The organism is Mammaliicoccus sp. J-M40, assembly GCF_022386395.1.
Classification (GTDB): domain Bacteria; phylum Bacillota; class Bacilli; order Staphylococcales; family Staphylococcaceae; genus Mammaliicoccus; species Mammaliicoccus lentus.
This window is the reverse complement of the sequence record NZ_JAJNIQ010000001.1, coordinates 403,700-493,682: the sequence shown is the minus strand read 5'-3', so window position 1 is coordinate 493,682 and position 89,983 is coordinate 403,700. Positions and strand designations below refer to the sequence as shown.

Below are 89,983 nucleotides of genomic sequence, written 5' to 3'. Positions count from 1 at the left end.
TACTTATTTTTGAAAAATAAGTAGAGATTAACAAAATGAATCTGCTAAAAATCAAACAGATTTATTTTGTTAATACATTCTAAAAAACCAATGGTTGATTACTTCTAAAGATATTACACATAAATATGGACTTGACTATAAAAAGCTTTGATTTTTTTAATTGTCATTAAATTTTGTGCGAAATCAACGGCTAACGTGCAAGAAACTTAAGACAAGCTCGTTACATTTTCTAACGAGCTAGTGGTAGCAAACAAGCACGTTAGCGCTATAAAAAGCTTTGATTTTTATTAATTGCCATTAAATTTTGTGCGAAATCAACGGCTAACGTGCAAGAAACTTAAGACAAGCCTGTTACATTTTCTAACGAGCTAGTGGTAATAAACAAGCCCGTTAGCGCTATAAAAAGCTTTGATTTTTATTAATTCCACTTAAATTTTATACGAAATCAACGGCTAACGTGCACGAAACTTCAGACAAGCCCGTTACATTTTCTAACGAGCTAGTGGTAATAAACAGGCACGTTAGCGCTATGTTCCCTACGATTTTGTAAAGTGCTGAAGCCTAAGGGAATATTATGAGTGAGAGACTACAGGCTCGAACCATACCCTAGTCAAGCATGCACGAACAAAATCAGAGATTATTTATTTTGAGTTATGATTTATCTCCCAACCTATTCTTTGTTTCTACATTAATTTATACATTTTATTCATCTTAAATTTGTTGAATTGTTGTGACTTTTTGAAATAATCTGTTTTCTCTCTTTACATAAATATTCTTTCTATGTATAATGAATGCATATCAATTGAATATGTTTTTGATGAGGCGCATCAATCATTAGTAACTCCCCTATAGGACTGCAATCTTCAAGGAGTGAAAGGGTGCGATGCCGAAACATAATATTTTTGCAGAACTATTATGTTGGACGTATAGGTTAACAGCTTATTGTCTGTCATTATCTTAATGATAAATGGAGTGCATCACTTGTATATATAAATTAAAACAAGTTCGGATGCCGAACTTGTTTTTTTATTTATATTACGGCGTTGACTTCCCGATTTTAATTGGAGGAATAATCTTGACACAAAGTGTATTGAAATTTGGCGGAACATCCGTAAGTGATTTTAACAAAATTAAAAATATAGCCTATATGTTAAAATCTCGCGTTGATAATGGCGAACAACTAGTAGTTGTTGTAAGTGCTATGGGCAAAACGACTGATACTTTAATGCAAAATATTGATACGTTAACATCGCAGCCTAAAGATGAACATTTAGCAATGTTGCTAACTACAGGTGAACAACAAACAATATCTTACCTTTCAATGGTGTTGAATGATATAGGTGTTCAAACGAAGGCGATGACGGGGTATCAAGCTGGTATTAAAACAATTGGTCATCATTTAAAGAGTAAAATAGCTGAAATTGATGCTCCTAGGTTTGAAGAAGCTTTTAAAACAAACGATATTCTAGTAGTAGCTGGCTTCCAAGGTGTTAATGATGAAATGGAAATCACTACTTTAGGACGCGGTGGTTCAGATACAAGCGCTGTAGCAATAGCATCAAGTATAAATTCCACTTGTGAAATATACACTGATGTTGATGGTGTTTATGGAACAGATCCTAGAATTTATAAAGATGCAAAATTACTTTCTGAAGTTTCTTATGAAGAAATGATGGAAATGAGTGCTTTAGGAGCTGGTGTATTAGAATCAAGGAGTGTTGAAATAGCTAGAAATTACAACATACCTCTTTATTTAGGTAGAACATTATCAAACGTGAAAGGAACATGGATTATGCCACAAACAGAAATTTTAGAGAAAAAAGCAGTCACTGGAGTCGCGTTAGATACGCATATGATTCATGTAACATTAACGTATCCAATGCAAAACTTTAAATTACTGCAAAAAATGTTTGATTCTTTAGAACACGAGTCAATGAATGTAGATATGATTTCACAAATTGAAAATCAGAGAGGTCTACAATTGTCATTTACAATAAAAGATTCTGAAGTACAACAAATTGAAAGAATTATAGAAGATTTAATGCTAGATTACCCTCACCTTCGCTACATAATGAAAGAAAATTATGCAAAGCTATCCGTAATTGGAACTGGCATGAGAGACATGTCTGGTATTGCTTCTAAAGCATTCAGAACTTTAATTAGTAACGACATACCTTTTTATCAAACAACAACATCAGAAATTAGTATTTCTTATGTCGTTGATCGAGATTTAGGTGAAGAAGCAGTACGTATTTTGTGTGAAACATTTAATATATAATGAATGATGGAGTGAACAAAATGACAAAATTAGCAGTTGTAGGTGCAACAGGTTTAGTAGGAGAAAAAGTATTAGAAGTATTAGACAGAAAGAATATCCAATTTGATGAATTAGTATTATTTTCATCACCACGTTCAGCAGGTAAAGAAGTAGAATTCCAAGGTAAAACATATACTGTTGAAGCTTTAACAGACGATAAAACAGATGGACAATTTGATTATGTCATCATGAGTGCTGGTGGCAGCACGAGTGAACATTTCGCTCCACTTTTTGAAGAGAATGGCGCAATTGTTATAGATAATTCTAGTCACTGGAGAATGCACGAAGGTATCGATTTAATCGTTCCTGAAGTAAACGAACCAAAATTAAATCGAAAAATTATTGCAAATCCAAACTGTTCTACAATTCAATCTGTAGTTCCTTTGAAACCTTTACAAGATAAGTTCGGCCTTAAGCGTGTAGCTTATACTACTTATCAAGCTGTATCAGGTTCAGGTTTAGCTGGTAAAGAAGACTTATTAAAAGGAGAACAAGGTGAAGAACCAACTAACTACCCTCACCCAATCTATAATAACGTCTTACCACATATCGATTCATTTTTAGAAGATGGTTATACAAAAGAAGAACAAAAAATGATCGACGAAACACGTAAAATCTTAAACGATAACACTTTAAATGTTACAGCAACTTGTGTTCGTGTTCCTGTACAAGACAGCCATAGCGTGCATATGAACGTAACATTAGATAAAGAAGCTACAGTTGAAGATATTAAAAAATTATTCGATGAAGATGACAGAGTTGTACTCGTTGATAATGTAGAAAATAATGAATATCCATTAGCAATTCATTCTACGGGTAAAGATGAAGTATTCGTAGGAAGAATTAGAAAGGATGAATCATTAGATAACACATTCCATATTTGGTGTACTTCTGATAATTTATTAAAAGGTGCAAGTTTAAATGCAGTACAAGTTTTAGAACAAGTTATGAATTTAAATAAATAAAAAATTGAGGAGTGTTAAGTATGTCACATATATTTACAGGTGTAGGTGTTGCGTTAACGACACCATTCACAGAAGAGAATGTAGACTACGAAGCATTTGAAAACCATATAGAATTTTTAATTGAAAACGGTGTACAAAGTATCGTGATTAACGGTACTACTGCAGAAAATCCAACTTTAACAAATGACGAAAAAAATCAATTATTAGAAATAGGTATAAAAAAAGTCAATGGTCGTGTGCCAGTTATAGCAGGTACAGGTACTAACAACACACAAGCTTCTATTGAAGCATCATTGAAAGCAAAAGAATTAGGTGCAGATGCAATTATGCTTATCACACCATATTATAATAAAACAAGCCAACGTGGTTTAATAGCCCACTTTACTAAAATTGCAAACACAGTTGAATTGCCAGTAGTTCTATATAATGTACCTTCTAGAACAAATATGACAATTGATGTAGAAACAATGATTAAATTAAGTGAAAATCCGTATATTGTAGCATTAAAAGATGCTACTGGAGATTTAGAATATGCACAAACATTAAAAGAGAAATTACCTTCTGATTTTGCCTTATACAGTGGTAATGACGATAATATGTATGACTATTACAAGCTTGGCGGAGAAGGATTAATTTCAGTTGTGGCAAATGCAATACCACAAGAAACTCAAAAATTATTCGACCTTGTTCAAAAAGATGATACGAAAACTGCTGAAAACTTAAGAGATCAAATTCTAAGTTTACTTAATGATTTAGGTGTAGATGTTAACCCTATTCCTATTAAGTTATTAACAAGTGAACTAGGTTTCGGTCAGTATGAAGTAAGGTTACCTTTAGTAACATTAAATGAACAAGAACAACAAACATTAAGCAATGCATTTGCTAACTTTAAAGATGGTGTAAAACAATGAAAATTTTATTAATTGGTTATGGCGCAATGAACGAACGTGTAGCAAGACTAGCAGAAGAAAATAACAATGAAATTGTAGGTGTTGTAGTTAAAGATCCAGCTAAACAATACCCCTACCCTGCCTTTGATACAATTTCATCAGCACCTGAAGCGGATGTAGCAATCGATTTTTCTAACCCTGAATTATTGATTCCGCTATTAGAAGAAGACTTTAAACTACCATTAGTTATTGCGACTACAGGTGAAAAAGAAACAATCATTGAAAAATTAAAAGAAAAATCTAAAGATATGCCGGTATTCTTCAGTGCAAACATGAGTTATGGTGTGCATATTCTAAAAGAAATTATTCAATATGCTGTACCATTACTTGAAGACTTTGATATTGAGATGTTGGAAAAACATCATAATAAAAAAGTGGATGCACCAAGTGGTACGTTAGTACAACTATATGATGCTATTAAAGAAAAGCGTGAAGAAACTGTTCCTGTTTACAATAGACATGAAACTAACACGAAGCGTGAACCTTCTGAAATTGGAATTAGTTCTCAACGTGGTGGTACAATAGTTGGAGAGCACCAAGTATTGTTTGCTGGACATGATGAAACGATTGAAATTACGCATCGTGCACAGTCTAAGGATATATTTGCCAACGGTGCTCTAAGTGTGGCAAATATATTAGTAAATAAAGAAAACGGATATTACACATACAATAATTTAAATGAGGAGAGAATTTAACATGGTTAAAGATTTTACTGCAGAAGAGATTATACAATATATTAGTGAGGCTGAGAAGGTAACACCTTTAAAAGTCTACGTTAACGGTCAATTTGAAAATGTTGAGTTCCCTGAGTCATTTAAAGTTTTTGGTTCAGAAACATCTAAAACAATTTTCTGTGATGCTAAAGATTGGAAAGCATTTAATGAAAAATATGCAGATCAATTTACAGATGTCGAAATAGAAATGGATCGTCGCAATTCAGCGATACCATTAAAAGATTTAACAAATACAAATGCTCGTATTGAGCCTGGTGCTTTCATTAGAGAACATGCAGTTATTGAAGATGGCGCTGTTGTAATGATGGGCGCTACAATTAACATTGGCGCTGTAGTTGGCGAAGGTACTATGGTTGATATGAACGCTTCACTTGGAGGTCGTGCTACTACAGGTAAAAATGTGCACGTTGGTGCAGGTGCAGTATTAGCAGGCGTTATTGAGCCACCTAGTGCTTCTCCAGTAGTTGTTGAAGACGATGTACTAATTGGAGCTAATGCAGTAATACTTGAAGGTGTTCGCATTGGTAAAGGTGCTATAGTTGCTGCTGGTGCAATTGTAACGAAAGATGTTCCAGAAGGAGCAGTTGTTGCTGGTACCCCTGCTAAAGTTATTAAACAATCAGCAGATGTACAAGATGGTAAAAAAGAAATCGTATCTGCTTTACGTAACTTAAACCAATAACTCATCATATAAAAGATTAGGCTGAGACATAAATAAATGCCTCAGCCTAAATTATTAGATTGGCAATATATATCTAGTTTGAAATAGATTATATTAAAATTTTCAATGCTATTTATATTTGCTTGGGTGGGATAATGAAATCTTATTAAAAATATTGGATTGATGTCCCACTCTCTTTCTATACATACTATAAAGGGACTGATTTTTAAATGTCTGAATTAAATTTTGTTAAAGAAACAAGAAGATATTTGCATCAACATCCAGAATTAAGCATGCAAGAATTTGAAACAACAACATATATTGAAAATTTTCTTAAATCATTGGAAATACCATATGAACGCCCTATTACTACAGGGATTATTGGTTATTTAGAAGGTAATTCAAACAGGACAATTGCTTATAGAGCAGATATTGATGCCTTACCTATTCATGAAGAAAATGAAGTACCTTATAAAAGTAAAAATGACAATGTGATGCATGCTTGTGGACACGATGGTCATACGACAGCGTTAATGTTATTTACGAAAAGGTGTAAAGCATTATACGACAAAGGCGAATTACCACATAACGTTGTATTCATTTTTCAACCTTCAGAAGAAACGGAAGCGGGCGCAAATCAACTTATAAAATCTAAAGTATTTGATCAATTTCAAATAGAAGAAATTTATGGTGTACATATCATGCCTTTTGAAGATTTAGGTACAGTAGCATTTAAAAATGATGAAATAACTGCAAGTGCTACAGAGTATCGTTTCTATTTAAATGGCTTATCTAGTCATGTAGCGAGTAAAGAAGAAGGAAAAGCTGCATCAGAAGCATTAATGCATGTATTAAGCCAAGTGAGTCAAATTCAACAATTTCATTTAAATGGTCTTAATAGAAACATTGTACACATAGGTCAATTTAATGTTGGAGAAGCAATTAACACGGTCCCACAAAATGGCTATTTAGAAGGTACAATTCGAACTTATGATGTACAAGATTTAGAAACCGTGAAACAACAAATGATAAAAATTGCTCAAAGTGTTGAATTGTTATTTGATGTTGAATGTCGTGTTGATTTTGCTGAGGGATACCCACCTACTACAAATGATTCGACACTATACGAAAATGTAAAGTCAGCATTAAATACAACTGGTGTGGAATTACATGAACTAGAAAAACCATATTTATTCGGCGAAGATTTTAGTTTCTATGGACAATTGGCGCCAAGTTATTTTGTATTTTTCGGAACTAAAAATATCGAAAAAGATTTTGTGTATGGTCTACATACAAACAAATTAAATTTTGATGAAGAAGTGCTTATTTTAGTAGCTGATTATTATATGGCATTGTTAAATCAAGGAAGGGATAAATAATGGTTGCAAGTATCACAATATATGAACAAGACTTTATAAATAACGCTAAACAGTTTACAGATGGACAAGAAGTTATGGCTGTTGTGAAAAATGATGCTTATCATTTTGGTTTAGAATTTGCAGTGCAATCATTTATCGCTGCTGGTATACAGACATTTAGTACGACATCTTTACATGAAGCTGTGAGAATTAGAAATTTAAACAGTGATGTAAATATCTTTTTAATGAATCCATCTACAGAGTTTGAAACTTTAAAACAATATAATATCGCAATGACTTTACCCTCTTTAGAATTTTATTATGAATTTAAAGACGATTTAAGTGGTATTAAGTTACATTTAGAATTAGAAAACTTGCTACACCGTTCAGGATTGAAAAATGCTCAAGAAATGCAAGAAGTATTAAAATTCAATACTAACCTACCCCATGATGAACAAGCTAAAATAGAAGGAATATGGACGCATTTCGGATACGCAGATGAATTTGGTGGAGATGAGTATGAAATAGAACGAGCAGCTTGGTTAAGTTGTTTAGACGAAATCTTAAGTTTAGGTTATACGTTTAAATTTATTCATGCTCAGAATAGTGCGAGTTTTGTAAGAGAAGATGGCTTGCTTGATCAACATACACATGCGCGATTAGGTATTATTCTATATGGTTCAAGACCTTATAGTAGTCTCCCTACTTCAACTACTCATCAAAATTTTACTGTTACTGCGAATGTGATTCAAGTACGCCCTATTAAACAAGGCGAAACTTGTGGTTATAGTTTCCAATATACAGCAGATAAAGATTGTAACCTTGCAGTAGTTGATATCGGTTATGGAGACGGTATACTTAAAACACGTGCTAAACATGATGCGCTAATCAATGGTAAAAGGTATCCTATACGTGGATTAATGATGAGTCATATGTTTGTAGAAGTGGATGAATCAGTAAAACGTGGAGATATGGTAACAATGTATAGCAATGACATAAGAATAGACGAATTTACATTTAAAGGTGTAGGTGCTAATTCAGAACAAATTAGTGCACTAAACCATCATTCATTAATAAAGGAGATTAAATCATGACTGTTAAATATAATGATCAAGGCGTATTAACGATGGGGAATATCTCATTAAAGACAATTGCAGCTAGTTATGGTACCCCTACTATTGTTTATGATGAAGAACAAATCAGATCACAGTGTAGAAGATTTCATGAAGCATTTAGTAACAGTGGTCTAAAATATAATATTTCATACGCATCTAAAGCCTTTAGTAGCATTCAATTATTTAAACTAATGGCAGAGGAAAATATGGGCTTAGACGTAGTATCTGAAGGAGAACTATTTACAGCTTTAGCGAGTGATTTTGATCCGAGTAAAATACACTTTCACGGTAACAACAAGACGAATGATGAAATAGAATATGCAATTGAAAGTGGCGTTGAGTATTTCGTTATTGATTCATTAGATGAAATTACACGTATTAACCGAATTGCATCTAAACCAATCAAAGCAGTTTTAAGAGTTAATCCAGGTGTTGAAGCACATACACATGAATTTATACAAACAGGACAAGAAGATAGTAAGTTTGGATTATCGATAAAACATGGTACTGCTTTAGAAGGTGTACGAGCATTACAAGCATCAGACAAAATAGACTTTAAAGGTATCCACTTCCATATTGGGTCACAAATTTTTGAAGCGGATGGTACGATTAATACGATACAAATTGTATTTGAATGGTTAAAAGAAAATAATATCGATATTGAAATTCTCAATTTGGGTGGCGGTTTCAGTATTAAATATACAAACGAAGATAAGAGCTATCCAATTGAAGAAAGTATTAAGCGCATTACTGATGCTATTAAAGAAAATAGTGAAAAATATAGCATGGATATACCTGAGATATCTATAGAGCCAGGACGCTCTATCGTAGGAGAAGCGGGTGTAACTTTATATAGAGTTGGTACTATTAAAGAAATACCTAATGTTAATACTTACGTTTCAATTGATGGTGGTATGAGTGATCATATTAGAACAGCTTTATATAATGCGAAATATGAGGCACTATTAGTAGATAGACAAGAAGATGATTTACAAGAAGTAACAATAGCAGGTAAATTATGTGAATCAGGAGATTTAATCGGTAAAGATATGAAATTACCTAAATCAACAAAAATTGGTGATTATATAGCTGTATTATCGACAGGAGCGTATCACTACTCTATGAGTTCTAACTATAACCAAATGCCAAAACCGGCAGTGTTATTTGTCAGAGATGGAAAAGCAAGAGAAGTTATTAAGCGACAAACATTAAAACAACTCATTTTGAACGATGTGAAATAAATAATTATTTATTTTTTTGAATAAAAAAGCGCTACCCAATCAGATAGAAATCTGCGGGTAGCGCTTTTAAATAATTAAAGATATCATTATATAAACTTAAACTTTATTATTATTTAATAGTATTATAGTTTTGCAGAAAGAAACCCTAACATTGTTAGGGTTTCTTTCTAGTCTTTCAAATTCATATATTTTATAGTTTTACAACGTTTGCAGCTTGTGGGCCGCGGTCGCCTTCAACTACTTCGAATTCTACTGCTTGACCTTCTTCTAAAGATTTGTAACCTTCTTGGTTAATTGCTGAGAAATGTACGAATACGTCATTTTCTCCTTCGATTTCGATAAAACCAAATCCTTTTTCTGCATTAAACCATTTTACTGTACCTTGTTTCATAATTGAGAAACCTCCAAGACTAAAATTCAATATGCGATATTCGCATATTACAAAAAACACCAAATATATAATGTCATTTGCAATATGGAATAACGATATTGCTATTACTTATTATACGTCACTAAATATTCAAATGCAATACCAATTCAGATATTTTCAGAATTTATTAATTTGGTAAAGGTGTATAAATAGAATTGTCATTTAATATAAGAATACTATAAAAAATTTGTAAATCTTCTTCACAATCTTCACAAAAAGCAATATCGCAATTATTATAAAAAGCATGAATATTATATTTACCAACTATCTCATTTGCATATTTTTCTTGGTACGATTTCAGTAAGTCATTATAAGTTATTAGCATCTCATCAAAATCATTGCAAATGATTTCATGAATAATATGATCTGTCCAATCATCGAATAGCCACCAGCCCTCATAATCTGCCCGCATAGTAACAACTTTCCACATTTATAACGCCCCTATTCAGAATATTACCTTAAAACAAATTTAAATCTATTTGAAGATGAAATCAAGAAAAGCGCTTAGTATTTATGTTTCTAATTATTAGTTTTTTTGTAAGAAACCCTTTATAATGGATATATGAGGTGATTAATATGAACGGAAAACACATTAAAGTTTATGGACGCGTACAAGGCGTTGGTTTTAGATTTTTCACAGCACAACTGGCTAAGAAATATAATATAGTTGGCTCAGTTGAAAATGTTAACGATTATGTTGAAGTTTATGCTAGCGGGAAAACAGATGACTTAGAAAGTTTTACTAAAGGAATAATTGAAGGTGTTGCACCTGCTTCTCAAGTAGATGATTACAACATAGAAGATGTAACATTAGATGAAAATACAAAGCATTTCAAAACGTTATAATTTAGGAAGATGAAAATGAAATATAATTTATCGTATATATTAGGTGCACTATTAGCTGTACCAATATCGTCTGTTGTTTTTTTATTTAGTGTATTTCAATTGGATTTACATTTCATGTTAGATACTGGTATGTTTATCGGATCATATATATTGAGTTTTATTCCTATTCAATGGTATAGCTCTAGACGTTTTTTAAAGGAAATGGGATTAACTCGTAGAGAATATCATTTCATTAGAAAACAATTAAATGATGCGAGCCCAAAACTTAAACGGTTATATAAAAATTATATGCGTGTACGTTCATATAATGAATTTAAAAATTTAAATGAAGTTGCTAAATTAACAAGAACAATTTACAACACTGTTAAACAATCTCCAGAAAAGTTTTATACAGTCGAAAGCTTTTTCTATTCGCATTTAGATAATACAGTTAATTTAATTGATAACTACACTCTATTACAACGCATGCCGAATAAAACTAAAGAAGAAAAAGCTAAATTGAAACAAACTAAACTTACGATTGATGAGAATAAAAGGACTTTAGTTGCTGATTTAAAGCAATTGAATGAATCGAATTATAATCAATTGGATATTGAGATGGAATTAGCTGACATGGCTAAAAACAGAAATGATTTTACTAAAGAAATACCTGAAACAACTAAAGAAAAAGTAAATTTGAAGACTAATCAAGAAAAATACGAATATGAAACGGAGCGTAATTATGACAGAAACTAATAAAAATTTATTTGATGACTTAATTGATGACCCGTTTAAGGATTCATCGAATGAAATTGCACCACAGGAAGCTCAAGAAAATGAGCAATCTGGTCAATCAGATGTAACTTCAACTTATGAAAAGAATTTCTCAGATGAAGATCAACAAAAAATAAACGAAATAGCTAAACAGATTAAACCGTTAGATAATGATGGTCTGTTACTGTATGGTCAACAAGCTCAAAACAAATTATCACATTTTTCTCATCAAATGCTCAACCAAGTTCAATCTAAAGATGTCGGGCCAATCGGTTCTTCACTTAGAAACTTGATGAACAAATTAAAAGAAGTAAATCCTGATGAATTACAAAAACAAAATCAATCGCGTTTAAAACGTATTTTTAAGCGTGCTGAGCGCTCAGTTAATGAAATGTTTAGCAAATACCAATCAGTTGGTGCGCAAGTCGACCGCATATCTGTAGAGCTGCAAAAATCACAAAATATGCTGATGAAAGATGTTGGTCTATTAGATCAATTGTATGAAGAAAATAAAGCGTATTTTGATGCTTTAAATATTTATATCGCAGCAGCTGAACAAAAGCGTGATGAACTTAAACAAAATGATTTAGTGGAGCTTGAGAAAAAAGTTAAAGCATCTAATAACCAAATGGATGTACAAGATTTGGCTGATTTACAACAATATATAAACAGATTAGAAAAGCGAATCTATGATTTACAATTATCTCGCCAAATTACTTTACAATCAGCACCACAAATTAGAATGATACAAAATATTAACCAAACATTGGCTGAAAAGATTCAAAGCTCGATTTTAACGAGTATTCCATTATGGAAGAACCAAATGGCTATCGCGTTAACTTTATTGAGGCAACAAGGTGCTTCAGAAGCACAGAAGAAAGTTACAGATACGACAAATGAACTGTTGCTTAAAAACTCAGAAATGTTGAAACAAAATGCGATAAGAACAGCAGAAGAAAATGAACGTGGTATTGTTGATATTGAGACACTTAAGACGACACAAACAAATATCGTGGATACAATTCAAGAAACATTAAGAATACAAGAAGACGGTACACGTAAACGTCAACAAGCTGAACAAGAACTACAATCTTTAGAACAAGATTTAAAAACTAAACTATTACAACTTAAAGATGAACAACAACAACTTAGAAATACATTTAAATCATAAATAAAAAGCACTATCCCCTATTTTAATAAAAGGAGATAGTGCTTTTTCTACATAAATTGGCTAAGTACATAGAACATTAAAGTGCCAACATAGTTACCAATTACATAACCTAATGTACCTATAATTAGTATAGGACCTACGAGGCTTTGCCACCCTTTAGATATAGCTAGCGCAGTGGCAGTTGTCGGACCACCAGCATTAGCATTACTAGCTAACAACATTTCTTCAATATTAAATTTGAATAACTTACCGAATGATAAAGTAACAGCTAAATTAAATATTAATATAATAGCTACAAAAATAAATAATAAAGGCGCAGTTTTAATAATAATCGGTATTGATGCTGGTACACCTATTACAACAAAGAAAATATAAATTAAAAATGTTCCAAGTTCATCAGATGCATTTAACTTTTCAAAGAAATTGCTAAATACTGCAACTACTATTAAAGATAAAGTCGTCAATAATAAGAATTGATCCCCTATAATGCCAACTACAACTTCTAAAAAAGGATTTGATTTCGGAACGGCCGACTGTATCCACTCTGATAGTTTAAAGCTAACTGCTACTAGTGAAAAAGCAATAGCAATTGAATATGCAATATCCTTTAAACTAATTTCATTTCTTTTCCAATATGCTTCTGCATTGTTTTCATTAGATTCAGCATCACTATTATACAACCTTCTAAAATACTTTTTCACAAATTTTAAATTTGGAATTGTAATCAAGACAATAAAATAAAATGCCATAACACTGTTATCAGCAACAACTGTTGCCGATACAAGTTCCCCAGGTGTTTCGAACTTGGTGCTTAATGCAGCAAAGTTTACACCACCACCTATATAGCTTCCAGTCATCATAGCAGCAATTTTATTAAGCTGTGGTATAAATTGATGCAATAGTAAAAAGCTGACAGCAACCCCTACTACTGTCCCTACAGAACTAATTAAAAATATAAATAATAACCTTCTACTTTCGTTCCATATTTTAAAAATATTAGATCTGAATAATAATAATGGTATAGCAAGTGGAATAACGTAATCCCAAACTTGGTCATACACTGGAGATTCAATCGGAATAATGTTTAAATTAGATAAAATCATAGCACCAATTAACGCGATTATAGCGCCAGTAATTTTAGAAGCAAAATCATATTTTTGTTCTAAAAAGATACTTAAAGCAGCTATACTTACTAAAATAGCCCATAAAATCCATGTTTCATCTTTATTAATAAAAGCAAAGACCATCATATTCCCCACCCCTTTAATTATATGTATACTTATTATGACATAAATAAAAAGAGAGTGAGACTGAGAAATCTCTTTTTCTAAAAAGTTTTCGCAGTTCTGCTACGCTGTAAAACGTAACTAGTATTTAAAAAAGGATTATTATAGTGGTAACGTGCTTGTTTTTGAACACTTGCCCGTTAGAAAATGTAACGAGCTTGTTTAAAATTTCTAGCACGTTAGCTGTTGATTTCATATAAAAATTAAGTGGAATTAATGATAATTAAAGTATTTTATAGCGCTAACGTGCTTGTCTATGAAGTCTTGCCCGTTAGAAAATGCAACGAGCTTGTTTAAAATTTCTAGCACGTTAGTCGTTGGTTTCACATAAAAATTAAGTGGAATTAATGATAATTAAAGTATTTTATAGCGCTAACGTGCTTGTTTTTGAAGTCTTGCCCGCTAGAAAATGTAACGAGCTTGTCTATGAAGTCTAGCACGTTAGCTGTTAAGCCTCACATATAAATTAAAGTATTACATAAGCTCATCTAATATAAAAAATCCGAGACAAGTTTATGTCTCGGATTTTTTTCTTTAACTATATTCAATTGGAGCTTGATTTTTAACTTTACCTATAATGAATCCAATGATATAACCTACTATTGCAAAAGGAATCCATTCCATCTGATATTGAGCTAGAGGCAATTCTTGCATAAATGCGATATTGATAACCCCATTACTATTAAATACAGAAATGAATGAAATAATTGTTACTAAAGCAACAGCCAATTGTTGTGCAATTGGTGGTGTCTTAACGTATTTACCTAATAGTATTAATAATACAGATGTAATAGCTATTGGATATAATACTAACAATACTGGTAATGAACCTTGGATAACTGTAGTTAAACCTTGGTTTGAAATAATGAAACTGACTAAAGTGAAAATAGTAACAAACCATTTGTATGAAATTTTTGGTAAAATTTCATGGAAGAATTCACTAACAGATACAATCAATCCTGTAGCTGTTGTTAAACAAGCTAATGCTACAATAATACCAATTAAATACTTACCGAATTCGCCAAATGATACTTGAGCGGCAGTTGTTAATAGATACGTACCAATATTTTGACCATTATCATTTAATTCTTTCAATGTTGCATCTGAAATGTTCATATGATTTCCGATCCAACCTAAAGAAATATAGATAAATCCTAGTGCAATTGCAGCAATTACACCTGCCAAAATAGTTTGTTTAAATAATCCCGTTTCTCTTGTAACACCTTTACTCTTAATTGCTGTAATAACAATCATAGAGAATGCAATAGCAGCGATCGCGTCCATCGTTAAGTAGCCTTCAACGAACCCTTTACCAAAACTAGTAGCACCACTACTGTAAACTTCCATTTCTCCAGGAACGACAGGTTCTCCACCTATGCTGAAGAAAGCTTTAATGATTAGTAAAACAATTGAAATAAGTAGTACTGGTGTTAAAACAGCACCTACTTTATCTACCATTTTACTTGAGTTGAAACTTAAGTAAAATACGATAGCAAAGTAAACTAATGAGAAAATAAATAATGCCATTGAACTATTTGTGTCGAAAATTGGCGTGATACCCATTTCAAAAGATGTTGCTGCTGTACGCGGTATAGCGAACAACGGCCCAATAGTTAATGAAATAGCAACAAGCAATACGACAGCAAATACTGGATGAATTTTACCTAAAGACGCTCTATATCCTTTATCTTCAATAGAACCGGCAATTACACCGATAAGTGGTAAGCCGATCCCTGTAATTACAAATCCAAAAATAGCTGGCCAGAAAAATTGACCACTCGATAAACCTAGCGCAGGAGGAAAGATTAAATTACCTGCTCCAAAAAATATCGCAAATAACATAAAGCCTACTACAAAAATATTCTTATTCATATGTTAAACTCCTTTTACAACTTACAATAATTTATATTTTATCATTGGAATTAGGTTTCGTCCATATGAAATTTCTGAAAATTATAAATATATTTTAACTTATTACAACGTTTATTAAATAGACTGCAATAGTAATTTTTTTAGTAGTGGTGATAATTGAGCAGGTAAATTCTCAACACCTTCTACAAATAAACTTTGTCTACCATAAATATTATGAACTGTATTTCTTATACTCTCATCAATAGTGTCTTGATTTAAAAATACATTAAATACGTAAACGCCTTGCTTATCTGCTTCTATAACAGCTTCGTGAGTATCAATAATACCATCCTCTGCATAATCAAATGCAGAAGGTTCACCGTCAGAAAATACAATTAAAAACTTCTGTTCTTCTGATCTTTGTAGTAATTGTTGTGTTGCAACCCGTAAAGCTACCCCATCTCTATTATCATCTTGAGGTTCAAGTGTCATAATTCGTGCATCATTTTGTTTCATTGTAGATTCGTTATATAAAATGATTTCATCAATTGTGTTCGGTTGGTTAAATTTATCTGCTTCGAAAGCATCTTCACTAAAGCCAAGTATTTCATGTTTAATATCTAGATTTTTTAATGTTTCATGGAATAGTACTACACCTTTTTTAGTTTCTTCCATTTTGTCATGCATACTAGCTGAAGCATCAACTAAAAGTGTAAATGTAGCATCTAATTTTCTACTAAATGCATCTTTTTTGAAGAATAATTTGTATTGGTCATCTATAAACCAATTAAGTAAATTCTTTTGTAATCTACCTTTAGTTAAATTTTCTCTAACGTCACTATATTGATGATTCATTGATTTTTGGATAATACTTGTTAAATCTTTAATTTCAAATTGAACACTTTCAACTGCTCTTTTATATGCTTCAACATCTTCAGGAGAAATTTCTGGTTTGTTAAATGTTAATGAAACATTCTTGTTTACACCTTTTAATTGGTAAGGATTATTATTGCCTTGAGACCCACCTTCTTCGTCATCAATCGTATCGTTAGATCCTTTACCTTTTTTCTCCATCATATTAGTCATATCATCTGAAGCATCGCCTTCTCGCTCATTATCTGTCAGCACATCGCTATTTTCACCTTCATGAAGCTCCATTTCTAAATAATGATCGCTATCAGATTGACTATCGGCTGTTTTAGTTTCAGCATCTTCAGTTACGATGTCCTCTTCGTCATGCTCAGTTTCGCTACTATCGTCCGTTTGTGCAGCATCTTGACGCTTAATATCCTCAAGTGTCCATTTTTCCTCGTAAGACGCGTATATGCGCTCAGGAAGATGATAGTATTGGTTCAGCATATCTTCTTTTAATAAATAATCAACGAGCACCATTATGCTTACTGCTAAGTCGTAACTGTCTTCTGAAGTTTTTAAATTGAAAATTTGCGTTAAGCGATTGAAAACTTGAACGAGGGCATCATCAAATTCTTCAGTAATACTAATGTTATTAATGAAGTTTTCGTTTAAGATAGCATGTTCAATCGTTAGAAATAGCAAATCAGTATATGTTGTTTTCGTTTGATAAACTTGTATTTGGCTATTGTTTTGTCTTTTCTTAACGTTTAAGCGTTTATTAAACAGCTTTTTAGTAACTGGTCTAGTGTCCATGATGATACTAGATAATCTATATTCTTCAATTAGCATAAATAATTGCTTGAAAAAATCCATATGGTCAAACGTTTCATCTAATACTTCTTGGTAAATAGAGGGGTCTGTATGTTTGAAGCCAATCGTATCTAACATAATATCAGATTTTAATCCTGCATTTGTGATATCTTCTGGTCGATGTAACCAGTTGAAACTCACATTGCATATATTATGAATGGGATCATAATGTTGGAATTTTTGGAATGCAACTTTTACATTTGGATCTTCAAGTAATAATTTTGCTAAGTCAGTTAACATCATGATTTGTTGTGCATCGATTTGTTCATCATTGAATAATATAAAACGATCACTCATGTTATTCTCCTTACTCGAAAATTAATTCTATTGCATTTTGTATTGCTTGTTGTTCTCTTTCGTCATCAATTTTATCTATAATAGCGCGTTTAATCGCTCTTCTAACTGGTATAACGGTAGCTAAGTCTGCAAGGTCTAACAACGCTCTTATACTCGCTGATTCTTCTGAGATTTGTCCTTGGCTAGACATGACTCTCAAATCTTTATTGAATTGGATAATTGAATCGATAAGTTCTTCATCGTTTAATTGACTTTGTTCTTTGATGATAGTCTTAAGTGTTTCTCCATCAATGTAGTCTATATCTAATACGACAAATCTATTTTTTAAAGCTTCGTTCATTGGTAATGTTCCAATATAACCTACGTTAATTGCAGCAATAACAGAAAAACCTTCTTTAGCTACGATAACTTCTCCTGTAAATGGATTAGTTAATGCTCTTCTGAAGTCTAATACTCCGTTTAAAATTGGTAACGTCTCAGGCTTCGCCATATTGATTTCATCAATGTATAATAATTCGCCATTCTTCATTGCTTTAATAACTGGTCCATCAATAAATACAATTTCTTGGTGACCTTGTTCATTTGTTTCGATTGTTTTAAAACCAAGTAAACTTTCAGCATCTAAATCTACAGAACAGTTTACAGAATGCATCGGTTTATTAATGTCTTGTGCGATTGTTTCAGCTAACTTCGTTTTACCAGAACCTGTTGGCCCTTTTAGTAAAATATTTTTATTTAATTTAATCATTGATAAAGCATCTTCATATATTGTTTCATCATTGTTAATGTATTTGTTTAATTTGCTCATTGTGTACTCCTTTATATACTAATAATAAACTTAAAAAGGGAGTGGAACAGGAATCATCTCATTTTTGAAAGGATTTCATTGTACCACCCCAGCATGGAGGACTAGGATAGAAGCGTGATTTCAATCCTAGTCAACTATTGCTAATATAGTCAATGAGGTTGAGACAATTAAATTGCCCCAACCTCTGGTTTGTTTTTAATTCAATCTTTATAGTTCTTTAAAATAAGTTTTGAAATATCCACCAACATGCCCAGAATTATCTATAATTTGATAATATTCTTCTGTTTCATTCACGACATCATAAACTTTTCCTACTGTTAACATATCGGATACTTTAAATTTTTCAGCATCAGTATGAACGACTTCTACCCTTTTTATAACGTGATTTTCTTTCCAAGTTTCATGTAACATAAATAAACGCTCCTTTAATTCACTGTGTCTAATGTAATTGTATAAATCATGCCTGTTATATCGCGAATAAATAATGAAATCATACCTTCTTCATGTTGTATGATTTGGTGTTGCATATCAATATCTTTAACATGTTCAACTATTTTATCGAAATGTTCGACATTATCAATTGTGATTGCGACTCTATCGACAGGTGGATGTGAAGATTTAAGAGGATGTGGATAATCTATTAAATGTAATTCTCCTCCATTACCACCTGGACCAATTTTGAAGACGATAGCAGATTCATCATCTATTGTCTTGTATTCAGCATATAATTGCAACTCAAAAATACTTTTTAATAATGAACCTGTTATTTGAGTTTCTGGCGATTTAACCATGATTGGACCGATTCCTTGTATTTGATGAAGAGGACTTATAGGACCATCATCATAAGCAGTACCAAGAGGCACTCCAGCGTTCTTTTCATCTGAAATTAAATAAAATGAATGACCATTATTATCGTAAAACCTAAACATATGTTTACCATTTAGTTGTTGAACCGATTCATATTCTACTTTGTGGTCATCAAATTGTTGTTTATATTCATATAACGCAAAGTCTGTAGGAACACGTAAAGCAACACCATAAAAATGCGTGTCCGGCTCTTGATCCTCACCTTTATATTGTTTATAAATAATTCTAGTACCGGGAGCTAAATGTGCATCACCGATATGTAAGATATTCGTTTCTTTGTTTAATAGAGTATTTAAACCTAATATATTTTTATAAAATGATTCAGTCTCTAAAAGATTGTGGGTCCATAATGTCACACTTCTTAATCCATTCATGAATATCTCTCCTATAATTGAATTCCTATAAATTATACCAAATTAATTATAAATATGACAAATTAATCAGTTTAACAGTTAGAATTAAATTTTGATGAGAGGGTGAGTTGGTCGAATGTTGCAAGACGAGGTGCACGTGCAACATAAAGCCTCCGAATGTTGCAAGACGAAGTGCACGTGCAACATAAAGCCTCCGAATGTTGCAAGACGAGACGCAAGTGCAACATAAAGCCTCCGAATGTTGCAAGATAATGCCCACGTGCAACATTCCACATCCCTCCACTACAATTAACACAAATAAAAAACCACAACGGCTTCAACAGCCGTTGTGGTCACTATATTACAGTAAATTAAGATTCTAATAATAAATCTTCTGGATTTTCAATTAGGTCTTTGATTGTTTTTAGGAAACCTACTGCTTGTTTACCATCGATAATTCTGTGGTCATAACTTAAAGCAATATACATCATTGGTCTGTTTTCCATACGTTCTTTATCAATTGCAATTGGTCTTGTAACAATTGAGTGCATACCTAAAATAGCAGCTTGTGTTCCGTTAATAATCGGTGTTGACATTAATGAACCGAAGACACCGCCATTAGTGATTGTGAATGATCCGCCCATCATGTCATCTAATCCTAATTTTTTGTTATTAGCTTTAACTGCTAAGTCATGAATATCTTGTTCGATTTCTGCGAAGTTCTTCTTATCACAGTCTCTAACGTTAGGTACAACTAGACCTTCTTCTGTAGATACAGCAATACCGATATCGTAGTATTGTTTTAATAGTAAATCAGTACCGTCAATTTCAGCGTTCACATCTGGATATTTCTTCAATGCTGCTACTGATGCTTTAGTGAAGAATGACATAAAGCCTAATCTTGTACCGTTATGATCTTCTTGGAATTTATCTTTTTTACGTTTACGTAATTCCATAACGTTAGTCATGTCTACTTCGTTAAACGTTGTTAACATTGCTGTATTATTTGATACTTCTAATAATTTCTTAGCAATTGTTTGACGTCTACGAGATAATTTTTCACGTACAACCGGTTTAGATGGGTTTTCATTTTTCTGTGCTGCTGGTTGACTTTGTTTTTCTTGTTGAGCTGGTTTAGAAGGTTGAGAGGCTTTTTCTACGTCTTCTGGTCTAACAACATCTCCAGCTTGTGTTTTCACTTTGTTTAAATCAATGCCTTTTTCACGTGCAAGTTTACGAGCTGATGGCGTTGCTTGTACGCGGTCGTTTGAACTAGCTTCTTCTTTGCTAGTATCTTCAGTTTGTTTAGTATCTTCAGATTTAGCAGCGCTTTCTTTAGGTGCTTCTGTTTGTTTTTCTTTATCTTTAGAATCTTTAGACTCGCTGTCATCACTTTCTTTTTGTTCACTTGAAGTTGAACCTGATTCACCTTCAGAAACAATCGCGATTACTGATCCAACTTCAACAGTGTCGCCTTCTTCTGCTTTAATTTCAGAAAGTACACCTGATACTTCAGAAATAACTTCAACGTTTACTTTATCTGTTTCAAGTTCAACAATATTTTCACCTTGTTCTACTTGATCTCCAACAGATTTCAACCATTCTGAAATCGTTCCTTCTGAAATTGACTCTGCTAACTCTGGTACTTTTACCTCTGACATTATTTATTTCCCCCTAATTATGTTTTAAAGCTTCTTCGATAACTTTACTTTGTATAAGTTTATAAATTTCTGCATCACCTTCTGCAGTTGCAGAACGAACTTTACGTCCGTGATATTCTAGGTTAACATTTCTATCTTTTAGAATACTTTGCAATTGTAAGCTCACAAAGCTCCAAGCACCTTGGTTTTTAGCTTCTTCTTGTGCCCAGCCTACAGTTTCTAAGTTTCTAAATTCTGAAAGAACATTTTTTATCTCTTCTTTAGGGAATGGATAAAGTTGTTCTAATGCAATTAAACAAAGCTCATCGTTAGGATTTTTTTCTAATTCAGCTTTTAAATCAATGAACATTTTTCCTGAAGCGATAATCACTTTTTTAATTTTAGTTTTTTTGTACGGTTCAACTAAAATAGGTTCGAATTGACCTGTAGTAAATTCATCAATTGGTCTAGAAACAGTTTTGTTTCTTAGTAAACTTTTTGGTGACATTAATACTAACGGTCTCATCTTATCAGTGTTTAAATATTTAGCGTGTCTTCTTAACAAATGATAATAGTTTGAAGAACTAGTTAAATTAGCAATTGTCATATTATTTTCACCAGCTAATTGTAAGAAGCGCTCTAATCTCGCTGAAGAGTGTTCTGGACCTTGTCCTTCGTTACTATGTGGTAAGAATAACGCTAAACCACTTTTCTCTCCCCATTTAGCATTGCTGTTAGCCATGAAGTTATCAAAAATCATTTGTGCCATATTCGCAAAGTCACCATATTGTGCTTCCCAAATATTAAATGATTCTGGATTATCTACGTTATAACCATATTCGAACCCAACAACAGCTGCTTCTGATAATGGAGAATTATATATATCAAATGATGCTTTACCATTTGGAACATGATGTAAAGGAACAAATAGTTTTCCATCTTTTTCATCATGTAAAACAGCATGTCTTTGAGCGAATGTTCCGCGTTCAGAGTCTTGTCCTGTTAAACGAATTGGCGTACCATTTTGTAAAATTGTTGCAAATGCTAATTGTTCTGCATGAGCCCAATCCACAAGACCATCTTTTTCGAAAGGTTCACGTCTTCTATCTAAGACTTTATTAAGCTTTTTAAATACTGTAAAGTCTTCAGGATAGTCAAACATAGCATCATTTATAGCTTTCAAATCATCATAGCTCGCATTTGTTATTTCATAATCTTGCCCTTGGCTAATCTTATCAGGCATTGTCATTTCTGGATTATCCATTTCAGCATCTTTATCAATTTTATCGTGAGCTGTTCTTAGTCTTTTAGTAACATCATCAAAGATTTCATTCATTTCTTCTTTAGTAATTAAACCTTGATCTACTAATTCTTGCCCATATTTTAATTCGATTGAAGGATGTTCTTTAATAGCTTTGTACATCATTGGATTCGTGATTGAAGGTTCATCCATCTCGTTATGTCCATAACGTCTATAACCAACTAAATCTATGACAAAATCTTTATTAAATCTTTCTCTAAAGTCCATAGCCATTTCAATAGCTTTAACAGTTGCTTCTACGTCATCAGCGTTAACATGGATAATTGGTAAGTCATAACCTTTTGCAACATCAGTAGAATAAGTAGTTGAACGTCCATCTTCAGCTTCTGTTGTAAAACCAATTCTGTTGTTTGTAATAATGTGTAATGAACCACCTGTTGTATATCCATCTAAATTGCTTAAGTTCATGGCTTCAAAGTTAATACCTTGTCCAGGGAACGCAGCATCTCCATGAATTAATACAGCTAGTGATTTATTTAAATCTTGGCTTGGTCTACCAGGATCAGCTGTTGTATCTTGGTTAGAACGCGTCTTACCTAATACGACAGGAGAAACGATTTCTAAGTGACTTGGGTTGTTTGCTAAAGTTATAGTTTGTTCTATTCCATATTTGCTTGTCGTTTTTGTTCCACCAAGATGATATTTTACATCTCCAGTCCAACCTGCTGTGATTTCTAATGATCCATCTTTAGGTAAAAAGATTAAAGGATTTTTATGCATAAATTCTGAAATCATCATTTCATAAGGTTTTTCTAGTACATGTGTTAAAACGTTTAATCTACCTCTATGTGCCATCCCAATTTGAATGTTTGGAATTTTAGCAGCATTTGTACGCTTTAAGATACGTTGTAACATAGGTACTAAAGTATCAACGCCCTCAATTGAGAAACGCTTTGCACCTACAAAGTTTTTATGAATATATTTTTCAAAGCCTTCAACTTCTGCTAAGCTTTTAAGTAATTCAATTTTTTCATCTTTAGATATTTCAATAGTGTTTGTTGATTCTATATATCTCTTAAGCCATACACGTTCTTCATTATTATTAATGTGTGTATACTCAAAAGCTATAGGACCTTGGTAACATGAAGTCATATATTCTATTGCTTCATATGCATTATCAAATTCACCATCAAAATGGTCAGATACTATACCAGCTGGTAATTTTTCTAATGTTTCTTTAGATAGCCCAAAGTCTTGATGTGTTAGCTTAGGTACATTTTTTCTTTCTGGACGGTATACTGGATAGATATCAGCAGTTAAATGTCCATATTGTCTGATATTGTCTATTAAACGCATAACACGTTTAACACTTGAATTGTCCACCCCTGTACCTATTTTTTGGCCAGTGCCTGTATTATTACTCGTTATTTCATCGAATAACACTTGCAAGTCTTCTGGGACTGACTCCGGATCATTAACGTAATTATCATACATTTCTAACATTAACCCTAAGTTAGTTCCAAATCTTACAGGTGCTTCGACATGATTATCATTCTTCATGTTCCACCCTCCAAGAAAATTATAAACCGTTTACATTCCCATTTTAGCACTTAACCGATTTATATTAAAGGCTAATTTACCATTTATGGCAGTTTATTTCCTATTTTACTTATTGATGAAAGTATCCTTGAAAATTACTGATATTTTAGTATATTCATCGACTACACTATCAACTTTCACAATACCGTCATACGAGTTGACTAATTTCTTAGCAATAGATAATCCTAAGCCATTTCCACCTTCTTTTCTTGAACGTGATTTATCGACTCTATAGAAGCGATCAAAAATAAATTCTAGGTCTTTTTTAGGTATACCCATTCCGTGGTCAATTATATCAATTGTGATGGTTCTATTTTTTAAATTTGTTTGTATTTCGATATTTTTATTCTTTTTGTCATATTTCATGGCATTATCCATAAAAATAAGTAACATTTGTTCAAAATGGAATCGATTAATATTCATTCTGATCGCGTCATAATTAGATTTAAAAGCAAAAGAATAGTCAGGGTGTAATTTACGTAATGATTTGATTCGTGATTGTATTTCATAATTAATATCCACGATATCATTATCATCACTTGCGCTTGTTCTTGAATCTTTAGATAGTAATAATAATTCTTCCACTAATTTCGTAATTCTTTCCATTTCTTCAATGGAAATATCCAATGATTCTTCCAATACTTCTGGGTTGTTTTTTCCCCATCTTTGAATTAAGTTCAAATGCCCTTGAATAATCTGTAATGGTGTTCTTAATTCATGAGAAGCATCTTCCACAAATTGTTTTTGTTGATCAAATGAAACTTCTAGCTGTTCCATCATGTTATTGAATGTTTGGATCATATCGTCTGTTTCTTCATAATTAGTTGGTACTTCTAATTTTTCTTGGAAACCATCTCGACGAATTTGTTTCATCTTATCTGAAAGTATCGTAATTGGTTTCGTAATTTGTGATGAGAAAATATAACTTATTATTGCGATAAGGAATAAAGCAGTTAATCCAAATATACTGGCTAAAATAATCATGAATTTAATAATGGCGTCATAGCTATCTAAAGGATGAACGATTGCTTCATAACCATTAAAGTAGCTTGTATTAATTGGACTATAAACGACTAAATAAGATTTGTTATCGACATGCATTTCATATATTTCTACTGATTTAACACGTTTAAATTCAGGAGTATATTTCAATTTGTCATTATGTGTTTCTTCAAACATAGGCTTACCAAATTTATCAAAAAGTATCATTTTTTGATTGTCTGTTATCGTCGCGTTTATATCAGTTGAAGTAATTTGTCCTAATGTCTTAGATTGAAGCAAATTAACGGTATCTTGCGCGCTTCTCGTTGCAGTTCCAGTTTCTTGGTCCTTTAAATATAAGCTAATAAAATAAATGATAAACATACTAAACAATGCGAAAATGATAAATGTAATCGTGGTTGTAAGCATCATCCATTTTGTCTTTAAAGATTGTTGTTTCATGAACGTATCACGTACCCCACTCCTCTAACCGTTTCGATGATGTTTTCCTTTTTGAACGGTTTCAATTTATTTCTTAAATAACGTATGTAAACATCTACTACATTTGTTTCCACTTCTGACTCGTAGCCCCAAACATGATTTAAAATTTGTTCTCTCTGTAATACATAATTTTGATTTTCAGCGAGCAATAATAATAATTCATACTCTGTTTTAGTTAAATCAACTGATTCTCCACCTATATAAACAGAAAAAGCATTTTTATCGATTTTAATATCATTAATTTCAATAGTACTAGTGTCAGATTCTAATGTTACATTTCTACGTATAATAACTCGGATTCTAGCTAACAATTCTTCAATATCAAAAGGTTTAACTATGTAGTCATCAGCACCATAATCTAAACCGATAACTTTATCATAAGTGTCACCTTTAGCAGTAATCATAATGATAGGCGTATTTTTTTCTCGACGTATACGTCTACATACTTCTAGACCGTTCATTTTAGGCAACATTAAGTCCAATAGTATACAATCATAATCGTCAGTTAAAGCTTGATTTAGACCGCTCTCACCGTCATAACATATCTCTACTTCATAATCTTCATGTTTTAATTCTAATTCTATAAACCTTGCTAAATTTTGTTCATCTTCAATGATGAGTATCTTTTTCATGATGACACCTCAAATTTTTTAATTTTTTTCACTTTATAATTGACAATCGTTCTCAGTTAGTTATAATAGTAATTGAAAATGATTATCAATGAAAGAGTTCCCCCTCTAGTAAAAGATAACATTTTCAAGTTTCACATGCTCATTATATATGAGCAAAACTATTTTATCATTTAAAATAGTAAAAATTTAAAAAACTAATTGACATTCATTCTCAATTAGTTATAATAGTAATTGAAAATGATTCTCAATCAAATAAAAGAGTTCCCCCTCTAAGTATGGATTGAACATTTTCTATAACCCCCTTTTATGCCCATAAAAGTAAAACGTCCTAGTGATTCTGTCCAAATCACTAGGATGTTTTTTTAATATCTAATTTATTTTTAAGCATTAATTGAGCTAAAAGAATACAAACAATACCTCCAATAATACCTGCGATAATATCAGTTGGATAATGGACTCCTAAATAAACTCTAGAAGTAGATATCATTAATATAAAAATGACACATATTCCTGTTAAATAAGGTTTCATTGAACGTTTTGAAGCTCTAAAAACAATGTACATAATCGAGCCGAAAAATGCTGTTGAACCCATTGCATGTCCACTCGGAAAACTAAATCCTGAAATATCAATTAATCTCAGTAATGTTGGACGTTCTCTATCGAAAACATTTTTCAATAGTGGATTTAAAGTACCTGATAGAATCATTGTTAATGCAAAAAATAATGTTTCGATATTTAATCTTTTTAATTTAAGATAACAAATAATTAACAGTGATAAAGCAATCATTGCCCATACTTCTCCAACTTTAGTGAAACCAAGCATAATAGAAGTTGTAATAAAACTTTCTGTAGAATATATAAAGTTATAAACTTCGTTGTCTATCCACTTTCCTAAACGTGATTCATGAAAGAAAGCTATAACCCCGAAAATCAGGCTAAATATTAGTATTAATAACGTTCGATTAGCTTGGCTCATATAATACCTCCAATATTATTGAATATCAGATTCAATTTTGTTGAATAATGATTCTTTTGTATAACTTTCTTTAAATTTAGACATATTTTCAATCAACGTTTCACGTTCATTTTCAAGTTGATCTAAATTTCTAACTAATGTATTTTGATTCACTTCTTTTTCTTGTATAACTTTAGCATAACCATTTTTTTCGAAAATTTTAGCATTATCAATTTGGTCACCACGAGATTGGTCTAATCCTAAAGGAATTAGCAACATAGGTATTTTTAAAGTTGCAAACTCATAAATAGCATTTGCTCCTGCTCGACTGATTACTGTGTCAGAAATAGCGTAAAAATGCATAAGTTCTGATGAGACAAATTCGTATTGAACATAGTGATCATTTTGAATGCTTTCATCTTTATGACCTTTACCTGTTAAATGTATAATTTGATATTTTTTAGTTAAGTAATCTAAATTGTCACGAACAGCTTCGTTTAATATTTTAGAGCCTAAACTACCACCCATAACCAATAGAACAGGTAATTTATCATTAAATCCCGTTATTTTGTATCCTTCTTCTTTCTTACCATCTCTTAAGTCTTCTCTAATAATTGCTCCAATGAAATCTGATTTTTCTTTAGGAACGTATTTTAATGTTTCTTCAAATGTTGTATACATTTTATTAGCAAACTTCATTGATATTTTATTAGCTAAACCTGGTGTTACGTCAGATTCATGAATAATAGTTGGTATTTTTAATGATTTCGCGGCGATGATTACCGGCACACTTACGAAACCACCTTTAGAGAATACTAGATCTGGTTTTTCTTTTTTTAATGCTTTGCGAGCATCTAATACACCTTTTAATACTTTGAATACATCTTTTAAGTTTTCAAATGATAAATATCTTCGCAATTTACCACTAGATATCGAAATATATTTAGTAGTTTTTGCTGAATCAGTTATCATATCTTTTTCAATACCATTCTTTGAACCGATATAAACAGTTTCGATGCCACGTTGTTCAGCTTCTGGAATGAGTGCTAAGTTAACAGCGACGTGTCCAATTGTTCCGCCACCTGTAAATGCTATTTTTTTCATTTTAAATCTCCTTCTAATCTATCAATTTATAATACGCATAAAATGGTGCGTTTTTATCAAATGGAAATTCGTTCGATTCATGTTCTCCAATAAATCTAAAATCAAATCTACTGAATAAATTTTGAGCACGTTTGTTTTTTGAGAATGTATCAGTCAATATAACTTTTACATTATTTTTGTTAGCTACGTCAATAGCAAATTGCATCATTTTATCGGCTACACCTTTAAAATCTGGGTTAGTAGCCATTCTGTGAATGACTACAGCATTATCAATTGGTACAGGCCAGTTAAATTGCTTATACCAATCTGCTTGTGATTGGTTGATACAAACATAACCTACCACTTCATTATTTAACTCATACAAATATAAATGACCATTTTCTATATCGGTATAAAAATCTTTTTCTAAAGGATATGCTTCATCCCATTGTGGATTATCATCTGACTTCATGATGGATTTTGCCATATTTGTTAGTTCATTAATGATTTCTATATCTGAATGTGTTGCTTTTCTCATTGTTGATCCCTCACTTATTGATGAATGTATTTAATCGTATCATCTAGTTGAATGTCTTCTTTTTGAATTTTATTGCGCATTAAGTCAATAAATTTTTCTGTTGTTTTATCTGTAAATATACCATCATCGTTAAGATTATGATCTTGTTGGAAACTTTTAACTGCGCTTTCTAATTCACTATCATAGTTTTCATTTTCATTGCTTACATTATACCCTAACGCATCTAGCCCAATCTTAATTGATTTCACTTCTTTTGCTTTATCACCGTTTTGGAATGATTTTTTAGGACTTATAATTTCAATTTCTTCATATTTAGGTGCCTTGATTTCTTTATTAGGTTTAATTCCTTTTTTATGAATATAAGATTTATTTGGCGTCAACCATCTCATATTTGTATATTTTAATATAGATGAATCATCAAATGATTGATGACTTTGTCCAATGCCTTTACCGAACGTTGTCGTTCCAACTACATCAGCAATTTTATAATCTTGTAATGCCCCGGCGAATATTTCAGAAGCACTAGCTGAACCTTTATTTACTAATACTGAATAATCCATATCATCGATACCTGACATTTTATCTTTTTCAGTTTTTACTGCTTCAGGTTTGTCTCCTTTTGTCTCTAGATAAATGACTGGTTTGCCTTTATCAACGAAAAGGTTAACACTCGTGATTACTTCATCTAAAAGACCACCAGGATTGTTTCTTAAATCTAATACGACATGTTTAACATTGTCTTTTTTAGCTTTTTTAATAGCTGATTTAAGTTCTTCTGTTGTCTTTTCCTGGAATTTAGAAATAGAAATGATACCAGTATCATCTTTTTTCTTATAATCTACACTCGTAACATGTATTTTATCTCGTTTAATTTCTACATCAAAAGGTTCTTTACCTTCTCTTTTGATTGTGAGTGTAACTGTTGTGCCTTTTTTACCTCTTACTTGGTTAACAATTTCATTCAACGATTTATTCTTAATAGATTTGTTATTAACTTTAGTGATAACATCTAATGACTTAACTCCAGCTTTTTCAGCAGGAGAATCTTTCATAGGGCTTGTAATACGTACATAATTATTATGAGATTCCATCTCTGCACCTATACCTACAAAGTCTCCAGAAATTTCTTGATTATAACTTTCAGTATCTTCAGCAGATATGTATTCACTGTACGGATCATTTAAAGATTTGACCATTCCATCAATTGCACCTTTAGTCAACTTATCCTCATCAACATCCTTATAATAATCACCTTCAATTTGTTCATATACTTTTTCAATTTTATTAATGTTCTTTTGTTTATCGTTGCCATAATTTAAGCCGAATTTATATGAAGCAAATGTAACAACAGATGTTAAAAATACTGTTATAAATAAAAGTATGAGTAATTTATACAGTGGCATTGTTATTTGCTTATCATTTTTGTCATTTGATAATTTCATGATCTCACAACTTTCTTGTCAAATATAATTTATTTTAACAGTTTATCCAATCAAATAAAAACACTTTGGTGCTCAAAACACCAAAGTGTAAACTTTTAGAACTTTAACCATTCTTCATACGATTCGTATAAATCATCAAATACGCTCATTGGTTGAGTAAACATTACTTCTGTTTCTAAATAGTCTGAGAGTGTATGATAATCATTTGAAAACTTCGGAAAAGATAAATCTTGAAAAATTAAGTCTGCTAATTTTCCCATTTCGCTGTTTTCATTACGTTTTGTTAGTGCGTATTGATAAAATGAATACTGTTTCATTTATTTCATTTTCACATCTATTGCTTTAGTTTCGCCTTTTTGAAGACTAGTTAAAGATTCGATATTAATTTCTTCAGCATCATCAGTATTAGTAATAATAACTGGGCTGATAGTAGATTTTACTTTTGAATCGATCGTATCGATATCAAATTTTAATAATTCTTGTCCTTTTGTAACTTTATCACCAGTATTTACAAGTGCCTCAAATCCTTCTCCACCTAGTTGAACTGTTTCTAATCCAACGTGAACTAAAACTTCAAGTCCATTTGCTGCTTTAACACCTACAGCGTGGTTTGAAGGTTTGAATACATTAACAACTTCACCGTCAAAAGGAGCTACTACAATACCTTCTGCAGGTTTGATACCAAACCCTTCACCCATCATTTTTTGAGCGAATACCGGATCAGGTATATCTTCTATTGCTACATACTCACCTGAAATTGGTGCAAATACTTCTACATTTACGTCTTTTGTCTTGTTACCGCCAAATAATTTTTTAAACATGTTAATCGTCTCCCCTGTTATTTAAAATGATGTACTAAATCTCCGTATCCTAATTCTTCTAACTTTTCATACGGGATAAATTGAACTGCTGCAGAATTGATGCAATATCTTAATCCACCAGCTTCTTTAGGTCCATCGTTGAACACGTGACCTAAATGACTGTTAGAATCTTCTGAGCGTACTTCAGTTCTAACCATGCCATGTGTTTTATCCACTAGCTCAATAACTTCTTCGTCATTTAACGCTTTAGAAAAGCTAGGCCAACCGCAATCTGATTCAAATTTTTCTTCAGATGTAAACAATGGTTTTCCGGATAACTTATCTACATATATACCTTTATCAAAATGATTCCAATATTCATTTTGAAAAGGTGGTTCAGTACCATCTTGTTGTGTTACAAGGTATTCCATTTCATTTAATTCGTCTTTTGATTTTTTTAACACTTTAATTCCCCCAATGTTTTTCTATAAAAGCTTTACGACCAGAACCTTGTTGATAACCTTGATAATGAGCCGGGTTCTTCAAATAATAATCTTGATGATGTTCTTCGGCTGGATAGAAATTCTTATAAGGTTTCACTGGTGTAATTACGGGTTTATCAAAAATTTGTCTTTCATTTAGTTCGTCTATTTTATTTAAAGCTACTTTCTTTTGATTTTCATCATGATAGAAAATTACAGGTTCATAACTCTCTCCTCTATCGAAGAATTGCCCTTTATTATCAGTAGGATCAAAAGTTTTGAAATATATATCAAGAATAGCTTCGAAATCAGTTATATTCTCATCATATTCAATTTGAACAGCTTCAACATGTCCAGTTTGATTTGTACATACCTCTTCATAAGTAGGATTTTCAACATGACCACCGCTATAACCAGAAGTCACTTCTTTAATGCCAGGGTATTCGTTGAATGGTTTAACTAAACACCAAAAACATCCACCCGCTAAAGTTGCATATGCCATTGTTGCGCCTCCCTTGTTGATTTACTTTAACTTAATATCAAAATACCATTTTTTTGCCGAAATATCTAACGTTTGAATTTGGATTGCGTCAACATTATCGATATCTATCTTATCTAAAGATAAATATATAGTTTCTTCTTTTGGATCAATATTTATATATTCTGGTAAATCACTATACTTTTTAATTTGAGATAATACAAAAGGATTTGAAATATTTAATTTACCAATATCTATTGATTGTATTTTAAATTTAATAGTATCTTTATTTACTTTTGTAGGTATTGTATCTAACTTAATGTTAATATCCCTATTTAAAACTTGAGTCGTCGTATTAAAAATTAAGTCATTCTCCGTTATTTCTGTTTCGATGTCATAATCTTTTAAAGTCGCATTCATAAGAGATTGTAATTCTGCATTATTAAAAGAAACAGTGAAATCTTTGGACGTCTGTTCATTTGATTCATTTACAGGTTTAGATGAATCAGTTATTGAAGTGAACACATAAATAATCGCTATAAGTATTAGAACAATAAGAATAGTAAAAGCATAAAACCAAAAGCGATTATTCATCCAATTTTTATTTTCCATAATAAAACACGCCTATAGCACCTTCACCTGTATGTGTAGAAACAACTGGTGTCGTAATTGCTGTATCAAAGTTATGAATATCTTTTTTTTCTTTAATTGAATTCATTAATTTATTCACCAAATCTTCTGCATTTGCATCAGCTATACCGACTTTGATGATTTCTTTAGTTTCTAAGAATACATCTAACTCTTTAAGTAAAAATTTAACGACAGCGTTTTGAGTGCGAGCATTATGAATCATTTCTATCTTTCCATTAATGAGTTCGCCAATAGGTTTAATGTTCATCAATGAACCTAATAAAGCTTTAGCTTTACCTATTCTTCCACCTTTAACTAAATTATCTATATTACCGATAACAACAAATAAACGCATGTTAGATTTCATATTTTCATGTTCTTTAACAATTTCTTCTGATGAATAGCCTTCGCTAATTAATTTAACAATCTCTTCTACTTGAAATCCATATGCTAAAGAAATGAATTTACTATCGATAACAGTAACTTTTGTTTCTGTCATTTGGCTAGCTTGTTGAGCTGCGCTAAAAGTACCAGATAATTCAGATGTCATATGAATGCTGATGACTTCTGAACCGTCTTCTCCTAATTTATCGTAAGTTTCAACTAACTTACCTATTGCTGGTTGGCTCGTTTTAGGTAAGTTTTCAGCTTCTCTCATTTTCAATAAGAACTCTTCAGAACTGATTTCTGTTTGGTCTTCGTAAGTAACACCGTCAATTACTATATTTAAAGGTACAACACTAATATCGTGTTCTTCTAAATAATCTTTTGGTAAATCCGTAGTTGAATCAATAACTAATTTAATTTTATTCATTGCTTTTCTCCTTTAACGATTGAACAGAAAGGCTAATTTGATTTTGAACAAAGTGACTAACTTCCTGCATCGTTTTATCTTCAAATATTGATGGGTCAATAGGGTCTAGTATATGTACATAGACATCACCAGGCACCATTTTTCTTGATTGATATTTCTCCATTATTTGAGATGTACCGTATATTGCTATTGGCACAATTTTAACTTGAGCAGATTTAGCTAATTTCAATGAACCAGCCTTGAACTCTTGCATCTCTTGGCCTTTACTTCTACTACCTTGAGGAAAAATCAATAAAGAATGTTTTTCTTTTAATTTTTTAATACCATCTTTAATCATTTGTAAACTTGCTCGTCGATTAGAACGATCTAAGTAAATACAATTTAATTCTTCCATCCATGGTTTTAAAAAAGGGATTTTTTCAACTTCTTTTTTTGAAATAAAACCAAAAGGTTGTGGTAATTGATTAATCAAAACGGGGATATCAAAATTACCTTCATGATTCGATACATAAAGCACTGGGTCATCTAGAGGTTCTGTACGACCAGATAAATGTACCTTTACGCCTGCAGATTTTAATATTTTTTGAGACCATCTCTGTGCGTATAGAAATGTCATTTCATCTTGACTTCTAATATCGTCTATTTGGTTTTTCTTTTCTTTAAGTTTAGGTAATTGAGTTGATACAAGTGCAGCATAACCGATAATACAACCAACTGTTCTAGCCATTCTTAACATATTATTTTATCCTTTCCAAGTGCATAAAAGTATGTGGAAGTATGTTTTTTTCATCTAATTCTCCTGCTTCAGATGAAATTACATTCCATTCATTAAAGGTATAAGGTGGAAAGAATGCATCTCCTTGAAATTTATCTTCTATTACAGTTACATACATATCGTCCACACGTGACATCATTTGTTCATATAAACCTTGCCCACCAAATATAAATATATGGCCTTCTAATTGGTCTATTTCATCGATTGAATGAATCACGTCTACTCCTTCGTGATAAAAAGATTCATTAGAAGTTAAAACAACATTTCTTCTATTCGGTAATGGTTTACCAATTGATTCGAATGTTTTTCTACCCATCACAATTGTATTACCCGATGTTAAATTTTTCACTCTTTTTAAATCGTTTGGTAAATGCCAAGGCATTTTATTGTCTAATCCTATTACTCTATTTTGATCATGACATACAATAATTGATTTCATTTAAATTCTCCTTTAAACCGCTATAGGTGCTTTTATACTTGGATGTGATTGATAATCTTGAATTTCTAAATCTTCATAATCTATATCGAATAGTGATTTTTCTGTATTGATATTTAGTTTAGGTGGATTGTATGAAGACCTTGATAATTGTTCTTCAACAGCATCTATATGATTTTTATAAATATGAGCATCACCGAATGTGTGTACAAATTCTCCTACTTCAAGATTACACTCTTTAGCTATTAAATGTGTTAAAAGACTATAACTTGCTATATTAAAAGGTACTCCTAAAAATATATCAGCACTTCTTTGATAAAGTTGGCAACTTAATTTACCATCTTTTACGTAAAATTGGAATAATGTATGACAAGGTGGTAAAGCCATTGTATCTATCTCAGTTGGGTTCCATGCTGAGATTATATGCCTTCTAGAATTCGGATTATTTTTAATATTATCAATTAAAGTTTGAAGTTGATCGAAGCTTTGTCCGTTTTGATCTTTCCAATCTCTCCATTGTTTACCGTAAACATTACCTAAATCACCATATTTACGCATAAATTCATCATCATTTAAAATTTTATCCTTAAAGATTGCGAGTTGTTCTTTATATTGTTCATTAAATTCATCATTAACTAATGATCTTCTACCGAAGTCTGTCATATCTGGGCCAGTATATTCATCACTTTCTATCCATTTCTTAAATGCCCACTCGTTCCAGATATTATTCTTATATTGCAATAAATATCTAATATTAGTATCGCCTTTAATAAACCATAATAATTCAGTGGCAATTAATTTGAATGAAACTTTTTTAGTTGTAAGTAGTGGAAACCCTTCTGACAAGTCAAATCTCATTTGATGACCAAATATTGAAATTGTACCTGTACCAGTTCTATCGTCTTTATTTTCGCCTTCATTTAATACTTTGCGGCATAAATCGTGATATGCTTCATCAAAGTTATTCATACGAGCACCTCTTTTTAATCTTTATTCTTCTTTTCTATATTAACGAAAATACTTATAATTTACTACTGATATAATATAGAAACTCCTTTGATATTTATGTATAATAGAGATAAATATAATAACCATTACTTTAAAGGGGGCCATCTCAATGAATGAAATATTTGCTACTTTGGGATTATTTTTATTATTATGTTATATGATTAGTATGTGTATCACTGAATAAGTAATGATACGCACGCATATTTAATGTGTCATTTCATTTAAAGTTAAAAAACAGAGAAAATCCTTTATTCATTTTAGGGTTTTCTCTGTTTTTTGCTATAAGGCTTGTTTACTATTGTTTACGCGTAAGCCGTAATGCGTTTTCGAACTTTTTCGTAAGCATTGTATAACATTTAACTCTTTAAATAATAAACTGTCAAAGCGCGCCTTTAAAATTAAGTATTTATAGTGTTTTATCGGTTTATATTCTTGTATTTTAAGAATATTATTAGAAAGTTCACCCATTCTATCACTTTCTATTAAAGTTTTTTCGAACATGAGATCTAAATATAATATATCAACTTTTTCTTCATTCAACTTAACCCAATTATTATAATCTTCATTTATAAAATGAATTCTTTTTAATTCGTTATTGTTGAGTTGTAGTTTCATACCTTCAGAAATTACGAAATGAATTAAAGGGTGTTGTTCAATAGAAAATACGTTAGCTTTTGGAAATTGCTTTAATACTAAATAGCTATCTCTACCAAAACCCATTGTTCCATCAACAAAATTAAATGAAGTTTCTTTACTCGTTATATGATTTATCATTTCACTTAATATGGGTTGTTGCTGATTTTTTACCATATTTAATTTTACTTTCGCGGTATCTAAATGAAAATAAATTGGTATTTCTGAAGTGAAATATAGTTTTGGACCAGTATTTTCAAATACGATAACTGGTGAGTCATTAGATTTAAAAATCTGTTTTATCGTTAATTTTTTACGTTTTATAATAGAAATATTTTGTATGTATTTATTTTTATTCAGCAAATGAAATGCATCTTCTACCTGTTTGTAGAGAGATGCATTTGTTTTTACTGAAGTTGTTATGCGTAAATTAGTCACAATATTCATCGAATGCGTCTTTTATATCCATACAAATTTCTTGGATATCTCTTCCTTCAATATGTTCACGTGGCATAAAGTATTTTAGTTCATTTCCTTTAAATAAAGCCATTGAAGGGCTTGAAGGAACTTGCGCAATGTATTCTCTCATCGTTTCTGTTGCTTCTTTATCTTGACCAGCAAATACAGTGGCAGTTCGAGAAGGTTTTTTATCATTTTGTAAAGCGACTGTTACAGCTGCAGGTCTTGCTAATCCAGCAGCACAACCACATACAGAGTTAACAACTACAAATGTTGTTTCATTTTGCTCTGCGTCTTCCATATAACCTTTAACTTGGTCAGGTGTTTCTAAGCTTTCAAAACCTTGCTCAGTCAATTCGCTTCGCATTGGTTGAGCTAATTCTTTCATGTATTGTTCATATGCATTCATATTAATTCTCCTCTCTTTTTCTGTTAGCCATTTGTTTCCAAACAGAACCTAAAGCAGCTTCGCCATTTTCAATTCTTTCAATAGCCATTTGAACTTGTAATTTAACATCAAACGCTGGATCATCTTGTCTATTCTTAAGCGCTGGTAAAGCAGTTTCGTCACCTTCATCAAAAATAAACATCGCTGCACGCCATCTTACGATTTTTTGTGGGTCTTCTAAAGCTTCAATCATAACAGGTAAAGCTTCTTTAAAGCCTAAATCACTAAAGCAATCTCCAGCTGTTCTTCTTACTGCTACATTTTTATCTTTCATAGCTTCATATAAATAAGGTAATGTTTCTTTCGTCTCAATCATACCTAATAATACAACAGCCATACGTCTAATTTGTGGCTTTTCGTCATTAAGTGCGACTTCCAGTAATGGATAGTCATCTTCAGTTGGCGTTGGAAAATCATTTAACATTCTTAGACGTGTTTTCCAATCTTGTTCTTGTTCGAATTCTTCCTTACTAACATGGATGAATTGTTTTTCTGGAATTGTAATATCTTTAGTTAAAGCTTCTTCAACTAAATTTTCAAGTATTGATTCTGGATATAATGCAAGAATTTCTTCTTGTACAGTTTCCATTACATCATCTAATTCGCCATAACGGATACCTAAATCATCCCATTTTCTTAAAAATACAACGTTGTCCTCATCTTTAGTTGCTTTTAACATACTATCAATATAAATCTCAGGTAGCTGTTTTCTTTTTTCTTCATTCTCTGTTGTTAATTTTATTTGATAAGGAATACCTTTAAATCTTAATACTTCAGCTTTAACTTCCCCGTAATGTTCATTGACTTTAGCTTCTTGTTCTTCGTTATCATCTTCTGTACCAGAAATAGCAGCTGTCACGTCTTTTAATAAAGTATCCCAGTTTTCTTTACCTTTTTTGTCGACTGCAATGAAATCCATAACATGAAAGACTGATCTTATACCGTCTAACTGTAAAATACGATTGATAAATTCAGGGTTGTGATCGTTGACTTCTGTATATGTTTGAGAAGTTCTATCCTCTTTCTTGAATGATAATACGATTTTCATCGTGTTTGGACTTGGTGTTGGTTCTACTCTTACGATTTCCATAATATCCTCCTTATTGAAGTTTGTTTCCCAATTGTTTTATGCGTATACCTATAGAACATTCAGATATACAATATTGATGAGCTTGATGTTTGCCTTGCGTCTCTCTATAATGCGTTTTTAATAAACATCCTTTGCAATATGTCTCCATTAATTGATCTATTTTTTTAATAGCTATTTTTTCATCTTCAACTAAAATAAGCGTCACTCCTTACTTAGACCGTAATTATATCATTAGTATTATAAATTGTGGATTATAAAGCTTATTGCATTTTATAACTTTGGCCTTTATAATTGTTAAGTTCGAATATCGCGGTTTCTAAACACCCGCTATATCAAAATTTAGGAGGAACAAAGTTATGTATAATGAATTATTTGGTATTATTACCTTTTTAATCACATTTATATTAATGTTGATTCTATACCGTATATTTGGAAAAACAGGTCTATTTGTTTGGGTTGCCGTAGGTACTATTATAGCAAATATACAAGTTATTAAAACAGTAGAGTTATTTTCAGTGAGCGCAACACTCGGAAATGTAATGTTCGCTTCAATTTATCTTGCAACGGATATTTTAAATGATATATATGGTAGAAAACAAGCTAAGAAAGCAGTTTGGCTAGGTTTTTCTTCCGTCATTGTAATGGTTATATTATTACAATGTTCATTAACATTTATACCAGCACAAGAAGATGTATCACAAGATGCATTAAAAACTATTTTTGGTATCGTGCCAAGAATAGCACTAGGTTCAATTTTCGCATATATTATTGGTCAACATTTAGATGTACTATTATTTAATATCATTAAAAAGAAATTTTCTTCTGACAGTACATTCTACATAAGAGCATATGGTAGTACAGCTATTAGTTCTATTGTTGACACAGCGATATTCGTGCTAATCGCATTCTATGGCAATATGCCTGGAACTGTATTATTTGAAATATTTATAACTACTTACTTCCTAAAACTACTAACAACAATCACAAATGTGCCTTTTGGTTATATAGCTAAATCTATGTATCGTAAAGGGAAAATTGTAGAGTAACATTATAAATAGAAGTAAATTAAAATCGCTAATCCTTATAAGGGTTAGCGATTTTTTATTGAAATAAGGAAACAGCCTGGGACATATATAAATGTCTCAGGCTGTTTCTTTATATAGGCAGTGGCTGACTGGATTGAAAATATGCTTATAGTAAGCTTTTTTCAATCCTAGCCACCCTTGCCGGAGGAGCGGGCCTACGAAATCTTTTTAACAAAATGAGATTTCTGTTACACTCCCTTCTCTTATAAATTCAAGCAATAAACTTACTTAAATCATCGAGAATATTATTCTTTATCTTCAGATTTTTTACGTCTGAATAATAATGCTAGGCCACCAAATAATGAAGTGATACCTAATAAACCAGCTTGTTTGCTTTCTTCTTCACCAGTGTTTGGTAATACTTTTGCACCTTTATGGTCTTTATTTGAATCAGATTTAGATGGTTGATCTTTACTATTCATATTGCTAGTTGCATTTTGACCATTAGAACTTGTAGTACCTTGTTGTTTCATTGAAGAATTGTGTTTTTCGTGCATTGAACTATCAGCTTTATCGTCAGTATTTACTTTGCTGTTACTGTTGTTATTACTGTTAGTCATACCGTTATCATCTGCTTTATTGCCATCTTTTCCAGCTGGTTTAGTAGTATTGTCTTTACCAGGTTTGTCATCTGCACCAGTGCTTGGCTTGTTAGAGTCATTGTCTTTACCTGGTTTGTCGTCTCCACCAGTAGTTGGCTTTTCAGTACCATCATCTTTACCTGGTTTATCATCTCCACCAGTATTTGGTTTGTCAGAACCATCATCTTTACCTGGTTTGTCGTTTCCACCAGTGTTTGGCTTATCAGAACCATCGTCTTTACATGGTTTATCGTCTCCACCAGTATTTGGTTTGTCAGAACCATCGTCTTTACCTGGTTTGTCGTTTCCACCAGTGTTTGGCTTATCAGAACCATCGTCTTTACCTGGTTTATCGTCTCCACCAGTATTTGGTTTGTCAGAACCATCGTCTTTACCTGGTTTGTCGTCTCCGCCAGTACTTGGTTTGTCAGAACCATCGTCTTTACCTGGTTTATCGTCTCCACCAGTGTTTGGTTTATCAGAACCATCGTCTTTACCTGGTTTATCATCTCCACCAGTATTTGGTTTATCAGTACCGTTGTTGTTAGAATCTTTAGCTGGCGTTGTGATATCAGGTTTACCATCGTTGTCTTTATCCGTAACAGTTGTGCCATTCGGATCAGACTCATCTTTATTCGGAATACCATCTTTATCAGCGTCTTCGTCGCCATCAGGTGTGCCATTCCCATCAGAATCAGGGTTTGTAGGATCAGTACCTGCGGCTTCTTCATCTTTATTATTCACACCATCACCGTCGATGTCAGGATCTTGGTTATCTGGTGTACCATCACCATCTGTATCTTTCGGAGTCGTAATATCTGGCTTACCATCTTTGTCTTTATCCGTAACAGTTGTGCCGTTTGGATCAGATTCATCTTTATTCGGAATACCATCTTTATCAGCGTCTTCATCGCCATCCGGTGTACCATTTCCATCAGAATCAGGATTCTTCGGATCAGTGCCTGCAGCTTCTTCGTCTTTATTGTTCACACCATCACCATCAATATCTGGGTCTTGATTATCCGGTGTACCGTCTCCATCTGTATCTTTCGGTGTTGTGATATCAGGTTTACCATCGTTGTCTTTATCTGTAACAGTTGTGCCGTTTGGATCAGATTCATCTTTATTCGGAATACCATCTTTATCGGCATCTTCATCACCGTCTGGTGTGCCATTACCATCAGAATCAGGATTAGTTGGGTCAGTACCCGCAGCTTCTTCATCTTTGTTGTTTACGCCATCACCGTCGATATCTGGGTCTTGGTTATCCGGTGTACCATCGCCGTCCGTATCTTTCGGTGTTGTGATGTCTGGCTTACCATCACCATCTTTGTCCGTTGGTGTAGTTCCATTCGGATCAGACTCATCTTTATTCGGAATACCATCTTTATCAGCGTCTTCGTCGCCATCAGGTGTTCCGTTACCATCAGAATCAGGGTTCTTCGGATCAGTGCCTGCAGCTTCCTCATCTTTATTATTCACACCATCACCGTCGATATCTGGGTCTTGGTTATCAGGTGTACCATCACCATCTGTGTCTTTTGGCGTTGTGATATCAGGTTTACCATCGTTATCTTTATCCGTAACAGTTGTACCGTTTGGATCAGACTCGTCTTTGTTTGGAATACCATCTTTATCAGCGTCTTCATCGCCATCAGGTGTTCCGTTACCATCAGAATCAGGATTAGTTGGGTCAGTACCTACAGCTTCCTCATCTTTATTATTCACACCGTCACCGTCGATATCTGGATCTTGGTTATCCGGTGTACCGTCACCATCTGTATCTTTCGGCGTTGTGATATCTGGTTTACCATCGTTATCTTTATCCGTAACAGTTGTACCGTTTGGATCAGATTCATCTTTGTTTGGAATACCATCTTTATCAGCGTCTTCATCACCGTCTGGTATACCATTTCCATCAGAATCAGGATTTGTAGGATCAGTGCCCGCAGCTTCTTCATCTTTATTATTCACGCCATCACCGTCGATGTCAGGATCTTGGTTATCTGGTGTACCGTCCCCATCTGTATCTTTCGGTGTTGTGATGTCTGGCTTACCATCTTTGTCTTTATCCGTAACAGTTGTACCGTTTGGATCAGACTCGTCTTTGTTTGGAATACCATCTTTGTCAGCATCTTCGTCACCATCAGGTGTACCATTTCCATCAGAATCAGGATTAGTTGGATCAGTACCCGCAGCTTCTTCGTCTTTATTATTTACGCCATCACCGTCGATGTCTGGGTCTTGGTTATCCGGTGTACCGTCTCCATCTGTATCTTTCGGTGTTGTGATATCTGGCTTACCATCACCATCTTTGTCCGTTGGTGTAGTTCCATTCGGATCAGACTCATCTTTATTCGGAATACCATCTTTATCAGCGTCTTCGTCGCCATCAGGTGTTCCGTTACCATCAGAATCAGGGTTTGTAGGATCAGTACCTGCAGCTCCTTCGTCTTTGTTGTTCACACCATCACCATCGACGTCTGGGTCTTGGTCATCTGGAATACCATCATTGTCAGTATCCTTAGGATTTGTTACTACAACTGGATCAGAAGGTAACGAAGTATTCGGTGTTTCAGCTTTATCTGTTGCTTTTGCTGTTATTTCACCTTCAGGTAAAGGTTTTGTCGGTGTAATCACGACATTACCTTGATCATCAGCCGTACCTTCACCAATTTTGTTACCGTCTTTATCGAATAATTCAACTTTAGTGCCCGGTTCAGCTTTGACTGTTATTGGTTCTTTTGTACCACCTTTACCAGTTAAATCAGTTTCGATCACAGGTTTACCAGGTGGCGTAGTATCCGTTGCTTTTATCGGATCAGAAGCTTCAGAAGTATTAGGTGTTTCAGCTGTATCTGTCGCTTTCGCTGTTACATTACCTTCTGGTATTGGTTTTGTCGGCGTAATCACGACATTACCTTGATCATTCGCTGTGCCTTCACCAATCTTATTACCGTTTTTATCGAATAGTTCAACTTTAGATTTTGGTTCAGCTTGAACCGTAACTGGTTCTTTTGTACCAGCTTTACCTCTTAAGTCTGTTTGAATGACAGGTTTCGCAGGCGCTGTAGTATCTGTTGCTTTCTTCGGATTAGAAGCTTCAGAAGTATTTGGTGTTTCAGCTGTATCTGTCGCTTTCGCTGTCACATTACCTTCCGGTATTGGTTTAGTCGGTGTAATCACGACATTACCTTGATCATCAGCTGTGCCTTCACCAATCTTATTACCATCTTTATCGAATAGTTCAACTTTAGATTTTGGTTCTGCTTGAACCGTAACTGGTTCTTTTGTACCAGCTTTACCTCTTAAGTCTGTTTGAATGACAGGTTTCGCAGGCGCTGTAGTATCTGTTGCTTTCTTCGGATTAGAAGCTTCAGAAGTATTTGGTGTTTCAGCTGTATCTGTCGCTGTAGCCGTGATTTCACCTGCCGGTATCGCACTCGTAGGTGTAATTGTCACATTACCTTGAGCGTTCGCCGTGCCTTCCCCGATTAATACTTTATTATTTGTGCCAGTATAAATTCGTACTGTTGAACCTGGCTCTGCAGTTACACTAATCGGTGTCGTTGTACCAGCTTTTCCAGTTAAATCAGTTTGGATCACAGGTTTTGCTGGTGCAGTTCTATCTAGAACAAAATAATTAGCATTTACGTTAGTAGTATTGCCACTTTGATCTCTATAAGTAACTGTAATCGTGCTCATGCTTTCAGTCGTTGGGTTACCAGTAATTTCTCTAGTTTGACTATTATAAGTTAAACCTGCCGGTAATCCTGTTACACTTGTTGGTACAATATCACCACTATTGTCTGTCGCAGTTGGAAGGGTGATTGTTTGAATTGTCGCACCTTTTTCAAATAATTAGTTCTGTATTTGTGGAGCAGTTGGAGCAACTGTATCATTTACCTTTACAACAACTGGTACGTCATCATGACTTCCATCTGGATATGTTACACGAACTGTCGCATTTTTATCACCAGTCGTTCTTGTATCAACAGGTGATGTGTACTCGTAACGCGTACCAGTAGGCAAGCCAGTTGTATTGATAGATTGTTCAGCGTTAGGTGTACCTTTTAACTCAACTGTTTGATTTTTACCAGTTGGATTAAATCTTTCAGCATCCGTTAGGTTTGCTGTAGCTACTTTAGGGTCACTAGGTGATAATTCTCTTAATTTAGTTACTATTCTTGCAGTAATATTACCTGATGGAATATTTACTGTAGGTGTGATTCTAGCATTACCGTTTGCGTCAGTAACACCTTCCCCAATTACATTATGTTGCTCATCAAATAATTTTACTGTAAGACCTGAAACACCTTGAACAGTGGATACATCTATAGGTGTTTTCGTATTGGCTTTATTTGTTAAATCCGTATGGATTTCTGTTGGAATATCAACCTTATAAATACCTCTAAATCTTATTACATTATATGAGTTTGACCAAGCACCAGCTGCTATCTGGAAAGCTCTATGTTCTGTTGTTGCATCATCATAGGGCTGTTCGTATGTTGTTAGTAATTTACTAAGTGGTACTCTTACTTCAAAATCAATTGTAAATCTATCAGTAAATCTTCCATCTATTGTTTTAACAGTACTATGGATTGGTGTATGAAAATCGTATGCCAAGCTATCATAGTTACCTGGGTTTCTTTGTTTAAATGTTTGTTCAACCGTACTATCACTCATACTATTCACATTGATAGCTCCACCATTTTTCGTTATGTGTAGGACTTTAATTTCTCCTTCACTAGCCCCAAAGTAGTACCTTGTATGACCTCGTCGAGCAAAACTGCTGTTTTCTCTAGGAGTGTCATTGAATCTCACTTGAAATCTAATAACGGCGATGTTACCTTCATGTGTTACTTGTTGTAAGTCCATACCAGCTACCCAATGGTATTTATCACCAGATGGAAAACCACCACTATCTCTATCACCTAAATTACCATAGTCTTTTTCTTCAGCTATACCTTTTAAAAGCGTCCAACCTGGACCATTACCAAATATTGAATTATCCACACTTCTTAAAGATCTTCGTGTTCTAACGCGTCTTTCTTCTCTTGGTTGTTCTGTTACTACACCAGCTTTATCAGGAGTGTCCGATTTGACTGGTTTCTCTTCAGTCTCTGTAGTTTTGTTTTCAGACTGTGTATTTTCTTTAATTTCTGGTTGTACTACTTCATCTGAAACTTGTTTGTTTTCTGTAGTTGCAGGTTGTTCTACTACTACATCATCTTTATTTGTATTTACTTTTTCTACTGATTTGTCTTCAGATTTTTCTGTTTCTTTTTGAGATTTTTCATCTGGCTTATCTTCAGATTTTACAGTCTCATTTTTTGGTTGTTCTTCTTTAGTTGCAGGATTTTCTGTTTTTGTTTCTTTTTCTGCTACTTCATTAGTTTTAGGTTTCTCTACTTCTTCAACCTTTTCTTCTTTGACAATAGATTCTTGTTTATCTACTGCGTCTTCATTGTTAACTGATTCTTCGGGTTTTACAGTTTCTTCTGTAACTACCGATTTCTTTACTTCTACTTGTTGCTTATCAGTTTCTTCAGATTTACTCTGTTCTGCTGTCTCTTCAGTTGTTGGTTGATTAATTGAAGTTTCTTCATTTTGTTGTTTATTTTCTTCTGAAGATTTATCAGCTTCTTCATCTGTTTTATTAATTTCTTTCTCTTCTTTTTCTTTTGCTGATTCTTCTTGTTTAGCTACATCTAAAGTATTTTCAGATGCAAAAGCATGGTCTGCTGGTGAGCCTAGGAATATGAGTGTTCCGATTAATATCGAGCATGTTCCAACAGCATACTTTCGAATACTAAACTTTTGTAATCGCCGTTGCTTATCCATTAGCAATCCCCTTTACAAATTATTTTTTGGAGAGCAACTTAACTCATAAGACGATTCATTTTTACTATTTAGTTTTATTTATTAGTCATGAGTTAATTATCTACTCTTAATTGAATCGTTGTTATATGAGTGAAGTGGCACAAACATATGTGAATTGAATAAATAAAATATAAGTTCTCCTTTCTTTTAAATTATTCACATATAAGATATGGAACAAAATGTAATTTGTTCTAAGTTAGTATACCACTTTTATTATGTATGTAAAATACTATTCTTTTAAAACTCTATAAAATATTTATATAAATTTTGTAAAATGTAATAAAAACTTTTATTTTGAAGAATGAGATTTTTCATTTTAAGAATACATATTTGAGATTGACTATGTACTTAAGAAGTATTAATAAATAGAGTTTATATTTAATTGAATTAAAATAGAGAGTGCACGTGTGCACTCTCCTCTACTTATATATTATTAAGAAGCGTATTATTCTTTGTCTTCAGATTTTTTACGTCTGAATAATAATGTTAATCCACCAAATAATGAAGTGATACCTAATAAACCAGCCAGTTTACTTTCTTCTTCTCCAGTGTCAGGCAATACTTTTGCATCTTCATGGTCAATATTTGAATGAGCTTCAGATGATTGATCATTATTGCTCATGTCATTAGTTGCATTTTGATCATTTAAATTTGTATTGCTATTCTGTTGACTAATTGAACTAACATTATTTAATTCATAATTAATGTTAGTCACGCCATTACCCTCTGACGAAATGTCGTCTTTAGCAGCTAATTTAATAATATCGTTGTTACTATTTAATTTATCATATCCATTGTTAGAAATATTGTTATTATTTTTCATGACATTTTCATCAATGTTTGGTTGTATAGAGCCCTTACTATCGACTGATTTTTCCTCGTCACTAAGCGCACCATTTTCTTTAGTATCAGAGTTCATTGGATTAGTACCTGAGATTTCTTTGTTTATATTGTTTATGCCGTCGCCATCAATATCTGTGTCTTGGTTATCTGGAGTAACTTCATCATCTGTATCTTTAGATTGGTCAGCATTATTTGGATTGTCATCACCAGTATTAGATTGACCAGAATCATTGTTGTTAGTTGGCGTTGAAGCGTTTGGATTAGATTCATTTTTATTATTTACACTGTTACCTTCAATATCTGAGTCTTGGTTATTTGGTGTGTTATCGTTATTTGTATCTTTATATTGATCGGTATTATTCGGATTGTTGTTACCAGTATTAGATTGACCATTAACGTCTTTGTCAGTTGGTATTGTACTGTTTGAATCAGATTCATCTTTATTCGAGATACCATCTTTATCAGAATCTTCATCACCGTTTGAAATACCACAGTCATTAGAATTAGATTCCGTTGGATCAGTAGCTTCAGTTTCTTCATCTTTATTATTTATACCGTCGCCATCTGTGTCTTTATATTGTTCGATTCCACCTGTATTTGGTTGATCAGAACCAATGTTATTACCTGGATTCTCATTTTCACCATTATTGTTTGAATCTTTTGCTGGTGTTGTATCTTTATATTGATTATTACCATCTTTATCAGCATCTTCACCGCCATCTGAAATTCCATTACCGTTAGAGTCTGAATTCGTTGGATCCGTGCTTGTAACATCTTCATCTTTATTATTTACACCGTTACCTTCATTATCTGAGTCTTGGTTATTTGGTGTGTTATCGCTATTTGTATCATTATGTTGGTCGGTATTGTTCAGATTGTTGTTACCAGTATTAGTTTGATTAGAACCATTGTTGTTTGAATCTTGCGATGGTTTTGTTACGTCAGATTGACCATTAACGTCTTTGTCAGTTGGTATTGTACTGTTTGAATCAGATTCCTCTTTATTCGAGATACCATCTTTATCAGAATCTTCATCACCGTTTGAAATACCGTTGTCATTAGAATTAGATTCCGTTGAATCAGTAGCTTCAGTTTCTTCATCTTTATTATTTATACCGTCGCTATCTGTGTCTTTATATTGTTCGATTCCACCTGTATTTGGTTGATCAGAACCATTGTTATTACCTGGATTCTCATTTTCACCATTATTGTTTGAATCTTTTGCTGGTGTTGTTACTTTAGATTGATTATTACCTTCTTTGTCAGCATCTTCACCGCCATCTGAAATTCCATTACCGTTAGAGTCTGAATTCGTTGAATCCGTGCTTGCAACTTCTTCATCTTTATTATTTACACCGTCGCCATTATTAGTTTGTTCATTTCCACCAGTATTTGGTTGATCAGAACCATTGTTATTACCTGGTTTCTCATCTACACCATTGTTGCTTGGATTTTGCAATGGTGTTGTTGCGTCAGGTTGTACGTCACCATCATTATTAGTTGGTGTTGAGGCGCTTGGATTAGATTCATCTTTATTATTTTTGTCATCACCGTTTATATCTGAATCTTGGTTATCCGTTGTATCATCAGTATCTTTTGGATTTGTTACCATAATTGAATCAGAAGCTTCAGAAGTATTAGGGTTCTCAGCTTTATCTGTCGCTTTCGCTGTCACATTACCTTCTGGTAAAGGTTTAGTTGGTGTAATAGTAGCAACGCCATCACCATCTGTTTCGCCTTCTCCAATTTTGTTTCCATCTATATCGAATAATTCTACTTTTGAACCTGGTTCAGATTGAACTGTAATTGGTTCAGTCGTACCGCCTTTACCTATTAAGTCTGTTTCAATTACAGGTTTAGCTGGTGGTGTTGTATCTGTAACTTTCATTGAATCAGAAGCTTCAGAAGTATTTGGATTTTCAGCTTTATCTGTCGCTTTCGCTGTTACATTACCTTCAGGTAAAGGTCTTGTAGGTGTAATAGTAGCTATACCATTACTATCTGTTTCGCCTTCTCCAATTTTGTTTCCATCTTTATCGAATAATTCTACTTTACTTCCTGGTTCTGCTTGAACTGTAATTGGTTCAGTCGTACCGCCTTTGCCAGTTAGGTCTGTTTGAATTACAGGTTTAGCTGGTGGAGTTGTATCTGTAACTTTTATCGGTTCAGAAGCTTCAGACGTATTTGGTGTTTCAGCTTTGTCAGTCGCTTTCGCTGTTACATTACCTTCAGGTAAAGGTTTTGTCGGTGTAATAGTAGCTATACCGTTACTATCTGTTTCACTTTCACCAATCTTATTACCATCTTTATCGAATAGTTCTACTTTTGAACCTGGTTCAGATTGAACTGTAATTGGTTCAGTAGTACCACCTTTGCCAGTTAGATTTGTTTGGATTACAGGTTTAGATGGAGCTGTTGTATCAGTAACTTTTATTGGTTCAGAAGCTTCAGACGTATTTGGATTTTCAGCTTTATCTGTCGCTTTCGCTGTGATGTTACCTTCAGGTAAAGGTTTAGTTGGTGTAATAGTAGCAACGCCATCACCATCTGTTTCACTTTCACCAATCTTGTTTCCATCTTTATCGAATAATTCTACTTTTGAACCTGGTTCAGCTTGTACTGTGATTGGTTCAGTCGTACCGCCTTTACCATTAAGGTCTGTTTGAATTACAGGTTTTGCTGGTGCCGTTGTATCTGTAACTTTTATTGGTTCAGAAGCTTCAGACGTATTTGGATTTTCAGCTTTATCTGTCGCTTTCGCTGTTACATTACCTTCAGGTAAAGGTTTTGTTGGTGTAATTACTGCATTACCTTGATTATCCGTAATAGCTTCACCAATCTTATTACCATCTTTATCGAATAAATCTACTTTACTTCCAGGCTCAGCTTGAACTGTAATTGGATCAGTCGTACCGCCTTTTCCTGTTAAATCAGTTTGAATTACAGGCTTAGTTGGTGGAGTTGTGTCCGTAACTTTTATTGGTTCAGAAGCTTCAGAAGTATTAGGTGTTTCAGCTTTGTCAGTCGCTTTCGCTGTGATGTTACCTTCTGATAAAGGTTTTATCGGTGTAATCATAGCGACACCGTTACTATCTGTTTCACCCTCACCAATCTTGTTTCCATCTTTATCGAACAACTCTACTTTACTTCCTGGTTCAGCTTGAACTGTAATTGGATCAGTCGTACCGCCTTTACCTGTTAAGTCTGTTTGAATTACAGGTTTAGCTGGTGGAGTTGTATCTGTAACTTTTATCGGTTCAGAAGCATCAGATGTATTAGGTGTTTCTGCTTTATCTGTAGCCTTCGCTGTTACATTACCTTCTGGTAAAGGTTTTGTCGCTATAATTACCGCATTACCTTGATCGTCAGCAGTACCTTCACCTATTTTCTTCCCATCTTTATCGAATAATTCTACTTTGCTTCCTGGTTCAGCTTGAACCGTAATTGGTTCAGTAGTACCACCTTTGCCAGTTAGATTTGTTTGGATTACAGGTTTAGATGGAGCTGTTGTATCAGTAACTTTTATTGGCTCAGAAGCTTCAGAAGTATTAGGATTTTCAGCTTTGTCTGTCGCTTTCGCTGTTATGTTGCCTTCTGGTAAAGGTTTTGTAGGTGTAATAGTAGCTATACCGTTACCATCTGTTTCACCTTTTCCAATTTTGTTCCCATCTTTATCGAATAATTCTACTTTACTTCCTGGTTCTGCTTGAACTGTAATTGGTTCAATTTCACCGCCTTTTCCTGTTAAATCAGTTTGAATTACAGGCTTAGTTGGTGGAGTTGTGTCCGTAACTTTTATCGGCTCAGAAGCTTCAGAAGTATTAGGATTTTCAGCTTTGTCTGTCGCTTTCGCTGTTATGTTGCCTTCTGGTAAAGGTTTAGTTGGTGTAATAGTAGCTATACCGTTACTATCTGTTTCACTTTCACCAATCTTATTACCATCTTTATCGAATAGTTCTACTTTTGAACCTGGTTCAGATTGAACTGTAATTGGTTCAGTTGTGCCACCTTTACCTGTTAAGTCTGTTTGAATTACAGGTTTAGCTGGTGGAGTTGTATCTGTAATATTAAGTTGGAATACTTTTGTAACTGTATTACCACTTGTATCTGTATAAGTAACCGTTACATCATTTGTACCTTCAACAGTTGGTGTGCCTGTAATTTGGTTAGTTTGATTATTATAGTTTAAACCTGTTGGTAATCCAGTTACGCTTGTAGGTTTGATTTCTCCACTATTATCTGTCGCATTTGGAATCGTAATAGGATCAATAGCTTTATCTTTTTCAATTGATTGATTCTCAATTGTCGGACCTACTGGAGCTACTGTGTCATTGACTACTAACACAACGGGCACATCGTCATGAGTACCATCTGGGTAACTAACACGTACAGTTGTGTTTTTATTTCCTATAGTGCTTGTATCTATAGGTGATGTGTAAACATATTTTGTACCATTTGGTAATCCGTATGTGTTAATAGATTGTTCGGCATTAGGAATTTCATTTAGTTCAACTGTTTGCTCTTTGCCTTTAGGATTAAATTTATCTGCGTCTGATACATTAGCTCTGTTTTCTATAAAATTAACATGGTTAGTTCTATTTGCTCTTGCTATATTTTCAGTCGCAACCCCTATTGCAACATAGAATTTACCGTTGTTTTTTCTTAGAATATCTTTAGAAACTGTTGCCGTCATCTTAGCTATATAAGAATTACGTCTATAGTTAAGTTCTTCATGTATATAGTAGAAGTTATCTTCATCTGTTATTTTAGTTAAATTTTTATAATAATCTCTATCAACAGGAATCATCGCTTGATATACCATAGAATTAAGCTTGCTACCACCAGTAACTAGAGCTTTATTTTTCCAATTATTAAAAGTTCCGCTACCAGTTACTCTTTGTATAGAACCTGGTGTGAGTTTTACAAATGATGGTGCATAAACATAAAAACGTCCTCGTGCTTTATTAGATTCAGCTTTATTGAAATGGATAACATAATGAAACTCAACGTTATCTCCATTTTCTTTTACGTAACTATGTGCTATATGAGCATAGTCTGATACCTCTTGATCATTTGCTTTTTTGCCAAAAGCTTTACCAGTTATAACAAAATTGTCAGAGCTAGTGTCATTATTTACATTTTCTCTAGGTGCTGAATCATCAGCACTTCTTAACTCTCTTCTTGTTCTAATACTTCTCTCTTCTCTTGGTTGTTTTACTGCAACAGCAGTTTTATTAGGCGTTTCAGTTTTGTCTAGTTTTTGTTCAGATTCAGTAGTTTTCTTCTCAGTTTGTGAAACTTCTTTAATTTCTGGTGGTACTACTTCTTTTTGAACTTGTTCATTTTCTTTTGCTACTGTTTTAACTTCTGATTTTACAGCGTCATTATGATTTTTATTTTCTTTAACTTCTGGTGTTACTGTTGCTGGTTGAGAAGCTTCGTCAACTTTAGGTATCTCCATTTCTTCAACCGTATCTTGTTTGACAGGAGCTTCTTGTTTATTGTCTATTTCGTTCTTAACTTCTAATTTATTGATTGATTCTTCAGGTTTCGAAGACTCTGCTATAGAGCCAACTTTCTCTTGTTCTACTTGTTGCTTACCTATTTCTTCAAATTTAGATTGTTCTGTTGATTCATCAGTTGCTGACTGATTTGTAGAAGTTACTTCAGTCGTGTTAACTGCTTCTTCAACTTCCTTTTCAGCTTTTGTTACTTCATTTTCTTTCTCTTTTTCTGTTACTTCAAGTTTAGTCGCATCTACAGTATTTTCAGATGCAAAAGCATGGTGTGTTGGAGAGCTTAGGAATATGAGAGTCCCGACTAATATCGAGCACGCTCCAACAGTATACTTTCTAATACTAAACTTCTGTAATCGCCGTTGCTTATCCATCAGTAAACTCCTTTATATTTTTATTTTTGGAGAGCAACTTAACTCATAAGGCGATTCATTTTTACTATTCAGTTTTGATATTAATCACAAGATGTACATTTTATTTAATTGAATCATTAATATGAGTCAAGTGCACAATCATTTTATGCAAATTCAATTATTTAATCATAGAATAAAAAATTATTTCAAGTTCTGTTCAATAAGAAATGGAACTAATTGTAATTTGCACCAAATTAGTATTCCACCTTATTTTTGTATGTAAATACTATTTTTATAAAAATCTATGTTTTATTTATTTAAATTCACAAAAATGTAAAAAACTTTTGTTTTGAAAATGTAATTTTATTTTTGTTGAAGACTAATTATAAATCTTTGTTTTGTTTGAAGTATGGCCGGTGTTCGTGTAAGTTTAAAATATTGAACATTTAAATTGAAAGAGTTGAATATCATGCCACAAATATATTTTGATGCTGCTACTAAAGGTAATCCTGGAGAAAGTACTTGTGCTTCTGTCATCATTATTGATAATGAAAGATATCACTTTACGGAGTACATCGGATCATTAGATAACCATAGTGCTGAATGGGTAGCTTTTATAAAGTCTTTAGAGAAAGCTCATGAATTAGATGTAAAGACAGCATTAGTGTATACAGATTCTAAGTTAATCGAAGATAGTTTAAATAAGAGATTTACTAAAAACGCTTTGTTTAAACCGTATTTTGAAGCTTTTAAAAAATTAGAAACAAAATTTGATTTAGTATTCGTAAAGTGGATACCACGTGCCAAGAATAAAGAAGCGAACCAACTTGCTCAAACTGCTTTAAGAAAGCATTTGAAAAAATCTAAATAAATTAAAAAACGAGTCTGGGAGATAAGTAAATGTCTCAGACTCGTTTTTTTACATTGATCGTATTAGTTGTTATTAAGGTAATTTCTAAATCATAATTTACTTTGGATTTTCTGCCTTATTAATCCAATAAGAAGTATTCTAGTTGGATTATTGCCTTAGTTAATCCAATAAAACGTGGTCTACTTAGATTTTCTACCTCATTAATCCAATAAAACGTGACCTAGTTGGATTTTCTACCTTATTAATCCAATAAAACGTGGTCTATTTGGATTATCGCCTTAGTTAATCCAACAAAGCGTGGTTTAGTTGGATTTTCTACCTCATTAATCCAATAAAACGTGGTCTATTTGGATTATCGCCTTAGTTAATCCAATAAAATGTGGTTTAGTTGGATTTTCTACCTCATTAATCCAATAAAACGTGGTCTACCTGGATTTTCTGCCTTATTAATCCAATAAAACGTGGTCTACCTGGATTTTCTACCTCATTAATCCAATAAAAGCCGCTCTACTTGGATTATCGCCTTAGTTAATCCAATAAAAAGGATCTAGTTGGATTATCGTCTTAGTTAATCCAATAAAACGTGGTCTACCTGGATTTTCTACCTCATTAATCCAATATCAACACTTGCTTCTTAATTAATCCCACCCCGGCAAGGATGACTAGGATTGGAAAAAGCTTGATATAAGCGCATTTTCAATCCAATCTGCTACTGCCGTTATAATTAAAGAGGCTGAGACATGTATTTATGTCCCAGCCTCGTCTGTTATTATGAAAAGTTACTCATCAAGTATTTACTTGAAACGAATAATTCATGTTCATTACAAATAGTAATTGAATTTTCTATATGATGATTGTATTCCATTTTTGCCAATAATTCTTCTGTTTCAAGTGGTACATTTGTATGAATTGCTGCTAAACGTTTAGACATTTCTAAGTCAGCTTGATAAGTTGTAATTTTATTTTGTTGGCCTGGTGTTAATGTTTCTAGATTAGCCATAACATTTTCTACAGATTGATGTTCTTGTATTAATTTAATAGCAGTTTTCTCGCCTATTCCTTTAACACCTGGATAACCATCTGCTGTATCACCCATAAATGCTTTTACATCTACTAATTGCGATGGCTCTAAACCGTATTCTTCTCTAAATCTGTTTAAATCATATTTATTATATAGGTTAAATCCTTTTTTAGTTAACCATACATGTACATCAGTATCTATACATTGTAATAAATCTCTGTCACCGCTCACGATATACGTTTCATGTCCCTTTGCTTGTGCTTTTTTACTAATAGTACCAATTACATCATCTGCTTCGTAATTAGTAATACCTAAGTTACAGAAACCTAATTTTGAAGCTATATCTTTAGCTTTATCAAATTGAGGTACCATTTCTTCTGGTGGTGCAACACGATTTGATTTGTATGCTTCAAACATATCATTTCTAAATGTTTTTGAACCCATATCCCAACATATTGCCACATGGGTAGGTTTTATGTCGTTAACAGCTGTAAATGCGTGTCTTACAAATCCTTGAATTGCATTTGTTGGTGTACCAGCTGAATCTCTCATAAATTGTTTGTGTACACTCGTCGCATAAAAGTGTCTAAATAATAAAGCCATTCCATCTATTAATAAAATTCTATTTGCCATTTATTTCGCCTCTATATTTCTTTTAAGATTTTTTCAATTCTTTCTATTAAATCATTATTAATATTAATAGATAAGTAAGAATCGATAAGTTTATTTGTTTCTATATTGTATTCTTCAATGTATTGTTCTGCTTGTTCATCATAACCGTTTAAATTTTGTTTAATTTCATCATCAAAAGTTACTATTGGAGAATCAATTAATTCCATTGTATCATTTAGAATCCTTTTTTGAATCTCTTTAGCTTTAGATGTTTTTAATAGATCTTTTTTAGATATTGTTCGAACAGTTTTATCAGCTAAATCATTTAAATGGATACTGATTGCATGAACTGAAACTTTATTTTCAAAGTCGTGCTTGAATTTAGAAATTAAAATTGATGCTTCATTTAATTCTACTATTGTAGGTGTTAATAATTCATCAAAAGTTTTATTATAAAAATTCTTCAGTCTTTCAGTAATTAATGAACTTTCCAAACTTAACTTTTGGTTAATATCATCTATATATTGTTTCGTGCTCGTTTGTAATGAAGTTTTGAAATCATTTGTAACGGTTGAAGTATTAAAATGTTTTTTCACGATATCATTTAACTGAATCATGAGTCTATCTTTTAAATAATATAGTTGGTCATCTATTTCTTTATCTAATTGATGATGTGACTTCACGACAATTTGATTGTTAAAGTTTGTTTGATTTTTATATTTAAGTAAAGTATCTTTTCTTTTTTCGAATTGATCTTTATCTTGTCTATACGTAGTAACCATTTGTTCTAGTTCATTTTCTAATTGATTAATTCTAGATTCTACTTGTGACTGTAGAACTTGTTTACTTTCAACTTTTACAAAATGATCAAGCGCGTTCATAAATTTTGTGAAGTATTCGTCATATTCTTTAATAGCATTTTTACTTGAGACTGGGTAACACTCAGGTTTAATATTTAATGCATCTAACGATGATTCTACATATGAAATAACAGCTTCTTTATCTTCTTCGGATTCAGCTAAGTCAATCGCGTTTATTACGAATTTTAAACCTTGAGATTGCTGCAAATTATTCATGTCGCGCATATATGATAGAAATTCTCCATCTTTATCTGTAAATGCATGATTATAGTAGCTGACATAAATGATAAGGTCACTAGATGCAATGATTTGTTCAGTTTCTCTTGTATGACGTTGGTTGTTTGAGTTCAAACCTGGAGAGTCTATTATAACTTTATCTTTTAACCAATCCTCTTCTAATCTTAAATGAATCTTATGAACAAATGCAGCGTGTGTATCATTAGCTGTTAATTTTTCAAGTTCTTCTAGTTCAAATTGTACAGGTTTATTATTATTTAAGGCTTCTACGTATTCATAAAAGTTTGTTTCTATCGCCTCAAAAAATGCTAAGTGATTACTTGATAAGGATGGATGACTTTTAATGTTCTTGTCTTTAATAAATGATTCTATCGATTCATATGATTGATTAGCGAATTCCGTAATATGATTTATTTCTTCTAATAACTGATTATATGTCTTAAACAACACTTCTTGTGTATTACCATAGCTAATTTCTGTAATACTAGCTGTAGTTGGATTTGGTGAACTTAATAGTATCGGCCGTTTTAAGATAGCATTGATTAAACTACTTTTACCAGCACTAAATGTACCGAAAACAGCAATTTTTGTTATGTTTTCATCCATTCGCTCTATTTGATTTTTAATGTTTGTTACTTCACTTTGATATATCGGTAAATCAGATAAAGTTTGAACTTTTTCTTTCAATAATGCCATGTTACTTTCTTTGTGTTCAATTATGTTCTCAGATGTCTTTTTAACTTTTGCTTCGTTGTTGTTAATGTTTAAGTCTTCTATTTTTACATATGTACGATCAATCAATTTATCTATAGATTCATCTAAGTGTATATAATAATGCTGGAAATTATTTGTTACGAGCGAAGTTAATAATTCGTTATATTCTATATATTCTTCATATAAGCTTAGTTGATCCGTATTTTCATTTGATTTTACTTTTACTTCACTATTTTGAACGATTTCATCTATTATACTATTCGTTTCATTTCGAATTTGTCTTGTGATGATATCCGTAATACCTTTTGTATATATTAAGACATAGTCATTAGTAATGTTCGGTTGTTCTTGTACATGTTCAGCTAAAGCTTCTTTAGAAATTGTATATTTTTGATTAATTATTTTTTCAAACAGATTTGAGTCATTAATATATTTATTTAAATTTTCTAATGACTTAATCCATACTTTAGTTATTTCATCATGAATTTTTAAATCTAATTGTTCTTTAACTAAATCTAATTTTTCATTTTGTATGGCTTCTTTTTTCTTTTCTTTATTAAATAAGCCTTTAACCTTATATTCCTTCGCTGTTGTTTCTAAATATTTTCTAATTGTTTCTCTCATTTCATAAGGCATTAAATAAGCATTATCTAATATTTCTTTTCTCGTGTCTTTTAAGTTTTGTCTGAATTCATCTTTATTTTGTATAAGTGAATGCTCATTTTGTACGTTGTACTTTTCTTTGTAAGCTTTGTAATCTTCATCAAAAGTTTCTTCAGTAGAATCGATTTCAGATAGAATGTCTTCCATATTATTCTTAATATATTCTAGTTGATCGTTTTTAATATAATTTGTCACGCGTTCAATAAAATGTTGATGTTCTGTTCTATTTTTATCTAATTCGTGAATAAAATGATTAAACTTTTCTTTCTCGTTATATTTTGTTTCAAATTTAGAAACATAAAATACTTCTTCTACGTTTAAATTCCAATCTTTTAGTGCTTTATTCACACGATTTTTATAAATTTCAAATGAAATTTCTTCATCATCATGTTTGTCAATTTGATTTACGACTAGAATGACTGGTATATCAAGTTTGTTTAATGACTTTATAAAGTTAAAATTCATGTCTGATTGAACATGATTATAATCGACAGTATAAAATACGTAATTTGATGTTAATAAATATTGAAAAGCACTTTCTCTATGATTATCACTCATTGAGTCTACGCCCGGTGTATCTTGGAAAGTAAATCCTTTATTAAATTTATCAGACGTAAATTCAATTTCTATCGACTCTACTTCCCTATCCTCAGTATTTAACTTCTTTACGTCTTCTTGTTCTTGTACGACTGTATATTGATTATCATTTAAATTTACCGAAATGCTATTTTGATTAGATGCTATTAATTGTGCAGTGTTACTTGTCGTCGGTACTGGTGAACTCGGTAAAATAATCTGTCCAATGACATTGTTTATTAATGTTGATTTACCTGCAGAAAAGTGGCCGACAAAACTTACAGTATATTGTTTGTTATAAACTTTTTTTATCATTTCATTAATTTGCTTAATCAATGAAATGTTCGAAGATTTTTCGATTTCTTTTTTCAATTTATATAATAAGTCTAATGATTCTTGATTGCTTTTCATTATTAATCCCCTTTAAATAAGCGCAAATAATTTTGATAATGTGATTTAAATCACATATTTTTCTCAATCTCTACTCTATTATAAGTAATGAAGAGAATATAAGAAAGGATGAATCATATGACAAGGCAAAATAATCAAACGATTAAAGAAGCTGAACACCATTCACATGACGATTTAGACTTAAGTGGAACATTGTATTCAGTTTTTACAATAGGAGGTATTTTTGCAGTATTATGGGTAATTTGTTTCATTTTATATCTTGTAAGAATTTAAGGGGGGATTTACGTGCATAAGTATGAAAAAATCTGGCTGACAACTGGAATCAGTTCCTTAATTCTATTTTTAGCGATATTAATCATTACGGCGTTACATAACGGACACACGCCAGCAGCATCAGGCAGAGAATACATTAACCCTGATAGAGTTGATGAAATTGAACCATTTAATAAACCAGGTTTGCACAAAGTTAGCGGGAAAGACTATGACTATGAACTTGTATTCGTAGCTTCAGCATTTAGCTATCAACCAGCAAAGGTTGAAATACCGAAAGGATCTAAAGTAAAAATCATTGCTACAAGCAAAGATACGTTACATGGCTTTAGTTTACCAGGTACGAACGTAAACATGATGTTAGAACCTGGACATATAAGTCAGTATGAAAAAAAGTTTGACGAAAAACGTGAATACCTCATTTTATGTAATGAATATTGTGGTATTGGACATGCCGATATGAAGTCGATGATAAAGGTTGTGGATAAGAAATGATAGAACGTTTAAGCAAAAAAGATAGTAAACTTGTTATGGCACATATGTACGTAGCAATTTGTTGTTTAATCCTAGGGGGACTCGCAGGTTTACTACAAACTTTTGTTAGATCAGGTTTATTACAACTACCTAAATCAATTTCATACTATCAAATACTTACTGTACACGGTATTGTATTAGCGTTAGTATTAACGACTTTCTTTATTATTGGATTTCAATATTCAGCAGTAGCGAAGACGGCAGGAAATCTGTCACCACTACAAAGAAAGTTAGGTTGGATTGGATTTTGGGTAATGGTTGTAGGTACAGCAATGGCTGCAACTATGGTCCTTTTAAATAAGGCAACTGTTTTATATACATTTTATGCACCTTTGAAAGCACACGTTATATTTTATGTTGGAATGGCTTTAGTCGTAGTTGGTAGTTGGATTTCTGTAAGCGGACAAATTTTAAAATATGCAGAATTTAAGAAAAAGAATCCTGGTAAGAAATCACCATTATTAAGTTATATGGTTACGATTAACGATGTAATGTGGATTGTCTGCTCTTTAGGGGTAGCATCAACAGTTCTTTTCCAACTTATACCTTGGTCTTTAGGTTTAGTTGAAAGAGTCGACGTCTCATTAAGTAGAACACTCTTCTGGTATTTTGGACATGCACTTGTTTACTTTTGGCTTTTGCCTGCTTATATGTGTTGGTATGCTATTGTTCCAAAAATTATTGGTGCAAAAGCTTTCTCTGACAATTTAGCTAGAATGTCATTCATGTTATTCTTATTCTTCAGTATTCCAGTTGGGATTCATCATCAATTAGTTGAACCAGGTATTGATGATATATGGAAATACTTCCAAGTTATTTTAACATTCATGGTTGTCGTACCATCATTTATGACAGCGTTTAGCCTTTTTGCAACTTTTGAAAATTATGGGCGTTCATTAGGATATAAAGGTTTATTCGGTTGGTTTAAATCTCTACCATGGAATGATGCAAGATTTGTATTACCGTTTTTAGGAATGCTAGCGTTTATACCAGGTGGTGCTGGTGGTTTAGTAAACGCTTCGGCACAAATGAATGGATTAATTCATAATACAATTTGGGTTACTGGACACTTCCATTTAACAGTTGCTTCAGCAGTAATACTAACGTTCTTTGGTATGATGTATTGGTTAATACCACATTGTACAGGTAGAAAATTAACTAAGTTTACAAATAAATTAGCGATTATTCAAGGTTATACATGGGCAATTGGGATGACGGTTATGAGTGGCGCAATGCATTATATCGGTTTAGTTAAAGGGGCACCTAGAAGATCTGCATTTTCAACATACGGTGGATCTAAACAAGCAGCTGAATGGGTTCCATATCAAATACTGCAAGCAGTTGGCGGAACGATACTATTTATATCAATTATCTTAGTAGTAATGGTATTTATACATTTAGTTTTCCTTTCACCTAAAGGAGACGAAGAATACCCAGTAGCTGAAGCTTTAGATCAAGACGCACCAGTTATTAAATTCGCAGAGAATTGGAGATTCTTAATCATTGTTACAGTATTATTAATCTTAATCGCTTATACCTTCCCTATCGGACAAATGTTTACCGACCCACCACCAGGAGCAAAAGGAATGGGCGAAGGTAAACTTTGGTAATATTATAATTAGAACAGGAGCGGGACAGTTATGATGTTCCTTCCTGACAACAAAATAAATCATAGCATCTCATTTCACTGATTTACTCAGTTATAAATGAGATGCTATTTTAAGTTAAGACGCATGTTCCATACTATTTTTGTAAGGAGAGAAAAATGAACGAACGAGATTATAAATTATATATCCAGTCTTTAGAAGGAAGAGTTATACTCAATAACGACCATCGTAAAGATTTATTATTTATGCAATCAGGAAATGATGGTGAAAAATATTTCAAAGCATTATTAGATGCAACTGGCAATGTATGTTATTTTAGAAATTTAGAAATAGGAAATAATAATCATACACAAATAGATTTTCTAGTAATTTCTCAAAATAAATTAATCATATTTGAAATAAAAAACTTTAGCGGAGAATGGTATTTTGAAGAAAATTTTATGAAAAGTAAATTAGGTGCACAAATTCAATCCCCTTTTATACAAATGAAAAAAATTGAGCACGAATTAAGATATTTATGTAATAAGCTTGATATTAATGTAAATATTGAATCATATGTCGTATTTACAAACTCCGGCTTTATTTTAAGGAACCATTTACAATTACCTTATCACAATTTTATACTACCCCATCAGTTAAATAGCCTATATAAAATTATTCCCATAAAAAGTCCTAATAATGATTTTTTGATTTTAAATAAAATTAAACAACACGAAAAAACACATTCAAAATATTATCAACGAGAAAACTTTGTCGAATTTAATACCATTGAAAAAGGAATAAGGTGTCCAGTCTGTAAAAAATTAAACACTATCATTGTTAAAGATTTACAAAAATATAATTATTGTACTTATTGTGAGACGGATGTATTAAATAAAGAAATTTTGATAAATAATTTAAGAGAATTATATTGTCTAAAAAGAGCTCCATTTACAATTAAAGAAGCTATAGATTGGTGCAGTCCATTCAAAGAGAGAACAGTTAGAAGAATTTGTACTAAGTATTTTTTGCCAGAACAAAAAAGAAATATAAAATTTAGCTATAATATGAACCATGAATTTCATAAAGATAACAAATAGTATGAATTTTGGGCAGTATCATATTGGCTAACGAGCTTGTTTAATGTAACTTGCACGTTAGCCAGTGATTTTACAATATGTTATTGACACGTTTGATGAGAAGTGTCAACAAGGGTACTGTTATTGACACGTTTGATGAGAAGTGTCAACAAGACTATCGTTATTGACACGTTTAGTGAGAAGTGTCAATAACTACCCCACCTACTACAAAAAATAGACAAATCAGCACGCATCTTCGCGTTTGATTTGTCTATAACAATAATATTTATTTTCTTTTACCCCAATATTGATAATAAGTACATTCAATATAACCGTTAAAGAGTTTTCTTCGTTTTGTTGCTTTACGACCTATTAAATGTTCGAATTCTTTATAGCTTGTTAACATATAAAGTGAAACTTGATTGTTTTTATTTATAATTTCGCCTAAATGTTTATACATAGCTTCTACTTCGTTTCGCTCACCTATACGCTCTCCATATGGAGGGTTACCAATTATAGATACTGGACCTTCTGGTACTGAAACATCGTGAACGTCTTGTACTTTAAATTTGATAACGTCTCCTAAACCTACTTCATCAGCGTTGGCTTTAGCTATTTCTACCATTTTAGGATCTATATCACTTGCCACAAGATTAATTTCTTTATCATAGTCAGCAGCTTCATCAGCTTCTTGTCTTAATTGTTCAAATAAACCTTCTGGTATAATATCCCAATCTTCACTTGCAAAACTTCGATTAAATCCTGGTGCTATATTTTGGGCGATTAAACAAGCTTCTATAGCAATTGTTCCAGAACCACAGAATGGATCGATAAATGGTGTTTCACCTTTCCAATTAGTTAAGCGAACAAGTGCTGCTGCTAATGTTTCTTTCATTGGTGCTTCACCTTGTGCTAATCTATAGCCTCTTTTATGCAATCCTGAACCAGAAGTATCAATAGTAAGGAATGCTTCATCTTTCAACATTGAAACTTCTACTTGATACTTACTACCTGTTTCATCAATCCAACCTTTTATGTTATATACATGTTTAAGTCTTTCAACAATTGCTTTTTTAACAATTGCTTGGCAGTCAGAAACACTGAAGAGTTTAGATTTTACACTTTTACCTTGAACAGGGAACATACCTTTAGCTCCGATAACACTTTCCCATGGTAATGATTTTGTCTTTTCAAAAAGTTCATCAAAAGTGGTAGCATGAAAGCGTCCGACTACGATTTTGACTCTGTCAGCTGTTCGTAACCATAAGTTTGCTTTCACTATTGCAGTTTCGTCACCTTCAAATAATACGCGACCGTTTTCTACTGTTGTTTCATAGCCAAGTTCTTGAACTTCTTTAGCAACAATTGATTCTAATCCCATTGGACTAGTAGCGAGTAATTGATACATGTATATACTCCTTTATATTAAATTTAATATTATTTCCAAATAAAAAGCTCTCCTACGTGGGAGAGCGACACTAGTAAGTGATAAATCTGTAAGCCATGTTCTGTCCTTTAGTACTTCAAACGTGTACTAGTTACACTCGTACGCCAGTGATAATCATCTGTCTGTATGTTTAACATACCTTCTTATTCCGTTCATTTCCGTCAAAGAAGTGCTCCTACCAATTTTGGATTGCTCACTCGAGGGGTTTACCGCGTTCCACCTTCTACATTTCTGTAGAAGCTACGTCACTGTGGCACTTTCAAACTACACTAACCATATTTAAAATAAACTTAGGTTATTTCGTTGCCGTCAATAATTGCCCTGGCTTATTGTTTCACCAAGCACGAACACTACATTCATCTCAGAATGTGTGAGCATGGACTTTCCTCTACTTTACGTAGCGATTACCCGAAATATCACTCAAAGAAGAATTATATCATAAAATATGATTAATAACTATCTTTTATTCACCAAATACAGCTTTTTCAAGATTTGAAATTCTCTTTAAAATATCTACATTATTAGAGCTGTATTGTTGAGAGCCTTGTGGTCTACCTGAGGCAACTCTAATCCTTAATTGTTCGATTTCTTTATTTAATTTACTATTTTCTTCAGTTAATTTAATGACTTCATTATTTAAGTCTGCCATTTTTTGATAATCAGAAATAATGTCATCTAAAAATGCATCGACTTCTTCAGTCTTGAAACCTCTTAGACCTCTTTCAAATTCTTTCTCGTAAATATCTTTAGCAGATAACTTCAAAGTTACATCAGCCATTTTTACACCTCATTTAATAAGATTCATTTCCATTATTATAATTAAATTCCATAAAATCCTGTAAATCCATGAATGTTATAACATTATAAGTATAATTTGTCTTTTCCGCAAAATCAACTAACTTAGTCTTAAAGTACTTTGGTGAAGCTTCTTGTTCGTCGTCATAAAATAAAATGGTCTTGTCAGTATTATCTAAAATGAAATCATTAGCTTGTTGAAATTGAAACGCACCTTGATATTCACTTTGATGTATAGCGTTGACGTAGTCAGCATTCATGACGATGTTTTGATACTTTTGCTGGTTTGTTTCATTCCATTTATTAAAATGATTTAGAAAAGGAGTCAAAACTGCAAGCTTTAAATCTGGGTATTTATTTTTTAAATCAATCGTAACTTCAGCGGACCATAATTCAAAACCAAGCTGTCCTGAAATAATAACCCATTCAAGCCCCTCTTCTATTTCATTTTCTATCAATTCTTTAATATAAGCTTTAATGACTTTTACTTCTGGTTGGTCATCTTTAAAAATATTTAACTCAAAAGGCTTATACCCTGTAAAATAAATAGAACTCATGACAAATCACCTAAATGTGTTTGTATATATTTTAAATCATGTTGAACAGCTTTATGTTTTTCTAGAAATAGTTTTTTACTTGTACGTTTATAATGGCATTCTACTGATAATTCTTTATAGTTATCTATTAATAATTCGAACTTTTGTTCATTCATATATTGTAATTGTAATATTGTATTTTTATGTTGTATAAATTGTTCTAGACATTCATCGACATATTCAACAAAAGGTACAACATCTTTATAGAAATCATATTCATGATCATTTTTAGCGTTACTAAAAATTTCTTGCATTTCAGTAAGTTTATTTAAAAGTGTTTCAATCATTTTTATCCCTACTATCAATCAGTTTGTAATTTATAATACCTCACGATAAAATGATAACATAACTAGGTATGTTCTAGAATATATATGTTTCATAAAAAACTTTTGTAACTTATAATGAAATAAGGTATAATATGTAGAGTTTTTATGAAGTAAAGCTAGGTGATGTATTTGAATTATCCAAATGGTAAAAAAGTTTCAAAAAATACTTCTAAAGTCTCACGGCAAACCCAGACAAATTATAGTAAAATACAATATGGTAAACGTGGGATGAATTTAGAAGAGGAAATTGATAAATCTAATCAATTTTATAGATTAGAAGAAATCGCAGTTATTCATAAAAAACCGACACCAGTGCAAATTGTTGATGTAGATTATCCGAAGAGACAAAAAGCTGTTATTAAGGAAGCTTATTTTAGAAAGCCTTCTACTACAGATTATAATGGTATTTACCAAGGATATTATATTGACTTTGAAGCCAAAGAAACTAAAAACAAAACGAGTTTCCCTTTAAATAACATTCATGATCATCAAGTTTCTCACATGAACCAAATTTTAAAACAAAAAGGCATATGTTTTTTATTGATAAAATTCAGCTACCATGATAGCGTATTTTTATTGCCTTTTAGGAAATTCATGGTATATTGGGACAGATATAAATCAGGAGGCAAAAAATCAATCACTAAACAAGAAATCGAAAGAGATGGTTATTTAATTCCTTACCAATATAGACCTAGAATAGACTACATAAAAATAGTTGATCAATTGATAAAAATAGAAAGTGAGGCGCTCAAATGAGTAAATCAAAAGCTTCTAATAGTAAAAATAACAAAGAACAACCTAAGAAGAAGAGGAATATCAAAAGAACTATAATCAAGGTATTTGGTATCCTTGTTCTAGCATTTTTGGCAATGGTCATAGTAGGTGTTCTATTATTTGCATACTATGCTTGGAAAGCTCCTGCTTTCAATGAAAGTGCTTTGAAAGACCAATTACCAACTAAGATTTACGATAAGAACGACAACCTCGTAACAACCTTATACATGGGACAAAAACGTGAACACGTAAAATTTGATGATGTTCCTGACAAAATGAAAGATGCAGTATTAGCAACAGAAGATAATCGATTTTATGAACATGGTGCTTTAGACTACAAACGTTTATCTGGAGCTGTTATGAAAAACTTTACAGGCGGATTTGGCTCACAAGGTGCTTCAACATTAACACAACAAGTTGTTAAACGCTCATTCTTAACAGATAAGAAATCAGTAGAGAGAAAAGCACAAGAAGCTTATCTTTCATACAGATTAGAACAAGAATACTCTAAAGATGAAATCTTTGAAATGTATTTAAATAAAATCTACTATTCAGATGGTATTTACGGTTCTCAAACAGCTGCTAAATATTATTTTGATAAGAAGCTAAAAGATCTTAATTTAGCCGAAACTGCTTATTTAGCTGGTTTACCTCAAGTACCTAACCAATATAATATATATGATAATCCTGAAGGTGCTGAAAAGCGTAAAGATACTGTACTCTATTTAATGGAAAGACATGGTAGAATTTCTAAGAAAGAAATGAAAGAAGCACAAGATACACCAATAGATAAAAACTTAATCAAACGTACTGTAGAAGAAAGAAACGATGCAATGACTGAAACACCAGACAATGAATATGCATCATATGTTAACTACGTTAAACAAGAACTTAAAGAAAACAAAGCATTCAAGAAACAGTCATTAAACGATATTATGACAAGCGGACTTAAGATTTACACAAATATGGACAAAGATGTACAAAAAACATTACAAGATTCAATCGACAATGGTACATTCTATAAAAACGATGACCAAATTGCTGGTTCTTCAATAGTAGATACGAAGACTGGTAAACTTGTAGGTATTAGTGGTGGTAAGAATTATAAAGATGTTGTAGATAGAAACCAAGCAACAGATGCCCACCCTACTGGTTCATCATTAAAACCATTACTTGCTTATGGTCCAGCTATTGAAAATATGCAGTATGCTACAAACCATAAGTTCCAAGATGAAAATGAATATAATATTAACGGTAGCATATTTAAGAACTATGATGGTAAAGGACATGGCTCAGTAACAATGGCTGATGCACTTGCAAGATCTTATAACATACCAGCATTAAAAGCTTGGCAAGAAACAAACCAAAACGCTGGTGAGAAAGCTGTTAGAGACTTCGCATCTAAAGTAAACTTAAATTATAAAGATACAATCGGTCCATCAGAAGTACTTGGTGGTTCACAATCTGAATTCTCCACTACTCAATTAGCATCAGCATTTGCTTCTATGGGTAACGGCGGAACATACAACGAAGCTAAATCAATAAGAAAAGTTGTAACACAAGATGATGAAACAATTAAGTTCTCTAAAGAAAGCCATAAAGCTATGGAAGATTACACTGCTTATATGTTAACTGAAATGCTTAAAGGAACATTCGATCCTTATGGTTCAGCTTACGGAATGGGTATTAGCGGACTTAACGTAGCTGCTAAGACAGGTACAGGTACTTATGGTGACGAAGTTTACACTGAATATAACTTACCTGAAAATGCAGCTAAAGACGTTTGGATTACTGGTTATACACCACAGTACACAATGTCAGTATGGATGGGCTTCACTAAAGTTAAAGAATACGGTGAAAACTCATTCTTAGGACATGACGAACAAGTAAAACCACAAACGTTATTCAAAGATGTAATGAGTCAAATTTCAAGTTACGATGGCACTGACTTTGAAAAACCAGATTCAGTATCAGGTAGCGGCAAGAGCTTAAGTGTTGCTGGTAATGAGGATAATCAAACAACAACTAGTTCATCACCAGACACTGGCAACGAACAAGAAAACAATGACAGTTACAATTTCTCAAACAACAATAACAACGTAAATACAAATGAACCACAAACAACACAAAGAAACTCAACACAGAATTCAACACAATCTAATACATCTCCACAACAAGCACGTAATGAAGATGTAACAACGGAACAACCTACAACTGAAGAATCCTCTGACTCCGACTCTGATGGTGATGAAGATGATTCCTCAAGTGATAGTTCCACTAATAGCTCATCCAGCTCTAGTTCAGCAGAACAAGCTGCAGAACAAGCAAAAGATGAAAATTAAAGAAAAATGGTAGCTCATATGAGCTACCATTTTTTTGTTTGATACAAAATAGTGTTGTTTAGGGCGCGGTTGTTGTCATTTCTTATCAAACGTGACAATAATAAATGTAAAATCACCTGCTCTAACTTGCAAGTCCATTCAAACAAGCTCTTTAGCCCCCATAAATATAAATTCCTCGTCCAATAAAAAGGTCTTTTCATTAGAATAATTTATCTAATGAAAAGACCTTTTATTTTTGTGAGTTTCGTATTCTTTTTAGTTGCAATTGATATCTCGCATTCATCTTAATCAATTCATCTTTAAGTGTCACCATTTGTCTATATCCCATAAAGTGATAGATTCGCTGATTAATATATTGATATCTTTCTGAAAAGTTCATAGGTACTACTGGATATTGTTCTATATTACCTATATCAAACTCTTCTATTTCATTGATTTGTTTAAAATAGTCCATAATCAGTTTGTAATATTGATCTAGAAGTTGTCGCGCTTTATCAGTTTTTAATTGCTTTTGCTTTACTAACGGTTCTATTTGTTCTTCTAGTTCTATAAAGTCATTTTTATCTATCATGCGCCATCAACCTTTACTAATCCTGCTCTTAATCGTTTTTGCCCTTCTCTACAATCATCTAATAAAGGACATACTTCACATTTTGGTTTACGACTTACACAATGGTATCTTCCGAAGAATATAAGTTGATGATGACTTTTCGTCCAACGTTCTCTAGGGATAATGCTACATAGTCTATCTTCTACTTGTCGAACATTATCTTTAATTCTACATATTCCTAATCGTTTTGAAACACGTTCTACATGTGTATCCACTGCTAGTGATGGTTCTCCAAAAGCAACACTCATGACTACGTTAGCTGTTTTTCTACCTACTCCAGCTAATGATTCTAGTTCTTTATGTGTTTGTGGAACGATACCATCATAGTTATCTAATAATGATTGGCATAGTTTCTGTATGTTTTTAGCTTTATTGCGGTATAAACCTATCGATCTAATATCATCTTGTAATTCTTCTAAACTTACATTTAAATAATCTTCAGGTGTTTTGTACTTTTCAAATAAAGATTTTGTAACTTTATTGACTAAGACGTCTGTACATTGGGCAGATAGTAATACTGCAATTGTAAGTTCGAAAGGATTATCATGTCTAAGTTCGCATTCAGCATCAGGAAACATCCCGTCAATTACATCAACCATTTCTAATGCTTTCTTTTTACTTATCATAAGGATTCTCCCCATTCACCCAATCAAAAGTTGGGATTAAATTAACATTATGTTTTACTTTTTTACTTTGATTAAATTTTTCACTTTCTTGTTTAGAAGAAGAAACTGTTGTGATATTTTTCTTTTTCCAATTTAATAAAATTCTATCTATATATTTAAAACTCAATTTTTCTAAACTGTGTGCTTCGTTTAGAGCACTCATAATCAGCTCGTTAGAATGTTTGTCACTATCAATCCAGTGATTGAGTGTTTGTACTTCTAGAGGTGTTAAAGGTCTACCAAAAGTAGATTCAAATTCTTGGAACAAATTTTTGAATTGAATATTTAATTTTTCATTTTCATTTTCTTGAGTACTTTCGTTTAAAACTAAAGCAAGTTGTTCATACAATGGTTCGAATGATATAAACTCATTATATTTATGCTGTTCGTCTTTTTCGATTTTAATATCTATACATTTCAGCAAAGATAATTGGTTAACTATGTGACTAACTTCTTGTATAGATAAACTCGTTCCTTGTTGAACTTCTTCTAAAGGTGGTTGTAGACCACTGTTATTTTCTTTATCCAATAGTTTAATTAAAATAACAAATTGTTTTTCATTTAAACCTAAATCTGCATAATGATTAAATAAAGATCTTTGTATTACAACCGGTTTTTCTTTTAACATTTGGCTCGTGTACATGTTTATTTCACCTACTTTGTAATAGAAGAGTCTGAGACATAAATAAATGTCCCAGACTCATTCATTATATTAGCCATAACTGACAGGATTGATAATACGCTCATATCAAGCTTTTCAAATCTAGTTATCCTGTCGAGGTGGGGTTTAAATGAGATTTCTGTCCCACTTCCTATGGATATAAGCGATTTAATAATCTTGGGAATGGTGATGTTTCTCTTACATGTTCTACGCCACTTAACCAAGCTACTGTTCTTTCAAGGCCTAATCCAAAACCACTATGAGGAACACTACCGTATTTTCTTAAGTCAGTGTAGTATTCGTAAGCTTCTGGATCAAAACCGTATTCTTTAATACGTTGATTTAATAATTCTAAATCATTAATTCTTTCTGAACCACCAATAATCTCACCATATCCCTCGGGTGCAATTAAGTCAGCACATAATACTGTATCAGGGTTTTCTGGATTTGGTTCCATATAGAATGGTTTAATTTTAGTTGGGTAGTTCACGATGAATACTGGTTTATCGTAGTGGTTAGCGATAGCCGTTTCATGTGGCGCTCCAAAGTCGTCTCCCCATTCAATATCAGTAAAGCCTTCCTCAATTAAGAACTCAACTGCTTCGTCGTAAGTAATACGAGGGAAAGGCGTTGTAACTTGTTCTAATTTAGAAGTATCTCTTTCTAATAGTTCTAATTCTAATTGACAGTTTTTAAGTACAGATTTAATTATGTGATGTACATAGTTTTCTTGTACTTCTAAACTTTGATCGTGGTTCATGAAAGCCACTTCGCCTTCGATCATCCAGAATTCAATTAGATGACGTCTAGTTTTTGATTTTTCTGCTCTGAAAGTTGGTCCGAAACTGAATACTCTTCCGTGTGCCATTGCAGCAGCTTCTAAGTATAACTGGCCACTTTGTGATAAGAATGCATCTTCATCAAAGTATTTAGTATGGAATAACTCACTCGTACCTTCTGGTGCAGTTCCCGTTAATATAGGTGGATCTATTTTTGTAAATCCATTGTCATTAAAGAATTCATATGTCGCACGAATAATTTCGTTTCTAATTTTCATAACAGCATGTTGACGTTTAGAACGTAACCATAAATGTCTGTGGTCCATCAAGAATTCTGTACCATGATTTTTTGGTGTGATCGGATAATCATGTGATTCTGAAATAACTTCAATATCACTTACTTGTATTTCATATCCAAATTTAGAACGGTCATCTTCTGTAATTGTTCCTGTGATATATACAGACGACTCTTGGTTTATAGATTTTGCAGTTTGGAATACTTCTTCCGAAACTTCAGCTTTAACTACAACACCTTGCATAAAGCCTGTCCCGTCTCTTAATTGTAAAAACGCTATTTTACCACTTGATCGCTTGTTAGCAATCCAAGCACCGATTGTCACTTCTTGATTGACATAATCTTTAGCTTGTTTAATCGTTATGTTCATTATTATTTCTCCTATTCAAATAAATTACCTATTGTTATTTTATCAAATAATACATGGAACTGCTATCTGTTTGAATATTTTCTTAGCTTATCTGTAAATTTATTTATGTCGCCTTCTATAACAGGTATTTCTCCTAAAGCATTAATGAAAAATTTACTATAAGTACTATCTAAAATTCTTCTGTCAAAGCACACAAGTAAGCCTTGATCATGTTTGTTACGAATTAATCTGCCAATACCTTGTCTGAATTTTGTTACTGCATCAGGCAAAACAAAATCTTTAAAAGGATTTTCAAATTCATCTTTCATCAGATGATATCTTGGGTCGTCTTGATGTATAAACGGTAATTTTGTCATCATGACACATTTTATTCCGGCTGATTGATAATCGAAGCCTTCAAAGAATGACAAAGTACCTAACAATATCGTTTTATCAAACTGATTAAATTGTTGTACTAATTTATAGACGTGCGAATGTTGTTGCTGCATTAAAATGACATAATCACTAAACATTTCTAGTTCTTCCATATATCGATAAGCTTGATACAACATTGAATAATTGGTAAATAAAACTAAACATTTTTGATTGGTTTCAGTTACAAAAGCTGATAAATAATGCACGATTGTTTCAATGTATTCATCTTGGTCTTGGTATTGATATTGTGGCATGTTTTCTGGAACGAAACATGATGCTTGATTTTTTAAATCGTATATATCATTTAGGAAATAGCTTTTAAATGCTATATCATCTGGAAACATTGATTTAAACGAGTTAAATGATTCATTAACTGTTAAAGTCCCTGAAATAAATATATTACTATTAAACTGTTCTATGAATACTTCATTTAATAAATCTTTCACTTCTTCTTTTTTTACAAATAAAGAAAGTGTTGATTTCTGGGATAATTTTTTTATAGAAACAAACGGCACTTGCCCTGCTTTTATCATATTATAAATTTTAGTATATTGATGATAAATATAAATAAGCTCTTTTCTAAATGCTTTTATATGAGCATGTGTATAAGATTTGAATCTTGATAATATTTGATTTATTGTACTAATTTGCTTCTTGAAAATTTCGGAAATCTCATCAATTTCTAAATCATAAAAGTAATGGATTTGATTGTCATATTGTTGCTGATTATGATGTTTTTCGTTAATTTGATCCATTAAATTATCAAATAAATTTTCATTTTGTTCATGCAATAAATCTATATCTCGTTTTAGTTGATAAATATCAATCGGTTCAATTGGATATTGTTCTATAACTCTTCTGTTTTCTAACTTATCCAACCTCTTAAATAATTTCTCTTGTTCATTTTTACCTAATAAACCAAGGTGATATTTAATGTGTTGATAGCTTAATACATCAGTTACTTGATTTAAAGCGTAGTCTTGTATTCTGTGCGCTTCATCTACAATTATGTGTTTGAATAATTGGTATACAGTGTCTTCTGTACTATGTTGAAGTAAGTGTGCATGATTAGTTATCCCTATTTCTACATGATTCGCACTTTCCTTAACAAATTGATAGTAATGTATATCATTTTTAAAAGGTACATAAGTAGTTCTTTTTTGTTCGAAAAATACTTTTTGTCCACCTTTTAAGTGCAATTGTTCGATGTCCCCGGTTTCAGTTTCAAGTATCCATACTAAAAGCTGCATTTTAAGAATGGTAGCTTCATAATTATCAGTGTCATCTTGTAAAATATTCAAAATTAAACCTAAAGATATATAATGATCTTTACTTTTAATAATCATAGCTTTCAAATCAAGATTGAGCACATCTAATACTTTGTTAAATTCTTGTTCTAATAGTTGATTTTGTAATAATTTAGTATGCGTCGAAACGAGAATATGTTCGCCAGTTTCTAAATAATATAATAAAGATGCAAGAACGAAACTCATAGATTTGCCACTACCTAGTGGCGCTTCAATCAACGCATTTTCATTATGCAGTAACGAATCAAATAACTGTTGAACAAGTTGATATTGTTCTTTACGATAATCAAATCCGAACTTTTCTAAAATTCTTTCATACGCTTCATCAATAGAAATCGTATCTTTACTACTAGATTTCTTTATAGGTTTTTGCTTTAAATAATATATATTTTGATATTTTTTAAAATTATGCAGTGATTCTTCTTTACCTTGAGAAGTTCTTACGATTTCGAAAAGCACGTCACTTAAGTTATATTTTAAAGATTTCGATAAATAATATAATTGTTTAATTGTGTCTATCGGTAATGATTCTATTTTTTTAATAGCTTTAATAAATAATAAGGCTGTTGCTTTCGCATCTTCATCTGCACTATGTGCTTGATTTAAATCTACTTCTAAAGATTGGCTTAATTCACTTAATTGATAACTTTCTTCTTGTGGGAAAGCAATTTTAAATAACTCCATCGTGTCTATCGCTAATTTTGGTTCAAATTCAATTTGATGTTTTTCAAAGTGAGATTTTAAGAAATTTAAATCAAATAAAACATTATGCGCAACAAATACACAATCTTTTAGCTGTGCGTAAAGGGATTTGCTAACTTCTTCAAAATAAGGTGCTTCAAATAAGTCTTGTTCTGTTATGTTCGTTAAAGCTTGTATAAAAGATGGGATTTCTAAATCTGTTTTTACATATGTATGATATGTATCCACGACTTTGAAACCTTCTACAAAAGTTATACCAATTTGTATAATCTCGTCATATTGTATTTGATTACCAGTTGTTTCTAAATCTACAACCGCGTATCTTTGTGCCATATTATCTCTCCTATATTTCGATATCTGCACTCATAAATTGATAAAGTTCACCATCTTGAGATATCACTGTTAAAAACCCATTATCTTGGATATCAATTGCTCGCCCTTTTATTCTTTTCTTGCATTCAGTATATGTCAGCTCACGATTCCAAATCATACTTTTACTTTTATATACCTCTTTTATATCGGTAAATTCCCCATTTAAAAATTGTTCATATTTATCTTCGATGGAAAGTAATAAGTTCTCTAAAAATTGATATGGCTCAATATGACTTTCTTTTTCAATATGTAAACTTGTTGCACGATCCTGCTTTGCCTTTTTAAAATCTTCTTCGGTTTGATTTAAATTTAAGCCTATTCCACATATAATTGCATTTACGCCATCAGTATCAGCTATCATTTCTGTTAAAAATCCACATGCTTTTTTTTCATTGATATATATATCATTCGGCCATTTGATTTTACTTGGCAACTGGTAATGCTCTTCGATAACTTCTTGAATTGCTAGACTAATAAATAAATTAAATGTCGACATTTTTTGAATTGGTATGTCTGGTCGTAATACGACTGACATCCATAATCCTTTGCCTTTTAATGATGACCATGGTCGATTGAAACGACCTCTTCCTTTCGTCTGCTCATCGCTCAATACTATGAAAGAACCATCATCTTTATTGAGTATCGACTTAGCTAAGATTTGAGTAGAATCAACTTGTGGTTCTACGTATGCTTTATTTAATATTTTGTTATTTTGAATATCTATATTAACAATATCTTCTTGCCAGTTATCAGGAAGTTGATTGAGCTTATAACCTTTATTAGATATAGATTCTATTTCATATCCGTCATTACGTAATTGATCCATCACTTTTTTTACCGTTACTCTTGAACAGTCTAAAGCTTCAGCTATATGTTGACCAGATAAATATTCATTTTGTTTGTATAAATAACGAATTATTTCATGCTTATATTTCGACATGTTCTCTCATCCATTCTATTAATTCATACCGTTTATTGTTCACTTTATTTAATACAACAGCCTCTTCCAGCTGGTTTAAAGCATGTTTAATCCACGGTCCACCAGTTTTATTAAATTCGGTCATTAATATTTGGCCATTAATATTTAATTCCGATTTATTGTATATAGGTAGTTTACCATATATTTCATCTATTAATATGTTATTCATAATAACTGGTTGATATTCAATATTTAAAATTTCATGATATTCTTTAATAAGATTTAAAATATTTTTGACTTGAACATCTCCATATTTATAAATGATTAAAGTTAATTGTTGTTTGCTAATATTCTTTTTGGAAAATGATTTAAGTAACTCTACATAAGCTATGATTTGTTTTCGTTCTAAATTACTAATTTTGAGTGTATTTAGTGAAGTTGTGTCGACTTTATAAATGAAACATAAGGCTCCAATCCATAAGTCAAAGTCTGCGTCAGTAGGCATAAAAATTTCATCATTCTTAATTTGTTCAAAAAATGGTATATGTTGAAAAATTGATAAATAATCAATTGTTTTCTTTGATTCTTTTATATAACTGCCAGAGATAAGCTTTTTTAACTCTACTATTATGCGTTCTATTGAAATGTTACTTAATAAATGAACAGTGTCTTTCATAGCATTTTGAGTGTCGATTTCAATATCAAAACCAGTTTGTGCTTGAAAACGAATACCTCTCATTATGCGTAATGCATCTTCATTCATTCTATCTAATGGTGTACCTACAGCTTTAATAATGTGATTTTCGATATCTTCTTTACCGTTAAAATAGTCATGTATACCATAATTTTTATCCATGGCTAAAGCGTTCATTGTAAAATCACGTCTAGCAACATCTTCGTATAAATCCGTTACAAATTGAACTGATGTCGGTCTACGATGATCTACATAATCTCCATCTTTTCTAAAAGTTGTAACTTCAAATTGTTGTTCATTACTTATAACCATAATCGTTCCATGTTCTTTACCGATTGGTAGTGTTTTGTCAAAAATAGACTCTACTTCATCTGGTAAGGCACTCGTCGTTATATCAACATCTGAAATTGCTTTATTCATTAAAAAATCACGTACAGACCCTCCAACAAAAAAAGCTTTATGGCCATAATTCTCAAGTTGTTCGATTATCCATTTAGACTGTTCGAAAATTTTTGTGTCATTCATATTAATCTCCTAACATGTTAATATAACAATTTTCATATTGATCAGCGATAACTTTAGATGAAAATCGCTCTTTAACATCTTGTATCATAGCTTGTTGCATTTTGTTATACAATTCGCTATCAGTTAATAAATCAATCGCTCGTTTACTTGCTAAGTCAGTATCACCAACATCTACAGTATATCCTGTAATACCATCTTTGATTACTTCTTTTATACCACCAGCGTTTGTCCCTATAGGTAAAACACCAGTAAGCATAGCTTCTAGAAGTACGAGACCAAAACTTTCTTTTTCACTTAATAGAAGTGTAATATCAGACATTTGATAGAATGTGTTCACTTTATCTTGTTTACCTAAAAACAGTACATTATCTTCTATGCCCATTGATTTTATTTGCTCTTTAGCATCCTGAAGTTCCGGACCGTCACCGATTAAAAGTAACTTTGATTTAATTTCTTTATTTATTTTAGAAAATGTTTCTACGACATCATGCACTCGTTTTACTTTTCTAAAGTTTGATACGAATGTAATCACTTTTTCATCTTCTTTAATGCCATATCTAGATTTTAATTCTTTATTGTAAACTTGGGGGAAACTGTCTTCTTGAACGAAATTATAAATTGTTTTGATTTCTTTATCTGGTTGTATAATTTCATAAGTTTCCTTTTTCAAGCTGTTACTAACACTTGTAACGACATCACTTTTCTCAATGCCAAATCGGATCGCGCTTTGTAAAGAAGTGTCATATCCTAATACAGTTATATCAGTACCATGTAATGTCGTCATAATCTTAACATCTTTACCAGAAATTTGTCTTGCTAATATTCCACATATAGCGTGTGGTACAGCGTAATGCATATGTAAAATGTCTAAATCATAATCATTGATAACGTCTGCAATTTTAGCGCTTAATGTTATGTCATATGGAGGATATTGAAATACTGAATACTGATTAACATCAACTTGGTGAAAAGTCACGTTTGGCACAGGTTCTTTCATCCTAAAGGGCATATTAGAAGTGATAAAATGTATTTCGTGTCCTCTTTTAGCCATTTCTAACCCTAATTCTGTGGCTACTATGCCAGAACCACCCATAGAAGGATAGCAAGTTATCCCTATTTTCATGTTAATCCTCCTTACTATTTTCATCTATGCGTTCAAAACGATCTTTATCTCTCGTATTAAATTTTTGCATTGTATTTTCAAAACTTTGATTTAAATCTATATCTAGAGAGTTAGCAAGACAAATTAAAACAAATAAATTATCTCCTAATTCTGCTTCTATTGTATTATCTTCTTCAGTAGATTTTTTCTTTTTCTCACCATGAGAATGATTAATTTCTCTAGCAAGTTCACCCACTTCTTCAGTCAAACGAGCTAAATTCGCTAATGGAGAAAAATAACCAGTCTTAAACTGAGAAATATATGCATCTACTTCCTTTTGCATTTCATGCATATCCATTGTACTTCCCCCTAATATTTATATTTTGTTTTTTTGAGCCCACTTAATAAAATTATAAAGGATTTATATACATAATGACAATGTAATAAACTTGGCATAGTAGAGTTTACCGCAAAATAGCACCGTATAAAGGTATAGAAAAACTTAGATTGAGAAGTGATTTGGATCGTGGATGAATTAAATTACGATTGGGTTCTGTTATTGGATTAAGAATGTCGTAAACTCACGAATTGTACTTTTGTTGGATTAACTAAGACAATAATCCAATTAGAACACCTTTTGTTGGATCAACTATGACAATAATCCAATTAGAACATCTTTTGTTGGATTAACTAAGACAATAATCCAATTAGAACACCTTTTGTTGGATTAACTAAGGCAATAATCCAACTAGATCACCTTTTGTTGGATTTACTAAGACAATAATCCAACTAGAGCACCTTTTGTTGGATTAACTAAGACAATAATCCAACTAGAGCATCTTTTGTTGGATTACCTAAGGCAATAATCCAATTAGAGCACCTTTTGTGAAGTGCACCCCAAAAGTTGAACCAAAATAAATTTTTATGGTGCGCTACATTATCAGATTAAATACTGTTTTTACCTGGGCAATACCGAAATTTATTATAATCCTCCATATAAAAAAGCTAAGACATCACAATGTCTCAGCTTCTTGTTAATTAGTCACCACTACGTGCTATTAGTATAAATCTAGCAAGTTCTGCTACTGCTACTGCAGTTGCTGCTACATATGTCATAGCTGCTGCTGATAATACTTTCTTAGCATGTTTGTATTCTTGTTGATTGACCATATTTAATTTCTCAATTTGTCGCATTGCTCGTTTACTCGCATCAAATTCAACTGGTAATGTAAGAATTGTAAATAGTACAGCGAATGACATGAATACGATACCTACCCATAATAGAGTTGTACCAAATGTATTGCTTAATGCCGTTAATACAATACCTGCTAAAATAATGATATACGATAATGAACTTCCAAGGTTTGCAAGTGGTAATAATGCTGTTCTAAATTTTAAGAATGCATATCCATGTGCATGTTGGATTGCGTGTCCTACTTCGTGGGCAGCGATTGCTGTACCAGCTACAGTAGGCTTGTTAAAGTTATCAGGTGATAATACTACTCTCTTCTTAACCGGATCAAAGTGATCTGATAAGAACCCTTCACCTTGCAATACTTGTACATCATGAATACCATTTGCTGCTAAAATTTCTTCAGCAACTTCTCTTCCCGTCTTGCCACTAGTTGAGCGTACTCTAGAATATTTGTTGTAAGTTGATTTTACTTTATATTGGAAGTACATAGGGACAATCATAATGATTATGAAATATATAATAAATGAAAACAAATAACTTCCTCCTTTTTATCCCTCTTAAATTATATATTACGGAGTGAAGACCTTCACGTCAAATGTTTTGACCCTAATTTAAATGTTTTTTGTAAATATATTAATAGTAAGAATGGAATAATACTTAACCAGAAAGCTAAATATCCTATGTGTGCCTCGTATTGGCTCAACATACTATAAACTGGATATTGATGATATACATAATCTATCACATCATTATGGAAAACCCATATCATTGTAACGACAATATGCCATGTTTTTATTTCAAATAATGGATAGAACATAACTGCTTGTAGAACCATAATGCCATGAGAAACCATTAACATGAGCGCCATTGGAACAAGTTGCTCATAATGTATCATCACAAATAAATTCATAAGTACTGCCCATGCTCCGTATTTAATTAAAGTAATAAATGCTAAACATTCAAAAAGTCCTAAATGACGACTAAAATATATGGCTGCTATAGCTATTATTAGGAAGAATGTTGCTGTTGGGCTGTCTGGTACAAATGGCCAAAAGTACCATTTTGTCTCAGCAAGTTGACCACCATACCATATGTATCCGTAAACAGTGCCTAGTAGATTGGCTATAAAAAATGTGGCAAGCATTGGTTTTTGGCCCATTACGTATTTCCAAAATGCCATTTAAATTCTCCTTTGAAAAAAGAGGCTGGGACATAATAATGTCTCAGCCTGATTTATTATATTGGCAGTAGCTGACTGGTCTGAAAATATGCTTTTATTAAGCTTTATTTCAATTAGAGTCATACTTGCCGGGGTGGGACTAAGAAATCTTTTTAGTAAAATAAGATTTTTATCCCTATCCCTTTAAATTATTATTTTTTCAATTCTTTACCATTAGAGTCTGTTTCATGTAAATCTGCAACATATTTTGAAACTTTATCTATTTCTTCTTTAGAAAGGGTATCTTTAAAGCTAGGCATTTTACCAGCCCCTTTTTCGACGAAACCTTTTACGCCCTCTTCAGGTAGTTTAGATTCGACTAGGTTTGGACCTTGCCCACCGGTCAACTCACCACCATGACAACTTGTACAGTTTGACTTGATGATGTCCGTATATACAGGGTCAGATTTATCTAAGTTTGAGAATACAATTTGACCTTGCTTAGCTTGTTGTTTCCAGTCATGGTAATAACTAGATTCCCAAGTAGTGTAGAACAAAATAGCAACTGCTAATAACATAAATCCAGATGCAAATGGTCTCTTTGTCCATTTACGTTCAGGGCCTCTATCTAACCATGGTGCTAATAGTAATGCACCAAATGCGATACCTGGTAAGACGATAGCACCAAAAGTATTATATGGACCAGATGCAAATGAATATTTAAGTATTTGATATAAGAATAAGAAATACCAGTCTGGTAATGGTGTATAACCAGTATCAGATGGATCCGCCACACGTTCAAGTGGCGATGGATGTGCAACTGTTAAACATAAATAAGCAATTAAGAAAACTGCTCCAGTCATCCATTCTTTAAGTAGAAAGTCAGGCCAGAAACTTTCAGTACGACCTGGAAATTCTGAATAATCTCTATTTAACTTTGGTTTGTCGTATGACTTAATTCTTGAGTCACCAACAAACTTCATCCCTTTACCGCGATGCATGTCGCATGACCTCCTTTTTCATTTATTCACGTTAATTTTATAGTGGACCTGAAATACCTTGTTTTCTGATCATTATAAAGTGTGCTGCCAGTAACGCGAATAGTGCAGCAGGAAGGAAGAATACATGAATCGCAAAGAAACGAGTCAGAGTTTGTGCACCAACTATTTCTGCATCCCCTGCCAGTAATGTTTTAACCCAAGGCCCTATAATAGGGACGGATTCTGCAATTTGTAAACCAACTTTAGTTGCGAATAGTGCTTTCATATCCCATGGTAATAAATAACCAGTAAAACTTAAACCAAGCATTACAAAGAATATTAAGACACCTACAACCCAGTTTAATTCTCTAGGCTGTTTATATGAGCCTGTAAAGAATACACGAAGTGTATGTAAAAACATCATTACTACTACTAGACTAGCCCCCCAATGGTGCATACCACGAACGATAACACCTGCAGCAACATCGTGTTGTAAATAGTAAACTGATTTCCAAGCGTTTACGATATCTGGTACGTAATACATAGTTAAAAACATACCTGATAAAACTTGGATAACTGTAATGAAAAACGTTAATCCACCAAAACAATATACGAAAGCTGAAAAGTGATAAGCAGGGTTAACATGCTCTGGCACTTCATGATCAGCAATATCTCGCCAAATTGGTGTAATATCAAGTCTGTCATCGACCCAATCATAGATTTTATCTATCATTGTTAATCCCTCCTTATTTAGCTAATTCGTTCTCATGTTTATTACCGATTTGAATAATGCCATCTTTCACTTTTACTTCATATTGATCTAATGGTGCTAATGGCGGCGTTCCAGGTACATTCTTACCATTTTTCTCATAACGTCCGTTATGACATGGACAGAAAAATTGATTTGGATTTGAATTGTCACCATTCCACTGAACTGTACATCCTAAATGTTTACAGACTGGTGATAATGCGACAATGTCTTTACCATCCTTGTATACCCAAGCGAATTCGGTAACTTCACTCGTGTACCAAGCATCTTCTTGCTCAAATTTAAAGTCAACTTTAATTGGCTCTTTACCAAGTTCAGACTCTTTTACGCCTGTAGCGATCATATCGCCTTTGCCCTCTGCTTTAAAAACAGGATCAAGCGCAAATCTACCCATAGGTAAAATCATACCAGCAGCCATAAATGACCCAACACCCATTAATGAATAGTTTAAAAATTGGCGTCGTGTGACACGTTGGCTCATTTAGATTCCCCCCTCTATTAATCGTTCTTTTATAACTAGGACAATTTAATTTTAGCCTATTATCTCAAGACGGTCAACGCTTTGTCACAATTTATATTTTTATTTCTTGTGGTTTTATTCACTATTTTTGAGCAAAAAGAAAATAGGCTTAGACAAATTTAATTGCCTAAGCCTAATTCGTTATAATAGTAGGAGTTAAGTGGATTGAAAATGCATTTAAATCAAGCTTTTCACTCCTAGCTATTCTTAGAGGGAAAATTTCTTTCCCAATTGTTTCTATCTATTTCTTATTCCAAGTTTTTATTATAAATTTCATGAAGTTTTTAACTTCGTCTTCTATAAGTGTGCGTTTCATTTCCTCATCTAAGTCGGCCATCGGAATAGTATTAACAGTATATATTTCTTCAGTTTCAATATTTTCTAATTTATCACTTGTTAAAATAATGATATTAGTTAAACCATATTCTTTAAGACTTTGAATGAATGATTGTATATGCTCAGTATGAAAATCACTAGTAAAGAAAGCTGGAGTTAATAATAATCTACCTTTGAATTGCTTTTCAGTTAACATACCGACTAATTGAATCGTTTCACTTTGATCACAAGATGTAATTAATTGATTAGTCATATCTATATTTGAAACAGGGATAATCGCTGTGTCGATATATTCTAAATTATTTTTTAAATCCTTTAAATCTGCATGATTGAATAACATTACCAATTTTCCTCCAACTCATTAATGAATTGTAATATTTTAGTCATTTCCAAAAATGTTTCCTGATCGTTATTATCTAATGCTCGATCAATTTCATTCCTAATTAATTGTTCCCAATGATAAATGCTATATTCTTTTGGGTTATCTTTAGAAAAATTAACATTTTCGTTATCGCTAAATTGATCAAATAACATTTGCAGTAACATTATTCTATTTAGACGATCATCTCTTTGATTTAAATAGAGAATCACATTTAAATGAGACTGATCTAATCTAATATCATGAAAAATCTGTCTGCCATCATCAATGCAAAATTTTTCTTTACAATACATTAGAGATAATTGATTAGATTGTTTAGTACTTATTGATAGAAATCGATCGTCTGTCATTTCTTTCGCAAATGAAATATTTGATAAGTATTTAGGGTTACTCTTAATTAAATTTAAAATCCATACACTTTCAGCATTTTTAAACTCATATTGATATAGAATATATTCAATAAAACGTTGCTTTTCATAAATGAGCCATGTATGTTCCATTGGAATAACCTACTTATTGTAATCTTTCTAATTCTTGGTCCCAGTAAGGATTTTCTGGGTCAATTTTACGAATAGATTCTAGAATGTTTTTAGCAGTGGCAATTTGGCCAATTTCAATTAAGTAATGATAGTAGTCATTTAAGAAATCAATGTTTTGAGTTAAATCCGGATATGCTAAATCATAAAAATGTTGAGCTTCTTTATCACGCTCTTCAATGCCAAATGCATAAGCAATATGCCATGCTACTATTGGATCAATGTCATCTTCATCAATATAAGTTAGTAAGTTAATTAAACCTGTAGTATTATCTTTCTCTCGATAATAGTCCGCTAATAAAATAGCAGCTTCTGTATATGATGGATCAACAGTTAGAGCATCTTGTAATAGTAAAGCACCATATTCATCATTTGTCGTCAACATTAAGCGTGCTGTGTCAGTCATTAATTCTTTGTAATAAGCGTTTAAACGTAGACCTTCTTTACCAATCTCAATCGCTTTTTCATAATCTTTTTCGGATTCATAAATTTGCAGTAGATAATGATAAGCTTGCATGAAGTCAGGATCTTTGTGTAATAGTTTTTCAAGTTGCTTAATCGCTTCTTGTGTCAGTTCATTCTTCTGATAACTAATCGCTTGTTTGAAATAATCTTCCACAGTCATATCCATTTCAGATACATATTCATAATATTTAACTGCTTCTTCATAAGCGCCACTTTGTAAACTGGAATCTGCCATTCTAGCGTAAATAGATATACCGTTTATAATATCTTCGCCTGTTTGAACAATTGATTCATAGTTTCTAATTGCTTTTAAATACTGACCATCATAATAATACATTTCAGCCAGAGCAAATGTAATAACCATATCATCTGGTTCGATTTCTTTTGCTTCTATTAATTTTTCTATACCTACTTCAAATAATCCTTGTTGTTGATATAAGTCAGCTTCAAGCATTAATTTTTCAGTAGAGGTTGGGCTATTAAATAATACTTCATGTGCTCTATCTAACTCATTTTGGTCAATTAGACCTTCTACGTAATATACAAGCACTTCATTTTCATCAGGGTATAGCATATATAATTCTTCAAATATTTTTACACCTTGATCCACAATTCCATATTTGTATAATGTTTCACCAAGCATAAATAGCGCATCGTGATCATCAGATTGTAATACTCTATCTATCTTTTCGTCTAATTGGTTAATATTTTGCATATGAATATCATCTATAACTTTATATACATCTTCCATTTTGTAGGACTCCTTCTAATCATTTATTAGCTGCTTAAGCTTTATAAATGAATCTAATACTTCTTCTTTAGAAACGGCTTCAATTGTAAACGAACCATCGCCCGTTTGTAAAACCATTTGAATAGATTGTCCAATATTTTTTTTGTCTTTTTTCATATATTCAAATATTTTCTCAATATCAACTTGATTTAAAATATTTAATGGATAGCCAAGTTCTTTTAAATAATTTATAAATTTAAAAATACTATCTTCGTTATCGTAAGCAGTAATCTTTTGATTGATAATTTTTTGGAATAGTATACCTATCATGACAGCTTCACCGTGAGCTATTTTAGTCAAATATTCTAAACCATGTCCAAAAGTATGACCTAAGTTTAAATGTTTTCTTACATTGCCTTCAAACTCATCTTGTATAACAATATCTAATTTAGTTTGAATACCCATTTTTAAAAATGCTTCTATGTCTTCTAAGTGTGTTAACTCTTTAATTGAGGGATAAGTAGCCATTAACTTATTAGCTTCTTCTTCGTTATTTAATATAGCGTGTTTAAATATTTCACCATAACCACTTCTAATCTCGGTGTTTGGAAGCGTGTTTAAAAAGTGCAAATCGAATATAACAGCTTTGGGACGATGAAATGCACCGATTAAATTTTTACCAACAGAAGCATTAATACCTACTTTCCCACCGATAGCAGAATCATGTGCGAGCAATGTTGTTGGCACTTGTATAAAATCAATACCTCTTAGTAGTGTTGCTGCAAGAAAACCTACAAAGTCACCTGTAGCTCCTCCACCAATAGCTATTAATTGAGACTGTCTATTAATATTCATTGAAAGCAACTTTTCACTGATAGATTCAAAATAAGACATTTGTTTACACATTTCTCCACTTATAATCGTTAAATACTTAAGGTTTAGTGAATCTAAATGGTCTTTTAAATAATCTTTATGAAGTTTGTACACATCTTGATCAATCAAAACGATATTTTGTTCATTTGGTTTTAAATATGATAAGAGTTCAGATAATGCATTATCTTTTAGTATGATTGGATAATTATCTTTAGTATAAGTTGTTTCAAATATCATGACATCACCTAGAAATTTAAATTCCAATCACGGTGTTGCTTAATAGCATCTTGTAATTGGTCGATATGATTAGATTGATACTCTTCTGTAATAGCTTTAGCAATTTCGAATGCAATAACATGTTCACAAACAACACTTGCTGCTGGAACGGCACAGCTATCAGAACGTTCGATTGTAGCTTTATAATCTTCTTTAGTTTCAATGTCTACCGAGTTTAATGGTTTGTATAGTGTAGGAATTGGTTTCATAACACCATTTATAACAATAGGCATACCATTAGACATGCCACCTTCTAAACCACCTAAATGATTTGAAAGTCGGTAATATCCCTTTTCTGAATCGTATGCTATTTCATCTTGGATTTCACTACCTGGTTTTTCAGCAGCTTTAAAGCCTTCACCAAAACTTACACCTTTGAAAGCATTTATACTTACAACAGCTTGAGCCAATCTGCCGTCTAGTTTTCTATCGTATTGTACGTAACTACCGATGCCAGCTGGTAAGTTTTCCACTACAACTTCAACTATACCGCCAATAGAATCGCCTTCTTTTTTAGCTGCGTCAATTCTCTCACGCATTTTTTCTGCTACATCATCACTAATACAACGTACATCATTATGATCTATGTTTGCTTTTACTTCATCAAGTGTATATTCATAGTCATCTTTAATGCCGCCAATTTCTATAACGCGTGAATAAATATCAATATCTAATTGTTTTAATAATATTTTAGAAACAGCACCAACAGCAACTCTAGCAGCTGTTTCACGTGCAGATGAACGTTCAAGAACATTTCTTAAATCTCTATGGTTATATTTCATACCACCTACTAAATCTGCATGTCCGGGTCTAGGTTTTGTAATAACACGTTTCATATTTTGAGCTTCTTCTTCAGTTAAAGCGTCTGCTCCCATGATTTTTCTCCAATGTTTAAAGTCATCGTTTGTTACGATAAGTGTAATAGGACTACCTAAAGTATAACCATGTCTTACACCAGAAACAATTTCTACTGAATCTTTCTCAATTTGCATACGACGTCCACGGCCATAACCGCCTTGACGCTTAAACATTTCTTCATTTATTTCATTTACATCGATTTTAAGATTAGCTGGGACACCTTCAATAATGATAGTTAATTGTGGGCCATGTGATTCGCCTGATGTTAAGTAACGCATATTATCTCTCCCTACTGTTAATTAAATATAAAATTAATCATATCATATTTAACGCGTTAAATTAACAAAAAGAAAGGATTAGTTTAACAAAAATTCGTTAAACTAATCCATATATTAATTATTCTTCATAAACCCAATTTTCATTGTTTAATTTATAGTCATTAAGTTCAGACTCATTAAACCATAAGTTAATCTCACGTTCTGCAGATTCATTTGAATCTGAGCCATGTATAATATTTCTACCTAAATCTAAACCGTAATCTCCTCTAATTGTACCTGGAGCAGCTTTAGATGGGTTAGTTTCACCTACAAGTGTTCTTGTAACTTCTACAACATTGTTTCCTTCAACAACCATGGCAAAAACAGGTCCTGAAGTAATAAAGCTAACCAATGCGTTAAAGAATGGTTTATCTGTATGTTCTGAATAATGTTCTTTAGCTAATGCTTCATCAGCTTGAAATAACTTTGCAGCAACAAGCTTTAAACCTTTTCTTTCTAATCTAGTAACGATTTCCCCTATAAGATTTCTTTGCACCGCATCTGGTTTAATCATTAAAAAAGTTCTGTCCATATGTAATCCCTACCTTTGTTTTATGTAAATCCAAGATAAGTTTATCACTGTGGGACTCCACTTGCAACCGCTTTCTAGTGGTTTCTGTTACCTATTTTTTTAATAATTTCAGCTAGCATTTTTTGGCCGGATTCATTTTCGAGAGAACTGATTAGTTTTTCCGCTTTTTTCAAGTAGTTATTACTCACTTCTTTAGACTTTTGTAATTCTTCAGATTCAATAACTTCTTGTATAACAGCGTTAAATACTTCATCAGAACTATCTATACTTAGTTGCTGTATTTTATCTTTGAACTGTTTAGAATTTTTCATTCTAAGTAATACTGGTAAAGTTAAATGTCCATTTCTTAAATCTGAACCTACTGGCTTACCAAGCTTCTTTTCAGTGCTTGTGAAATCTAGAATATCATCTATAATTTGATAACTCATACCAATATAATACCCAATTTTACCAAGCTTTTGAGCTGTCTCGTCACTTGTTCGAGCACTATAAGCACCTAGTTCAGTTGATAATGAAATTAAAAGTGCCGTTTTTCGTTTTATTCGCCTTAAATAGTTTGTAATAGATTGATCAGCAACAAATTGGTCTTCAAATTGGAATAACTCGCCACGGCATACTTCTATTATACCTTTAGCTAATTGCTCGTGTAATTTGTCGTGTTCTATTGTACTCACAACGTTTAAGGACTGAGATAATAAATAATTTCCTGTAAGGACAGCGGTCTGGGTATCCCACTTCTTTGCAATGGTATATTTACCTCTCCGTTTATCGCTTTTATCAATTACATCATCATGAACTAAACTAGCCATATGTATTAATTCAAGTGTCGTAGCGACTGCTCTAACATCTTTTGACCCACTATCACCAAATTGACTAGCAATAAGCGTGAAAAGTGGTCTAATACGTTTACCCCCAGAAGATAATAAATATTGGCAAGCTTCATTAACAGTACTTTGCTCACTATTAATATAACTGTTAAGAAGCTTTTCTACTTCTTTTACTTCTTTATTTAAGTTTATCTTTGTTTTGTCATACATGTGATCACCTTTTTATTTAGGTTTATAAGCTAAATGCATAGCCGCTACGCCACCAGTAAATCCTTTATATTTAATTCTTTCATAACCAACATCTGCAAACATTTGAGCAAGTTCTTTTTTACCTGGGAAGTTTTGAGTTGATTCTTGAAGCCAATTGTACTCTTGTAAAGATTTTGCAAATAATTTGCCGAATAATGGCATGATGTTTTTGAAATAAAAACTATATAATTGTTTGAATACTGGTATAGTTGGTTGACTCGTTTCTAAACATACTACCATACCGCCTGGTTTAACAACACGTTTTAATTCGTTTAATACATGCTTGTAGTCTGGTACATTTCGCAAACCAAAACCAATTGTCACATAATCGAATTCATCGTCTTCAAAAGGTAGATTCATTGCATCGCCATGTATTAAATGGATATTAGCCATATTTTCGGTTTTCTTTTTACCTACTTCTAACATGTTTTCGCTGAAATCTAATCCTACTACTTCTCCATATGGGCCAACTGCGTGACTTAATTGAATTGACCAATCAGCAGTTCCACAACAAACATCTAGAGCTTTACTGCCAGGTTTAACGTTCATTTCTTTCATAACGTATTTACGCCATCTTTTATGTTGTTCAAAGCTTATAATATTATTTAAAGTATCATATTTTCCAGATATATTTTGAAAAACGTGATGTACGTGTTCTGATTTAGATTTATTGTCCACTATTTATTCAGTCCTTTGGTTTCTTTTATAATAGTATGCATATATCTCTTCTTTTATAGATTCTCTATCTAATTCAATATCAAAGTAGTCTAATAAAGTTAAAATAAATATAGATTCAATTTCTTTTAGAGAATCAATATTATTTTGAGACTTGCTATCTATAAGAGTTTGTTTTAGTTCGTTTTGTTTACTAATTGCTTTAGTCATAATATCTAAAAATTGCAAATCTCTATGTAATGTAGCACATTTGTAAAAGTACGCACTTACAAGATCTCCGATTAGAATATCTTGATTGGATACACCAGGCTCTCCAATTCTATTTAAAAAGCGCATTGAGGCATCTATAGATATTGTAGCAAGCTTAGCATTTATATCAATATTAATATCATTTAATATATTTGCTATTATTGGATTGACTACTGGTATACGACTATTATTAACGCCTTTTAACAATTCAGCAACTTCTTTATTATAAATTTTTTCTATATTATCCATCTTATC

80 protein-coding genes, 1 other RNA gene and 1 riboswitch are annotated in these 89,983 nt (G+C 32.3%); of the genes, 19 read left to right on the top strand and 62 right to left on the bottom strand.

Annotation, left to right across the window (positions count from 1 at the left end):
• Nucleotides 1–809 precede the first annotated feature (809 nt).
• Nucleotides 810–986, top strand: a riboswitch (Lysine riboswitch).
• Between the two features lie 89 nt (nt 987–1,075).
• From LQ688_RS02565 to lysA, 8 genes are all read left to right on the top strand, one after another.
• On the top strand, nt 1,076–2,278 hold the full coding sequence (locus tag LQ688_RS02565; RefSeq protein WP_016999773.1) for an aspartate kinase: 1,203 nt from the start codon (nt 1,076–1,078) through the stop codon (nt 2,276–2,278).
• Nucleotides 2,279–2,298: 20 nt separating this feature from the next.
• A complete protein-coding gene (locus tag LQ688_RS02560) occupies nt 2,299–3,282 on the top strand; it encodes an aspartate-semialdehyde dehydrogenase (RefSeq protein ID WP_016999774.1) in 984 nt (327 codons plus the stop codon).
• 20 nt (nt 3,283–3,302) lie between these two features.
• On the top strand, nt 3,303–4,193 hold the full coding sequence (gene dapA / locus LQ688_RS02555; protein ID WP_064205140.1) for a 4-hydroxy-tetrahydrodipicolinate synthase: 891 nt from the start codon (nt 3,303–3,305) through the stop codon (nt 4,191–4,193).
• Complete coding sequence (gene dapB, locus LQ688_RS02550; protein WP_239725089.1) at nt 4,190–4,927, top strand: 4-hydroxy-tetrahydrodipicolinate reductase; 738 nt, start codon at nt 4,190–4,192, stop codon at nt 4,925–4,927. The genes dapA and dapB overlap by 4 nt, the downstream gene beginning before the upstream one ends.
• A 1-nt stretch (nt 4,928) precedes the next feature.
• The gene (gene dapD, locus LQ688_RS02545; RefSeq protein WP_064205142.1) at nt 4,929–5,648 is read left to right on the top strand and encodes a 2,3,4,5-tetrahydropyridine-2,6-dicarboxylate N-acetyltransferase; all 720 of its coding nucleotides are present in this window, start codon (nt 4,929–4,931) and stop codon (nt 5,646–5,648) included.
• A 209-nt stretch (nt 5,649–5,857) separates the two neighbouring features.
• A complete protein-coding gene (locus LQ688_RS02540) occupies nt 5,858–7,006 on the top strand; it encodes a M20 metallopeptidase family protein (protein ID WP_064205143.1) in 1,149 nt (382 codons plus the stop codon).
• Entirely contained in the window at nt 7,006–8,079 is a 1,074-nt protein-coding gene (gene alr, locus LQ688_RS02535; RefSeq protein ID WP_239725087.1) for an alanine racemase, read from the top strand. The genes LQ688_RS02540 and alr overlap by 1 nt, the downstream gene beginning before the upstream one ends.
• Nucleotides 8,076–9,341, top strand: coding sequence for a diaminopimelate decarboxylase (lysA, locus tag LQ688_RS02530; RefSeq protein ID WP_016999780.1), 1,266 nt, complete (start codon nt 8,076–8,078; stop codon nt 9,339–9,341). The genes alr and lysA overlap by 4 nt, the downstream gene beginning before the upstream one ends.
• A gap of 190 nt (nt 9,342–9,531) precedes the next feature.
• Here lysA and cspA read toward each other — a convergent pair whose 3' ends face one another.
• Nucleotides 9,532–9,732: a cold shock protein CspA gene (gene cspA / locus LQ688_RS02525; RefSeq protein WP_016912585.1), complete on the bottom strand. Its 201-nt coding sequence runs from the start codon at nt 9,730–9,732 to the stop codon at nt 9,532–9,534.
• A gap of 166 nt (nt 9,733–9,898) precedes the next feature.
• Complete coding sequence (locus LQ688_RS02520) at nt 9,899–10,201, bottom strand: DUF1033 family protein (RefSeq protein WP_064205146.1); 303 nt, start codon at nt 10,199–10,201, stop codon at nt 9,899–9,901.
• A 146-nt stretch (nt 10,202–10,347) separates the two neighbouring features.
• On the opposite strand from LQ688_RS02520, the gene LQ688_RS02515 reads away from it, so the two are divergent.
• The 3 genes from LQ688_RS02515 to LQ688_RS02505 are packed head-to-tail and all read left to right on the top strand — an operon-like array spanning nt 10,348 to nt 12,541.
• Complete coding sequence (locus LQ688_RS02515) at nt 10,348–10,617, top strand: acylphosphatase (protein ID WP_070045767.1); 270 nt, start codon at nt 10,348–10,350, stop codon at nt 10,615–10,617.
• A 15-nt stretch (nt 10,618–10,632) separates the two neighbouring features.
• Nucleotides 10,633–11,352, top strand: coding sequence for a 5-bromo-4-chloroindolyl phosphate hydrolysis family protein (locus LQ688_RS02510; protein WP_016999783.1), 720 nt, complete (start codon nt 10,633–10,635; stop codon nt 11,350–11,352).
• Nucleotides 11,339–12,541: a toxic anion resistance protein gene (locus LQ688_RS02505; protein ID WP_239725086.1), complete on the top strand. Its 1,203-nt coding sequence runs from the start codon at nt 11,339–11,341 to the stop codon at nt 12,539–12,541. Before LQ688_RS02510 ends, LQ688_RS02505 begins: the two co-directional genes overlap by 14 nt.
• A gap of 47 nt (nt 12,542–12,588) precedes the next feature.
• On the opposite strand, the gene LQ688_RS02500 is transcribed toward LQ688_RS02505, so the two are convergent.
• The 27 genes from LQ688_RS02500 to LQ688_RS02370 all read right to left on the bottom strand — a co-directional run bounded on the left by LQ688_RS02500 (nt 12,589) and on the right by LQ688_RS02370 (nt 38,618).
• Entirely contained in the window at nt 12,589–13,791 is a 1,203-nt protein-coding gene (locus tag LQ688_RS02500; protein WP_239752586.1) for a DUF819 family protein, read from the bottom strand.
• Nucleotides 13,792–14,361: 570 nt separating this feature from the next.
• On the bottom strand, nt 14,362–15,699 hold the full coding sequence (gene brnQ / locus LQ688_RS02495) for a branched-chain amino acid transport system II carrier protein (RefSeq protein ID WP_016999786.1): 1,338 nt from the start codon (nt 15,697–15,699) through the stop codon (nt 14,362–14,364).
• 114 nt (nt 15,700–15,813) lie between these two features.
• Nucleotides 15,814–17,700, bottom strand: coding sequence for a vWA domain-containing protein (locus LQ688_RS02490; RefSeq protein ID WP_239725085.1), 1,887 nt, complete (start codon nt 17,698–17,700; stop codon nt 15,814–15,816).
• A 10-nt stretch (nt 17,701–17,710) separates the two neighbouring features.
• On the bottom strand, nt 17,711–18,508 hold the full coding sequence (locus LQ688_RS02485) for an ATP-binding protein (RefSeq protein WP_016999788.1): 798 nt from the start codon (nt 18,506–18,508) through the stop codon (nt 17,711–17,713).
• A 207-nt stretch (nt 18,509–18,715) separates the two neighbouring features.
• On the bottom strand, nt 18,716–18,919 hold the full coding sequence (locus tag LQ688_RS02480; protein ID WP_135020234.1) for a DUF6501 family protein: 204 nt from the start codon (nt 18,917–18,919) through the stop codon (nt 18,716–18,718).
• Between the two features lie 14 nt (nt 18,920–18,933).
• Nucleotides 18,934–19,749 carry a VOC family protein gene (locus LQ688_RS02475; RefSeq protein ID WP_016999790.1) on the bottom strand — a complete coding sequence of 272 codons (816 nt, stop codon included), beginning with the start codon at nt 19,747–19,749 and terminating at the stop codon, nt 18,934–18,936.
• Nucleotides 19,750–20,099: 350 nt separating this feature from the next.
• Nucleotides 20,100–21,389, bottom strand: coding sequence for a 2-oxoglutarate dehydrogenase complex dihydrolipoyllysine-residue succinyltransferase (odhB, locus tag LQ688_RS02470; RefSeq protein ID WP_064205152.1), 1,290 nt, complete (start codon nt 21,387–21,389; stop codon nt 20,100–20,102).
• A 13-nt stretch (nt 21,390–21,402) separates the two neighbouring features.
• Nucleotides 21,403–24,189 (bottom strand): 2-oxoglutarate dehydrogenase E1 component, encoded by a 2,787-nt coding sequence (locus tag LQ688_RS02465; RefSeq protein ID WP_064205153.1) that lies wholly within the window; start codon nt 24,187–24,189, stop codon nt 21,403–21,405.
• 105 nt (nt 24,190–24,294) lie between these two features.
• Nucleotides 24,295–25,671 carry a HAMP domain-containing sensor histidine kinase gene (locus LQ688_RS02460; RefSeq protein WP_017000183.1) on the bottom strand — a complete coding sequence of 459 codons (1,377 nt, stop codon included), beginning with the start codon at nt 25,669–25,671 and terminating at the stop codon, nt 24,295–24,297.
• Entirely contained in the window at nt 25,668–26,342 is a 675-nt protein-coding gene (locus tag LQ688_RS02455) for a response regulator transcription factor (protein ID WP_017000182.1), read from the bottom strand. Before LQ688_RS02455 ends, LQ688_RS02460 begins: the two co-directional genes overlap by 4 nt.
• A 349-nt stretch (nt 26,343–26,691) precedes the next feature.
• The gene (locus tag LQ688_RS02450) at nt 26,692–27,318 is read right to left on the bottom strand and encodes a phosphatase PAP2 family protein (RefSeq protein WP_017000181.1); all 627 of its coding nucleotides are present in this window, start codon (nt 27,316–27,318) and stop codon (nt 26,692–26,694) included.
• Between the two features lie 15 nt (nt 27,319–27,333).
• Nucleotides 27,334–28,401, bottom strand: coding sequence for an undecaprenyldiphospho-muramoylpentapeptide beta-N-acetylglucosaminyltransferase (locus LQ688_RS02445; protein WP_239725084.1), 1,068 nt, complete (start codon nt 28,399–28,401; stop codon nt 27,334–27,336).
• Between the two features lie 13 nt (nt 28,402–28,414).
• Nucleotides 28,415–28,918: a GNAT family N-acetyltransferase gene (locus tag LQ688_RS02440; protein ID WP_239725083.1), complete on the bottom strand. Its 504-nt coding sequence runs from the start codon at nt 28,916–28,918 to the stop codon at nt 28,415–28,417.
• A gap of 14 nt (nt 28,919–28,932) precedes the next feature.
• A complete protein-coding gene (locus tag LQ688_RS02435) occupies nt 28,933–30,360 on the bottom strand; it encodes a S41 family peptidase (protein WP_135020242.1) in 1,428 nt (475 codons plus the stop codon).
• A 95-nt stretch (nt 30,361–30,455) separates the two neighbouring features.
• Nucleotides 30,456–30,677 (bottom strand): YozE family protein, encoded by a 222-nt coding sequence (locus LQ688_RS02430; RefSeq protein WP_017000177.1) that lies wholly within the window; start codon nt 30,675–30,677, stop codon nt 30,456–30,458.
• Nucleotides 30,678–31,181 carry a PTS sugar transporter subunit IIA gene (locus LQ688_RS02425; protein WP_017000176.1) on the bottom strand — a complete coding sequence of 168 codons (504 nt, stop codon included), beginning with the start codon at nt 31,179–31,181 and terminating at the stop codon, nt 30,678–30,680.
• Nucleotides 31,182–31,198: 17 nt separating this feature from the next.
• Nucleotides 31,199–31,624, bottom strand: a complete 426-nt coding sequence (msrB, locus tag LQ688_RS02420; protein WP_017000175.1) for a peptide-methionine (R)-S-oxide reductase MsrB — start codon at nt 31,622–31,624, stop codon at nt 31,199–31,201.
• Nucleotide 31,625: 1 nt separating this feature from the next.
• Nucleotides 31,626–32,144, bottom strand: a complete 519-nt coding sequence (gene msrA / locus LQ688_RS02415) for a peptide-methionine (S)-S-oxide reductase MsrA (protein ID WP_064205157.1) — start codon at nt 32,142–32,144, stop codon at nt 31,626–31,628.
• Nucleotides 32,145–32,165: 21 nt separating this feature from the next.
• Complete coding sequence (locus tag LQ688_RS02410; RefSeq protein WP_064205158.1) at nt 32,166–32,732, bottom strand: DUF2140 family protein; 567 nt, start codon at nt 32,730–32,732, stop codon at nt 32,166–32,168.
• Nucleotides 32,722–33,564 carry a DegV family protein gene (locus LQ688_RS02405; protein ID WP_064205159.1) on the bottom strand — a complete coding sequence of 281 codons (843 nt, stop codon included), beginning with the start codon at nt 33,562–33,564 and terminating at the stop codon, nt 32,722–32,724. Before LQ688_RS02405 ends, LQ688_RS02410 begins: the two co-directional genes overlap by 11 nt.
• Nucleotides 33,557–34,300, bottom strand: coding sequence for a lysophospholipid acyltransferase family protein (locus LQ688_RS02400; RefSeq protein ID WP_017000171.1), 744 nt, complete (start codon nt 34,298–34,300; stop codon nt 33,557–33,559). Before LQ688_RS02400 ends, LQ688_RS02405 begins: the two co-directional genes overlap by 8 nt.
• Before the next feature lies 1 nt (nt 34,301).
• Nucleotides 34,302–34,778: a dihydrofolate reductase gene (locus LQ688_RS02395; protein ID WP_017000170.1), complete on the bottom strand. Its 477-nt coding sequence runs from the start codon at nt 34,776–34,778 to the stop codon at nt 34,302–34,304.
• Between the two features lie 12 nt (nt 34,779–34,790).
• Nucleotides 34,791–35,744: a thymidylate synthase gene (locus LQ688_RS02390; protein WP_064205161.1), complete on the bottom strand. Its 954-nt coding sequence runs from the start codon at nt 35,742–35,744 to the stop codon at nt 34,791–34,793.
• Between the two features lie 318 nt (nt 35,745–36,062).
• Entirely contained in the window at nt 36,063–36,863 is an 801-nt protein-coding gene (locus LQ688_RS02385; protein ID WP_239706406.1) for a class I SAM-dependent methyltransferase, read from the bottom strand.
• Nucleotides 36,847–37,284 (bottom strand): BrxA/BrxB family bacilliredoxin, encoded by a 438-nt coding sequence (locus LQ688_RS02380; protein WP_017000167.1) that lies wholly within the window; start codon nt 37,282–37,284, stop codon nt 36,847–36,849. Before LQ688_RS02380 ends, LQ688_RS02385 begins: the two co-directional genes overlap by 17 nt.
• Before the next feature lies 1 nt (nt 37,285).
• Nucleotides 37,286–38,413 carry a conserved virulence factor C family protein gene (locus tag LQ688_RS02375; RefSeq protein WP_017000166.1) on the bottom strand — a complete coding sequence of 376 codons (1,128 nt, stop codon included), beginning with the start codon at nt 38,411–38,413 and terminating at the stop codon, nt 37,286–37,288.
• A gap of 10 nt (nt 38,414–38,423) precedes the next feature.
• A complete protein-coding gene (locus LQ688_RS02370; protein ID WP_081501341.1) occupies nt 38,424–38,618 on the bottom strand; it encodes a zinc-finger domain-containing protein in 195 nt (64 codons plus the stop codon).
• 151 nt (nt 38,619–38,769) lie between these two features.
• Here LQ688_RS02370 and LQ688_RS02365 point away from each other — a divergent pair, with 151 nt between their 5' ends.
• Nucleotides 38,770–39,459: a queuosine precursor transporter gene (locus LQ688_RS02365; RefSeq protein WP_064205164.1), complete on the top strand. Its 690-nt coding sequence runs from the start codon at nt 38,770–38,772 to the stop codon at nt 39,457–39,459.
• Nucleotides 39,460–39,743: 284 nt separating this feature from the next.
• Here the strand turns inward: LQ688_RS02365 and LQ688_RS02360 are convergent, their stop codons facing one another.
• The 3 genes from LQ688_RS02360 to LQ688_RS02350 all read right to left on the bottom strand — a co-directional run bounded on the left by LQ688_RS02360 (nt 39,744) and on the right by LQ688_RS02350 (nt 52,695).
• A complete protein-coding gene (locus tag LQ688_RS02360) occupies nt 39,744–43,910 on the bottom strand; it encodes an Ig-like domain-containing protein (RefSeq protein ID WP_345773181.1) in 4,167 nt (1,388 codons plus the stop codon).
• Nucleotides 43,911–43,940: 30 nt separating this feature from the next.
• Nucleotides 43,941–45,923: a Rib/alpha-like domain-containing protein gene (locus tag LQ688_RS02355; RefSeq protein ID WP_239724588.1), complete on the bottom strand. Its 1,983-nt coding sequence runs from the start codon at nt 45,921–45,923 to the stop codon at nt 43,941–43,943.
• A gap of 484 nt (nt 45,924–46,407) precedes the next feature.
• Nucleotides 46,408–52,695 carry a Rib/alpha-like domain-containing protein gene (locus tag LQ688_RS02350; protein WP_239752584.1) on the bottom strand — a complete coding sequence of 2,096 codons (6,288 nt, stop codon included), beginning with the start codon at nt 52,693–52,695 and terminating at the stop codon, nt 46,408–46,410.
• 448 nt (nt 52,696–53,143) lie between these two features.
• Here LQ688_RS02350 and LQ688_RS02345 point away from each other — a divergent pair, with 448 nt between their 5' ends.
• On the top strand, nt 53,144–53,545 hold the full coding sequence (locus tag LQ688_RS02345) for a ribonuclease HI family protein (protein WP_064205410.1): 402 nt from the start codon (nt 53,144–53,146) through the stop codon (nt 53,543–53,545).
• Nucleotides 53,546–54,314: 769 nt separating this feature from the next.
• On the opposite strand, the gene LQ688_RS02340 is transcribed toward LQ688_RS02345, so the two are convergent.
• Both LQ688_RS02340 and LQ688_RS02335 read right to left on the bottom strand, forming a co-directional pair.
• A complete protein-coding gene (locus LQ688_RS02340; protein ID WP_064205416.1) occupies nt 54,315–55,199 on the bottom strand; it encodes a 5'-3' exonuclease in 885 nt (294 codons plus the stop codon).
• Between the two features lie 11 nt (nt 55,200–55,210).
• Nucleotides 55,211–58,639 (bottom strand): dynamin family protein, encoded by a 3,429-nt coding sequence (locus LQ688_RS02335; RefSeq protein WP_239724590.1) that lies wholly within the window; start codon nt 58,637–58,639, stop codon nt 55,211–55,213.
• Nucleotides 58,640–58,756: 117 nt separating this feature from the next.
• On the opposite strand from LQ688_RS02335, the gene LQ688_RS02330 reads away from it, so the two are divergent.
• From LQ688_RS02330 to LQ688_RS02315, 4 genes are all read left to right on the top strand, one after another.
• A complete protein-coding gene (locus LQ688_RS02330; RefSeq protein ID WP_167751224.1) occupies nt 58,757–58,912 on the top strand; it encodes a hypothetical protein in 156 nt (51 codons plus the stop codon).
• 12 nt (nt 58,913–58,924) lie between these two features.
• Nucleotides 58,925–59,404 carry a cytochrome c oxidase subunit II gene (locus LQ688_RS02325; protein WP_239703842.1) on the top strand — a complete coding sequence of 160 codons (480 nt, stop codon included), beginning with the start codon at nt 58,925–58,927 and terminating at the stop codon, nt 59,402–59,404.
• A complete protein-coding gene (locus LQ688_RS02320; RefSeq protein ID WP_135031035.1) occupies nt 59,401–61,053 on the top strand; it encodes a b(o/a)3-type cytochrome-c oxidase subunit 1 in 1,653 nt (550 codons plus the stop codon). Before LQ688_RS02325 ends, LQ688_RS02320 begins: the two co-directional genes overlap by 4 nt.
• Before the next feature lie 155 nt (nt 61,054–61,208).
• Nucleotides 61,209–62,129 carry a nuclease-related domain-containing protein gene (locus LQ688_RS02315; RefSeq protein ID WP_239752583.1) on the top strand — a complete coding sequence of 307 codons (921 nt, stop codon included), beginning with the start codon at nt 61,209–61,211 and terminating at the stop codon, nt 62,127–62,129.
• A gap of 265 nt (nt 62,130–62,394) precedes the next feature.
• On the opposite strand, the gene LQ688_RS02310 is transcribed toward LQ688_RS02315, so the two are convergent.
• The 5 genes from LQ688_RS02310 to LQ688_RS02290 all read right to left on the bottom strand — a co-directional run bounded on the left by LQ688_RS02310 (nt 62,395) and on the right by LQ688_RS02290 (nt 65,233).
• Nucleotides 62,395–63,516 carry a THUMP domain-containing class I SAM-dependent RNA methyltransferase gene (locus LQ688_RS02310; RefSeq protein ID WP_070045591.1) on the bottom strand — a complete coding sequence of 374 codons (1,122 nt, stop codon included), beginning with the start codon at nt 63,514–63,516 and terminating at the stop codon, nt 62,395–62,397.
• An 84-nt stretch (nt 63,517–63,600) separates the two neighbouring features.
• Nucleotides 63,601–63,971: RNase P RNA component class B (gene rnpB / locus LQ688_RS02305), an RNA gene on the bottom strand.
• Between the two features lie 47 nt (nt 63,972–64,018).
• Nucleotides 64,019–64,333 carry a cell division regulator GpsB gene (gpsB, locus tag LQ688_RS02300; RefSeq protein ID WP_017000954.1) on the bottom strand — a complete coding sequence of 105 codons (315 nt, stop codon included), beginning with the start codon at nt 64,331–64,333 and terminating at the stop codon, nt 64,019–64,021.
• Nucleotides 64,334–64,346: 13 nt separating this feature from the next.
• Nucleotides 64,347–64,907, bottom strand: a complete 561-nt coding sequence (locus tag LQ688_RS02295; RefSeq protein WP_103269585.1) for an SLOG family protein — start codon at nt 64,905–64,907, stop codon at nt 64,347–64,349.
• Nucleotides 64,904–65,233: a DUF1798 family protein gene (locus LQ688_RS02290; protein ID WP_017000952.1), complete on the bottom strand. Its 330-nt coding sequence runs from the start codon at nt 65,231–65,233 to the stop codon at nt 64,904–64,906. Before LQ688_RS02290 ends, LQ688_RS02295 begins: the two co-directional genes overlap by 4 nt.
• 168 nt (nt 65,234–65,401) lie before the next feature.
• Between LQ688_RS02290 and recU the strand changes: the two genes are divergently transcribed.
• On the top strand, nt 65,402–66,028 hold the full coding sequence (gene recU, locus LQ688_RS02285) for a Holliday junction resolvase RecU (RefSeq protein WP_017000951.1): 627 nt from the start codon (nt 65,402–65,404) through the stop codon (nt 66,026–66,028).
• Entirely contained in the window at nt 66,025–68,388 is a 2,364-nt protein-coding gene (locus tag LQ688_RS02280) for a transglycosylase domain-containing protein (RefSeq protein ID WP_017000950.1), read from the top strand. The genes recU and LQ688_RS02280 overlap by 4 nt, the downstream gene beginning before the upstream one ends.
• 229 nt (nt 68,389–68,617) lie before the next feature.
• On the opposite strand, the gene LQ688_RS02275 is transcribed toward LQ688_RS02280, so the two are convergent.
• The 23 genes from LQ688_RS02275 to LQ688_RS02165 form a co-directional block, all read right to left on the bottom strand.
• Nucleotides 68,618–68,959, bottom strand: coding sequence for a YpoC family protein (locus LQ688_RS02275; RefSeq protein WP_239724593.1), 342 nt, complete (start codon nt 68,957–68,959; stop codon nt 68,618–68,620).
• On the bottom strand, nt 68,956–69,624 hold the full coding sequence (gene nth / locus LQ688_RS02270) for an endonuclease III (protein ID WP_016999965.1): 669 nt from the start codon (nt 69,622–69,624) through the stop codon (nt 68,956–68,958). The genes LQ688_RS02275 and nth overlap by 4 nt, the downstream gene beginning before the upstream one ends.
• Entirely contained in the window at nt 69,614–70,306 is a 693-nt protein-coding gene (locus LQ688_RS02265) for a DnaD domain-containing protein (protein WP_016999966.1), read from the bottom strand. The genes nth and LQ688_RS02265 overlap by 11 nt, the downstream gene beginning before the upstream one ends.
• Nucleotides 70,307–70,475: 169 nt before the next feature.
• Nucleotides 70,476–71,768: an asparagine--tRNA ligase gene (gene asnS / locus LQ688_RS02260; protein WP_239752582.1), complete on the bottom strand. Its 1,293-nt coding sequence runs from the start codon at nt 71,766–71,768 to the stop codon at nt 70,476–70,478.
• A gap of 62 nt (nt 71,769–71,830) precedes the next feature.
• A complete protein-coding gene (locus LQ688_RS02255) occupies nt 71,831–74,524 on the bottom strand; it encodes a helicase C-terminal domain-containing protein (protein ID WP_239724594.1) in 2,694 nt (897 codons plus the stop codon).
• Between the two features lie 10 nt (nt 74,525–74,534).
• Entirely contained in the window at nt 74,535–75,503 is a 969-nt protein-coding gene (locus LQ688_RS02250; protein WP_239724595.1) for a biotin--[acetyl-CoA-carboxylase] ligase, read from the bottom strand.
• Nucleotides 75,490–76,701 (bottom strand): CCA tRNA nucleotidyltransferase, encoded by a 1,212-nt coding sequence (locus LQ688_RS02245; protein ID WP_239724596.1) that lies wholly within the window; start codon nt 76,699–76,701, stop codon nt 75,490–75,492. Before LQ688_RS02245 ends, LQ688_RS02250 begins: the two co-directional genes overlap by 14 nt.
• Nucleotide 76,702: 1 nt before the next feature.
• Nucleotides 76,703–77,824: an N-acetyl-alpha-D-glucosaminyl L-malate synthase BshA gene (gene bshA / locus LQ688_RS02240; RefSeq protein WP_239703846.1), complete on the bottom strand. Its 1,122-nt coding sequence runs from the start codon at nt 77,822–77,824 to the stop codon at nt 76,703–76,705.
• Nucleotide 77,825: 1 nt separating this feature from the next.
• Nucleotides 77,826–78,161: a nucleotide pyrophosphohydrolase gene (locus tag LQ688_RS02235; RefSeq protein WP_016999972.1), complete on the bottom strand. Its 336-nt coding sequence runs from the start codon at nt 78,159–78,161 to the stop codon at nt 77,826–77,828.
• A 680-nt stretch (nt 78,162–78,841) separates the two neighbouring features.
• Complete coding sequence (locus LQ688_RS02230) at nt 78,842–79,531, bottom strand: zinc metallopeptidase (RefSeq protein ID WP_275589606.1); 690 nt, start codon at nt 79,529–79,531, stop codon at nt 78,842–78,844.
• Between the two features lie 53 nt (nt 79,532–79,584).
• Nucleotides 79,585–80,178 carry a DUF1405 domain-containing protein gene (locus tag LQ688_RS02225; RefSeq protein ID WP_239724598.1) on the bottom strand — a complete coding sequence of 198 codons (594 nt, stop codon included), beginning with the start codon at nt 80,176–80,178 and terminating at the stop codon, nt 79,585–79,587.
• Between the two features lie 191 nt (nt 80,179–80,369).
• Complete coding sequence (locus LQ688_RS02220; RefSeq protein WP_064204570.1) at nt 80,370–81,158, bottom strand: menaquinol-cytochrome c reductase cytochrome b/c subunit; 789 nt, start codon at nt 81,156–81,158, stop codon at nt 80,370–80,372.
• 37 nt (nt 81,159–81,195) lie between these two features.
• Nucleotides 81,196–81,870 carry a menaquinol-cytochrome c reductase cytochrome b subunit gene (gene qcrB, locus LQ688_RS02215; protein ID WP_016912349.1) on the bottom strand — a complete coding sequence of 225 codons (675 nt, stop codon included), beginning with the start codon at nt 81,868–81,870 and terminating at the stop codon, nt 81,196–81,198.
• A 13-nt stretch (nt 81,871–81,883) separates the two neighbouring features.
• Complete coding sequence (locus LQ688_RS02210) at nt 81,884–82,387, bottom strand: Rieske (2Fe-2S) protein (protein WP_016999977.1); 504 nt, start codon at nt 82,385–82,387, stop codon at nt 81,884–81,886.
• A gap of 280 nt (nt 82,388–82,667) precedes the next feature.
• A complete protein-coding gene (locus tag LQ688_RS02205) occupies nt 82,668–83,102 on the bottom strand; it encodes a DUF2487 family protein (RefSeq protein ID WP_016999978.1) in 435 nt (144 codons plus the stop codon).
• Complete coding sequence (locus LQ688_RS02200; RefSeq protein WP_016999979.1) at nt 83,102–83,641, bottom strand: YpiB family protein; 540 nt, start codon at nt 83,639–83,641, stop codon at nt 83,102–83,104. Before LQ688_RS02200 ends, LQ688_RS02205 begins: the two co-directional genes overlap by 1 nt.
• Before the next feature lie 13 nt (nt 83,642–83,654).
• Nucleotides 83,655–84,893: a tetratricopeptide repeat protein gene (locus LQ688_RS02195; protein ID WP_239724600.1), complete on the bottom strand. Its 1,239-nt coding sequence runs from the start codon at nt 84,891–84,893 to the stop codon at nt 83,655–83,657.
• 15 nt (nt 84,894–84,908) lie between these two features.
• A complete protein-coding gene (gene aroB / locus LQ688_RS02190) occupies nt 84,909–85,982 on the bottom strand; it encodes a 3-dehydroquinate synthase (RefSeq protein ID WP_239747274.1) in 1,074 nt (357 codons plus the stop codon).
• A gap of 8 nt (nt 85,983–85,990) precedes the next feature.
• Nucleotides 85,991–87,157 (bottom strand): chorismate synthase, encoded by a 1,167-nt coding sequence (aroC, locus tag LQ688_RS02185; RefSeq protein ID WP_016999982.1) that lies wholly within the window; start codon nt 87,155–87,157, stop codon nt 85,991–85,993.
• Between the two features lie 118 nt (nt 87,158–87,275).
• Nucleotides 87,276–87,728 carry a nucleoside-diphosphate kinase gene (ndk, locus tag LQ688_RS02180; protein WP_064204568.1) on the bottom strand — a complete coding sequence of 151 codons (453 nt, stop codon included), beginning with the start codon at nt 87,726–87,728 and terminating at the stop codon, nt 87,276–87,278.
• Between the two features lie 74 nt (nt 87,729–87,802).
• Nucleotides 87,803–88,765: a polyprenyl synthetase family protein gene (locus LQ688_RS02175; protein ID WP_064204567.1), complete on the bottom strand. Its 963-nt coding sequence runs from the start codon at nt 88,763–88,765 to the stop codon at nt 87,803–87,805.
• A 12-nt stretch (nt 88,766–88,777) separates the two neighbouring features.
• Nucleotides 88,778–89,485, bottom strand: a complete 708-nt coding sequence (locus LQ688_RS02170; protein ID WP_026023674.1) for a demethylmenaquinone methyltransferase — start codon at nt 89,483–89,485, stop codon at nt 88,778–88,780.
• Nucleotides 89,486–89,977: a hypothetical protein gene (locus LQ688_RS02165; RefSeq protein WP_016999986.1), complete on the bottom strand. Its 492-nt coding sequence runs from the start codon at nt 89,975–89,977 to the stop codon at nt 89,486–89,488.
• Nucleotides 89,978–89,983 lie beyond the last annotated feature (6 nt).

Excerpts from the sequence above, each read along its gene's own strand:
- LQ688_RS02375 (WP_017000166.1), bottom strand. The coding sequence starts at position 38,413 with ATGGAAATCGTAAGAGTAGAACCAACACCAAGTCCAAACACGATGAAA.
- LQ688_RS02200 (WP_016999979.1), bottom strand. The coding sequence starts at position 83,641 with ATGGAACATACATGGCTCATTTATGAAAAGCAACGTTTTATTGAATAT.
- LQ688_RS02265 (WP_016999966.1), bottom strand. The coding sequence starts at position 70,306 with ATGTACACGAGCCAAATGTTAAAAGAAAAACCGGTTGTAATACAAAGA.
- LQ688_RS02560 (WP_016999774.1), top strand. The coding sequence starts at position 2,299 with ATGACAAAATTAGCAGTTGTAGGTGCAACAGGTTTAGTAGGAGAAAAA.
- LQ688_RS02290 (WP_017000952.1), bottom strand. The coding sequence starts at position 65,233 with ATGATTGAAACACTTTTAAATAAACTTACTGAAATGCAAGAAATTTTT.
- LQ688_RS02455 (WP_017000182.1), bottom strand. The coding sequence starts at position 26,342 with ATGAAAAAGATACTCATCATTGAAGATGAACAAAATTTAGCAAGGTTT.
- aroC (WP_016999982.1), bottom strand. The coding sequence starts at position 87,157 with ATGCGTTACTTAACATCAGGCGAATCACATGGCCCACAATTAACTATC.
- LQ688_RS02400 (WP_017000171.1), bottom strand. The coding sequence starts at position 34,300 with ATGTTAAGAATGGCTAGAACAGTTGGTTGTATTATCGGTTATGCTGCA.
- LQ688_RS02310 (WP_070045591.1), bottom strand. The coding sequence starts at position 63,516 with ATGTATCAATTACTCGCTACTAGTCCAATGGGATTAGAATCAATTGTT.
- LQ688_RS02225 (WP_239724598.1), bottom strand. The coding sequence starts at position 80,178 with ATGGCATTTTGGAAATACGTAATGGGCCAAAAACCAATGCTTGCCACA.
- gpsB (WP_017000954.1), bottom strand. The coding sequence starts at position 64,333 with ATGGCTGATGTAACTTTGAAGTTATCTGCTAAAGATATTTACGAGAAA.
- LQ688_RS02175 (WP_064204567.1), bottom strand. The coding sequence starts at position 88,765 with ATGTATGACAAAACAAAGATAAACTTAAATAAAGAAGTAAAAGAAGTA.
- LQ688_RS02515 (WP_070045767.1), top strand. The coding sequence starts at position 10,348 with ATGAACGGAAAACACATTAAAGTTTATGGACGCGTACAAGGCGTTGGT.
- LQ688_RS02220 (WP_064204570.1), bottom strand. The coding sequence starts at position 81,158 with ATGCATCGCGGTAAAGGGATGAAGTTTGTTGGTGACTCAAGAATTAAG.
- LQ688_RS02380 (WP_017000167.1), bottom strand. The coding sequence starts at position 37,284 with ATGAATGCATATGAACAATACATGAAAGAATTAGCTCAACCAATGCGA.
- LQ688_RS02280 (WP_017000950.1), top strand. The coding sequence starts at position 66,025 with ATGAGTAAATCAAAAGCTTCTAATAGTAAAAATAACAAAGAACAACCT.
- LQ688_RS02245 (WP_239724596.1), bottom strand. The coding sequence starts at position 76,701 with ATGAATGACACAAAAATTTTCGAACAGTCTAAATGGATAATCGAACAA.
- LQ688_RS02315 (WP_239752583.1), top strand. The coding sequence starts at position 61,209 with ATGAACGAACGAGATTATAAATTATATATCCAGTCTTTAGAAGGAAGA.
- LQ688_RS02340 (WP_064205416.1), bottom strand. The coding sequence starts at position 55,199 with ATGGCAAATAGAATTTTATTAATAGATGGAATGGCTTTATTATTTAGA.
- LQ688_RS02330 (WP_167751224.1), top strand. The coding sequence starts at position 58,757 with ATGACAAGGCAAAATAATCAAACGATTAAAGAAGCTGAACACCATTCA.
- ndk (WP_064204568.1), bottom strand. The coding sequence starts at position 87,728 with ATGGACAGAACTTTTTTAATGATTAAACCAGATGCGGTGCAAAGAAAT.
- LQ688_RS02250 (WP_239724595.1), bottom strand. The coding sequence starts at position 75,503 with ATGTCGAAATATAAGCATGAAATAATTCGTTATTTATACAAACAAAAT.
- LQ688_RS02425 (WP_017000176.1), bottom strand. The coding sequence starts at position 31,181 with ATGTTTAAAAAATTATTTGGCGGTAACAAGACAAAAGACGTAAATGTA.
- LQ688_RS02430 (WP_017000177.1), bottom strand. The coding sequence starts at position 30,677 with ATGAAACAGTATTCATTTTATCAATACGCACTAACAAAACGTAATGAA.
- LQ688_RS02350 (WP_239752584.1), bottom strand. The coding sequence starts at position 52,695 with ATGGATAAGCAACGGCGATTACAGAAGTTTAGTATTAGAAAGTATACT.
- dapD (WP_064205142.1), top strand. The coding sequence starts at position 4,929 with ATGGTTAAAGATTTTACTGCAGAAGAGATTATACAATATATTAGTGAG.
- odhB (WP_064205152.1), bottom strand. The coding sequence starts at position 21,389 with ATGTCAGAGGTAAAAGTACCAGAGTTAGCAGAGTCAATTTCAGAAGGA.
- alr (WP_239725087.1), top strand. The coding sequence starts at position 7,006 with ATGGTTGCAAGTATCACAATATATGAACAAGACTTTATAAATAACGCT.
- LQ688_RS02440 (WP_239725083.1), bottom strand. The coding sequence starts at position 28,918 with ATGAGAAAAGCAACACATTCAGATATAGAAATCATTAATGAACTAACA.
- LQ688_RS02505 (WP_239725086.1), top strand. The coding sequence starts at position 11,339 with ATGACAGAAACTAATAAAAATTTATTTGATGACTTAATTGATGACCCG.
- LQ688_RS02365 (WP_064205164.1), top strand. The coding sequence starts at position 38,770 with ATGTATAATGAATTATTTGGTATTATTACCTTTTTAATCACATTTATA.
- LQ688_RS02205 (WP_016999978.1), bottom strand. The coding sequence starts at position 83,102 with ATGTTATTCAATCATGCAGATTTAAAGGATTTAAAAAATAATTTAGAA.
- LQ688_RS02335 (WP_239724590.1), bottom strand. The coding sequence starts at position 58,639 with ATGAAAAGCAATCAAGAATCATTAGACTTATTATATAAATTGAAAAAA.
- nth (WP_016999965.1), bottom strand. The coding sequence starts at position 69,624 with ATGATAAGTAAAAAGAAAGCATTAGAAATGGTTGATGTAATTGACGGG.
- qcrB (WP_016912349.1), bottom strand. The coding sequence starts at position 81,870 with ATGATAGATAAAATCTATGATTGGGTCGATGACAGACTTGATATTACA.
- LQ688_RS02485 (WP_016999788.1), bottom strand. The coding sequence starts at position 18,508 with ATGAGCAAATTAAACAAATACATTAACAATGATGAAACAATATATGAA.
- LQ688_RS02385 (WP_239706406.1), bottom strand. The coding sequence starts at position 36,863 with ATGAATATTGTGACTAATTTACGCATAACAACTTCAGTAAAAACAAAT.
- LQ688_RS02435 (WP_135020242.1), bottom strand. The coding sequence starts at position 30,360 with ATGAAATTATCAAATGACAAAAATGATAAGCAAATAACAATGCCACTG.
- dapB (WP_239725089.1), top strand. The coding sequence starts at position 4,190 with ATGAAAATTTTATTAATTGGTTATGGCGCAATGAACGAACGTGTAGCA.
- LQ688_RS02345 (WP_064205410.1), top strand. The coding sequence starts at position 53,144 with ATGCCACAAATATATTTTGATGCTGCTACTAAAGGTAATCCTGGAGAA.
- LQ688_RS02540 (WP_064205143.1), top strand. The coding sequence starts at position 5,858 with ATGTCTGAATTAAATTTTGTTAAAGAAACAAGAAGATATTTGCATCAA.
- dapA (WP_064205140.1), top strand. The coding sequence starts at position 3,303 with ATGTCACATATATTTACAGGTGTAGGTGTTGCGTTAACGACACCATTC.
- asnS (WP_239752582.1), bottom strand. The coding sequence starts at position 71,768 with ATGAACATAACGATTAAACAAGCTAAAGATTATGTCAATCAAGAAGTG.
- LQ688_RS02395 (WP_017000170.1), bottom strand. The coding sequence starts at position 34,778 with ATGAAATCAATTATTGTATGTCATGATCAAAATAGAGTAATAGGATTA.
- LQ688_RS02475 (WP_016999790.1), bottom strand. The coding sequence starts at position 19,749 with ATGAATGGATTAAGAAGTGTGACATTATGGACCCACAATCTTTTAGAG.
- LQ688_RS02445 (WP_239725084.1), bottom strand. The coding sequence starts at position 28,401 with ATGAAAAAAATAGCATTTACAGGTGGCGGAACAATTGGACACGTCGCT.
- LQ688_RS02210 (WP_016999977.1), bottom strand. The coding sequence starts at position 82,387 with ATGAGCCAACGTGTCACACGACGCCAATTTTTAAACTATTCATTAATG.
- LQ688_RS02390 (WP_064205161.1), bottom strand. The coding sequence starts at position 35,744 with ATGAATAACTTTGATGAAGCATATCACGATTTATGCCGCAAAGTATTA.
- LQ688_RS02450 (WP_017000181.1), bottom strand. The coding sequence starts at position 27,318 with ATGAGCCAAGCTAATCGAACGTTATTAATACTAATATTTAGCCTGATT.
- LQ688_RS02465 (WP_064205153.1), bottom strand. The coding sequence starts at position 24,189 with ATGAAGAATGATAATCATGTCGAAGCACCTGTAAGATTTGGAACTAAC.
- LQ688_RS02275 (WP_239724593.1), bottom strand. The coding sequence starts at position 68,959 with ATGATAGATAAAAATGACTTTATAGAACTAGAAGAACAAATAGAACCG.
- LQ688_RS02410 (WP_064205158.1), bottom strand. The coding sequence starts at position 32,732 with ATGGAAAATAAAAATTGGATGAATAATCGCTTTTGGTTTTATGCTTTT.
- LQ688_RS02295 (WP_103269585.1), bottom strand. The coding sequence starts at position 64,907 with ATGAGTTCTATTTATTTTACAGGGTATAAGCCTTTTGAGTTAAATATT.
- LQ688_RS02460 (WP_017000183.1), bottom strand. The coding sequence starts at position 25,671 with ATGAAACAACAATCTTTAAAGACAAAATGGATGATGCTTACAACCACG.
- LQ688_RS02320 (WP_135031035.1), top strand. The coding sequence starts at position 59,401 with ATGATAGAACGTTTAAGCAAAAAAGATAGTAAACTTGTTATGGCACAT.
- lysA (WP_016999780.1), top strand. The coding sequence starts at position 8,076 with ATGACTGTTAAATATAATGATCAAGGCGTATTAACGATGGGGAATATC.
- LQ688_RS02405 (WP_064205159.1), bottom strand. The coding sequence starts at position 33,564 with ATGAATAAAATTAAATTAGTTATTGATTCAACTACGGATTTACCAAAA.
- LQ688_RS02490 (WP_239725085.1), bottom strand. The coding sequence starts at position 17,700 with ATGAGTGATCGTTTTATATTATTCAATGATGAACAAATCGATGCACAA.
- LQ688_RS02165 (WP_016999986.1), bottom strand. The coding sequence starts at position 89,977 with ATGGATAATATAGAAAAAATTTATAATAAAGAAGTTGCTGAATTGTTA.
- brnQ (WP_016999786.1), bottom strand. The coding sequence starts at position 15,699 with ATGAATAAGAATATTTTTGTAGTAGGCTTTATGTTATTTGCGATATTT.
- msrA (WP_064205157.1), bottom strand. The coding sequence starts at position 32,144 with ATGGCATATGCAACTTTAGCGGGTGGATGTTTTTGGTGTTTAGTTAAA.
- bshA (WP_239703846.1), bottom strand. The coding sequence starts at position 77,824 with ATGAAAATAGGGATAACTTGCTATCCTTCTATGGGTGGTTCTGGCATA.
- LQ688_RS02195 (WP_239724600.1), bottom strand. The coding sequence starts at position 84,893 with ATGGAAGATGTATATAAAGTTATAGATGATATTCATATGCAAAATATT.
- LQ688_RS02510 (WP_016999783.1), top strand. The coding sequence starts at position 10,633 with ATGAAATATAATTTATCGTATATATTAGGTGCACTATTAGCTGTACCA.
- LQ688_RS02235 (WP_016999972.1), bottom strand. The coding sequence starts at position 78,161 with ATGGATATGCATGAAATGCAAAAGGAAGTAGATGCATATATTTCTCAG.
- cspA (WP_016912585.1), bottom strand. The coding sequence starts at position 9,732 with ATGAAACAAGGTACAGTAAAATGGTTTAATGCAGAAAAAGGATTTGGT.
- LQ688_RS02500 (WP_239752586.1), bottom strand. The coding sequence starts at position 13,791 with ATGATGGTCTTTGCTTTTATTAATAAAGATGAAACATGGATTTTATGG.
- LQ688_RS02480 (WP_135020234.1), bottom strand. The coding sequence starts at position 18,919 with ATGTTACATGAAACTTGGAAAGAAAATCACGTTATAAAAAGGGTAGAA.
- LQ688_RS02355 (WP_239724588.1), bottom strand. The coding sequence starts at position 45,923 with ATGGATAAGCAACGGCGATTACAAAAGTTTAGTATTCGAAAGTATGCT.
- aroB (WP_239747274.1), bottom strand. The coding sequence starts at position 85,982 with ATGATATTTGAAACAACTTATACTAAAGATAATTATCCAATCATACTA.
- LQ688_RS02255 (WP_239724594.1), bottom strand. The coding sequence starts at position 74,524 with ATGGCACAAAGATACGCGGTTGTAGATTTAGAAACAACTGGTAATCAA.
- LQ688_RS02520 (WP_064205146.1), bottom strand. The coding sequence starts at position 10,201 with ATGTGGAAAGTTGTTACTATGCGGGCAGATTATGAGGGCTGGTGGCTA.